The organism is Streptomyces hundungensis (assembly GCF_003627815.1).
GTDB classification, from domain to species: domain Bacteria; phylum Actinomycetota; class Actinomycetes; order Streptomycetales; family Streptomycetaceae; genus Streptomyces; species Streptomyces hundungensis_A.
The window spans coordinates 4,802,483-4,914,968 of the sequence record NZ_CP032698.1 but is presented as its reverse complement, the minus strand read 5'-3'; the positions used below and the strand labels follow the sequence as shown (position 1 = coordinate 4,914,968).

Annotated in this window: 109 protein-coding genes (2 of these 109 cut by a window edge); 43 read left to right on the top strand and 66 right to left on the bottom strand. The window is 72.5% G+C overall.

All coding sequences use genetic code 11. The features are described 5' to 3' along the window. From DWB77_RS21915 to DWB77_RS21855, 13 genes are all read right to left on the bottom strand, one after another. Positions 1-302 carry the beginning of an aldehyde dehydrogenase family protein gene (locus DWB77_RS21915; RefSeq protein ID WP_120722867.1) on the bottom strand. 1,174 nt of this gene lie to the left of the window's left edge, so the window shows 302 of its 1,476 coding nt (coding positions 1-302); its start codon is at positions 300-302; its stop codon lies off the left edge, out of view. After that, a complete protein-coding gene (locus DWB77_RS21910) occupies positions 299-2,038 on the bottom strand; it encodes an N-acyl-D-amino-acid deacylase family protein (RefSeq protein WP_120722866.1) in 1,740 nt (579 codons plus the stop codon). The genes DWB77_RS21915 and DWB77_RS21910 overlap by 4 nt, the downstream gene beginning before the upstream one ends. A gap of 531 nt (positions 2,039-2,569) precedes the next feature. Further along, a complete protein-coding gene (locus DWB77_RS21905; protein WP_120722865.1) occupies positions 2,570-3,697 on the bottom strand; it encodes an LLM class flavin-dependent oxidoreductase in 1,128 nt (375 codons plus the stop codon). A 144-nt stretch (positions 3,698-3,841) separates the two neighbouring features. Continuing rightward, positions 3,842-4,627, bottom strand: a complete 786-nt coding sequence (locus DWB77_RS21900) for an SDR family NAD(P)-dependent oxidoreductase (RefSeq protein WP_120728089.1) — start codon at positions 4,625-4,627, stop codon at positions 3,842-3,844. Positions 4,628-4,667: 40 nt separating this feature from the next. After that, on the bottom strand, positions 4,668-5,576 hold the full coding sequence (locus DWB77_RS21895) for an LLM class F420-dependent oxidoreductase (RefSeq protein ID WP_174248603.1): 909 nt from the start codon (positions 5,574-5,576) through the stop codon (positions 4,668-4,670). Between the two features lie 142 nt (positions 5,577-5,718). Then, on the bottom strand, positions 5,719-6,927 hold the full coding sequence (locus DWB77_RS21890) for a S8 family peptidase (RefSeq protein WP_120722863.1): 1,209 nt from the start codon (positions 6,925-6,927) through the stop codon (positions 5,719-5,721). A 354-nt stretch (positions 6,928-7,281) separates the two neighbouring features. Beyond that, positions 7,282-7,563 (bottom strand): hypothetical protein, encoded by a 282-nt coding sequence (locus DWB77_RS21885; RefSeq protein ID WP_120722862.1) that lies wholly within the window; start codon positions 7,561-7,563, stop codon positions 7,282-7,284. A 154-nt stretch (positions 7,564-7,717) separates the two neighbouring features. Continuing rightward, on the bottom strand, positions 7,718-8,131 hold the full coding sequence (locus tag DWB77_RS21880) for a hypothetical protein (RefSeq protein ID WP_120722861.1): 414 nt from the start codon (positions 8,129-8,131) through the stop codon (positions 7,718-7,720). 426 nt (positions 8,132-8,557) lie between these two features. Beyond that, positions 8,558-8,971: a PaaI family thioesterase gene (locus DWB77_RS21875; protein WP_120722860.1), complete on the bottom strand. Its 414-nt coding sequence runs from the start codon at positions 8,969-8,971 to the stop codon at positions 8,558-8,560. Positions 8,972-9,068: 97 nt separating this feature from the next. Then, positions 9,069-9,608 (bottom strand): hypothetical protein, encoded by a 540-nt coding sequence (locus tag DWB77_RS21870; RefSeq protein WP_120722859.1) that lies wholly within the window; start codon positions 9,606-9,608, stop codon positions 9,069-9,071. 103 nt (positions 9,609-9,711) lie between these two features. Then, a complete protein-coding gene (locus DWB77_RS21865; RefSeq protein WP_120722858.1) occupies positions 9,712-11,520 on the bottom strand; it encodes an alpha/beta hydrolase in 1,809 nt (602 codons plus the stop codon). Between the two features lie 9 nt (positions 11,521-11,529). Further along, the gene (locus tag DWB77_RS21860) at positions 11,530-11,952 is read right to left on the bottom strand and encodes a hypothetical protein (RefSeq protein ID WP_120722857.1); all 423 of its coding nucleotides are present in this window, start codon (positions 11,950-11,952) and stop codon (positions 11,530-11,532) included. A gap of 204 nt (positions 11,953-12,156) precedes the next feature. Then, positions 12,157-13,377: an amidohydrolase family protein gene (locus DWB77_RS21855; RefSeq protein WP_120722856.1), complete on the bottom strand. Its 1,221-nt coding sequence runs from the start codon at positions 13,375-13,377 to the stop codon at positions 12,157-12,159. Between the two features lie 262 nt (positions 13,378-13,639). Here DWB77_RS21855 and DWB77_RS21850 point away from each other — a divergent pair, with 262 nt between their 5' ends. After that, positions 13,640-16,648 (top strand): AfsR/SARP family transcriptional regulator, encoded by a 3,009-nt coding sequence (locus DWB77_RS21850; RefSeq protein ID WP_120722855.1) that lies wholly within the window; start codon positions 13,640-13,642, stop codon positions 16,646-16,648. A 207-nt stretch (positions 16,649-16,855) separates the two neighbouring features. Beyond that, positions 16,856-17,059: a hypothetical protein gene (locus tag DWB77_RS21845; protein WP_174248602.1), complete on the top strand. Its 204-nt coding sequence runs from the start codon at positions 16,856-16,858 to the stop codon at positions 17,057-17,059. A gap of 127 nt (positions 17,060-17,186) precedes the next feature. On the opposite strand, the gene DWB77_RS21840 is transcribed toward DWB77_RS21845, so the two are convergent. From DWB77_RS21840 to DWB77_RS21830, 3 genes are read right to left on the bottom strand one after another with little or no spacing between them, the layout of a single operon-like run. After that, the gene (locus DWB77_RS21840; RefSeq protein WP_120722853.1) at positions 17,187-17,558 is read right to left on the bottom strand and encodes a fic family toxin-antitoxin system, toxin component; all 372 of its coding nucleotides are present in this window, start codon (positions 17,556-17,558) and stop codon (positions 17,187-17,189) included. Beyond that, positions 17,555-17,773, bottom strand: a complete 219-nt coding sequence (locus tag DWB77_RS21835) for a hypothetical protein (protein WP_120722852.1) — start codon at positions 17,771-17,773, stop codon at positions 17,555-17,557. The genes DWB77_RS21840 and DWB77_RS21835 overlap by 4 nt, the downstream gene beginning before the upstream one ends. Positions 17,774-17,805: 32 nt before the next feature. Continuing rightward, positions 17,806-19,398, bottom strand: a complete 1,593-nt coding sequence (locus DWB77_RS21830; RefSeq protein ID WP_120728087.1) for a FadD3 family acyl-CoA ligase — start codon at positions 19,396-19,398, stop codon at positions 17,806-17,808. A 104-nt stretch (positions 19,399-19,502) separates the two neighbouring features. Between DWB77_RS21830 and DWB77_RS21825 the strand changes: the two genes are divergently transcribed. Genes DWB77_RS21825 through DWB77_RS21815 form a run of 3 tightly spaced genes read left to right on the top strand, consistent with a single transcriptional unit; the run spans position 19,503 to position 21,856 of the window. Then, complete coding sequence (locus DWB77_RS21825) at positions 19,503-20,651, top strand: lipid-transfer protein (protein WP_120722851.1); 1,149 nt, start codon at positions 19,503-19,505, stop codon at positions 20,649-20,651. A 3-nt stretch (positions 20,652-20,654) separates the two neighbouring features. Continuing rightward, a complete protein-coding gene (locus DWB77_RS21820; protein ID WP_120722850.1) occupies positions 20,655-21,086 on the top strand; it encodes a Zn-ribbon domain-containing OB-fold protein in 432 nt (143 codons plus the stop codon). Beyond that, positions 21,083-21,856, top strand: a complete 774-nt coding sequence (locus tag DWB77_RS21815; protein WP_174248601.1) for an enoyl-CoA hydratase/isomerase family protein — start codon at positions 21,083-21,085, stop codon at positions 21,854-21,856. The genes DWB77_RS21820 and DWB77_RS21815 overlap by 4 nt, the downstream gene beginning before the upstream one ends. Positions 21,857-21,911: 55 nt before the next feature. On the opposite strand, the gene DWB77_RS37935 is transcribed toward DWB77_RS21815, so the two are convergent. Further along, positions 21,912-22,481: a hypothetical protein gene (locus tag DWB77_RS37935; protein WP_162952589.1), complete on the bottom strand. Its 570-nt coding sequence runs from the start codon at positions 22,479-22,481 to the stop codon at positions 21,912-21,914. A gap of 168 nt (positions 22,482-22,649) precedes the next feature. On the opposite strand from DWB77_RS37935, the gene DWB77_RS21805 reads away from it, so the two are divergent. Further along, positions 22,650-23,444, top strand: a complete 795-nt coding sequence (locus DWB77_RS21805) for a hypothetical protein (protein WP_216826861.1) — start codon at positions 22,650-22,652, stop codon at positions 23,442-23,444. A gap of 43 nt (positions 23,445-23,487) precedes the next feature. Here DWB77_RS21805 and DWB77_RS21800 read toward each other — a convergent pair whose 3' ends face one another. The 3 genes from DWB77_RS21800 to DWB77_RS21790 form a co-directional block, all read right to left on the bottom strand. Beyond that, positions 23,488-24,276, bottom strand: coding sequence for a putative protein N(5)-glutamine methyltransferase (locus tag DWB77_RS21800; RefSeq protein WP_120722847.1), 789 nt, complete (start codon positions 24,274-24,276; stop codon positions 23,488-23,490). Positions 24,277-24,372: 96 nt separating this feature from the next. Further along, a complete protein-coding gene (locus tag DWB77_RS21795) occupies positions 24,373-26,721 on the bottom strand; it encodes a PQQ-binding-like beta-propeller repeat protein (protein WP_120722846.1) in 2,349 nt (782 codons plus the stop codon). A 153-nt stretch (positions 26,722-26,874) separates the two neighbouring features. Continuing rightward, complete coding sequence (locus DWB77_RS21790; protein WP_120722845.1) at positions 26,875-27,666, bottom strand: VOC family protein; 792 nt, start codon at positions 27,664-27,666, stop codon at positions 26,875-26,877. 401 nt (positions 27,667-28,067) lie between these two features. Between DWB77_RS21790 and DWB77_RS21785 the strand changes: the two genes are divergently transcribed. After that, entirely contained in the window at positions 28,068-28,715 is a 648-nt protein-coding gene (locus DWB77_RS21785; protein ID WP_120722844.1) for a TetR family transcriptional regulator, read from the top strand. A 141-nt stretch (positions 28,716-28,856) separates the two neighbouring features. On the opposite strand, the gene DWB77_RS21780 is transcribed toward DWB77_RS21785, so the two are convergent. Then, the gene (locus DWB77_RS21780) at positions 28,857-29,312 is read right to left on the bottom strand and encodes a nitroreductase/quinone reductase family protein (protein ID WP_120728085.1); all 456 of its coding nucleotides are present in this window, start codon (positions 29,310-29,312) and stop codon (positions 28,857-28,859) included. Positions 29,313-29,350: 38 nt separating this feature from the next. Next, positions 29,351-30,538, bottom strand: a complete 1,188-nt coding sequence (locus DWB77_RS21775) for an acyl-CoA dehydrogenase family protein (protein ID WP_120722843.1) — start codon at positions 30,536-30,538, stop codon at positions 29,351-29,353. Between the two features lie 188 nt (positions 30,539-30,726). Here DWB77_RS21775 and DWB77_RS21770 point away from each other — a divergent pair, with 188 nt between their 5' ends. Together DWB77_RS21770 and DWB77_RS21765 are read left to right on the top strand one after the other, a co-directional pair. After that, positions 30,727-31,911 (top strand): thiolase C-terminal domain-containing protein, encoded by a 1,185-nt coding sequence (locus tag DWB77_RS21770; RefSeq protein WP_120722842.1) that lies wholly within the window; start codon positions 30,727-30,729, stop codon positions 31,909-31,911. Positions 31,912-32,385: 474 nt separating this feature from the next. Beyond that, the gene (locus DWB77_RS21765) at positions 32,386-33,036 is read left to right on the top strand and encodes a pyridoxine/pyridoxamine 5'-phosphate oxidase (protein ID WP_120722841.1); all 651 of its coding nucleotides are present in this window, start codon (positions 32,386-32,388) and stop codon (positions 33,034-33,036) included. Between the two features lie 52 nt (positions 33,037-33,088). Here the strand turns inward: DWB77_RS21765 and DWB77_RS21760 are convergent, their stop codons facing one another. The 3 genes from DWB77_RS21760 to DWB77_RS21750 are packed head-to-tail and all read right to left on the bottom strand — an operon-like array spanning position 33,089 to position 34,645. After that, complete coding sequence (locus DWB77_RS21760; protein ID WP_120722840.1) at positions 33,089-33,661, bottom strand: GNAT family N-acetyltransferase; 573 nt, start codon at positions 33,659-33,661, stop codon at positions 33,089-33,091. A 40-nt stretch (positions 33,662-33,701) separates the two neighbouring features. Further along, positions 33,702-34,187, bottom strand: coding sequence for a Zn-ribbon domain-containing OB-fold protein (locus tag DWB77_RS21755; RefSeq protein WP_174248600.1), 486 nt, complete (start codon positions 34,185-34,187; stop codon positions 33,702-33,704). Next, a complete protein-coding gene (locus DWB77_RS21750) occupies positions 34,184-34,645 on the bottom strand; it encodes a DoxX family protein (protein WP_120722839.1) in 462 nt (153 codons plus the stop codon). The genes DWB77_RS21755 and DWB77_RS21750 overlap by 4 nt, the downstream gene beginning before the upstream one ends. Positions 34,646-34,805: 160 nt before the next feature. Here DWB77_RS21750 and DWB77_RS21745 point away from each other — a divergent pair, with 160 nt between their 5' ends. The 4 genes from DWB77_RS21745 (at position 34,806) to DWB77_RS21730 (ending at position 40,734) form a co-directional block, all read left to right on the top strand. Then, positions 34,806-35,930: a flavin-containing monooxygenase gene (locus DWB77_RS21745; RefSeq protein WP_120722838.1), complete on the top strand. Its 1,125-nt coding sequence runs from the start codon at positions 34,806-34,808 to the stop codon at positions 35,928-35,930. Positions 35,931-36,902: 972 nt separating this feature from the next. Then, complete coding sequence (locus tag DWB77_RS21740; protein ID WP_120722837.1) at positions 36,903-39,128, top strand: acetate--CoA ligase family protein; 2,226 nt, start codon at positions 36,903-36,905, stop codon at positions 39,126-39,128. Positions 39,129-39,176: 48 nt separating this feature from the next. Then, a complete protein-coding gene (locus DWB77_RS21735; protein ID WP_120722836.1) occupies positions 39,177-40,058 on the top strand; it encodes an enoyl-CoA hydratase/isomerase family protein in 882 nt (293 codons plus the stop codon). A gap of 85 nt (positions 40,059-40,143) precedes the next feature. Next, complete coding sequence (locus DWB77_RS21730) at positions 40,144-40,734, top strand: flavin reductase family protein (protein ID WP_120722835.1); 591 nt, start codon at positions 40,144-40,146, stop codon at positions 40,732-40,734. A gap of 78 nt (positions 40,735-40,812) precedes the next feature. Here DWB77_RS21730 and DWB77_RS21725 read toward each other — a convergent pair whose 3' ends face one another. The 3 genes from DWB77_RS21725 to DWB77_RS21715 form a co-directional block, all read right to left on the bottom strand. Next, on the bottom strand, positions 40,813-41,604 hold the full coding sequence (locus tag DWB77_RS21725; RefSeq protein WP_162952588.1) for a hypothetical protein: 792 nt from the start codon (positions 41,602-41,604) through the stop codon (positions 40,813-40,815). A 79-nt stretch (positions 41,605-41,683) separates the two neighbouring features. After that, the gene (locus DWB77_RS21720) at positions 41,684-42,991 is read right to left on the bottom strand and encodes an MFS transporter (RefSeq protein ID WP_120722833.1); all 1,308 of its coding nucleotides are present in this window, start codon (positions 42,989-42,991) and stop codon (positions 41,684-41,686) included. A 132-nt stretch (positions 42,992-43,123) separates the two neighbouring features. Continuing rightward, on the bottom strand, positions 43,124-44,347 hold the full coding sequence (locus DWB77_RS21715; protein ID WP_216826860.1) for an MFS transporter: 1,224 nt from the start codon (positions 44,345-44,347) through the stop codon (positions 43,124-43,126). A gap of 274 nt (positions 44,348-44,621) precedes the next feature. On the opposite strand from DWB77_RS21715, the gene DWB77_RS21710 reads away from it, so the two are divergent. Beyond that, positions 44,622-45,653 (top strand): GlxA family transcriptional regulator, encoded by a 1,032-nt coding sequence (locus tag DWB77_RS21710; protein ID WP_120722832.1) that lies wholly within the window; start codon positions 44,622-44,624, stop codon positions 45,651-45,653. Between the two features lie 359 nt (positions 45,654-46,012). Here the strand turns inward: DWB77_RS21710 and DWB77_RS21705 are convergent, their stop codons facing one another. The 3 genes from DWB77_RS21705 to DWB77_RS21695 all read right to left on the bottom strand — a co-directional run bounded on the left by DWB77_RS21705 (position 46,013) and on the right by DWB77_RS21695 (position 49,675). Beyond that, a complete protein-coding gene (locus DWB77_RS21705) occupies positions 46,013-47,062 on the bottom strand; it encodes a Zn-dependent alcohol dehydrogenase (protein WP_120722831.1) in 1,050 nt (349 codons plus the stop codon). Beyond that, positions 47,059-48,198 carry an acyl-CoA dehydrogenase family protein gene (locus DWB77_RS21700; protein ID WP_120722830.1) on the bottom strand — a complete coding sequence of 380 codons (1,140 nt, stop codon included), beginning with the start codon at positions 48,196-48,198 and terminating at the stop codon, positions 47,059-47,061. The genes DWB77_RS21705 and DWB77_RS21700 overlap by 4 nt, the downstream gene beginning before the upstream one ends. 565 nt (positions 48,199-48,763) lie before the next feature. Beyond that, entirely contained in the window at positions 48,764-49,675 is a 912-nt protein-coding gene (locus tag DWB77_RS21695; protein WP_120722829.1) for an SDR family NAD(P)-dependent oxidoreductase, read from the bottom strand. An 87-nt stretch (positions 49,676-49,762) separates the two neighbouring features. Here DWB77_RS21695 and DWB77_RS21690 point away from each other — a divergent pair, with 87 nt between their 5' ends. Beyond that, positions 49,763-50,689, top strand: a complete 927-nt coding sequence (locus tag DWB77_RS21690; protein ID WP_120722828.1) for a cyclase family protein — start codon at positions 49,763-49,765, stop codon at positions 50,687-50,689. 251 nt (positions 50,690-50,940) lie between these two features. On the opposite strand, the gene DWB77_RS21685 is transcribed toward DWB77_RS21690, so the two are convergent. The 4 genes from DWB77_RS21685 to DWB77_RS21670 form a co-directional block, all read right to left on the bottom strand. Then, positions 50,941-51,462 carry an ATP-binding protein gene (locus tag DWB77_RS21685; RefSeq protein WP_174248599.1) on the bottom strand — a complete coding sequence of 174 codons (522 nt, stop codon included), beginning with the start codon at positions 51,460-51,462 and terminating at the stop codon, positions 50,941-50,943. Between the two features lie 448 nt (positions 51,463-51,910). After that, positions 51,911-52,771 (bottom strand): acyl-CoA dehydrogenase family protein, encoded by an 861-nt coding sequence (locus DWB77_RS21680; protein WP_120722826.1) that lies wholly within the window; start codon positions 52,769-52,771, stop codon positions 51,911-51,913. After that, on the bottom strand, positions 52,771-53,934 hold the full coding sequence (locus DWB77_RS21675) for an acyl-CoA dehydrogenase family protein (RefSeq protein ID WP_120722825.1): 1,164 nt from the start codon (positions 53,932-53,934) through the stop codon (positions 52,771-52,773). The genes DWB77_RS21680 and DWB77_RS21675 overlap by 1 nt, the downstream gene beginning before the upstream one ends. A 28-nt stretch (positions 53,935-53,962) precedes the next feature. Continuing rightward, positions 53,963-55,162 carry an amidohydrolase family protein gene (locus DWB77_RS21670; RefSeq protein WP_120722824.1) on the bottom strand — a complete coding sequence of 400 codons (1,200 nt, stop codon included), beginning with the start codon at positions 55,160-55,162 and terminating at the stop codon, positions 53,963-53,965. A gap of 125 nt (positions 55,163-55,287) precedes the next feature. Between DWB77_RS21670 and DWB77_RS21665 the strand changes: the two genes are divergently transcribed. Together DWB77_RS21665 and DWB77_RS21660 are read left to right on the top strand one after the other, a co-directional pair. Beyond that, on the top strand, positions 55,288-56,823 hold the full coding sequence (locus DWB77_RS21665) for a class I adenylate-forming enzyme family protein (RefSeq protein ID WP_120722823.1): 1,536 nt from the start codon (positions 55,288-55,290) through the stop codon (positions 56,821-56,823). Between the two features lie 37 nt (positions 56,824-56,860). Continuing rightward, entirely contained in the window at positions 56,861-57,805 is a 945-nt protein-coding gene (locus tag DWB77_RS21660; RefSeq protein ID WP_120722822.1) for a phosphatidylinositol-specific phospholipase C, read from the top strand. Positions 57,806-57,821: 16 nt separating this feature from the next. Here DWB77_RS21660 and DWB77_RS21655 read toward each other — a convergent pair whose 3' ends face one another. Then, entirely contained in the window at positions 57,822-58,343 is a 522-nt protein-coding gene (locus DWB77_RS21655) for an EF-hand domain-containing protein (RefSeq protein WP_120728079.1), read from the bottom strand. Between the two features lie 78 nt (positions 58,344-58,421). Then, complete coding sequence (locus DWB77_RS21650) at positions 58,422-58,796, bottom strand: STAS domain-containing protein (RefSeq protein WP_120722821.1); 375 nt, start codon at positions 58,794-58,796, stop codon at positions 58,422-58,424. Positions 58,797-59,007: 211 nt separating this feature from the next. Here DWB77_RS21650 and DWB77_RS21645 point away from each other — a divergent pair, with 211 nt between their 5' ends. Next, positions 59,008-59,589, top strand: a complete 582-nt coding sequence (locus DWB77_RS21645; RefSeq protein ID WP_120722820.1) for a sigma-70 family RNA polymerase sigma factor — start codon at positions 59,008-59,010, stop codon at positions 59,587-59,589. Beyond that, positions 59,586-60,995, top strand: a complete 1,410-nt coding sequence (locus DWB77_RS21640) for a zf-HC2 domain-containing protein (protein WP_246033601.1) — start codon at positions 59,586-59,588, stop codon at positions 60,993-60,995. Before DWB77_RS21645 ends, DWB77_RS21640 begins: the two co-directional genes overlap by 4 nt. A gap of 48 nt (positions 60,996-61,043) precedes the next feature. Here the strand turns inward: DWB77_RS21640 and purU are convergent, their stop codons facing one another. Together purU and DWB77_RS21630 are read right to left on the bottom strand one after the other, a co-directional pair. After that, positions 61,044-61,895 carry a formyltetrahydrofolate deformylase gene (gene purU / locus DWB77_RS21635; RefSeq protein WP_120722819.1) on the bottom strand — a complete coding sequence of 284 codons (852 nt, stop codon included), beginning with the start codon at positions 61,893-61,895 and terminating at the stop codon, positions 61,044-61,046. 56 nt (positions 61,896-61,951) lie between these two features. Next, the gene (locus DWB77_RS21630; RefSeq protein WP_174248719.1) at positions 61,952-62,398 is read right to left on the bottom strand and encodes an SCO4402 family protein; all 447 of its coding nucleotides are present in this window, start codon (positions 62,396-62,398) and stop codon (positions 61,952-61,954) included. Between the two features lie 173 nt (positions 62,399-62,571). Between DWB77_RS21630 and DWB77_RS21625 the strand changes: the two genes are divergently transcribed. Further along, the gene (locus DWB77_RS21625) at positions 62,572-63,933 is read left to right on the top strand and encodes an ABC transporter substrate-binding protein (protein WP_120722817.1); all 1,362 of its coding nucleotides are present in this window, start codon (positions 62,572-62,574) and stop codon (positions 63,931-63,933) included. A 36-nt stretch (positions 63,934-63,969) separates the two neighbouring features. Here DWB77_RS21625 and DWB77_RS21620 read toward each other — a convergent pair whose 3' ends face one another. Then, positions 63,970-65,661 carry a hypothetical protein gene (locus DWB77_RS21620; RefSeq protein ID WP_120722816.1) on the bottom strand — a complete coding sequence of 564 codons (1,692 nt, stop codon included), beginning with the start codon at positions 65,659-65,661 and terminating at the stop codon, positions 63,970-63,972. 90 nt (positions 65,662-65,751) lie between these two features. Then, complete coding sequence (locus DWB77_RS21615; RefSeq protein WP_120722815.1) at positions 65,752-67,134, bottom strand: transcriptional regulator; 1,383 nt, start codon at positions 67,132-67,134, stop codon at positions 65,752-65,754. A gap of 259 nt (positions 67,135-67,393) precedes the next feature. Between DWB77_RS21615 and DWB77_RS21610 the strand changes: the two genes are divergently transcribed. The 3 genes from DWB77_RS21610 to DWB77_RS21600 all read left to right on the top strand — a co-directional run bounded on the left by DWB77_RS21610 (position 67,394) and on the right by DWB77_RS21600 (position 70,576). Continuing rightward, positions 67,394-68,077: a bifunctional DNA primase/polymerase gene (locus DWB77_RS21610; RefSeq protein ID WP_120722814.1), complete on the top strand. Its 684-nt coding sequence runs from the start codon at positions 67,394-67,396 to the stop codon at positions 68,075-68,077. Between the two features lie 67 nt (positions 68,078-68,144). Beyond that, positions 68,145-68,969: an ABC transporter ATP-binding protein gene (locus tag DWB77_RS21605; protein ID WP_120722813.1), complete on the top strand. Its 825-nt coding sequence runs from the start codon at positions 68,145-68,147 to the stop codon at positions 68,967-68,969. Continuing rightward, positions 68,966-70,576 (top strand): transporter, encoded by a 1,611-nt coding sequence (locus tag DWB77_RS21600; protein WP_120722812.1) that lies wholly within the window; start codon positions 68,966-68,968, stop codon positions 70,574-70,576. The genes DWB77_RS21605 and DWB77_RS21600 overlap by 4 nt, the downstream gene beginning before the upstream one ends. A gap of 382 nt (positions 70,577-70,958) precedes the next feature. On the opposite strand, the gene DWB77_RS21595 is transcribed toward DWB77_RS21600, so the two are convergent. Both DWB77_RS21595 and DWB77_RS21590 read right to left on the bottom strand, forming a co-directional pair. Beyond that, positions 70,959-71,822 (bottom strand): alpha/beta fold hydrolase, encoded by an 864-nt coding sequence (locus DWB77_RS21595; RefSeq protein ID WP_120722811.1) that lies wholly within the window; start codon positions 71,820-71,822, stop codon positions 70,959-70,961. Positions 71,823-72,430: 608 nt separating this feature from the next. Continuing rightward, positions 72,431-73,123: a metal-dependent transcriptional regulator gene (locus tag DWB77_RS21590; RefSeq protein ID WP_120722810.1), complete on the bottom strand. Its 693-nt coding sequence runs from the start codon at positions 73,121-73,123 to the stop codon at positions 72,431-72,433. Positions 73,124-73,325: 202 nt separating this feature from the next. Between DWB77_RS21590 and DWB77_RS21585 the strand changes: the two genes are divergently transcribed. Continuing rightward, positions 73,326-74,081 (top strand): SIS domain-containing protein, encoded by a 756-nt coding sequence (locus DWB77_RS21585; RefSeq protein WP_120722809.1) that lies wholly within the window; start codon positions 73,326-73,328, stop codon positions 74,079-74,081. A 318-nt stretch (positions 74,082-74,399) separates the two neighbouring features. Here the strand turns inward: DWB77_RS21585 and DWB77_RS21580 are convergent, their stop codons facing one another. Then, positions 74,400-75,779: a PAS domain-containing protein gene (locus DWB77_RS21580; RefSeq protein WP_120722808.1), complete on the bottom strand. Its 1,380-nt coding sequence runs from the start codon at positions 75,777-75,779 to the stop codon at positions 74,400-74,402. A gap of 172 nt (positions 75,780-75,951) precedes the next feature. On the opposite strand from DWB77_RS21580, the gene DWB77_RS21575 reads away from it, so the two are divergent. Then, on the top strand, positions 75,952-76,335 hold the full coding sequence (locus DWB77_RS21575; RefSeq protein WP_120722807.1) for a VOC family protein: 384 nt from the start codon (positions 75,952-75,954) through the stop codon (positions 76,333-76,335). A 315-nt stretch (positions 76,336-76,650) separates the two neighbouring features. On the opposite strand, the gene pdxH is transcribed toward DWB77_RS21575, so the two are convergent. Further along, entirely contained in the window at positions 76,651-77,307 is a 657-nt protein-coding gene (pdxH, locus tag DWB77_RS21570; protein ID WP_246033600.1) for a pyridoxamine 5'-phosphate oxidase, read from the bottom strand. Positions 77,308-77,580: 273 nt separating this feature from the next. Here pdxH and DWB77_RS21565 point away from each other — a divergent pair, with 273 nt between their 5' ends. Next, positions 77,581-78,699 (top strand): citrate synthase 2, encoded by a 1,119-nt coding sequence (locus DWB77_RS21565; RefSeq protein ID WP_120722805.1) that lies wholly within the window; start codon positions 77,581-77,583, stop codon positions 78,697-78,699. 150 nt (positions 78,700-78,849) lie between these two features. Then, complete coding sequence (locus tag DWB77_RS21560; RefSeq protein ID WP_120722804.1) at positions 78,850-79,059, top strand: hypothetical protein; 210 nt, start codon at positions 78,850-78,852, stop codon at positions 79,057-79,059. Positions 79,060-79,146: 87 nt separating this feature from the next. On the opposite strand, the gene DWB77_RS21555 is transcribed toward DWB77_RS21560, so the two are convergent. From DWB77_RS21555 to DWB77_RS21545, 3 genes are all read right to left on the bottom strand, one after another. Beyond that, positions 79,147-79,440 (bottom strand): hypothetical protein, encoded by a 294-nt coding sequence (locus tag DWB77_RS21555; RefSeq protein WP_120722803.1) that lies wholly within the window; start codon positions 79,438-79,440, stop codon positions 79,147-79,149. A 285-nt stretch (positions 79,441-79,725) separates the two neighbouring features. Beyond that, positions 79,726-80,343, bottom strand: a complete 618-nt coding sequence (locus tag DWB77_RS21550; protein ID WP_120722802.1) for a hypothetical protein — start codon at positions 80,341-80,343, stop codon at positions 79,726-79,728. 78 nt (positions 80,344-80,421) lie between these two features. Further along, positions 80,422-80,922: a hypothetical protein gene (locus DWB77_RS21545; protein WP_120722801.1), complete on the bottom strand. Its 501-nt coding sequence runs from the start codon at positions 80,920-80,922 to the stop codon at positions 80,422-80,424. Positions 80,923-81,087: 165 nt separating this feature from the next. On the opposite strand from DWB77_RS21545, the gene DWB77_RS21540 reads away from it, so the two are divergent. The 6 genes from DWB77_RS21540 (at position 81,088) to DWB77_RS21515 (ending at position 84,940) form a co-directional block, all read left to right on the top strand. Continuing rightward, on the top strand, positions 81,088-81,366 hold the full coding sequence (locus DWB77_RS21540) for a hypothetical protein (RefSeq protein WP_120722800.1): 279 nt from the start codon (positions 81,088-81,090) through the stop codon (positions 81,364-81,366). Between the two features lie 76 nt (positions 81,367-81,442). Next, the gene (locus tag DWB77_RS21535; protein ID WP_120722799.1) at positions 81,443-82,723 is read left to right on the top strand and encodes a cytochrome P450; all 1,281 of its coding nucleotides are present in this window, start codon (positions 81,443-81,445) and stop codon (positions 82,721-82,723) included. A gap of 58 nt (positions 82,724-82,781) precedes the next feature. Continuing rightward, the gene (locus DWB77_RS21530; RefSeq protein ID WP_120722798.1) at positions 82,782-83,009 is read left to right on the top strand and encodes a hypothetical protein; all 228 of its coding nucleotides are present in this window, start codon (positions 82,782-82,784) and stop codon (positions 83,007-83,009) included. A gap of 8 nt (positions 83,010-83,017) precedes the next feature. Continuing rightward, complete coding sequence (locus tag DWB77_RS21525; RefSeq protein WP_246033599.1) at positions 83,018-84,022, top strand: glycoside hydrolase family 26 protein; 1,005 nt, start codon at positions 83,018-83,020, stop codon at positions 84,020-84,022. Positions 84,023-84,184: 162 nt separating this feature from the next. Continuing rightward, on the top strand, positions 84,185-84,514 hold the full coding sequence (locus DWB77_RS21520; RefSeq protein WP_120722797.1) for a hypothetical protein: 330 nt from the start codon (positions 84,185-84,187) through the stop codon (positions 84,512-84,514). Between the two features lie 150 nt (positions 84,515-84,664). Further along, entirely contained in the window at positions 84,665-84,940 is a 276-nt protein-coding gene (locus tag DWB77_RS21515; RefSeq protein ID WP_120722796.1) for a chaplin, read from the top strand. 107 nt (positions 84,941-85,047) lie between these two features. Here DWB77_RS21515 and DWB77_RS21510 read toward each other — a convergent pair whose 3' ends face one another. The 7 genes from DWB77_RS21510 to DWB77_RS21480 form a co-directional block, all read right to left on the bottom strand. Further along, a complete protein-coding gene (locus DWB77_RS21510; RefSeq protein ID WP_120722795.1) occupies positions 85,048-85,917 on the bottom strand; it encodes a tyrosinase family protein in 870 nt (289 codons plus the stop codon). Then, positions 85,901-86,428: a tyrosinase family oxidase copper chaperone gene (locus DWB77_RS21505; RefSeq protein WP_120722794.1), complete on the bottom strand. Its 528-nt coding sequence runs from the start codon at positions 86,426-86,428 to the stop codon at positions 85,901-85,903. The genes DWB77_RS21510 and DWB77_RS21505 overlap by 17 nt, the downstream gene beginning before the upstream one ends. 355 nt (positions 86,429-86,783) lie before the next feature. Next, on the bottom strand, positions 86,784-87,434 hold the full coding sequence (locus DWB77_RS21500; RefSeq protein WP_120722793.1) for a vitamin K epoxide reductase family protein: 651 nt from the start codon (positions 87,432-87,434) through the stop codon (positions 86,784-86,786). A gap of 36 nt (positions 87,435-87,470) precedes the next feature. Continuing rightward, positions 87,471-87,971: a DUF5949 family protein gene (locus tag DWB77_RS21495; protein ID WP_120722792.1), complete on the bottom strand. Its 501-nt coding sequence runs from the start codon at positions 87,969-87,971 to the stop codon at positions 87,471-87,473. Between the two features lie 311 nt (positions 87,972-88,282). Further along, entirely contained in the window at positions 88,283-88,582 is a 300-nt protein-coding gene (locus DWB77_RS21490) for a hypothetical protein (RefSeq protein ID WP_342777986.1), read from the bottom strand. Between the two features lie 201 nt (positions 88,583-88,783). After that, positions 88,784-89,677, bottom strand: a complete 894-nt coding sequence (locus tag DWB77_RS38470; RefSeq protein WP_216826859.1) for a hypothetical protein — start codon at positions 89,675-89,677, stop codon at positions 88,784-88,786. Between the two features lie 155 nt (positions 89,678-89,832). After that, on the bottom strand, positions 89,833-90,072 hold the full coding sequence (locus DWB77_RS21480) for a chaplin (RefSeq protein ID WP_120722790.1): 240 nt from the start codon (positions 90,070-90,072) through the stop codon (positions 89,833-89,835). 656 nt (positions 90,073-90,728) lie between these two features. On the opposite strand from DWB77_RS21480, the gene DWB77_RS21475 reads away from it, so the two are divergent. From DWB77_RS21475 to DWB77_RS21440, 8 genes are read left to right on the top strand one after another with little or no spacing between them, the layout of a single operon-like run. Beyond that, entirely contained in the window at positions 90,729-91,892 is a 1,164-nt protein-coding gene (locus DWB77_RS21475; RefSeq protein ID WP_120722789.1) for a glycosyltransferase, read from the top strand. Continuing rightward, the gene (locus DWB77_RS21470) at positions 91,889-93,373 is read left to right on the top strand and encodes a sugar transferase (protein ID WP_174248598.1); all 1,485 of its coding nucleotides are present in this window, start codon (positions 91,889-91,891) and stop codon (positions 93,371-93,373) included. Before DWB77_RS21475 ends, DWB77_RS21470 begins: the two co-directional genes overlap by 4 nt. Before the next feature lie 29 nt (positions 93,374-93,402). After that, positions 93,403-94,710, top strand: a complete 1,308-nt coding sequence (locus DWB77_RS21465; RefSeq protein ID WP_120728071.1) for an O-antigen ligase family protein — start codon at positions 93,403-93,405, stop codon at positions 94,708-94,710. Then, positions 94,707-96,323 carry a murein biosynthesis integral membrane protein MurJ gene (gene murJ, locus DWB77_RS21460; protein WP_342777985.1) on the top strand — a complete coding sequence of 539 codons (1,617 nt, stop codon included), beginning with the start codon at positions 94,707-94,709 and terminating at the stop codon, positions 96,321-96,323. The genes DWB77_RS21465 and murJ overlap by 4 nt, the downstream gene beginning before the upstream one ends. Then, positions 96,313-97,098 (top strand): polysaccharide deacetylase family protein, encoded by a 786-nt coding sequence (locus tag DWB77_RS21455; protein ID WP_120722787.1) that lies wholly within the window; start codon positions 96,313-96,315, stop codon positions 97,096-97,098. Before murJ ends, DWB77_RS21455 begins: the two co-directional genes overlap by 11 nt. Beyond that, a complete protein-coding gene (locus DWB77_RS21450; RefSeq protein WP_120722786.1) occupies positions 97,095-98,336 on the top strand; it encodes a glycosyltransferase in 1,242 nt (413 codons plus the stop codon). The genes DWB77_RS21455 and DWB77_RS21450 overlap by 4 nt, the downstream gene beginning before the upstream one ends. Then, positions 98,333-99,004: a lipopolysaccharide biosynthesis protein gene (locus DWB77_RS21445; RefSeq protein WP_246033598.1), complete on the top strand. Its 672-nt coding sequence runs from the start codon at positions 98,333-98,335 to the stop codon at positions 99,002-99,004. Before DWB77_RS21450 ends, DWB77_RS21445 begins: the two co-directional genes overlap by 4 nt. Further along, on the top strand, positions 99,004-100,134 hold the full coding sequence (locus DWB77_RS21440) for a GNAT family N-acetyltransferase (protein ID WP_120722785.1): 1,131 nt from the start codon (positions 99,004-99,006) through the stop codon (positions 100,132-100,134). Before DWB77_RS21445 ends, DWB77_RS21440 begins: the two co-directional genes overlap by 1 nt. Here the strand turns inward: DWB77_RS21440 and DWB77_RS21435 are convergent. The 4 genes from DWB77_RS21435 to DWB77_RS21420 form a co-directional block, all read right to left on the bottom strand. Next, the gene (locus DWB77_RS21435) at positions 100,120-101,274 is read right to left on the bottom strand and encodes a glycoside hydrolase family 26 protein (protein ID WP_120722784.1); all 1,155 of its coding nucleotides are present in this window, start codon (positions 101,272-101,274) and stop codon (positions 100,120-100,122) included. The two genes, DWB77_RS21440 and DWB77_RS21435, sit on opposite strands and share 15 nt — an antisense overlap. Before the next feature lie 425 nt (positions 101,275-101,699). Then, entirely contained in the window at positions 101,700-102,998 is a 1,299-nt protein-coding gene (locus tag DWB77_RS39310; RefSeq protein WP_174248597.1) for a chaplin family protein, read from the bottom strand. A gap of 157 nt (positions 102,999-103,155) precedes the next feature. Next, positions 103,156-103,380 (bottom strand): chaplin, encoded by a 225-nt coding sequence (locus DWB77_RS21425; RefSeq protein WP_120728068.1) that lies wholly within the window; start codon positions 103,378-103,380, stop codon positions 103,156-103,158. 285 nt (positions 103,381-103,665) lie between these two features. After that, positions 103,666-104,076 carry a rodlin gene (locus tag DWB77_RS21420; RefSeq protein WP_120722783.1) on the bottom strand — a complete coding sequence of 137 codons (411 nt, stop codon included), beginning with the start codon at positions 104,074-104,076 and terminating at the stop codon, positions 103,666-103,668. 319 nt (positions 104,077-104,395) lie between these two features. Between DWB77_RS21420 and DWB77_RS21415 the strand changes: the two genes are divergently transcribed. Beyond that, positions 104,396-104,806, top strand: a complete 411-nt coding sequence (locus DWB77_RS21415; protein ID WP_120722782.1) for a rodlin — start codon at positions 104,396-104,398, stop codon at positions 104,804-104,806. Positions 104,807-104,988: 182 nt separating this feature from the next. Here DWB77_RS21415 and DWB77_RS21410 read toward each other — a convergent pair whose 3' ends face one another. After that, complete coding sequence (locus DWB77_RS21410; RefSeq protein WP_120722781.1) at positions 104,989-105,183, bottom strand: hypothetical protein; 195 nt, start codon at positions 105,181-105,183, stop codon at positions 104,989-104,991. 160 nt (positions 105,184-105,343) lie between these two features. Here DWB77_RS21410 and DWB77_RS21405 point away from each other — a divergent pair, with 160 nt between their 5' ends. Beyond that, the gene (locus DWB77_RS21405; RefSeq protein ID WP_120722780.1) at positions 105,344-105,751 is read left to right on the top strand and encodes a rodlin; all 408 of its coding nucleotides are present in this window, start codon (positions 105,344-105,346) and stop codon (positions 105,749-105,751) included. A gap of 74 nt (positions 105,752-105,825) precedes the next feature. Here the strand turns inward: DWB77_RS21405 and DWB77_RS21400 are convergent, their stop codons facing one another. The 6 genes in view from DWB77_RS21400 to DWB77_RS21375 are tightly spaced (at most 49 nt apart) and all read right to left on the bottom strand, a layout consistent with a single transcriptional unit that may run on beyond the window. Beyond that, positions 105,826-106,413: a TetR/AcrR family transcriptional regulator gene (locus DWB77_RS21400; protein ID WP_120722779.1), complete on the bottom strand. Its 588-nt coding sequence runs from the start codon at positions 106,411-106,413 to the stop codon at positions 105,826-105,828. Then, positions 106,401-107,135, bottom strand: a complete 735-nt coding sequence (locus DWB77_RS21395; RefSeq protein WP_174248596.1) for an enoyl-CoA hydratase family protein — start codon at positions 107,133-107,135, stop codon at positions 106,401-106,403. Before DWB77_RS21395 ends, DWB77_RS21400 begins: the two co-directional genes overlap by 13 nt. Positions 107,136-107,184: 49 nt before the next feature. Further along, positions 107,185-108,822 carry a 4-coumarate--CoA ligase family protein gene (locus DWB77_RS21390; protein ID WP_246033597.1) on the bottom strand — a complete coding sequence of 546 codons (1,638 nt, stop codon included), beginning with the start codon at positions 108,820-108,822 and terminating at the stop codon, positions 107,185-107,187. A gap of 19 nt (positions 108,823-108,841) precedes the next feature. After that, positions 108,842-109,993, bottom strand: coding sequence for an acyl-CoA dehydrogenase family protein (locus tag DWB77_RS21385; protein ID WP_120722776.1), 1,152 nt, complete (start codon positions 109,991-109,993; stop codon positions 108,842-108,844). Next, the gene (locus tag DWB77_RS21380) at positions 109,990-111,921 is read right to left on the bottom strand and encodes an acetyl/propionyl/methylcrotonyl-CoA carboxylase subunit alpha (protein ID WP_120722775.1); all 1,932 of its coding nucleotides are present in this window, start codon (positions 111,919-111,921) and stop codon (positions 109,990-109,992) included. The genes DWB77_RS21385 and DWB77_RS21380 overlap by 4 nt, the downstream gene beginning before the upstream one ends. A 5-nt stretch (positions 111,922-111,926) precedes the next feature. Continuing rightward, positions 111,927-112,486, bottom strand: the 3' end of a protein-coding gene (locus tag DWB77_RS21375; protein WP_120722774.1) for an acyl-CoA carboxylase subunit beta. 1,042 nt of this gene lie beyond the right edge of the window; the window shows 560 of its 1,602 coding nt (coding positions 1,043-1,602); its start codon lies off the right edge, out of view; the stop codon is at positions 111,927-111,929.

The window sequence follows — 112,486 nt, the reverse complement described above, 5'->3', positions numbered from 1 at the left end:
GTGGTGGCGCCGGTCTCGGCACGGGCGAGCTCGGTGTTCGCGGCCCCGTCGCGCTGCATGAGGTCGGCGGCCCGGTCCAGGATCGCGGCCCGCTCCTCGGGGCGGGTACGCGACCACGCGCCGAAGGCCTCCCGAGCGGCGGCGGCCGCCCGGTACACCTGCTCACGGGAGGCCTCGGGCGCGAACCCCACCACGTCCTCGGTGGCCGGGTCGAGCACGGGGTAGTGCCCCCCGTCGGGCTCGACCCACTCCCCCGCGATGAACAACTTCCGCTCAGCGAGGCCGACTTGGGGATCACTCACTTGGTGCTCACCGTCCTGGTGTCGCGTCCGGAGCGCAGGACCGTGCCGGGCACGGCCCCCGTCACCCGGTCGTCGCGGAGCGTCTCGACGCCGTTGACCCGTACCGAGACGATGCCGATCGCCTTGGAGTCGAGCCGGGGGCTGTCGCCCGGCAGGTCGTGCACGAGAGTGGCGGGCCCGGCCTCGATCCGTTCCGGGTCGAACAGGACGAGGTCGGCATGGAACCCCTCCTCGATGCGGCCGCGCTCCCGCAACCCGAAGAGCCGGGCAGGATCGTCGGTGAGCATCTTCACGGCCCGCTCCAGCGGGACGAGCCTGCGCCCGCGCAGACAGTCCCCGAGGAAGCGCGTGGTGTACGGCGCCCCGCACATCCGGTCCAGGTGCGCCCCCGCGTCGGACCCGCCGAGCAGCACGTCCTCGTGCTCCCACGTCTCGCGCCGCAGCGCCCAGGTGGCGGGGTCGTTGTCGGTCGGCATGGGCCACAGCACCGTACGCAAACGGTCGTTGGCGCAGATCTCGACGAGGCAGTGGAAGGGGTCGAGCCCCCGCTCGGCGGCGATGTCGCCGACGACCCGCCCCGAAAGGCCCTCGTTCTCGGGGCTGTAGGTGTCGCCGATGACGTACCGCCCGAAGTTGGCGAGGCGGCGGAAGATCCCGGCCTCCTTGCTGTCGGCGCGGCGCAGCATCTCGGCCCGTACGCCGGCGTCGCGCAGCCGGTCGATGCGCTCGGGGACGGGCAGGGCGAGGATGTCGCCCCAGCCGGGGATGAGGTTGAGGGCGCAGAACGTGCCGAGCGACATGTTCATCGGCGTGAGGATCGGCATGGTCAACGCCACGATCCGCCCACCGGCCTTGCGGGCGCGCTCACTTGGCACGAGCTGACGCGGTACGCGTTCGGGTACGGCGGCGTCGATGGTCAGTACGTTCCAGTTGAGCGGGCGTCCCGCGGCGGCGCTCATCTCCACCAGTAGGTCGATCTCGTCGTCCGCGAACTGGTCGAGGCACCCGGCGACGATCGCTTCGAGCTGTGTCCCCTCGTGCTGCCCGACGGCCGCGCTCAGCGCGAGGAGTTCGGCGGGCAGCGCGTGCCGGGAGGCGACGGGCCTGCCGTCGCCGTCGGAGTGGGTGGAGGACTGGGTGGTGGACAGACCCCAGGCGCCGGCGTCCATCGCGTCGTGGAGCAGCGCGAGCATGGCGTCGAGCTGCTCGGGGGTGGGCTGTCCGCCGACCGCGTCCGGGCCCATGACATGGCGTCGCAGGGCGCAGTGCCCGACCATGAACCCGGCGTTCACGGCGATGCGCCCCTCCAGCGCGCCGAGGTAGTCACCGAAGCTGGACCACCCCCAACTGACGCCTTCCTCAAGGGCCTTGAGGGACATGCCCTCCACCTTGGACATCATCCGGCGGGTGTAGTCGGCGTCCTCGGGACGGTCCGGGTGGAGCGGGGCGAGGGTGAATCCGCAGTTGCCGCCGGCGACGGTGGTCACGCCGTGGTTCATGGACGGGGTGGCGTACGGGTCCCAGAAGAGCTGGGCGTCGTAGTGGGTGTGCGGGTCGACGAAACCGGGGGCGAGGACGAGACCGGAGGCGTCCTCGCTGCTCGCGGCGGCCTCGGTGACGGTGCCGGGGGCTTCGACGAGGGCGATCCGGCCGCCCCGGATCCCGACGTCGGCGGTCCGGGGCGGGGCGCCGGTGCCGTCCACGAGGGTGGCGCCCTTGATCAGGTGGTCGAGCATGGGATCCCTTTCTCCCTTGCGCTGGGCGATCGCGTACGGGGGTCGCCTCCGCGGGGTGCGCGGTATCTCTTTCGGGGGTGGGGCGCCCCCGGCCGGGGGTCGCCGCGAATGGCCTCCGGCCGGGGGCGGGTACGAGGCGGCGGTCCGGGAAGACACCGCCCCGCGTCTGTTCGGGGCTCCGCCCCGGGCCCCGATGCAGCCCCCACCCCACCCCTTCCCGAAACCCTCCGGGGGGATCGATTCGACTGCGGCCCGCAGGTGGCTGATCGCGCAGTTCCCCGCGCCCCTAAATACTCGGTGCTGGTCAGCACTTCAGCCCGTCCGGCGATTGAGGACGAGCGCCGTTCAGGCACGAACGGGGTCTGGGGCGGAGCCCCAGGGCGTCTGCGGGCCGTGGGTGGCTGGTCGCGCAGTTCCCCGCGCCCCTTAACTGCTCGGCGCTGGCCAGCACCTCAGCCCGTCCGGCGATGGAGGACGAGTGCCGTTCAGGCGCGATACGGGGTCTGGGGCGGAGCCCCAGGGGGGTCGGGGTCAGGGGGTTGTGGTCGCGCGGAAGCGGGTCGTGCGGTGGACCGGGTCCGTGTCGATCTTCGGAATGACATGCTCCCCGATGAGCCGAATCGTCTGGAGCGTGTCCTCGAAGGACACCCCGATCGGCAGCCCGAACGACAACTGATCCGCCCCCGCCTGCTCCCACCGCTTGCACTGCGCCGCAACCTCCCCCGGATCCCCGCAGATCATCAGCTCCTCCGCGATGAGCAACTCGATGATCTCCGCGCTGTACTCCGGCAGGAGCTCGGGCCACTCCGGAATCCCCTCGGGACGGGGGAACGTGTCGTGGTAGCGGAACACCAGCGACTGGAGCCGGTTGAGCCCGCCGTTCACGGCGATCCGGACCGCCTCGTCGTGCGTGGGCGCACAGATGGCCGTCGACGTCACCATGACGTTGTCGTTGACGAAGTCACCGATCGGCTCGGCCTCCTGGATGGCCGTCTTGTACTGCTCAAGGACCCACTCCATGTCGGAGACCTTCTGCACGGAGAACCCGAGCACCCCGAGCCCCTTGCGCGCCGCCATGGCGTACGAGGGCGGCGACCCGGCGGCGTACCACATGGCCGGGTGTGACTTCCCGTACGGCTTGGGGAAGATCTTGCGGGGCGGCAGCGACCAGTGCTTGCCCTGGAACCCCGGGTACTCCTCCTGGAGCCACATCTTGGGGAACTCCGCGATGGTCTCTTCCCAGATCTCCTTGGTGTAGTTCATGTCGGTGACGCCCGGTATGAACCCCAGGATCTCGTGCGACCCCGCGCCGCGCCCGCTGCCGAACTCGAAGCGTCCCTCGGAGAGGTGGTCGAGCATGGCCACCTTCTCGGCGACCTTCACCGGGTGGTTGACCTGGGCCAGCGGGTTGAAGATGCCCGAGCCGAGGTGGATGCGCTCGGTGGCGTGCGCGAGGTAGCCGAGGAAGACCTCGTTGGCCGAGAGGTGGGAGTACTCCTCCAGGAAGTGGTGCTCGGAGGCCCAGGCGTACTTGAAGCCGGACTTGTCGGCCTGGATGACGTACTTCGTCTCCTCCATCAGCGCCTTGTGCTCCGCCATGGGATCGACCGCGGACCGTGCCGCCGGCACGTATCCCTGCACAAAGAGTCCGAATTCCAAGGGACTTCTCCTTCATGAGGTACCACGTGTTTCTGACGCACCGTCAGATTGTGATGAGCTCGACTGTTCCACCGGGTGCCGGAGGCGTCAATACCTGACGCGTAGTCAGCCAGCGGCCCGCGATAGGGCCGCCCGGACGCGGTCTCAGAAGAGCGAAACCCCCGCCAGCCACCCCCCGTCGATCACGAACGGCTGGCCCGTGATGTACGAGGAGTCCTGGCTCGACAGGAACAGGGCCAGCGCCGCCACTTCCTCGGGTTTGCCCACCCGGCCCAGCGGGACGAGCTTGCGGTAGAGGTCGTCGAGGGCGGCCGAGGTCTCCGCGTGGTCCGCCGTCGGGTCCAGTTGCGCGGGGTTGGACATCGCGGTGTCGATGGCGCCGGGGCACACCGCGTTGACCCGGATGCCCAGGTGGGCGAGTTCCATCGCGGCGACCCGGGTGAGCCCGAGGATGGCGTGTTTGGTGGCCGCATAGGTGCCGACCGCGCTCATCCCGGTCAGCGCCGTGTACGAGGCGGTGTTGACGATGGTGCCGCCGCCCGCCGCGCCGATCTCCGGGGCGACGGTCTTGATGCCGAGGAAGCAGCCCACCTGGTTGACCTGGACCACCCGCATGAACTCGTCCAGGGGCGTGTCCACCAGGGCGTTGAAGCGCAGGATCCCGGCGTTGTTCACCAGGCCGTCCACGCTTCCGAAGGCGTCCTTGGCGGCGGTGACGGCCGCCGTCCACTCCTCTTCGCGGCTCACGTCGAGATGGAGATAGCGGGCCACCTCCGGCCCCAACTCCTTGGCAAGGGCCTCTCCTTGCTCGTCCAGGACGTCGGTGATGACGACCCTGGCCCCTTCGGCCACGAACAGCCGCGCCTCCTGTTCGCCCTGTCCGCGCGCACCGCCGGTGATGAAGACGACCCGCCCATCGAGCTTGCCCATGCGGTCCTCCTGGTGGTTGATGTCCTGGCCGTCGAGCGGTTCAGTCATGGAGGTGCGGGGCGACGTCGGCTCCGAACGCGGCGATCTGGTCCAGGAGTTCACCGAGGTCCCGGGACCGGAAGCGCACCTGGATCTGGTCCACGCCCATCGCCCGGTACGCCCGCAGCGACTCGGCCAGGAGCTCGGGTTTGCCGGTGAGGGTGCGCCGCCCTGTCTCCCAGCCGGGATCACCCACGTACAGCGCCTCGGTGATCGCGCCGACCGTGATGGGGTCGACGATCCCGGCCTGTTCGCGCAGGGACTTCAGCCGGCCGATCTGGGCCGGCAGCGCCTTTCTCGGATCGCCCTGGGGGAGCCAGCCGTCACCGCGCAGGGCGGCGCGCCGCACGGCCGCGGGGGACGAGCCGCCCACCCAGATCGGGACGTGCCGCTGGGCGGGCCGGGGCCGCTGGCCGAGCCCCTCGAAGGCGAAGCGCTCGCCCCGGAAGGAGGGGTACTCCTCCGGGCCGAGCGCGGCACGGAGCGCGTCTACGGTCTCGTCGAGGGCGGGCCCGCGTCCGTCGAAGTCCGCGCCGACCGCCTCGAACTCCTCCCGTACGTGTCCCGCCCCCACGCCCAGGATCAGCCGGCCACCGCTGAGGTGGTCCAGGGTCGCGTACTGCTTGGCGGTGATCAGCGGGTGCCGGAGCCCGGCCACCGCGACATGGCTCATGAGCAGGATCCGGTCGGTGACCCCGGCCAGGAAGGAGAGGGTGGCGACCGGGTCGTACCAGATGGTGCTCATCGCGCCCGCGAGCCGCCGCGGGATGGCCACGTGGTCGCAGCTCGCGAGGTAGGCGAAGCCGGAGCGTTCGGCGGCGCGGGCGATCTCGGCCAGATCCCCCGGCCCCGCGTCCGCCTCCCACGGCTCCGCGTAGATGGTGCTCTGCGACTGGATCGGGAGCTGCATCCCGTACACCAGTCGACCGTTCGGCAATATCGGCACCGTACGCCCGCCTCCACCCTGATCTGACGACCCGTCACCTGACATGGTGGCCCCATCGTCATAGCTGACGCACCGTCAGGCAAGGGGTGTGCGGGCGGCGGTGGGGTCAGCGGCGCGCCCCGATGGCGAGCAGCCGGTCGGGGGAGCCGGCGCCGGGCCTGGTGACGGCGCCGGTCGTGGCCGCGGCGGTCAGTGCGGCGGCGACCTGGGCGGGTCGCGCCTTCGGGTGGGCCGCCAGGTAGAGCGCGGCGGCTCCGGCCACGTGCGGGGCGGCCATGGACGTACCGGAGTCGGTGACGGTGGCGGTGTCGCTCGCGTTCCAGGCCGAGGCGATGGACTCCCCCGGGGCGAACAGGTCAAGTGCCGCACCGTAGTTGGAGAGGGCCTCGCGGGCGTCGCGCTCGGTGGTGGAGCCCACCGTGATGGCTTCGCGGACGCGGGCCGGGGAGTGTTTGGCGGCGTCCTCGTTGTCGTTGCCCGCCGCGACGGTGTACGTCACGCCGGAGGCGATGGACCGTCTGACGGCCTGGTCGACCACCGCGTCCGCCCCGCCGCTGAGCGACAGGTTGGCGACGGCGGGCTTGGCCGCGTGCCGCGTCACCCAGTCGATGCCCGCGACGATCCCTTCGGTGGTGCCGGAGCCCGCGTCGTCGAGCACCCGCACCGCGACGATCTTCGCCTTCTTGGCGACGCCGTAGCGGTTGCCCGCGGCGATGGCGGCGACGTGGGTGCCGTGACCGTATCCGTCCTGGGCGATCTGGTCGTCGTCGACGGCGTCATAGCCGTACGAGGCCCGGCCGCCGAAGTCCTGGTGGCTGATGCGCACCCCGCTGTCGATGATGTACGCGGTCACGCCGGCCCCGGCGCCGGCCGGGTAGGTGTAGCTCCGATCCAGCGGGAGCTTGTGCTGGTCGATCCGGTCGAGGCCCCAGGACGGCGGCCGGGGCTGGGTGCCGGTGACGTGGAAGGCGCGGTTGGCCGAGACGGACGCGACCGCGGGGTCCCCGGCGAGCCGCTCGGCCTGTTGCGCGGAGGCCCGGATCGAGTAGCCGTTGACGGCCTGGTGGTAGGTGCGCCGCACGGTCGCACCGTACTTCCGGGCCACCGCCTGGCCCGCGGCGGAGTCGGCACGGACAACCGCATCCTTGAGGGTGACGAGGTAGCTGCCGGGGATGGCGTCGGTGACGCCGGCCGTCGCCGTGCGGCTCGCTCCGGCGGGAGCGGCGGACGCCCCGGACGCCGCCGTGGACGACAGCCCCGCCGTGACCACGCCGAGGGCCGTCAGACCCACGGCGATGCTTCGTACCCATGACATGGCAGGGGTATCTCCTTGAACAGGGGTGGGGAACGGCTTGAACGGGCCGAGGTACGGCGGGGACGCGGCACTGGAGCGTGGGGCGAGCCCGGACGGCCACCGCATACGGGCGGGGGGCTCGGGTAGGGTTCACTTGCGTTATCGCAAGGGGGAGGAAGTCTTCACGGGCAGTCTGAACAGGCGTGGAAACCGAAAGGCCGTTCGCGAGCTTCTTCCCCCGACTACGTTGTCGCCGTCGCCGAATTCGCCCTTACCTGTTCCGGGTCCGATAAAGCATTTGCGCACGGCACAATGACAGTTACGGCCTTTGCGCCATCCCCGCCCATTCGAGCCCTATCAGGTTCGGGGCAGCCTTCACAGTTTCATCAAGAGGGCGATCAACTGCCAGGCCAGTATGGCGTGGACGAGAATGCACATACCCCAGTGCGCGGGCCTTCGCGCGGCCTGGCGGAACACCCATGCCCACTCGGCCGCCACCAGAACGACGGACAGGGCCCACAGCACCCAGGAAAGGGAACTCCACAGGGAGCTCGCCCGGTCACCGAGGATTCCGATGACCGCCAGCGGTGCGAGTGCCAGCAGCGGCAGGGTCCATGCGCCTGGGGCGGTGGCGCGGGGGGACTTGGTGTCGTTCATCCAAAACGCTCCGTCTCGGCGTGGGGCGGTGGCGGCCGGGTACGTCCGGACGGACCCGGCCGCCACCGCGCGCTGAACACTCCGGGGAGCTGTCGAGCCAACCCCGGGACGACTGGTCGGGGGGATCGTCAACGAGCCGATCCCCCCGCTGTCATCAGTGCAGGGCGTTGTAGATGTCGAGAATCGTCAGGCCGGGGCTGACGGCCGCGAGCGGGGCCTTCACCCACCAGGACAGGCCGTCGTACCACTTCTTGAAGTCGCTGTACTTGCCGGCGATGGCCTTGGCGAAACCGCCCACCTTGCTGAAGGCGGCGCGGATGGCGGACCACTTGCTGGCCGCCGTGAACTCGCCGCTGGCGATCTGCTTCATCTCGGCCTGCTCGGCCGGGGTGAGCTGGGCCGCCAGCGGGCTCGCCAGCAGGGCGTGCGCGGCCTGCTGGGCCTCGGCCTGCTGAGCCTGCTGAGTGACGGAGACGGCCTGCGGCGCGGCCACCCGGGCCTCGGATGCCTGAGCGAGGCCGGCGGCCCCGCCGAGGGTGACGGCGGCGATGGCGGAAACTGCGGCCATCCGAAGAGAGTTGCGGTTCATTCGATTCATCCCTTGCGTCGTCGCAAGGGGGAAAAAGCCCACAAGGGCAACCCGAACAGGCGTGGAAACCGAAAGGTCCCCCCGGACTTCATTCCCCCGATTACCCGGCTGTCGCGTCCCCTTGGTCAAGGAGGAGCACGGCGGCCGATGCCTGGCCTTTCGGTGCCAGGCACGACTGAACGTAACACGCCAAACGATCAGTTGGCCACCGATGCGGGCCAGCGTTTTCCAACCCCGCTTGGTCGTCGGCTGATATAGCACTGGCAATGCGTTGGTCAAGGGCAACTATGCGTTGGAGCGGCCGAGTTGTGCCCGTCCCGCCACGGGCCCGGGGTGCTTGCGGCTTGCCGCGCGGGCGGCGGCGGCGCGCCCGACGGTCGGCCGCGCGGGCGGGGCCGGGTCGGCTCAGCCGAGCAGGGCGTACACCGTGGAGGCGTGGGCGGCCGGCTCGTCGGCGCCGTCCGCGGTCATGGTGATGTCGGCGAAGGCCATCCGGCGCCCCAGCTTGGTGACGCGCGCATCCAGGAGCACATCGGCTCCGGTCACCGGACGCTGGAAGGTGGTGGACTGCTGGACCGTCGTCATGGGCCCGTACGCCCCGCGCGCACAGGCCACCGCGATGACGGTGGCGGTGTCGGCGGCGGCCATCAGCGCCTGCCCGCTGATCCCCCCGCCGTCCCGCGCGAGCGCGTCGCTCCAGGGCAGCCGCAGCACGGCGTGCCGCGCCCCCGTCTCCTCGACGGTCAGCCCGAGGTCGAGCACCCAGGGTGCGAAGTTGTCGGCCAGGATCTTCTCTGCGTCCTCACGGGTCAGTGCCATGCGGCTCATGGTGTCGGGACGGAGAACAAATGTCACCGCCGCCTCACGCCGGACCACCCCACCGCGCGCTGACCCGCCCGGGCCAGGCCGTACCGGCTCAGAACCGCTCGATCTTCTTCCCCTCAGGGATCTGGTAACAACCGGACACGACCATCAGGCCCAGGGAGGGTGGGGTGTCCTTCGCGTAGGAGGCCAGTTTGACGCTGACCTTCTGCTCGTCGTTGTCGGCCGTGAGACTGAGGTTCTTGCTCTTGCTCGTGTCACGCCCGTACTCGACGATCTCCCAGCCGTGCTTGGGTAGTTCCTTCTTGAGTCGTTCCATCACCGCGTCGAGCTCGGCCGCCGTGGTCTTGGTCGGCGTGATGTTCCAAGGGTGGAAGATCGTGAAGTACTTGTCGCGGTCCTTGCCACTGCACTCCGTAACCCCCGGCTGAGTCTCGGATGCCTTTCCTTTGACTCCGATCAAGTCGTAGAGAGCACTGGACACTCTGACCATCGAGTCGGCCGCGTCGCTCGAGGTACTGATGCCCGCAGAGGGGATCTCGTGGGAGTCCTTGGAGTCGCTCATGCTGCATCCAGTGAGGGTCGAGAGGGTCAGGGACACGAGGAGCGCGAGGGCGCCGGGCTTCGTCTTCACAGCGGGGTCTCAATCGGTCGGACCGGAGAGGATGCGGTCGCAAGTGTGGGCGTCGTCATACGGGGCCGTATCGAACCTGTCCCCCGGTCCTCCGCAGCCGCCGTCACCGCATGTGCTCCCAGCGGCGCGGCGGCTCCTTGAGCGTCACGTTGTCACCGTGCCCCGCCACGAGCAGCCCCTGGTTCAGCAGGCTGGTGCTGTTCTCCTTCCAGTACTCGCTGTGCCCGTGGACGTCGCCGGTGGCCAACTGGTTGGCGCCGAACTCCTTGTCGCTGGGGATGATCCACGGACCGTCCCAGTCTGTTCCACCGTGACCGAAGCGGCCGATGTCCGGGACGGGGTCACCCTCCGCCTCCAGATTCCAGACGTGTCCCTCGGGCACGTCCATCTGGTCCGCCGTGGGCACCTGGACGCCAGGGCTGCCCGCGAGGATCACGTCATCGGCGTTCAAGGTCCCCTGCCTGGCGGCCGAGCCGATGAGGGTCGTGCCGTACGAGTGGCCGATCGCTGTGCGGTGCGGGTCCGTGCCGCCGGTGTGCGACGCCTCGAGACCGTCCATGAACCGGTTGAAGGCGGGGGCGCCGTCGTCGGCATAGTGGCTGAAGGGGGAATCCTTGACGATGTCCTTCGGGGCGTCGTAGCCGAGCCATGTGATCGTGGAAACCGACTGGCCTGCGGACTTCGCATCGGCCGCGCGCCATATGTTTGCCGCCCGCTCGATGTCTCCGCCGATGCTGCTCAGGTTCGCCGTTGTGCCGGGCACGTACACGGCCTGATGAAGCGCCGTGTCCGGGTTCCCGTTCGCGATGATCGCGCGCCCATTGCCCTCGGCGTTGAACCCCATCAGGTACGCCTCTGGCAGGCCTCTCGTCCCCGACGAGTCGAAGCGGGTCTGAATGCTTTCCATGCCATGGAGCGACGCCGTGAGGTGCTCGTACCTCTCGCCGTGCATCCTGTACCAGTCCATGTACTCATCGGTGTACACCTTGGACGCGTACCCGCCCGCGTTGATCCACGTCCACTCATTGTCGGGCGGTTTCGGCATCGCGTCGAGCTCCGTCTGGTACTGGCCCCGACTCTCGTCAAAAACGATGCGGTTGGCCTCGTCGCGGGCCGTCGCGGGCACTCCGTCGAGTGCGCCCACGACGTCCGGGTGGAGCGACGTCCAGGCCTGTTGCTGGTCGGCGTCGAGCCCCTTCCACCAGGCCGCGTTGTCCTTGGGGCTGCCGTCCTTCGGGGGCTGCGGCAGCGAGTCCTCGTAGTGACGGCTCGCCTCACGGACGCCCGCGCCGTCCTTCTGGACATCCGCCCAGTCCCCGGTGGACACCGTCAGGTCGTCGTCCGCCGTCAGCCTGCGCAGCGCCGGCGCCCACTTCTGGTCGGCCTCCGTGGCTTCTTTCAGCGCTTCCGCGATCCGGTTGGCGATGTCCTGGGCGATCGCATAGTTCGGGTTGGGGTCGAAGGTGCCCGCCTGCCGCTGGAGCGCCCGTGCCTGGTCGGAAAGGGTGCCGTGGGCCGAGCCGGGTGACGTCGGCGGGGCGCCCTGGTTCTGGCCGGCCGCCGGATAGGACACCGAGCCGTCCGCGCCGACGGCGAAGCCGTGCGCGTCCGCGTCCTCGATCGCTCGCTCCAGCCTGGCCTTCGCAGGGCGTACATCCGAGGCGAACGCGTTCAGGGACGTGCTGATCAGTCCGCACTCCACCTGTACGTAGCGGAAGTCCGCGGCCAGTTCCCGTAGTTGTGCGGTCGCGGCGTCGACCGTCTCGCCTCGCAGCGCCTTCTGCATCTGCGCAATGATCCGCTGCTCCAGCGCGTCCTTCGCCTGACTCGCCATAGCGCTGCTGGAACGGTAACCGAGGGCGGCTTCCTCGAACTCGTGCGGCTTGAGCGCCTTCAGCGCTTCGGTGTCCATTGCTTCAGGTCACCGTCCCTGACCGCCGACACCAGGGGTGTCCTCGTACTGCTTGCCCAGCTCGTCGAAGATTCCCTTGATGCCCTTGTCCGTCAGGAACAAGTCATTGCCCGCTCGTTCGAGCCCGCCCTGGAGCTTGGCGCATCGCCCGGCCACTCGGTCCAGATACGTCTTCCAGCTCTGGTAGACGTCGGACTGGGCCGCCGCGCTGTCCACCCCGCCACCTGTGGCGAGCCCTTGCTGCCCCTGGTCCAGCGAGGACAGCGCCTTCTTCACGTCGCCCGCGAGCTCCCCGACGGCCCGGCCGGCCGCCGCCCACGCGGTCTGGGAGACCTTCACGTCCGCCGTGCCGACGTCGCCCTGCGGGGCGCTCGCCAACCGCATCGTGGCGTCACGCTTGAGCTGCGCCCACTCCTCCCCGAACGATGCCACGCGTCCCCTCCACCTCATCCGTCCCACCTTCGGCGACGCACATGCTAGGAGGAGGAAGGGGCCCGCACATGAGTAGGCCTACTCACCTCGGGGTCGCCCGCGTGCCCGGGGACGCCTTCGTCCCGTACGCGGCCGGGCGCTGGGCGTGGGCATCCGGGCCCGGGTTCGTGCCGGGCCCCGGGCATGGGGCAGGGACCGGTGGCGTCAGGGGCCCGGCCACAGGCCTTGTTCTGTCAGTCCCAGCAGCTCGATCGCGTTGCCCCGTACGATCCGCTCCACCACCTCGGGCGCCAGATGGCCCATCTGGGCGGCGCCGACCTCCTTGGACTTGGGCCAGGTCGAGTCGGAGTGCGGGTAGTCCGTCTCGTACAGGACGTTGCCGACGCCCACCGCGTCCAGGTTCCGCAGGCCGAAGGCGTCGTCGAAGAAGCAGCCGTACACATGCTCGGTGAAGAGTTCCGACGGGGGCCGGTGGACCTTGTCGGCCACCCCGCCCCAGCCCCGGTTCTCCTCCCAGACCACGTCCGCGCGTTCCAGGATGTAGGGGATCCAGCCGATCTGGCCCTCGGCGTACATGATCCTGAGGCGGGGGAAGCGCTCGAACTTTCCGCTCATCAGCCAGTCGACCATCGAGAAGCAGCAGTTGGCGAAGGTGATGGTCGAGCCGACCGCGGGCGGCGCGTCGGGCGAGGTGGAGGGCATCTTGCTGGACGAGCCGATGTGCATGGCGATCACCGTGCCGGTCTCGTCGCACGCCGCGAGGAAGGGGTCCCAGTCGTCGGTGTGGATGGAGGGCAGGCCCAGGTGCGGGGGGATCTCGGAGAAGGCCACCGCGCGCACCCCCCGCGCGGCGTTGCGGCGCACCTCGGCGGCGGCGAGTTCGGCGTCCCACAGTGGGATCAGGGTGAGCGGGATCAGCCGGCCGTGTGCCTCGGGGCCGCACCACTCCTCCACCATCCAGTCGTTGTACGCCCGCACGCCGAGCAGGCCGAGTTCGCGGTCTCTCGCCTCGGTGAAGGTCTGGCCGCAGAAGCGGGGGAAGGTGGGGAAGCAGAGCGCGGACTGGACGTGGTTGACGTCCATGTCGGCGAGGCGGGCGGGGACGTCGTACGAGCCCGGGCGCATCTGCTCGTACGTGATGACCTCCAGCTTTATCTCGTCCCTGGCGTAGCCCACCGCCGTGTCGAGGCGGGTCAGCGGGCGGTGCAGGTCCTCGTAGACCCACCAGTCGCCGATCGGCCCTTCGTCCCCCTTGGCGCCCATGACCGGCGCGAACTTGCCGCCGAGGAAGGTCATTTCCTTCAGCGGGGCCCGCACGACGCGCGGTCCGATGTCGCGGTACTTCGACGGGAGGCGGTCCCGCCAGACATGAGGGGGCTCCACCGTGTGGTCGTCCACCGAGATGATCTTCGGGAAGGTCTCCATGTCGCTTACGGTAGACCTGATCTGACGATCCGTCAGCTAGTTGGCGGCCGCGTCTCGGCCCGCTCCGGCCCCGCTCCGGCCCCGCTGCGGCCCTGCCGTGGCCCCGCTCCGGCCCCGGCAGTCGACGGACAGCGCTTGCGTTGAGTGTGCAGGGCATGTGTCGAAGCCTTGTGCAGAGCGTCACCCGTTGCTGACGCGACCCCTCCGGACAGGGCAGACTGGCGGGGGACACGCCAGGAGTACGGGGGTACAGGGGGCAGCTATGGACCGTGACGGCGGGCCGCGCGTACCGGAGCAGCGCGCTCCGGTACCGCCGCCGCAGCGCGCGACGGAGCGGCTCGACCGGGGAAGGCCCGGGCCCGCACCGCAGGTGGTCGGCGCCGGGCTTCGTTTCGGCGTACTCGGACCCGTGCGGGCCTGGCGGGGCGAGGAGCCCCTGCCGTCCGGCTCCCCGCAGCAGCGCGCCCTGCTCGCCGCGCTGCTGCTGCGCGACGGCCACACCGCCACCGCGGCCGAACTCATCGACGCCATCTGGGGAGACGAGCCGCCCTCGCAGGCCCTGGCCGCGCTCCGAACGTACGCCTCGCGACTGCGCAAGATCCTCGACTCCGGGGTCCTGGTCAGCGAGTCCGGCGGCTATGCGATCCGGGCCGGGGCCGCCACCCTCGACCTGGCCGTCGCCCAGGAACTGGCGGCGTCCGCCGAGAAGGCGCGGGCCGGCGGCGAGAAGGGCCGCGCGCGCGAGCTCCTGAACGCGGCCCTCGCGCAGTGGGACGGCGAACCGCTCGCCAATGTGCCGGGCCCCTACGCCGAGAACCAGCGCACCCGGCTCGCCGAATGGCGCCTGCAACTCACCGAGGCGCGCCTGGACATGGACCTGGAGGCGGGCTGCCACGCCGAGGCCGTCTCGGAGCTGACCGCGCTGACCGCCGCCCACCCGCTGCGCGAGCGGCTGCGCGAGCTGTTGATGCTGGCCCTGTACCGCAGTGGCCGCCAGGCCGAGGCGCTCGCGGTGTACGCGGACACCCGGCGGCTGCTCGCGGACGAGCTCGGGGTCGACCCGCGGCCCGAGCTGGCCCGCCTCCAGCAGCGCATCCTGCGGGCCGACGAGGATCTGGCCCGCCCGCCCGCCAGCGCGCCCGCCGCGGTCACGGCGCCGGTGCGCCCGGCCCAACTACCGGCGTCCGTACCGGACTTCACGGGCCGGGCCTCCTTCGTGCGCGAGCTCACCTCGCGGCTCGCCAACGCCAAGTCGACGGTGATGGCGGTCTCCGCGCTCGCCGGCATCGGCGGCGTCGGCAAGACCACCCTGGCCGTACACGTCGCCCACAGCGCCCGCCCGCACTTCCCCGACGGCCAGCTGTACGTGGACCTCCAGGGCGCCGGACAGCACGCGGCGGAGCCGGACACCGTCCTCGGCGCGTTCCTGCGCGCGCTCGGCACCCCGGACTCGGCGATCCCCGAGTCGATGGAGGAGCGCGCCGCCCTGTTCCGCTCCACGCTGGACGGCCGGCGGGTCCTGGTGCTGCTCGACAACGCGCGCGACGCGGCCCAGATCCGGCCGCTGCTGCCGGGCACGGCGGGGTGCGCGGCGCTCGTCACCAGCCGTATCCGCATGGTCGACCTGGTCGGCGCGCACCTCGTCGACCTGGACGTGATGTCCCCCGACGAGGCGCTCCAGCTCTTCACCAGGATCGTCGGCGAGGAGCGGGTCTCCGCCGAGCGCGAGGCCGCCCTGGACGTGGTCGCCGCCTGCGGCTTCCTGCCGCTCGCCATCCGCATCGCCGCGTCCCGGCTGGCCTCCCGCCGCACCTGGACGGTCTCGGTGCTCGCCGCCAAGCTCGCCGACGAACGCCGCCGCCTCGACGAGCTCCAGGCCGGGGACCTCGCGGTCAAGGCGACCTTCGAGCTCGGCTACGGCCAGCTGGAGCCCGCCCAGTCGCGCGCCTTCCGGCTGCTCGGCCTGCCCGACGGGCCCGACATCTCGCTGGCCGCCGCGGCCGCCGTCCTGGACCTGCCGCAGCAGGAGACCGAGGACCTCCTGGAGTCCCTGGTCGACACGTCCCTGGTGGAGTCGGCCGCCCCGGGCCGCTACCGCTATCACGACCTGGTACGCCTCTACGCGCGTTCCTGCGCCGAGCGCGACGACCTGGCGCCGGCCGAGCGCGAGTCGGCGATGTCGCGGCTGCTCGACTTCTATCTGGCGACGGCGGCCGGGGTGTACGCCCTGGAGCGTCCGGGCGACCGGCTCGTGGACCACTTGGAGCCGACCACGTACGGGGGGCTGTCGTTCGCCGACCGCCACTCGGCGCAGGACTGGCTGTACACCGAGGCCGACCCGCTGCTCGCCTGCGTACGCCAGCTGTCCGGGCCGCGCACCCTGCGCCGCGCCGTCGACCTGCTGTACGCGGCGCTCGACCTCGGCGAGTCCGGCGCCAACTCCCGGCAGTACGAGGCGACCGCGGAGGCCGTCCGCGAGGCCGCCCGCACCCGGGGCGACACCCAGGCCGAGGGGCGGGCGGTGATGACGCTGGCCAATGTGCACCAGCTGGCCGGCCGCTTCGAGCCCGCAGACCGCGAGGCCCAGGAGGCGATGCGGCTCGCCGGCGCCACCCGGGACCCGCTGCCGCTGTGCTGGGCCTCCAACGCGCGCGGCATCATCGCGCTCTACCAGAACCGGCACACCGACGGCGAGACCCATCTGACGCGCGCCATCGAGGCGTTCCGCGCCGACGACAACCGGCCCGGCGAGGCCAGCGCGCTGTGCAACCTGTCCCGGATCCACCTGGCGATGGGCCGCACCGCGAGCGCGGTCACCCTGGCGCAGGAGGGCATCGACATCTACGACTCGATGGGCCATGAGCTGCGCGGCGCCAACGCCCGTTACGCGCTGGGCCTCGCGCTCACCAAGAGCGGCCAGTTGCCCGCCGCCGCGGACCGGCTCGACGAGGCGCTGGCGGTCTTCCGCGACAGCAGGCAGCGTCTGTGGGAGGGCATGACCCTGTTCCGGCTCGCGGAGGTCGACCTCGCGGGCGGGCGGCCCGCGCAGGCCGCGGCCAACGCCGAGATGGCGCTCACGGTGCTGCGCGGCATCGGCGGGGAGTGGCGGCGCGGCAACGTACTGACGGTGCTCGGGCAGGCCCTGGCGGGCATAGGGCACGCGGGCCGGGCCCAGGTCTGCTGGCGTGACGCGCTGGTCATCTTCGAGGAGCTGGGCTCCCCGGAGGCGATCCAGGTCCGGGCTCTGCTCAGCCCGCTGGCGGCCGCATAACGCCCCTGGTCAGCACGTTCATTGAACGTTTATCGGCACCCGTCATTGTCTTGTCTGTCGGCCCGCCGCGTCGGGGGGCGCGCAAGCCGACGGGAAGGCCGGACGTACTCTGTCGGCCCTGGCAAGTCCGTCCGGCCACCCTCGGGGGAGTGGCCGGACGGTTTCGCCGATTCCATCAGGCAGCGTCATCAACGGGAGATGAGAACCATGGCCGACGTGAAGAAGAACGAGCCGCCGATCGTCACGCCGCAGGACCAGCACGCCACGGACCAGCCCGCCGTCGCCACCCTCGACCAGCACGCCACCGGCACCCCGGTCGCCCTGCTCGACCAGCACGCCACGGACGAACCGGCGATCGCCACGCTCGACCAGCACGCCACCTCGGAGCCGTTCAAGCCGACGGCCCAGTAAGCCGATCCGAGCGGGGGACGGTCCCGGCGGCACGGGAGGGGAGCCGCCGGGACCGGGGGGACACGACCGCGGTGCGGACCCGCTGGGGGGCGGGGACGCACCGCGGTCGTGTTCGGACGAGCTGTCGTCACACCGCCCAGGTCTTGAGCACGGCGGCCACGCTGTGGGCGGTGCAGCCGTCCTGCTTCAGCTCGGCGGCGAGAGCCGAAACCCTGTGTTGGTCCAGCTTGGCCGGGATGCCGGAGGCGATGAGGTAGGCGTGTGCCACCGCCACCGCCACCCGCAGGTTGGACCGCTCCAGCCACCGCATCCGGCCGAGCGTGTGCGCGAGTGCCGCAGCCCGGGCGTAGGCGCCCTGGTACACGTCTTGGCCGACGAGAACCGCCCGGTGCCGCTCGACGGCCGCGATGGGCACGCCGTAGTCGTCGATGGCGGGGTCGTCCTGGCCTGCGCGCTGAGCGACCTCCAGGATCCACGCCAGGTCGATGGTCACGTTCACTCGCCGGGAGCCCCTTCGATCTCATCGATCAAGTCGCCGTAGTGGTCGAGGACTTCCTGGGCGGCGGCCATGAAGACGGCCCGGAGCTTCTCGTTGTCGTTGCGGATCAACTGCTCGACGTACTCGTTGACCGCTATGCGCCGGGTGGCAGCCGCCTGGCGGGCCATCTCGGCCGTCTCGTCATCCATGCGAATGTTGATCTGGGTCTTGGCCATACATCGACGCTATCACTTGATACCAGCACCTGCTAGCCCCTGGTATCAAGGCCCCGCAGCTCCCCCTTCACCACCTTCCCGCTCGCGTTGCGCGGGAGTTCCGTCACGAACTCGACCTCCCTCGGCACCTTGTAGTTGGCCATCTCGCGGCGGGACCAGGCGATCAGGTCGTACGCCGTCAGGGGGGAGCCGGGGCGGCGCACGACGTAGGCGCGGCCCACTTCGCCGAGGCGGGGGTCGGGGACGCCGATCACGGCCGCGTCGGCCACCTCGGGGTGCAGGGCGAGGAGTTGCTCGATCTCCGCCGGGTAGGCGTTGAAGCCGCCGACGATGAACATGTCCTTGATCCGGTCGGTGATGCGGAGGTTGCCCGCCTCGTCCAGGACGCCGATGTCGCCCGTGTGCAGCCAGCCCTCCTCGTCGATCGCCCCGGCCGTGCCGGCCTGGTCCTCGAAGTAGCCCCGCATGACGTTGAAGCCGCGCACCAGGATCTCGCCCGGCTCCCCCGGCTCGGCCCGCACACACACCTCGGTGCCGGGTATCGCGCGGCCTGAGGTCGAGGCGATGACCTGCGCCGGGTCGCCGCGCCGGCACATCGTGACGATGCCGCTCGCCTCGGACAGGCCGTACGCGGTCAGGACGGTGTCCACGCCCAGCTCGCCCCGCAGCCGTTCGACCAGGCGCAGCGGCACCACTGCCGCCCCGGTCACCACCAGGCGCAGCGCGCTCAGGTCGTACTGGTCGCGCGCGGGGTGGTCCAGGAGGGACTGGTGGAGGGTGGGCGGGCCCGGCAGTACGGAGATGCGCTCGGCGGCGATGTTGGCGAGCGCGGTGTCGATGGTGAACACCGGCTGCGGCACCATCGTGGCGCCCCGCATCAGGGAGGCGATGATGCCCGCCTTGTAGCCGAAGGTGTGGAAGAACGGGTTCACGATCAGATAGCGGTCCCCCGCGCACAGACCCGCGAGCTCGGCCCAGATCGCATAGCCGCGCAGCGTCTGGGCGTGGGTGATCACCGCGCCCTTGGGGCGGCCGGTGGTGCCCGAGGTGTAGACGATGTCGGACGGCGCGTCCGGCGCGATGGCGTCCGCCCTGGCCCGGACCTCCGTCCCGGACACGGACTCGCCGCCCGCCAGGAACTCCTTCCAGGTGCGGAAGGACTCGGGGGCGTCGTCGGAGAGGACGACCACCTGTTCCAGGTGGGGGAGCGAGGGCAGGGGCCCGGGCCCGGGTCCTTCGGCGGTCGCGCGGCGCAGCGAGGCGACGTAGGACGTGCCGAGGAACGTGCCGGTGATGAACAGCAGCTTGGCGCGGCTGCTTTCGAGGACGTACGCCGCCTCCGAACCCTTGAAGCGGGTGTTCAGCGGTACGAGCACCGCGCCCGCGCTCACCGCGCCGAGCGCCGCGACGATCCACTCCCCGGTGTTGGGCGCCCAGATGGCGACCCGGTCGCCGGGCTCGACACCCGCCGCCATGCACGAGGCGGCCGCCCGCTCCACCCGCTCGCCGAGCTCCGCGTACGAGACGCGGCCGCGGCCCTCGACGACGGCCTCGCGCTCGCCGTACCGGGCGGCCGCCTCGCGCACCAGCTTCGCGATCGTGCCCCACTGAAGGTCTCCGCGCACCGCTTGCCCCATCGAAAGCCCCTCCGCCAGTAGCTGACTAACCGTCAGATTAGCTGTAGCCTCCTCCGCTGTCAGTACTGGTGACGCTCGTGGAGGTGGGGGCCATGGCCACCCTGAAGGACGCGACAGCCATAGTCGGGATCGGGCAGACCGCCTTCGCCAAGCACCTGCCCGAACCCGAGAAGACCTTGGCGTGCCGGGCGATCCTCGCCGCCCTCGACGACGCGGGCATCAGCCCCGCGGAGGTGGACGCGTTCGCCTCGTACACGATGGAGGAGACCGACGAGGTCGAGGTCGCCAAGGCCATCGGCGCGGGAGACGTGACCTTCTTCAGCAAGGTCGGCTTCGGCGGCGGGGGCTCCTGCGCCACCGTCGGCCATCTGGCCGGCGCGATCGCCACCGGGCAGGCGAGCGTGGGGGTGGCCTGGCGGTCCCGCAAGCGCGGCAGCGGCACAAGGCCCTGGAAGAACACGGCCGTTCAGCTTCCCACCCCCGCCCAGTGGACGCGCCCCTTCGGCCTGCTGCGGCCCGCCGACGAGATCGGCATGCTGGCCCGCCGCTATCTGCACGAGTACGGCGCCACCCGCGACCACCTCTTCAACGTCGCCCTCGCCTGCCGCAACCGCGCCAACCAGAACCCGGCCGCGATGATGTACGAGCGCCCGCTGACGCGCGAGATGTACATGACCTCCCGCATGATCAGCGACCCGCTCTGTCTCTTCGACAACTGCCTGGAGACGGATGGGGCGTTGGCGTGTGTGGTCGTCTCCGCCGAGCGCGCTCGGGACTGCCGGCGGAAGCCGGTGTACGTGCACTCCGCGGCCCAGGGCCTGCCCGCCCAGCACCACGGCATGGTCAACTACTGGAACGACGACCCGCTCACCGGTCCCGCCTGGACCGCCGCCCGACACCTGTGGAAACAGGCCGACTTCGGACCCGACGACATCGACGTGGCCCAGATCTACGACGCGTTCACCCCGCTCATCCCGCTCTCCCTGGAGGGCTACGGCTTCTGCGGGCGCGGCGAGGGCGCCGCCTTCACCGAGGGCGGGGCCCTGGAGATCGGCGGGCGGCTGCCCCTCAACACCGGCGGCGGCGGCCTGAGCGAGGCCTACGTCCACGGGTTCAACCTCATCAACGAAGGCGTCAAACAACTGCGTGGCAGCAGCACCGCCCAGGTCCCGAACGCCGCCACCTGTCTGGTCACCGCGGGCGAAGGGGTCCCCACCTCCGCCCTTCTGCTGAGGAGTTGAGACATGCTGTCACCCGTGGTGGACGACGACGGCGCCCCCTTCTGGGAGTACGCCGCCCTCGGCGAGCTCCGCGTCCAGGCCTGCGCCGCCCCCGACTGCGGCCGGCTCCGCTTCCCGCCCCGCCCGTGCTGCCCGCACTGCCACTCCTTCGACAGCGAATGGCGCAGGATGTCGGGCCGCGGCCGCATCTGGTCGTACGTCCTGCCCCACCCGCCCCTGCTCCCCGACTACGCGGCCCAGGCCCCCTACAACGCGGTGGTCGTGGAGCTCGTCGAGGATCCGCTGATCCGGCTCGTCGGCAATGTGGTCGCCGAACCGGACGCCCCGCTCGACTCGGTCGACCCGGCCCGGCTGAGGATCGGCGCCCGCGTGCAGGTCGCGTTCACCGAGGTCGACGGGGTGAACGTGCCGCGCTGGCTCCTGGAGCGCGCGTGAGCGTCCTGGTGACCCGCGACGAGGAGACCGGCGTCGCGGTCGTCACCCTGAACCGGCCCGAACGCCTCAACGCCATCGACCTGGACGCGGCACGCCAACTCGGCTCCGTATGGCGGGAGTTGCGTGGTGACAACACCGTCCGGGCGGTCGTCCTGACGGGCGCGGGCGAGCGGGCGTTCTGCACCGGGATCGACCGCACGGCCGAGGTGGCCCAGCCCTCGTCCCCGTACTCGACCGACGATCCCCTGATCGCGATCGGCCCCAAGGCCAACGACCTGTGGAAGCCGGTCGTCGCCGCCGTGCGCGGGATGGCCTGCGGCGGGGCGTTCTATCTGCTGGGCGAGGCCGAGTTCGTGATCGCCGCAGAGGACGCCACGTTCTTCGACCCGCACACGACGTACGGGATGGTCAGCGCGTACGAGTCCATGTACCTCGCGCTGCGGATGCCGCACGGGGAGGCGGCCCGGCTCGCCCTGATGGGCACGGCCGAGCGGATGTCGGCGCGGCGGGCGCACGAGATCGGTTTCGTCAGCGAACTCACGGCCCCTGGAGGGGAGTTGGCTGCCGCGCTGCGGTGCGCGGAGACGATCGCCTCCTTCCCGACCGAGGCCGTGCAGGGCACGGTCCGCTCGCTGTGGGCCGCGAAGGAAGCCACCCTCGCCCAGGCCCACTCCCGCGCCCCCGCCTTCGTCGCCCTCGGAAACCTGCCGCCCGAACGACAGGCGGAGCTCTACACCCGGCGACGTTCGAAGGATTTCCGGGTGCGCTGAGGAGCAGGGCGGGCGGGGCCGACGGGGCCGGTGGGTGCTGGGCGCCTGGCGCCGGTCAGTTGGCCGACGCGCTCGCCTCGCAGTGGTTCACCTGCGTCACCAGGGAGGGGTGGCTCATCGCCACCTTGACGGTCTGGGTGGCGCCGGGCCCCAGGGTCACCGGCGCGGACCCCTCGTCGACGGTCTTGCCGAGCGCGTCGTAGAAGGTGACCCGCACCAGATAGCGGTGGCTGCCGCCGCCGGAGCCGGTGCTCACGCGCACCGAGGAGACGTCCTGCCTGTCGGACGGCGACACACAGGCGGTGACGGTCGCGGTGACAGTGGGCGTGGCGCCCGATGTCGCGCCCCGGCTCGACGACCCGCCCGTGGTGCTCGTGCCGGTGGTGGTGTTGCCGTAGCGGTTGCCGTTGTAGCCACTGGTGTATCCGCTACTGGTGCTGCTGGTGCCGCTAGTGCTGCTGTCACTCGTACTGCCGCTGCTGCTGTCTCCATCGGTGCTCGAACTCCCGTTGCTCTTGTGGGAGTTGGAGCAGCCGCCGCCGGAGCTGTGGCTCTTGCCGTGACCGTGACTGGAGAATCCGGTCAGCGCGAGCCCCAGACCCAGCGCGATGGCCGCACATTTCATTCCGCGACGTATCACCGTCCCACCCCCTCCGAAGACCGGCCGACACCTTAACAGCGGCCCGGTGCGGCAGCCGGGCCCCCCGAGCCGGAGGGGCGCCGGGTAGCGGTGGGCGCGTGCCGGGCGTAGCGTCGACGGCGAGAGCCGCTCTTATCGAGGAGGGCCGCAGAGATGGTCCGCAACGCCCTCGGCTCGGTCCTCGCTCTCGCCGGAGCGACGGCCGCCGTCTGGAGCCCCTTCCGTGCCTGGTACGACGGCCGTCACGGCAGCGCCTACCGCATCGACGACCTCTTCTCGGGCATCTCCGCCGACAAGGCGGCGGTAGCCGGCTCGATGCTGCTGCCCTTCGCCTTCGCGGCACTGGTGACGCTGGTGGCCTTGGTGCTGCGTTCCCGGGCCCTGCTGGTGGTGGCCGGTCTCGTCGTGCTCGGGTTCACGATCCTGTGGATGGTGCGGCAGGGCCAGGCCGCGGGCCACCTGACCGTCGAGTCCTCCGGAAACGGACTCGGGCAGGGCGTCGGGATCGCCCTGGGCGGCGGACTGCTGCTGCTGATCGCGGCGGCCCTGATGCCACCGCGCCGCAGGGTCGGACCGGAGTCCTCCGGCCGCGTCGACGTCGCGGGCGTGGACACCCGCACCCCTTACGAGCCGTCGCCGGAGCGGCACCCGTACGGGGCGCCCGGCGCGGGGGGTCACGAGCCGCCGGCCGAGGACCTCCACGAGCCGCCCGCCCGACACCCGCACGAGCCCGAGCCAGGACACCCGCGACACGAACCCGAGACCGGACACCCGCGCGAGCCCGAGCCCAGCCCCGGCCGCCCGCAACACGAGCCCGAGCCCGAGGCCGGTTCGGCAAACCCGCACCACGGGCCCGAGCCCCGGCACCCGTACGCCGGGCCGCCGCCCGTGAATCCCTATCGGCAGCCCGGCCAGGGCGGGCCGCAGCCGCCTCCGCCGCGGGACTGAACCGTCGCGGGTCACGCGCTGACGGCGGGTCCCGGCGGCCGGGTCAGTCCCGTACGCCGGTCACCACGTGCGCGTACAGCTCCTCCGAGGTGGACAGGCGCGCGGTGAGGCCGCCCGCCGACATCGCCGCTAGGGCGCCCGGCACCTGGCGCTCGCTGGTCTCCACCAGCAGCATGCCGCCCGGGGCCAGCCAGTCCGGGGCGGCGAGGGCGACGCGGCGCATGACGTCGAGGCCGTCCGAGCCGCCGTCCAGGGCGACCAGCGGTTCGTGTTCGCGGGCCTCCGGGGGAAGCAGGCCGACCTCGCCGGAGGGGACGTAGGGGACGTTGGCCGTCAGGATGTCGATCCGGCCGCGCAGGGTGGCCGGGAGCGGGTCGAAGAGGTCGCCCTCGTAGACGTGGCCGCCGAACGCGGCGACGTTGCGCCGGGCGCAGCGCACGGCGGCGGGTTCGATGTCGGCGGCGTGCAGTTCGGCCCCCGGCAGCGCGGTGGCGAGGGCCGCGCCGAGCGCGCCCGAGCCGCAGCACAGGTCCACGACGACGACCGGCCGGGAGGCGTCGGCGGCGGCGAGCGCCCGGCTCACCAGGAACTCGGTACGGCGCCTGGGCACGAACACCCCGGGATCGACGGCCACCTTGAGTCCATGGAACTCGGCCCAGCCCAGGACGTGTTCGAGGGGAAGGCCGGAGGCCCTGCGCTCGACCATCGAGGAGACCTGGCCGGGCCCTTCGGCCGTGGCGAATATCAACTCGGCCTCGTCCTCGGCGAACACGCACCCGGCGGCGCGCAGTCTGGTGATGACGTCGGACGCCGCGAGCGGCTCAACTGACATACGGGCTGGGCCCTCTCGGTGCCGCTGTACGGAACATCCCTAAGCGTAGGGCGCCCAGGCGCACCCCTTGGACCCGGCCCCCCGGACCCCGGGCGCCTAGCGGGATCCGGACGTGGCCGTCCCCTTCACCGCGTCCAGCGCGTAGACGCACCGGTCCTTGCTGCACGCGTAGACGACCCCGCCGCGCACCACGGGCGAGCCGGTGATCTCGCCGCCCGTCGCGAGCTTCCAGCGCAGTTGGCCGCCGGCCGCGTCCAGGGTGTACAGGCAGTGGTCGGCCGAGCCGAAGTGGATGCGGCCGTCGGCGACGACGGGGGCGCCCACCACCTCGCCGCCCGCGGCGAAGCGCCACTTGGGCGTCGAGGTGACCGCGTCCAGGGTGTACAGCGCGTTGCCGCTGCCGACGTGGACGTTGCCGTCGGCCACCAGGACCGGCTCCACGGAGTTGCGGGACTCCGTCGCGATGCGCCAGCGGTCCTTGCCGGTCGCGGCGACCAGGGCGTACACCGTGCCGAGGTAGTCGGCGAGGTACACGCCGCCGCCCGCCACCGCGGGGCCCGGCGCGAACGTCGGCGGCGACAGGAAGACCGCGGGCGCCTCGAAGTGCCAGCGGACGTGTCCGGAGGAGATGTCGATGGCGACGACGCGGGTGCCCGCCGCGACATAGACGTAGCCGTCCTCGGCGGGCGCGACCCGGACGGGGACGCCGCCGCAGGAGGCCGCGTCGCCCACCGGATAGGACCAGCGCTCGACGCCGGTGCGGGCGTCCAGGGCGCGCAGCCGGGCGTCCTTCCAGAGGTAGACGGTGCCGTCGTGGATCGTGGGGCCGGCCTCGGGCGTCTCGAAGTCGGTCTGGGCCCCGGTCGTCTCCCACAGCTTCTCGCCGTTGGCGGCCTCCCAGGCCTGTACGCCGCCGCCCCGGGTGCCGGTGACGACGGTGCCGCGGTCGGCCTTCAGGGAGTACACCCAGGCGTCCGCGGGACCCCGCCACAGCTCGCCGCCGTCGGTCGCGTCCAGGGCGTACAGGGTGGGGCCGTCGGAGGCGTGGATGCGGCCGCCCTCGACGGCCATCGCCCACGCCACGTCACGGGTCTTGAACTGGCGGCGGCCGGTGCCCACGTCCAGGGCGTGCACCTCGAAGGAGGTCACGTACAGCAGGTCACCGGCGACGGCCGGGGTCCCCCACACGTCGTTCGACATGCGAAAGCGCCAGGGGCGCCAGCGGCCCGGCACCTCCGGCGGCTGCGCCGGCGGCGGCACGGGCGCGGCCTGCGCGCCGCCCGCGCCGGGTCTGCGCACCCAGCCGGTGGCGGGCCCGGCGTCGACGGCCACCCGGGACGCGTCGGCGGCGCGGGGCCCGGGGCCGATGGGCACCTTCGCGCCGGGAAGGCGCACCGGCTCGTCGGTGTGGACCGGCGGATAGGTCACGGAGGAACCGGCGTGCCGGGCCGCGTACGGGGGCTCCGGGGGCCGGGGCGGCGGCGCGGGCAGCGAGCGGTTGGAGCGCACGGCGCTCGGCGCCGGGTCGGCGGGCGGCGCGACCAGCATGCGGCCGCCGCCCCTGCGCTGCTCGATCATGGCGACGGAGCGGGGCGGCAGCCACGCCGACGCGGTGCCGCTGTCGTCCGAGCCCGAGGCGAAGAGGTGGGGCGCGAGCTGCGCCTGGAGGTCCTCGGGCGAGGGGCGGTTGGGGTGCTCCATCTGCATGCAGGACTCGATGAGCGGGCGCAGCTCGTCGGGCAGGCCGGTGATGTCCGGGCCCTCGCGCAGCAGCATGAACACCGTCTCGACCGGGTTGGCGCCGTGGAAGGGCGCGTGTCCGGTCGCCGCGAAGACGAGGGTCGAGCCGAGCGAGAACACGTCGGAGGCGCCGGTGACGCTGCGCGAGTCCTTGGCCTGCTCGGGCGACATGTAGGCGGGGGTGCCCACCGCCACGTTGGTCATGGTCAGACGGGTGTTGGAGACCCCGGACGCGATGCCGAAGTCGATCACGCGGGGCCCGTCCTCGACGACCAGGACGTTGGACGGCTTCAGGTCACGGTGGACCAGGCCCGCCCCGTGGATGGACTGGAGGGCCTCGGCGATGCCGGCCGCCAGCCAGCGCACGGCCTGGGCGGGCAGCGGCCCGCACTCATTCACTATTTCTTCGAGGGAGGGCGCCGGGACATAGGCGGTCGCCAGCCACGGGACGGGGGCGCGCGGGTCGGCGTCGACGACGGCGGCGGTGTAGAAGCCGCTGACGGCGCGGGCCGCCTCCACCTCACGGGTGAAGCGGACCCGGAACAGCTGGTCCTCGGCGAGCTCGGTGCGCACCGTCTTGATGGCGACGCGGCGGCCGGACGCCGAGCGCGCCAGATAGACAAGACCCATGCCGCCGGCACCGAGCCGTCCCAGCACCTCGAAGGGGCCGATCCGCCTCGGGTCGTGCTGCGTCAGCTGCTCCACTTGCCTGCCACCTCCCCGTACGGGCCATGCATGAACGCGGCCCCGTGCAGCGTCTCACGCGGCACTCCGATTCTCCCTGCCGGAGGCGGCCGGTGGCCAACCCGGGTCGAGATCGGGATGTCTCGTCCCGATCTTGGACATCCCGGACAGGCCTTAGGTGCCTGAACCCTGGAGAACGGCGAAGGTGGCGCCCTGGTTGTCGTTGAGGACGGCCATCCGCCCGTATCGGATGTCGAACGGCTGGGCGGTGACCCGGCCGCCGAGCCGGGTGCAGGCGGCGGCCGTCGCGTCGCAGTCCTCGACGAGGAAGTACACGAGGAAGTGGTCGGGCAGGGCCGCCGGGAAGGCGTCCGACATCAGGCTGCGGGCGCCCACGGCGGTGTCGGGGCCGGGCTCGGTGCCGGGCAGGGACCAGGTGCGGATGTCGGCGCCCAGCTCGTCGGCGCTGCCCGGGCTCGTACCGCGATAGCCGAAGACGGACTCGTAGAACGCGTCGGCCTGGTCCTTGTCGCGGGTGTAGACCTCGGTCCAGCAGAACGAGCCGGGCACGCGGGTCAGCTCGAACCCGGTGTGCGCCTCCCCCTGCCAGAGGCCGAAGACGGCGCCGCCCGGGTCGGCGGCGACCGCAAGGGTGCCGTGCGGGGGCACCGGCATCGGCTCGGTGATGAGCTGGCCGCCGGCCTCGCGGATGCGGGTGGCCAGGGCCCGGGCGTCGGGGGTGGCGAAGTAGACGGTCCAGGTGGTGGGCATCCGGCCGTCGCGCTTGGGCTGGAGGGCCGCGACGCGCCGCCCGTCCTTGAAGGCGCCGGTGTAGTGCCCCTGCTTGTCGGCGCCGCCCTCGTCGAAGGTCCAGCCGAGGAGCTCCCCGTAGAACCTCTTGCCGGCCGCCGGATCGGACAGCGAGACATCGGCCCAGCACGGCGCGCCTTCCGGATATCCGCCCATGCGCCTGATTCCTTCCTGACCGCACCGCCCCCGTCGTGGAGCCGCATCGGGGCCAAGCTAACGATCCATCACGCCCGGGGCGGCCGAACAATTCGAACATATGGCGTGATTTCGGTCGACGAAAGGGCTGGGGGTCAAGTCCCGCACGGCTTGTCCACCAAAGTTGTCCACAGGGTGTTGATAACACCATTCGAGTGGCCGGGCTCGACCGTCGAACGGCCGGCCCCCCTCGGGAGCCACCGGATCGGACCTCCGGACGGCCTCCGGACGGCCTCCGGACGATCACCCGCGGCGGCCGGTTCTCCCCGCACATCACACCTCCCATCGGGACGTATCACCCCTCGGCCCCCATTTGCACTCGGCCGAATCGCGCTCCGATCACCCCTCGGTAAGCTGACGGCATGACAGGACAAGTACGCACCGTCGACGGCCGCGTGGCCGGCCGACGCGGGCAGGCGACACGGCAGAAGCTGCTCGACTGCCTCAGTGAGATGCTCAGCTCGTCGCCGTACCGGGACGTCAAAGTCATCGACGTGGCCCGGAAGGCGGGCACTTCACCCGCGACCTTCTACCAGTACTTCCCCGACGTCGAGGGCGCCGTCCTGGAGATCGCGGAGGAAATGGCCAAGGAGGGCGCCGGGTTGACGGCTCTGGTCGAGGGCCGCTCCTGGGCCGGGCGGGCGGGCTGGCAGACGGCGGAGGAGCTCGTGGAGGGCTTCCTCGACTTCTGGCGCAAGAACGACGCGATCCTCAGGGTCGTCGATCTGGGCGCGGCCGAGGGCGACAAGCGCTTCTACAAGATCCGCATGAAGATCCTGAACTCGGTCACCAACTCCCTTACGGACGCGGTCACCGAGCTCCAGGCCAAGAACAAGGTCGACAAGGACGTCAGCCCCGCCGCGATGGCGGGCTCCCTCGTCGCGATGCTCGCCTCGGTGGCCTCGCACCAGAAGGGGTTCCAGACCTGGGGCGTCAAGCAGGCCGAACTGCGCCCCAATCTGGCCCTCTTGGTCCACCTGGGCATCACGGGCAAGAAGCCGACGAAGTAGCCGTCGGACCGACGGCCGATATCCACGTCCTGTCGCGCCGACGGCGGTTCACCTCCGCGAGGAGGAGACCGCCGTCGGCGTTCTTGTCCGCGCCCGCCACGAACCATCACCCATTGCCCCTCGCTACCCCTCGCCGCCCCTTCAGTCTCTGCGCTCCAGCCGGAAGAGGCGGATCTCGCGCTCGATCCTGGACTGGTAAGTGGCGTACGGAGGCCAGAAGTTGAGGGCCGCCTGCCAGACGGCGGCACGCTCCTCCCCTTCGAGCAGCCGGGCCCGTACCGCGATGTCGCGCCCCTGCCAGCTGATCTCCGCATCCGGGTGGGCGAGCAGGTTCCCGGTCCAGGCGGGGTGTCCGGGCCGCCCGAAGTTGGAGCCGATCAGCACCCAGGTGTCGCCGCCCGCCTCCGGCATGCAGGCGAGCGGAGTGGTGCGCGCCAGACCCGACTTGGCGCCGCGTGCCGTGAGCACCACCCCGGGCAGCATGCGGGCGCTGAGGATGACCCGGCCGCGGGTGAGGCGGTGCACGGCGCGGTCCATCGCGGGGACGAAGTGCGGGGCGATCCTCGCGAACGCACGGGTCGAGGACACCTTCTGCATGAGCCGCACCCCGGGCGCCGTCGTGGCGGGGCCGGCGTTCACACCGTCACCTCGCGGGCGGCCGGGTCGAACAGGCCGGCCTGCTCGGCGGCGTGCGCGCGCAACCGGTGCACGGGCCCGAAGAGCAGTTCGTCGGCGGCGGCCCGCTTGAAGTAGAGGTGCGCCTCGTGCTCCCAGGTGAACCCGATGCCGCCGTGCAACTGGATGGCTTCCGAGGCTGCGGCACGCAGCGCGTCGAGCCCCTGGGCGAGTGCGAGGGCTCCCGCGCCGGGGTCCCAGGCCGCGTAGTACGCCGCCGATCTGGCCGCCTGGACCTGCACATACAGGTCCGCGAGACGGTGCTTGACCGCCTGGAACGAGCCGATCGGCCGCCCGAACTGCTCCCGTCCCTTGACGTACGCGACGGTGCGCTCCAACGCCTCGCCCGCGGCGCCCACGGCCTCGGCGGCCAGACAGGCGGCCGCGGTACGCCCGACGGCGGCGAGCGCCTCGCCCACGGGCGCACAGTCGTCATCCCCCAGCAACTGTGCTTCCACGTCCCGCAGTTGTACGCGGCCTTGGGTGCGGGTCTCGTCGAGCGCGGTGCGCCGGGTGCGCCGAAGGCCCTCCGCGTCACCGGGCACGAGGAAGAGGAGGGTGCGGCCGCGGGCGAAGCCGCCGGTGTGCGCGGCGACGATCAGCAGCCGCGCGCTGTGCCCGTCCAGGACCTGGTCGGCCTCCCCGTACAGCCGCCAGGCCCCTTGCGGCGTCCGTCCTGCCTGTACGCCCCCGGCCCGGCCTCCCCCGGCCCAGTCGCCGTCCGTGTTGACGCCGGTGAGCCCCAGCGCGAGCGCGAGGCCCGGGCCCGGCACGGTGAGGGTGGCGCCGCACTCGCCGCGGGCGATGGGCGGGAGCAGGGCGTCCTTCTGCGCGTCGGTGCCGAGCGCGGTGATGAGCGGGGCGGCGAGGACGGCGGTGGCGAGCAGCGGAGACGGCAGCAGCGCGCGGCCGGTCTCCTCGCAGGCGAGGGCGAGGTCGGCGGTGGTGCACCCCGTGCCCCCGTACGCCTCGGGAAGCGCAAGGCCGGGGAGCCCGAGCTCGGTGGCGAGCCGCCCCCAGAGCCTCCCGTCGTAGCCGGCCGGGGTGCGCACCGCGTTCTTGACGTCCTGGGGACCGCAGTGTTTGACGAGCAGTTCGTGCAGGGTGCGGCGGATCGCGTCCTGTTCCGCGGTGAAGGTGGCGTCCATCGGCGGGCTCCTCCCCCAGGGGCATGGCCCCTGAACTGACGGGGCGTCATGTTAGAGGCGGGGGTGGCAGATGCCCAGGGGTCGGAGGGGGTGGGGATGGGGCGGGGATGGGGCGAGGCGGGCGGGCATGGGCGGGTGATGGGGGGAACCACTGCCCGCCGCACGGCATCTGATGTACCGTCAGATTCATGCCAAGCCAGCAGCCCTCACGCACGCGGCGGCGGCGCAAGGTGGCGGTCGTAGGGGTCGCGCTCTCGGACACCGGACGCGTGGACGACGCCACCCCCTACGCCCTGCACGCCCAGGCCGCCCGGCGCGCCCTCGCCGACTCGGGGCTCGATCGCGGCGTCATCGACGGATTCGCCTCGGCCGGGCTCGGCACGCTCGCGCCGGTGGGGGTCGCCGAGTACCTCGGGCTCCGGCCCACCTGGGTCGACTCCACCACCGTCGGCGGCGCCACCTGGGAGGTCATGGCCGCGCACGCCGCCGACGCGATCGCCGCCGGGCACGCCAACGCGGTGCTGCTCGTGTACGGCTCGACCGCGCGCGCGGACATCAAGGCGGGGCGGCGCACCTCCAACCTGTCGTTCGGCTCGCGGGGCCCGCTCCAGTTCGAGGCGCCGTACGGCCACACGCTGATCTCCAAGTACGCGATGGCGGCGCGGCGCCACATGCACCAGTACGGCACGACGATCGAGCAGTTGGCGTCCGTGGCGGTGCAGGCGCGGGCCAACGCCGCGACCAACCCGGACGCGATGTTCCGCGACCCCATCACCGTCGACGACGTCCTGTCCGGGCCGATGATCGCGGACCCCTTCACCAAGCTGCACTGCTGCATCCGCTCCGACGGCGGCTGCGCGGTGCTGCTCGCGGCGGAGGAGTACGTCTCCGACACCATCAAGGCGCCGGTGTGGGTGCTGGGTTCGGGGACGGCGGTGTCGCACACGACGATGTCGGAGTGGGAGGACTTCACGGTGTCCCCCGCGGCGGTCTCGGGCCGGCTCGCCTTCGAGCGGGCGGGGGTGCGGCCGGCCGATGTCGACGTGGTCCAGATCTACGACGCGTTCACGTACATGACGCTGGTGACGCTCGAAGACCTGGGGTTCTGTGCGAAGGGGGAGGGCGGGGCGTTCGTGGAGAAGGGCCGGCTGCTACGGGACGGCGAGCTGCCGGTCAACACCGACGGGGGTGGCCTGTCGGCCTGCCATCCCGGGATGCGGGGCCTGTTTCTGGTGGTGGAGGCGGTGCGGCAGCTTCGGGGGGAGGCGGGGGTGGGGCAGGTGGGGCGGGGGAGGTTGCCGGAGGTTGCGGTGGCCTCCGGCACGGGGGGGTGGTTCTGTTCCTCCGGAACGCTGGTTCTGGGCCGGGGTTGACGCCCGGGGGCACTCGCCCGTGACGGGGGTTGCATGGCCCGGGCCCCCTGGGGCTCCGCCCCAGACCCCGGCGGGTTCGCCCACCCACCCACCCGTGCAGCGGGTTGAAGGGTTCGGCCCCTGGGGCTCCGCCCCAGACCCCGGCACGTCGCCCACCCACCCGCCCGTAAGCGCAGGGTTGGAAGGTGCCGGGACCCTGGGGCTCCGCCCCAGACCCCGTTCGCGCCTGAACGGCGCTCGTCCTCAATCGCCGGACGGGCTGAAGGTGCTGGCCAGCGCCGAGTAGTTAGGGGCGCGGGGCTGTGACACATGCGGCTCCGCCGCGCGGGCGCGAGAAGCAACACGGTCCGCACACGACCGAGGTTTTTAGGGGCGCGGGGAACTGCGCGACCAGCCACGCACGGTCCGCACACGATCAGGGGGTTAGGGGCGCGGGGACGCACGGGGGGGGTCTGGCGGGGGCAGGATGGGCGCATGGAATTCCGCGAATTTCTGCACACCCTCCGCGTCTGGGACACAGACCTTCCCCCCTTCACCCCCGACACCGCACCCCCCACCCCCCTCCCCCTCTTCCAGCAATGGCTCACCCACGCCGCCACCGCCGGCCAGCCCGAGCCGCACACCATGTCGCTCGCCACGGTCGACACCGAGGGCAACCCCGACATCCGCACCCTCACGCTGCACGACGCCGACGACGCCGGCTGGCACTTCGGCTCGCACTCCACCAGCGCGAAGGGACGCCAGCTCGCCGCGCACCCCGTCGCCGCGCTCGGCTTCTACTGGCCCGTCGTGGGCCGCCAGGTCCGGGTGCGCGGACACGTGACCCCGTCGGATCCGGCCGTCTCCCAGGCCGATCTGCACGCCCGCTCGACGGGGGCGCTCGCGGCCGCCCTGGTCGGTCGCATGAGTGAAGTGCTCGCCGACTACGCGGAGTTGGAGGCGGCGTACGCCGACGCCTGGCAGCGCGCCGAGGCGGACCCGCTCACCCCCGTGGCCACCTGGACCCGCTACGTACTGGACCCCACCGAGGTCGAGTTCTTCCAGGGCGACGCCCAACGCCGACACGTGCGGCTGCGCTACCGCCGCGAGGGCTCCGCCTGGACGCGCGAACTCCTCTGGCCGTAACCGGGCCCCACGGACCGGCGGGACCGGGGCCGCCGGGCCACCCCGCACGAACTCACTCCCGCGCGCCCCCGTCGGTCGCGAGGCGCGCATGCAGATGCAGGTCACGGAAGGCATCCCGGCGCCCGGCCTCGAACATCGCGCCCCGCAGCGTCCCCTCCGCCCGGTACCCACACCGTTCGGCCACGCGGCAGGAGACGTGATGGCCCACCGCGTGACCCAGCTCGACGCGGTGCAGGCCGACCGTGTCGAAGGCCCAGCGGGTGATCAGCTCCAGGGCGTGCCCGGCCACTCCGCGCCCCCGCGCCTCGGGCAGCGTCCAGTACCCGACCCGGGCGCAACGCAGCGGCCAGTCGACGGAGTTGAGGCCGACATGGCCCAGCACCTCCCCACTGGACTCGTCCGTGACGCAGTACGTCGCGAACTCGCCCCGCGCCCATCCCAACGCCCGCAGCCGCAGCAGTTCCGCGACGGCCGCCTCGTCCTCGACGGGGGCGTTGTGGGTGTTCCAGCGCAGGTACTCGGGGTCGGTGACCCCACGCAGCAAGGGCTCGACATCATTGTCGCGCCAGACGCGCAGACGCAGACCGTGGCCGCGCAAGTCGGCGGGTATGAGCTGGAGTTTCATACCTCCATTGAACCTCCGGCCCCCTGCCTTTCGCCCCGCGTCACACGGGTCCGGCCCCCGGCACGGGAGCCGGACCGAACACCGGCACGGGAGCCGGACCGAACACCGGCACCGTGACACCGCCCCCGGCACCGACGCCGTCTTCCGCGCCGACGCCACCTTCCGCGCCGCCCCGGAACCTCACGTACAGCTCCATTCCGATCCGCAGATCGGCCTCGGGGCACCCGACGACCTCGGTCATCATCCGGGGACCCTCGGCCAGATCGACGACGGCTGCGACATACGGGACCCGGTCGCCGAACGGCGGCAGGTCGTTGCGGTGCACGACGGACCAGGTGTAGAGCGTGGCGCGGCCGCTCGCCGGGCGCCAGTGGACGTCCTCGCTCCAGCAGTACGGGCAGAACTCCCGGGGGTAGTGGTGCGGGCGGTCGCAGGCCGCGCAGTGCCGGATGAGCAGGCGCCCCTGGGCGGCGGAGTCCCAGTAGGGGCGGGTGAACGCGTCCACATCGGGCGTGGCCGCGTTCACGTACGCCACCGGAACAGACCCAGCGCGTCGTCCAGGGACCAGGTCTGCCACGCCATGGCGCCGAGGGCGACGAGCGAGATGAGCGCCATCATCGCGTTCTGCCCCTGCTCCGCCCAGTCGTGGATCATCAGGACCAGATAGAGGAGGTTGAGGAGCAGCCCGCAGACGAGGGCGACGGGGGTCAGAAGGCCGGCCACCAGGCCGAGGCCGAGGGCGAGTTCGGCATAGACGACCACGTACGCCATGACCTTCGGGCGGGGTTTGACCACGGTGTCGAAGCCGCTGCGGACGGCGCTCCACCGGTGCTTGGCGGCGACGTCGGACGCCCAGGCGATGCCCGTGCCGCGCTCGAACCAGCCCTTCTTGTCCTTGTGCCGCCAGCTCTCCAGCCACCACAGGCCGAGTCCGATGCGCAGGACGGCGAGCCACTCGGCGCCGCTGAGCCAGATCGAGTCCACCCTGGCCTTCCTTCCCGGTACGGTCGCACGTTTCTGACGGTACGTCAGTTCAGCGGATCCGGGCCGGGTGCGCAAGGGGTGGGCGTACGTGATCAGATCGCAACCGATTCCGGTCTTGACCGAGACCCATCAAGTATTCGCGCCATTACGCTCAGCGTTCATGGCCGACACCTCCTCTCCCGTAAGCCCCGTCTATGTGATCGGCGCCGGGCCCGGCGGTCTCGCCGTCGCCGCCGCGCTGGGCGCTCGGGGCGTACGGGCCGTGGTGCTGGAGAAGTCCGACGCCGTGGCCGCGTCCTGGCGACGCCACTACGACCGGCTCCACCTGCACACCACGCGCCGACTGTCCTCGCTGCCGGGCCTGCGGATTCCGCGCCGCTTCGGGCGGTGGGTGTCCCGGGACGACCTGGTGCGCTACCTGGAGAAGTACGCCGAAGTCCACGAGCTGGAGATCGTCACCGGGGTCGAGGTGGAGCGCGTCGAACGGGGCCCCGAGGGCGAGGGCTGGGTCCTGTACGCGACCGGCGGGCGGCGGTTGACGACGTCGGCGGTGGTGGTGGCCACCGGGTACAACCACACGCCGTACGTTCCCGACTGGGCCGGCGCCGAGACGTACACCGGCGAGCTTCTGCACGCGAGCCGGTACCGCGATCCCGCCCCCTACGCGGGGCGGGACGTACTGGTCGTCGGGGCCGGCAACACCGGGGCGGAGATCGCGGCGGACCTCGCCGAGGGCGAGGCGGCGCGGGTGCGGCTCGCGGTGCGGACGCCGCCGCACATCCTGCGCCGGTCCACCGCGGGGTGGCCCGCGCAGGCGACCGGCATCCTGGTGCGCCGGCTTCCCGTACGCCTCGTGGACCGGGCCGCCTCGGTGACCGAACGGCTCTCCGTGCCGGACCTCTCCGCGTACGGGCTGCCACGGCCGGCCGGGGGCCTGTACTCGCGGGTCCGGGAAGGGGCCATCCCCGTACAGGACGCGGGGCTGATCGACGCGGTACGGGCCGGGCGGGTCGAGCCGGTCGCGGCGGTCGACTCCTTCGACGGCGCCAAGGTCCTCCTGGCGGACGGGACACGGGTGTCGCCGGAGGTGGTCATCGCGGCGACCGGGTACCGGCGGGGGCTCGAAGGGCTCGTCGGGCATCTCGGGGTGCTGGACTCGCGGGGGCGGCCTCGGGGGCGGGGGGTGTCGGGGCTGTACTTCACGGGGTTCACGAATCCGATCAGCGGGATGCTGCGGGAGCTCCGCCTGGACGCCACCCGAATCGCCAAATCCCTCACCCCTTAACCCGGGGCCCACCCCACGCCCCACCCCATGCACGGCCCGCGCCCGCCTTTTGCGCAGTTCCCCGCGCCCCCAACCCCCTCCCGATCCTGCGAACCGCACCCGCGTCCCGCGCAGTTCCCCGCGCCCCTGAAAACCCGTTCACGCCTGCGGGCCGTGGGTGGCCGGTCGCGCAGTTCCCCGCGCCCCTAAACCCCCGGTATGTGCGGACCGTGCTCGCTACTCGCGCAGTTCCCCGCGCCCCCAAGGCCCGTCTTCGTCCGCAGACCGTGCGTGGCTGGTCGCGCAGTTCCCCGCGCCCCTGAAAACCCGCTGTCGTGTGCGGACCGTGCCCGCTTCTCGCACAGTTCCCCGCGCCCCTAGCTACTCGGTGCTGGGCCGCATCGGCCACCTCAGCCTGTCATGGGGGTCCCCCCTGGCCCTTAAGGCCTTGGGGGAGATTGAGGACGAGCGCCCTTCAGGCGCGAACGGGGTCTGGGGCGGAGCCCCAGGAGGGCCGGGCCATCCAACCCTGCGCCTACGGGCGGGCGGGTGGGCAAGCGCCCGGGGTCTGGGGCGGAGCCCGGGGGCCGAATTCTTCAACCCGCTGCACGGGCGGGTGGGTGGGCAAAGGGGCCGGGGACTGGGGCGGAGCCCCAGGGGCCCGGGCTGTCCAACCCCCTGCACGGGCGGGTGGGTGGGCGAGATGCCTGGGGTCTGGGGCGGAGCCCCAGGGGCCGAACCCTTCAACCCGCTGCACGGGTGGGTGGGTGGGCGAGCGCGGCTGGAAAGTGGGGGGCTCAACGCCCAGCGGGTTTGGGGGGAGGGGGAGTTGGGGGAGGCCCAGCGCGCTGGGGCGAGCCCCGCCCGCAGGCGCCGAGCCTTTGCTCGCAGGGCTGTTCCTGACACGCCGTCAGTTCTGTAATCTGACTATGCGTCAGTTAGCAGCCGCACGGCCCAGTCCCAGACACCATCGACCAGGAGCGGGGCGGAACGATGCTCGGATCGACTCACGGCACCCTCACCACCGACTTCCGCGCCCGCGTGGTCGCCTGCGGCGAGCAGCCCGCCCCCGGCGCCGTCCACGGCAGAGCCGCGGGCGAGGGCGACCGGGACGTCAGCGGCCGCCCCCTGTACCGCGACGTACCGGACCTGGACCGGTTCTTCCGGCCCGAGTCCGTCGCCGTCGTCGGCGCCTCCGACGCGGAGGGCCGCCCCAACACCGGCATCACCCGCCGCCTCATCGACTGGGCCGAGCGCGTCGGCGCCCGCATCCACCCCGTCCACCCCACCCGTACCACCGTCTTCGGGCTGCCGTGTGTCGCCTCCGTGGCGGACCTGCCGGAACAGGTCGACCTCGCGGTGCTCCTCGTCGGCGACCCGCTCCCCGTCGTCGAGGAACTCGCCGAGGCCAAGGTGAAGTTCGCCGTCGCGTTCGCCTCCGGGTTCGCCGAGACCGGCGAACGGGGCGCCGCCGCCCAGGAGCGGCTGGCCGCCGCCGTCAAGCGGTCCGGGTTGCGGCTGCTCGGGCCCAACACCAACCTCAACGCGTTCGAGAGGTTCCGGGACGACCTCGACGGGCCGGCCATCGCCCTCATCACCCAGTCCGGCCACCAGGGCCGCCCCGTCTTCACGATGCAGGAGCTCGGCGTACGTCTCTCGCACTGGGCACCCACCGGCAACGAGGCCGACCTCGAAACCGCCGACTTCATCTCCTACTTCGCCGAACAACCCGAGGTCGGCGCCATCGCCTGTTACGTGGAGGGGCTCAAGGACGGCCGTGCCTTCCTGCTCGCCGCCGACCGCGCGGCCCGCGCCGGCGTCCCCGTCGTGGCGGTCAAGGTCGGCCGCACCGAGACCGGCGCGCGCATGGCGGCCTCACACACCGGCAAGCTGACCGGCGCCGACGACGTCGTGGACGCGGCCATGCGCCAGTACGGCGTCATACGCGTCGACGGACTCGACCAACTCCAGGACACCGCCGCCCTGTTGGCGCGGGCCCGCAAGCCCCGGGCGGAAGGCGTCGTCGTCTATTCGATCTCCGGCGGCACGGGGGCGCACTTCTCCGACCTCGCCAGCGCCGCCGGGCTTCCCATGCCGACCCTCTCCCCCGCCAAACAGGCCGAGCTCCACGAGTGGATACCGCCCTACCTCGACGTCGCCAACCCCGTGGACAACGGAGGGCACCCCGTCGGCGACTGGCGCGGGCGGAAGATCATCGACGCGATCCTCGCCGACCCGTCCGTCGGCGTGCTGATCTGCCCCATCACCGGCCCCTTTCCCCCCATGAGCGACAAGCTCGCGCAGGACCTGGTGGACGCGGCGGAGCAGACGGACAAGCTGGTGTGCGTGGTGTGGGGCTCGCCGCTCGGCACCGAGTCCGCCTACCGCGAGACCCTGCTCGGCTCGGACCGGGTCGCCACGTTCCGTACGTTCGCCAACTGCATCGGCGCGGTACGGGCGTACCTCTCCCACCACCGGTTCACCACCGGCTACCGCTCCCCCTTCGACGAGGCGCCCCGCGTGCCGTCCCCGTCCTTCCGCAAGGCGCAGGCCCTGATGCGCCCGGGCCAGCAGCTCAGCGAACACGCGGCGAAGCAGCTGCTGCGGGCGTACGGGATCCGGGTGCCGCGCGAGCAGCTCGTCACCAGCGCGGCGGCCGCCGTGCGGGCGGCGGGGCTCGTCGGCTACCCCGTCGTCATGAAGGCCTCCGGCGCCCGCCTTGCCCACAAGAGTGAACTCGGCCTGGTCAAGGTCGGGTTGACCTCGGCCAGTCAAATCCGCGACGCCTATCGCGAGCTCACCGACATCGCTCGGTACGAAGACATCGACCTGGACGGCGTCCTGGTCTGCCAGATGGTCGAGCGCGGCGTCGAGATGGTCGTCGGCGTCACACACGACGCGCTGTTCGGGCCCACGGTGACCGTGGGGCTCGGCGGCGTACTGGTCGAGGTGCTCGGCGACTCGGCCGTGCGCGTCCCGCCGTTCGGCGAGGAGCAGGCGCGGGACATGCTCGGCGAGCTGCGGGGGCGGGCGCTCCTCGACGGGGTGCGCGGCGGGCCCCCGCTTGACGTGGACGCGCTCGTCGAAGTCGTCCTGCGCGTCCAGCGCATGGCCCTCGAACTCGGCGACGAGATCGCCGAGTTGGACATCAACCCGCTCGTGGTGCTTCCGCGCGGACAGGGCGCCGTCGCGCTCGACGCCCTCGCCGTCTGCCGCTGACCACCAGCCCCGCACGCCCCCACCCCCTCTCCCGCTTGGAGCCCTCCCATGGATTTGACGGACCCCACCGATCCCTCTCACTCATGGGTACAGCACGCCACTGACAACGGCGTCTCGTGGATCACCCTCAACCGGCCGGAGGCCCTGAACGCCCTCACCCCCGACCAGCGGGAACGGATCATCTCGCTGCTCGACGCGGCCTCCGCCGACCCCGCCGTACGGGCCGTCGTGATCACCGCCGTCGGCAAGGGGTTCTGCGCGGGCGCCGACCTGCGCGGTGCCCCAGCCCCGGCCCCAGCCCCGGACACGACACCCGCCCCGGCATCGGACGCACCCCCGGCTCCGACCCCGGCCGCCGGTCAACGCGTCGCCGGCGATGTCGCCCGCACCATCCGCCAGGGCGCCCAAAGGCTCATCGCCGCCGTACTCGACTGCGAGAAACCGGTGATCGCGGCCGTCAACGGGACCGCCGCCGGCCTCGGCGCCCATCTCGCGTTCGCCTGCGATCTGATCCTGGCCGCCGAATCGGCCCGGTTCATCGAGGTGTTCGTACGCCGGGGCCTGGTCCCCGACGGCGGCGGCGCCTATCTGCTGCCGCGCCTGGTGGGGCCGCAGCGGGCGAAGGAGCTGATGTTCTTCGGGGACGCGCTGGGGGCGGCCGACGCCGCGCGCATGGGACTGGTCAACCGGGTGGTCCCGGACGCCGAGCTCGCCGCCACCGCCAAGGAGTGGGCCGAGCGGCTCGCCACCGGGCCGACCCGTGCGCTCGCCCTCATCAAGCACCTGGTGAACGTCTCCCTCGACGCCGACCGGAGCGCCGCCTTCGCCGCCGAAGCCTGGGCCCAGGAGATCAACATGACCACCCGGGACGCCCAGGAGGGCGTGGCTGGATTCGTGGCACGCCGCACTCCGAAATACCGTGGTCTGTAAGCCGGTTGACGCGTTTCGCCGGGCGTCCGGGGTTCCTATCTGACGTACCGTCAGGTTCAATGGGGATGTGATGGGACACGCAGGGATGGCGGCCACCGTCGTCCGATACCTCAGGTCCGTCGGCGCCGCCACGGTCGCCGAGCCCGTCGAGTTCCTGCCCCGGCCCGACCTTCGGGCCGTCCGGGACGACGAGCGGGCACCGGTCGATCCCGGCGAGTTCCGGCGGGTGCTCGGGGGGTTCGCGAGCGGCGTCACCGTCATCACCGCCCAGGACGCGGCAGGACCCACCGGCTTCGCCTGCCAGTCCTTCGCCTCGCTCTCCCTCGACCCGCCCCTGGTCGCCTTCATGGTGGCCCGTACGTCGACGACCTGGCCGCGCATCGCCCGCGCCGGGGCCTTCTGCGTGAACGTGCTCGGCGCCGAACAGGGCGCGCTCTGCCGGGGGTTCGCGGTCAGCGGGGCCGACAAGTTCGCCGGGGTCGACCACGACGCCGCGCCCGCGACCGGCTCGCCCCGGCTGCACGGCGCACCGGCCTGGATCGACTGCCGCGTCCACGCCGTCCACACCGGCGGGGACCACCTCATCGTGGTCGGCCGCGTCGAGGCGCTCGGCGCCACGGACGACGTGGCGCCGCTGCTCTTCCACCGGGGCAGGTTCGGGCGCTTCACCGACTGAACCCGGACGCCCGGTTCACCGCGCCCCTACACGGCCCGGCCCCCTCGCCAGGTCCTCGGCAACGTTTTCGCGCCGGGGCTACCAGGACGCTTCGGTGATGAGGACTCCGCCGCGGGTCTCCACGCGCAGGGCGCCCTTGTCGTCGTACGTGTCGCGCCGCCAGTCGGCGAAGACCTCGGCCACCCGGCGGCCCTCCCAGTCGCTGCTGCCCGCGGGGGGAGTGAAGTTGACCGTCACCACGGCCCGCTCGGACCCGCCCGCCTTGTGGACGCGTACGGCGACCACCGAGGGCCACATCCCGTCGTCGGCCTTGGTGCGGTGCCCGGCGTAGTAGTCGACGAAGTCCCGGGTCATGTCGAACCACCCCGCCGGGAGGCAGGCCGTCGCACCGCCACCGGCGTCCGTGGGCGCCCCGGGAGCACCGGGGTCCGCGTCGGTAGGCGGGCCGGGAGTACCGGGGTCGGCGTCCGTCGGCGGACCAGGGGTGCCGGGGTCCGCGTCCGTCGGCGGACCAGGGGTGCCGGGGTCCGCGTCCGTCGGCGGACCAGGGGTGCCCGCTTCCGCGTCCGTCGGCGGACCAGGGGTCCCCGCTTCCGCGTCCGCCGGCGGGCCAGGGGTGCCCGTCTCGTCCTCCGTGGCCGGGCCCGCGCCTCCCGGATCCCCGGGCGCACCCCGCGTCGCCCCGTCGCCGGTCGTCCCGTCCGTACCCGCCCCCTCGCCGCAGGCGGCGGCCACCGTGGCGGACGATGCGGCCGGGGCCGCGGCCACCGGGTCGCCGGGCCGGGCCGTTCCGCAGGCGGTCGCGGCGGCGCACAGCAGCGCCGTGACCCACACGGCGCCCTTCGTACGTCTCTGCCTCTGGGCGTTCACGGCACTCCCCCATCCCCCGGCGGGGCGGACCCCCGCCCCCGGGCCCCGTACGGCCACGTCCCCGTACAGGAAGAGGGGATCAGAGCGCGAGCGGTTCCGCCGCGGGGCCCCGGCGCCGAATGACCAGGGCCATCAGCGCGGCCGCCGCGCACAGCGCGCCCGAGGCGTACCAGACGACGTCGTAGCTGCCGAAGACGTCGCGGGCCACCCCGCCGAGGAACGCGACGACGGCCGCGCCCACCTGGTGGGAGGCGAGCACCCAGCCGAAGACGATCGCGCTGTCCTCGCCGTAGTGCTGGCGGCACAGGGCGATGGTCGGCGGCACGGTGGCCACCCAGTCCAGTCCGTAGAAGACGATGAAGAAGACCATCGGGGGATGGACGGTGGGCGCGAGCAGCATCGGCAGGAACAGGAGCGAGACGCCGCGCAGCGCGTAGTACGTGGCGAGCAGGCGGCGGGATTCGAAGCGGTCGGTGAGCCAGCCGGAGAAGATCGTGCCGACGACGTCGAAGACCCCGATGACCGCGAGCAGCCCGGCCGCCGCGGTGACCGGCATCCCGTGGTCGTGCGCCGACGGTACGAAGTGTGTCTGGACGAGGCCGTTGGTGGAGGCGCCGCAGATCGCGAAGGTGCCGGCGAGCAGCCAGAACGGGCCGGTGCGGGCCGCCTTCGCGAGAACGGCGAGGGTGCGGCGGGCCGCGCCCGGGACGGGGGCGGGCTTGGGGACGAACGCGGTCGCCCCGTACGGCGCGAGGCCCACGTCCGCCGGATGGTCGCGCAGCAGCAGCCACACGAAGGGGACGACGGCGAGCGCGGCGAGGGCCACGGTGACGGCGGCCGGACGCCAGCCGTGTGCCTCGACCATCCAGGAGAGCAGCGGAAGGAAGATGAGCTGGCCCGAGGCGGAGGCGGCGGTCAGGACGCCGGTGACCAGGCCCCGGCGCTCGGTGAACCAGCGGTTGGTGACGGTCGCCGCGAACGCGAGCGCCATCGAGCCGCTGCCCAGGCCCACCAACAGCCCCCAGTACAGCAGGAGTTGCCAGGCGGCGTGCATGAAGACGGTGAGCCCCGAGCCAACCGCGATCACGGTCAGGGCGACAGCGACGACCTTGCGGATGCCGAAGCGGTCCATCAGGGCGGCGGCGAACGGGGCGGTCAGGCCGTAGAGGGCGAGGTTCACCGAGACCGCGGCCCCGATCGTGCCGCGCGACCAGTGGAACTCGTTGTGCAGCGGGTCGATGAGCAGTCCGGGCAGTGAGCGGAAGGCCGCGGCGCCGATGATCGTGACGAAGGCGACGGCCGCCACGAACCACGCGCGGTGGATCCTGGGCGCGGCCTCGTGCTGCGGCGCGGGCCCGGCCTCGGGCCGGTGGGTTGTCTGGGTCACGTCAGCCAGCCTGGTCGTACGACGACTCCCGGACGAGTGGCTCGAAGGTCATGCATCGCAGGGATCGGGCCATCGGGCCACGGGTGATACCGGCGCCGATCGCTAGGCGCCCGGACGCCGCCCGCACGCCGCTCATATCCGGCGCAGTCGTCCGATCGCCGGGACGGCGAGCAGGACGGCCACCGCGACGACGTTCAGGCCGGCGCCCACCAGCAGCACCTTCTCCGCGCCGACCGCTTCCGCGACCGGCCCCGCGAGGGCTCGGCCGGCCGCGAGCATCAGCAGGGATCCGGCCACGTCGTAGGCGTGCAGCCGGTTCAGGGCCTCCGGCGGGACATGGGTCTGGACGGTCGTGGACCACATGACCAGCCAGAAGGCGAACGCGGCGCCGACCGCGAACTGGCCGACACCCAGGGCCAGTACGGGCAGGTCGAGTCCGAGGGAGAGCAGCGCGACGGAGACGCCGAGGAGGGCGAAGGCGCCCGCCGCGAGCGGTCTGGCGGGCCGCAGCCGCAGGGCGAGCAGACCACCGGCGACGCTGCCGGCCCCGTTCACCGCCATGAGCGCCCCGTACGTCCCGGCGCCGTGGCCCTCGGTGACCAGGACCGCGGTCAGCGGGGTGGCGGGCCCGAGCACGGTCAGTCCGTACACCGTCCAGATGGTGATGACTCCCCACAGCCAGCTACGGGCCTTGAACTCCCGCCATCCGCCCGCCAGTTCGGCGAAGAAGCCGCCCCTTGGCACGTCGCTCGCCGAGCCGCCGCGCAGCTTGAGCAGGAACAGGCAGACACCGCTGACGCCGAAGGTCGCGGCGTTGGCGGCGAAGACCGCGCCGGCTCCCCAGAAGCCCGCCACGACGCCGGCGAAGGCTGGTCCCGCCATGCCCATGAGGGCTTCGGAGACGCCGAGTACGGCGTTGGCGCGCTGGACGTCGGTGGCGATGCGCGGCACGGTCGAGGCGACGCCGGGCTGGAAGAGGGCTGCGCCGACGCCGGACAGGGCGCTCAGGGCGTACACCTCCCAGAGCGGCGGCCCGCCGTCCACCACCAGGAACGACACGGCGAGCACGCTCGCGCCGACCAGGCGCAGGGCGTCCGCGATCACCATCATCCGGCGGGGCGTGAAGCGGTCCGCGAGCACGCCGCCGAACAGGACGAACGCGGCGAGCGGCCCCATCCAGGCGCCGAGCGCGTACCCGACGGAGGAGGCGGGCCGGCCGGCGCCGAGGAGCCCCGCGGTGAGCGCGACGGGCACCATGCCGTCGCCGAACATCGCGACGGTGCGGGCGGTGAAGAAGAGACGGAAGTCGTGGCTCCAGAGGGCGGACCGGCCCGGGGGCGCCCCCGCCGCGGGCACGGGACCGCTTCCCGCGGGTGCGGTGTCGCGTCCCGGAGGTGCGGTGTCGCGTCCCGGAGGTGCGGTGTCGTGTCCCGGGGGCGCGGTGTCGTGTCCCGGGGGCGCGGTGTCGCGTCCCGGAGGTGCGGTGTCCGGAGGTGCGGCGTCGTGTCCCGGGGGTGTGGCTGCGGGAATGTCCTGGCCGATCGCAGACTTGTCCGTCACAAGACGGCAGGTGTATCAGGTAGTGGTCTATACCACCACCCCATTCTCAAGGGCTGGATCGGAGAGCGGGATGAACCCGAATCGCGCGGACGGGCACGGAGGGGGCGGGCGGCGCCGGGGCGCCCGCGCCCACCGCGTCGTGGTGATCGCACTCGACGGCATCATCCCCTTCGAACTCGGCATCCCCCAGCGGATCTTCGGACGGGCCAAGGACCCGGCCGACAAGACGCCGCTGTACGAGGTGCTGACCTGCTCGGTCCGCGCGCCGGGCCCGGTCCGTACCGACGCGGACTTCGCGATCCTCACCGAGCACGGCCCCGAGGCGCTGGCCACCGCGGACACCGTGGTGATCCCGGCCTCCTACGAGCTCGGCCCGGTCTTCGAGGAGGGCGTACTCACCCCCGAACTGGCCGACGCCCTCGCCCGCGTACGCCCCGGCACGCGCATGGTGTCCATCTGCACCGGGGGGTACGTCCTCGCGGCGGGCGGCTATCTCGACGGCCGCCCGGCCACCACGCACTGGGCCTCCGCCGAGCACTTCCAGCGGGTCTTCCCCACGGTCCGGGTGGACCCTGAGGTCCTGTTCATCGACGACGGGGACGTGCTGACCTCGGCGGGGGTGGCCGCCGGGATCGACCTGTGTCTGCACATCGTGCGCCGTGACCACGGCTCGGCCGTCGCCAACGAGGTGGCCCGCCGCACGGTCGTTCCCCCGCACCGGCCGGGAGGGCAGTCCCAGTACATCCAACGCCCGTTGCCGGAGCCGCGGTTGGCGAGTACGACGGCCGCGCGGGCCTGGGCGCTGGGGCGCCTGCACGAGCCGATCCAACTGCGTGACCTGGCCGAGCAGGAGGCCATGTCGGTCCGCACCTTCACGCGCCGCTTCCGGGAGGAGGTGGGGCTGAGCCCCGGGCAGTGGCTGACCCAGCAACGCGTGTCGCACGCCCGTCACCTCCTGGAATCCACCGATTTGCCGGTGGATGCGATAGCCCGGGCGGCGGGTTTCGGTACGGCCACGTCTCTGCGGCAGCACCTCCAGACCACCCTGGGTGTTCCCCCGACCGCGTATCGCCGGGCGTTCCGGTCGGGGGCGGGGGGCTGACGCGCAGCGCCGGGCGGCCGGGGCTGCGCCCCAGACCCCGGCACGTTTGCCCACCCACCCGCCCGTGCAGCGGGTTGGTAGGTTCCGGCCCCCTGGGGCTCCGCCCCAGACCCCGCGGGTTCGCCCACCCACCCGCCCGTGCAGGGGGTCGGATGGTTCGGCCCCTGGGGCTCCGCCCCAGACCCCGTTCGCGCCTGAACGGCGCTCGTCCTCAAACGCCGGACGGGCTGAGGTGGCCGATGCGGGCCGGCACCGAGCAGTTAAGGGGCGCGGGGAACTGCGCGACCAGCCACGCACGGTGCGAGGGCGAAAACGGGGTTTCTTGGGGGCCGGCTCCCGGGACACCGCGACGGTTCGGGTCAGAACGTCAGTACCCCCCGCGCCACCCGCCCACCGTGGAGGTCGTCCGCCGCCTTGGTGAAGTCCTCCACGGCGTACGTGCGGGTGACGAGCTCGTCGAGCAGGAGCGCTCCCGTGCGGTACAGCTCGGCGTAGCGCGGGATGTCGCGTTGGGGGCGGGAGCTTCCGTAGCGGCAGCCCAGGATGGACTTGTCGAGGAACAGCGCGGCGGGCGCGAAGGACGCCTCCACCGTGGGGGCGGTCATGCCGAGGAGGATCGCCTGGCCGTGGCGGTCCAGGAGGTCGACGGCGGCGCGGACCAGGCCGGGGTGGCCCACGCACTCGAAGGCGTGGTCGGCGCCGTTGGGGAGGATGTCGCGGGCGCCCTCGGCCGACGGCAGGAAGTGGGTCGCGCCGAACTGCCTGGCCAGCGGCTCCTTCGCCGGGTTGGTGTCCACCGCGACGATCACCGAGGCGCCCGCGATGCGCGCACCCTGGATGACGTTGAGGCCGATGCCGCCGGTGCCGATGACCACGACCGTGTCACCGATGTCCACCCGGGCCCGGTTCAGCACCGCGCCCACCCCGGTCAGCACCCCGCAGCCGATCAGCGCCGCCGACGTCAGCGGCACGTCCCTTGGGATCTTCACCGCCTGTACGGCCTTGACCAGGGTGCGTTCCGCGAACGCCGAGTTCGAGGCGAACTGGTGGACCGGGGCCCCGCCCCGCGAGAACGGGCGGCCCGGCATGCCGATGGCCTTGCGGCACATCGTCGGCCGGCCCCGGTCGCACTCCGCGCAGGCCCCGCAGTTGGCGAGCGTGGACAGGGCGACGTGGTCGCCCGGAGCCACATGGGTCACCCCCGCGCCCACCTCCTCGACCACGCCCGCGCCCTCGTGCCCGAGGACCACCGGCACCGGGAACGGGATGGTCCCGTCGATGACGGACAGGTCCGAATGGCACAGGCCCGCCGCCGCGATCGCCACGAGCACCTCGCCCGGCCCCGGGCCTCTGACCTCCAGATCGTCGACGACCTGGCTCTGCTTCCCGTCGAAAAGGACACCTCTCACGGAACACGGACCTCCCTGGGCAGGCCGAGCACCCGCTCGGCGATGATGGTGCGCTGGATCTCGTCCGAGCCGCCGTAGATCGTGTCGGCCCTGGAGAACAGGAACAGGTGCTGGAGCGGGTCGAGTGCGTAGGGGTCGTCCTGCGTCCAGTCGCGGGGCCCTGCCGTGGCTGCCGCCCCCCGCACGGCCATCGCCAGCTCCCCGAGGCGCCGGTGCCATCCGCCCCACAGCAACTTGGCCACGCTGGGCGCGCCCACCTCCCCCGAACTCCCCAGCGTCCGCAGGGCGTTCCAGCGCATGACCTTCAGCTCGGCCCACTGCTGGACGAGGCGTGCGCGCAGCACCGGATCCGCGACCGCGCCACCGGCCACGGCGAGTGCCACGACGCGCTCCAACTCACCGACGAATCCGATCTGTTGAGCCAGGGTCGATACCCCGCGTTCGAGGGCGAGCAGACTCATGGCGACCGCCCAGCCGTTGCCCTCGCCGCCCACGACGTGGTCGGCCAGGGCCCGCGCGTCGTCGAAGAACACCTCGTTGAACTCGCTCGTCCCGGTGAGCTGCCGGATCGGCCGGACCTCGATCCTGCCCGGCTGGTCCATCGGTACGAGCAGGAACGAGAGCCCGTGGTGGCGCCGCGAGCCCTGCTCGGTACGGGCCAGCACGAAGCACCAGTGGGCCTCGTGGGCCAGCGAGATCCAGATCTTCTGGCCGGTGATGCGGTACGTGTCGCCGTCGCGGCGGGCGACGGTACGGATGCCGGCCAGGTCCGAGCCGGCGCCGGGCTCGCTGTAGCCCTGGCACCACAGCTCCTCGCCGCGCGCGATCGGCGGCAGGAAGCGGGCGCGCTGGGCGAGGGTGCCGTGGGCGATGAGGGTGGGGGCGAGGAGGTTCTCGCCGATGTGGCCGGTGCGGGTGGGGGCGGCGGAGCGGGCGTACTCCTCGGCCCAGACGACCTGCTGGGTGAGGGTGGCCCGCCGGTTCCCGTACGTGCCGTCCGGCCAGCCGATGCCGATCCATCCGCCCTTGCCCAACTCCCTTTCCCAATCGGGGGGTTGTTGGGCGAGATGGGTGGTGAGCCAGGTTCGGGCGGTTTGGCGGAAGGTGGTGTCTTGGGGGTTGAAGTGGAACTCCACGGTGTCTCCTGTCGAGAGGTCTGTTTCCCCACCCCGCCCCGTCTCCCACCCACCGGCCGGCGGTACCCGTTCGCGCAGTTCCCCGCGCCCCTGAAACCCGCTGTCTTGTGCGCACCGTGCCCGCTTCCCGCGCAGTTCCCCGCGCCCCCAAAACCCCCGGTCACGTGCGGACCGTGCTCGCTTCTCGCGCAGTTCCCCGCGCCCCCAGCAGAACCGGCGCTGGCCCGGACGGGGCAGGTCGCGCAGTTCCCCGCGCCCCCGAAAACCTGTCTTCGTCTGCGGACCGTGCGTGGCTGGGCGCGCAGTTCCCCGCGCCCCTAACTACTCGGTGCTGGCCAGCACCTTCAGCCTGTCCGGCGATTGAGGACGAGCGCCGTTCAGGCGCGAACGGGGTCTGGGGCGGAGCCCCAGGGGGCCCGGGCCATCCAACCCCCTGCACGGGCGGGTGGGTGGGCAAAGGCGCTCGGGGTCTGGGGCGGAGCCCCAGGGGCTGAACCCTTCAACCCCCTGCACGGGTGGGTGGGTGGGCAAAAGGGCTCGGGGGCTGGGGCGGAGCCCCAGAGGGTTAGGCGTTGGGGCGGGCGCCCTCCGAGGCCGCGCGAGCCATCGCCTCGAGCTGCGCCAGCATCGGCATGGGATCCACCCCCACCGTCCCCGGCAGAAAGTCCGCGATCCGCTCCGGCGTCCACGCCCCCTCCGCGTACCCCGCCCGAAGCTCCCGCGGCTGCGCCCACACCGCGATCTTGGGCCCCGCGATCGTGTACACCTGGCCGGTGATGCCCTCGTCGTGGGCCCGCGAGGACAGCAGATAGACCACCAGCGCCGCCACGTCCTCCGGCGAGCCCATCTCCTTGAGCTCCATGGGGACGTTCGCCGACATCCGGGTGCGGGCGAGCGGGGCGACCGCGTTGGCCGTCACCCCGTACTTGTGCAGCCCGAGCGCCGCGCTGCGTACCAGCGAGATGATCCCCCCTTTCGCCGCGCTGTAGTTCGCCTGCGCCACGCTGCCCTGGTGGTTCCCGCTGGTGAAGCCGATCAGGGTGCCCGAGCCCTGCTTGCGCATGACCGCCGAGGCCGCCCGGAACACGGTGAACGTGCCCTTGAGGTGCGTGGCGAGGACCGGGTCCCACTCCTGCTCGGACATGTTGAACAGCATCCGCTCGCGCAGGATGCCGGCCACGCACACCACCCCGTCGATCCGCCCGTACCGCGCCAGCGCCGTGTCGACGATGTGCCGGCCGCCCGCCATGGTCGAGACGTCGTCGGCGACGGCCACCGCCTCGCCGCCCGCCGCCAGGATCTCCTTCACCACCGCGTCGGCGACCTCGCTGCTCGGTTCGGCGCCGTCGATCGAGACGCCGTAGTCGTTGACGACGACCCGCGCCCCCTCGGCGGCCGCGGCGAGCGCGACGGCGCGGCCGATGCCCCGGCCGGCCCCCGTCACGGCGATGACCTTGCCTGCCAAGAAGTTCCCCACGTCCGGCCCCTTCCCGCGGTTTCTGACGGACCGTTAGATTCTATGACCCGTCAGCCGTTCCACCACAAGACCCCGGGAGCAACGCGTATGTCACTGCCGCCCGAGTTCCACGACATCGCCAAACGCGTGAACAACTGGGGCCGTTGGGGCTCCGACGACGAGCGGGGCACCCTCAACCACATCACCGACGCCGTCGTCCGGGAGGCCGTCGCCGAGGTCCGCTCGGGGCTGCGCGTCCCGCTCGCGCTGCCACTGCGGCAGGACGGCGTACAGACCGGGGTGATCCCCGGCCGGATCAACCCGCTGCACACCATGGTCCAGATCAACCAGGAGATCTTCGGCCCCGGCACGGTCGCGTGCAGCGACGACGCGGTGACCTTCGGCCTCCAGGCCGCCACCCACTGGGACGCCCTGACCCATGTCTCGCACTCGGGCAGGATCTACAACGGCCGCCCGGCCGCCACCGTCACCGCGCACGGCGGCGCCGAGTTCAGCGGCATCGACACGACGGGGCCCGTCCTCGCGCGCGGGGTCCTGCTGGACGTCGCCCGCGCCAAGGGAGTCGACCGGCTCCCCGGCGGCCACGCGGTCACCCCCGAGGACCTCGACGAGGCCGAGGAGTTCGCGGGGGTCACCGTGCGCGCCGGTGACATCGTGCTGGTGCGCACCGGGCAGATCCAGGTGTATCTGGCCGGGGACAAGCCCGCCTACGGCTATCCGTCGCCGGGGCTCTCGGTGCGGACCCCCGAGTGGTTCCACGCGCGGGACGTCGCGGCCGTCGCCAACGACACCCTCACCTTCGAGATCTTCCCGCCCGAGTTCGAGGAGCTGTGGCTTCCCGTCCACGCCCTGGACCTGGTGGAGATGGGCATGCTCCAGGGCCAGAACTGGAATCTGGAGGCCCTGTCCACCGCCTGCGCCGAGGCCGCGCGCCACGCGTTCCTGCTGAGCGCCATGCCGGAGCCGTTCGTGGGGGCGACCGGCACCCCGGTCGCGCCGGTGGCCGTCCTGTAGGGCGGCTTCACGGGTGGCGGCGCCACATGCGCGCCCCGAGCGCGGCACCGGCGCCGCCACCCCGGCACCGGCGTACCGGCTCCGCTCCTCGGGTGCTCCGGGAGGAACCTCGCCCTGCTGAAGCCGGCGCCGTGCCACGACCCGCACTCGCCGAGGCCGTGCAGTTCCTCGGCGTCCCCTCGCCACGAATCGCTCACCCCAGGGTGATCAGGTCGCCACCGGCCGTCAACACCCACTGGGTGGTTTGTGGCCTATGCGGTATTTGTGACAGCGCGTGGGGGATCGTATGTCTCGTTCGCGTACGCCCCGTCCGTGCGCCCCGAACACTCCTTGAGCCCCGAGTGCCCCGAACGCTCCGGCGCCGGAGGCTCCCCGGGCGCGGCGCGGTCCACCTCGCACCAGATGGACTTGCCGACGCCCTCGGCCCGCCAGCCCCAGCGGTCGGCGAGCCCGTCGACGAGTTCGAGCCCGCGCCCGTTGGTGTCGTCACCGAGGGCGTGGCGGGGCTTGGGGGGACAACAGCTGCGGTCGGCCACCTCGACCCGTACGGTGCCGCCCTCGGCCGGGCCGAGCAGCATCCTCAGCACCGCCGGACAGCCCGTGTGCACCACGGCGTTGGTGACGAGCTCCGAGATCAGCAGGATCAACGTCTCGGCGACCGGTTCATCGAGCCCTATCCCACAGCCCGCCAGTCGCGAGCGCGCCCACTTCCGGGCCCGGCCCACCTCGGCGGGATCCGGCCCGACCTCCAATTGAACCTGAAGCACCTGCACCGTTCACACCATCCGAACCGGCGGACACATCGCCTCGCGCCTCACAGGGACCACCATCGGGGTCACGGAACGTGATTCCCGTGGGAGACAGCATGGTTGACGTACAGTCACCGCAACAAGCGCTTCGGGCATATTCCAGCGCGAAGGAGTATGCGTGGTGCATACTGTGCGGCTCATCCTGCGGGAAACCGAACGGGAGCACGTACGACGCCTCCGTACGGCGCGGGTGGCGCGCGGCCCCGGACCCGGAGCCGCCGCACTGGCAACACCGGGAAAGCCGCGCCACACCACCACTCGCATCCCACGGAGAGTACCGGAGAGCGCCCCGGACTCCGGCTCGTGGCCGGTGCGCCGGGCCGCCGATCGCGACGCATCGTGACCGTTCGCCACGCCACGGCCAACACCACGGCTCGCGTCCGGGCCCGCGGCACGCCCCGGCCGCCGGCGCCTACAGGGCCGCGGCGAGCGCCTCGGCGGCCTGCTCCGCCGACTGCCACTGCTCGGACCGCACCCAGGCCCGCTTGAGGTGCAGATGCACATCGGCCTCCCAGGTGAAGCCCATGCCGCCGTGCACCTGGAGACAGTCCCGGGCGCACCGCACGGCCGCCTCGTCGGCGAGGAGCTTGGCCCCGGCGATCTCGTACGGGTCCCCGGTCACGGCCGCCGCGTACACCGCGGCCCGGGCCACTTCCGTGCGGACCAGCATGTCGGCGCAGAGGTGCTTGACCGCCTGGAAGGCTCCGACGGCCTGCCCGAACTGGGCGCGCTGCCGGGCGTGTTGGACCGCGAGCTCGGTGGTGCGGGCCGCGCTGCCCAGTTGTTCCGCGGCGGTCAGCAGGACGGCCTCGTGCGGGGCGTCCGTACGGGTTCCGGTGGTGCGGTGCAGTGGGGTGAGCGGGTCGAGGGAGCGGATCGGGGTCGCGTCCACGGCGTCGCCCTGGACGAGGTCGGCCTGGTCGAGCCAGGCGACGAGCGGGCCGTCGACGCGGGTCACCACCGTCTCGCCGGTCGCCGCCCCCGGCACCTCGCGGGCCGCGAGGTGGGTCGCCACCAGCGGGCCCGGAAGCAGCGCCCGTCCCGCCTCCTCGAAGAGGAGCGCCGCCTCGGGCAGCCCGAGGCCGACCCCGCCCTCCTTTTCGGACAGCCGCAGCGCGAAGAACCCGGCCTCGCCGAGCGCCCGCCACAGCGCGCGATCGACCGCGGGCCTGTCCACCGCGGCCCGCAGGGCGTCCCGGTCGAACCGGGCCGCGAGGAGTTCGCGCATGCCGGACTTCAACGCCCGCTGTTCCTCGGCGAGTTGGAAGTCCATCAGCGCCCCTTGGGCAGGCCGAGGATGCGCTCGGCGACGATGTTCCGCTGGATCTGCGAGGTGCCGGCGGCGATGGTGTACGAGAGGGAGGAGAGCCGGTCCAGGGTCCAGTCGCGGTCGAGGTCGAGGCAGTCGGGGCCCAGCACCCGGGCGGCGGTGTCGTACAGCTCCTGGCGGGCGTGCGAATAGCGGAGCTTGAAGACGGAGCCGCCGACGCCGGGCACCCCGCCGCCGCGTCCGGCCGCGCTCACGTTCCACTGCGTCAGTCGCCACAGCGCCGTGAACTCGGCGTTCAGCGAGCCCAGTTGGCGTCTGACCGTGGCGTCGTCCCAGCGGCCGTTGGCCTTGGCCGCCGCCGCGAGTTCGGCGAGGGTCCGGCGGCAGGCCACCACCTCGCCCACGAAGGCGGTGCCGCGTTCGAAGGAGAGCGTCACCATGGTGACCCGCCAGCCGTCGTTCTCCGCGCCGACCCGGTGGGCGGCCGGGACGCGCACCTCGTCGAGGAACACCTCGGCGAACTCGGTCGATCCCGCCAGGGTGCGCAGCGGCCGCACCGTGATGCCGGGAGCGTCCATCGGCATCGCGAGCCAGGTGATGCCCCGGTGCTTGGGGACGCTCTCGCTGACGGGCTCCGTGCGCACCAACAGCTCGCACCAGTCGGCGACTTCGGCGTGCGAGGTCCAGATCTTGGAGCCGGTCACGACGTAGTCGTCACCGTCCCGGACCGCTCGGGTGCGCAGCGCCGCCAGATCGGATCCGGCGTCCGGTTCGCTGAAGCCCTGGCACCAGATCTCGTCGCCGCGCAGCACCGGTGGCAGCCAGCGGGCCCGCTGCTCGGGGGTGCCTTCGGCGGCGATGGTGGGTCCGGCGTGCAGCAGCCCCACGAAGTTGGCGCCCACGTAGGGCGCGCCCGCCCGCTCGGTCTCCTCCAGGAAGATCAGGTGCTGGGTGGGTGTGGCGCCCCGGCCCCCGGCCTCCTCGGGCCAGTGCAGCCCCGCGTACCCGGCGTCGTACAGCATCCGCTGCCAGGTGGTGTCGTAGGCGCGGCGTCCCGGCCAGTCCAACGGGTCGGGTCTGGGCGGGAGTTGGGGCAGTGCGCGGGACAGCCAGGTGCGCAGGCCGGCCCGGAAGGCCTCTTCCTCCTCGGTGTACGTCAGGTCCATCGGCGCTCCCCGCCGCGCGCGCGGTCCATCAGCGGGACCGGTCGAGGTCGAGGCCGAGCATGCGGATGGCGTTGCCCCGCATCAGTTTGTGGACCGTCTCGTCGTCGAGGCCCTTCATGTGGTCGAGGGCGACCTCCTTGGTGTGCGGGAAGGTCGAGTCGACGTGCGGATAGTCCGTCTCGAAGGTCGCGTTGTCACGGCCGACCACGTCCAGGGACGCCACCCCGTGCTTGTCGCGGAAGAAGCAGCAGAAGATCTGCCGGTAGTAGTACGTGGACGGCGGCTCGGGGATCAGATCGCGGACCCCGCCCCAGGCGCGGTGCTCCTCCCAGACGTCGTCGGCCCGCTCCAGGGCGTACGGGATCCAGCCCATCTGCCCTTCGCTGTAGGCGAGTTTGAGGGTGGGGAACTTGACGAGGACGCCGCTGAAGAGGAAGTCCATCATCGAGGCCATCGCGTTGTTGAAGCTGAGCGAGGCCTGCACGGCGGGTGGTGCGTCGGGGGAGGCGGCGGGCATCTGGGAGCTGCTGCCGATGTGCATGTTGACCACGGTTTCCGTCTCCTGGCACACCGCGAAGAACGGGTCCCAGTAGCCGCAGTGGATGGACGGCAGGCCGAGGTGGGTCGGGATCTCGGAGAACGTCACCGCGCGCACCCCGCGCGCGGCGTTGCGCCGGATCTCGGCGACCGCGAGGTCGATGTCCCACAGCGGGACGATGCACAGCGGGATCAGCCGGCCGCCGCTGTCGCCGCACCACTCCTCCACCATCCAGTCGTTGTAGGCCCGCACACAGGCGAGGGCGACCTCCTTGTCGTGGGCCTCGGCGAAGGTCTGGCCGCAAAAGCGCGGGAAGGTGGGGAAGCAGAGGGAGGCCTCGACGTGGTTGAGGTCCATGTCGTCCAGGCGCGCCTTGGGGTCCCAGCAGCCGCGCCGCATCTCGGCGCGGGTGATGCCTTCGAGGGTCATCTCGTCCCGGTCGAAGCCGACGGCGGCGATGTTGCGCTTGTACGGGAACTTCAGGTCCTCGTAGATCCACCAGTCCGTGGGCGGCCCGTCCGGGTCCATGGTGATCTGGTACTTCCCCGCCACATAGGCCAGTTCGCCGATGCCGGCGGTCAGCGGCCGCGGCCCGCGCTCGCGGTACTTGGCGGGCAGCCAGACGTCGAAGAGGTGGGCCGGCTCGATCACATGGTCGTCGACGCTGACGATCCGCGGCAGTTCGGTCATGAGGTCCCCTCCGCATATCTGATGGCCCGTCAGAAAGCAGGCTAGCCGCGCACCCCTGGACCAGCAAGGAGCGGGGGCCTACGCTCTCCGCCATATCTGACAGCCCGTCAGTTCGGGGGTTCGCCATGACCGGCACCGCACACGCACTGGGCTCATCGCGCACGCTCTGGGAGCTGATCGAGCGCCGCGCCGAGCTCACCCCGGACCGCCCGGTCCTGCTCCAGGGCGACCGCGTCCTCACCTTCGGCGCCCTGCGCGAGCGCTGCGAACGGGTCGCGGCGGGCCTGTACGGCATGGGGGTGCGGGCGGGGACGGTGGTGGCCTGGCAGCTGCCCACCCGGATCGAGACGGCGGTGCTCTCCTTCGCCCTGGCCCGGCTCGGCGCGGTCCAGTCCCCGGTGATCCCCTACTACCGCGAGCGCGAGGTGGGCTTCGCGCTGCGCGAGTCGAAGGCGGAGTTCTTCGCGGTGCCGGGGAGCTGGCGCGGCTACGACCACACCGCGCTTGCGCATCGGCTGGGCGCCCGGGGCGTCTTCGAGGCGTACGGCCAACTGCCCGAAGGGGACCCGGGGTTGCTGCCGCCGCCCCCGGACGACGGCACGTCCGTGCGGTGGGTCTACTGGACCTCCGGCACCACCTCGGATCCCAAGGGCGTCCTGCACACCGACCGCTCCCTGATCGCGGGCGGCTCCTGCCTCGCCCACGCCCTGCGCCTCACCGCCGCCGACGTGGGCTCGATGGCCTTCCCCTTCGCCCACATCGCCGGCCCCGACTACACGGTGATGCTGCTCCTTTACGGCTTCCCCGCCGTGATGTTCGAGCACTTCGCGCTGCCGGACGCGCTGGCCGAGTACCGGCGTCACAAGGTGACGGTGGCCGGCGGGTCGACCGCCTTCTACTCGATGTTCCTTGCCGAACAGCGCAAGCGGCCCGGCGAGAAGGTCATCCCCACCCTGCGGCTGCTCGCGGGCGGCGGCGCCCCGAAGCCACCCGAGATCTACCACGCGGTCGTCCGCGAGATGGGCGTCCAGCTCACCCACGGATACGGCATGACGGAAGTCCCTATGATCACCATGGGCTCCCCCGACGACACCGCCGAGAACCTGGCCACCACCGAGGGGTGCCCGCCGCCCGGCATGGAGATCCGCATCACCGACGAGGCGGGCCGGGCGGTCGCGCCCGGGCTGGACGGCGAGGTGCGGCTGCGCGGCGAGGCGGTGTGCCGGGGCTATCTCGACCGGGCCCAGTCCGAGGCCGCCTTCGACGCGGAGGGCTTCCTCGTCACCGGTGACGTGGGGCATGTGAAGGAGTCCGGGCACCTCGTCCTGACCGGGCGGATCAAGGACATCATCATCCGCAAGGGCGAGAACATCTCCGCCAAGGAGATCGAGGACCTGCTCCACACCCATCCCGCGGTGGGGGACGTGGCCGTGATCGGCCTGCCCGACGCCGAACGCGGCGAGTTGGTCTGCGCCGTCGTCGAACAGCCGCCGGGTGCAAGCGAGTTGACTTTGCGTGCGCTCGCCGCCTTCCTGCGCGCACAGGGGCTCTCGGTGCACAAGGTGCCCGAGCGCCTGGAGGTCGTGGCGGCGCTGCCGAGGAACGAGGCGCTGCGCAAGGTCCTGAAATACAAGTTGCGGGAGCGGTTCGGCGGGGCATGACCCCTGCGCCCTGCCACTCCCCCCAAGGACGGACCGCATGGAACTCACCCGCAGACACCTCATACTGGGCGCCGCCGCCCTGTCCGCGACCGCGCTCCTGCCGGGCGCGGCCCCCGCCACCGCGGCGACCCGCCTCAGCGCCGACCCCGCCCGCTGGATGGCCGCGCTGCCCGACAGCCTCTCCCTGCTGCGCATGACGATCCCCGGCACCCACGACTCCTGCTGCACCGACCCGAACAACGGCACCGAGTGGTCGCACACCCAGAACTGGGGCCTGACCCAGCAGTTGCAGCAGGGCGTCCGCTTCTTCGACATCCGCGCCAACGGGCTCCAGGGCCATCTCGGCGACGCGTTCGGGATCTACCACGGCGCGTACTACCAGGGCATGACCTTCGGCGACGTGCTCGTCCAGAGCGCCGCCTTCCTCGACAGCCACCCCGGCGAAGTCCTGCTGATGCGGCTCAAGAAGGAGAACGGGACCAACAACGACGTCGGCGCGAACTTCACCGACGTCCTCGACGTCTACCTCGACCAGAAGGGCTGGCGCTCCCGCTTCCTGCTGACCGACCGGGTGCCCACGCTCGGCGAGGCGCGCGGAAAGATCGTGCTGATCGCCCAGTTCGACAACGACTGGCCGGTGCTGCAATGGCCCGGCGGCGACAACGGGTTCCTCTCCAACCAGTACATCAAGCTCCAGGACGTCTACCAGGGCCTGTCCTGGCCGTCGAAGAAGACCGCCAAGGTCACCCAGCAGTTCGACAACGCCTTCTACGACCAGAACTCCGCCCAGCTCTACATCAACTTCACCAGCTACGCGGGCGGCGGCTGGCCCAAGGTCAACGCGGACGCGATCATGCCCGGCGTCCAGAACTATCTGACCGCGCGCCTGAGCGAGCGGACCCATCTGGGCGTGGTGCCCATGGACTTCCCCGACTTCCACGCGGACACCCTGCGCACCCTGATCGACTGGAACGCGCACTGAGCCGCCGCCCCGGCGCTCACGGCATCGTCGTGAAGTAGGCCGCGAAGGCGGCCACCGCCTCCGCCTCGGTGATGCGGCCGTCGGCGTCCCGGTCCAGCCGCGCGGCCACGTCCCCCGCCACCGCGGGCGAGACGCCGAGCGCCCGCAGCGCGCGCTCGGCGTCGAAGACGGACACCGTGCCGGCGCCGGAGGTGTCGGCCACCGCGAACGCGGCGTGCAGGAACGGCCGGGCGATCTCGGTGAACCCCGTGGTGCGGTCGCGCAGCCTCTTCAGGGCGCCGCCCACGAACTCCTGGCGGGTCACCCGCTGGTCGCCGTCCACGTCCGCGATCCCGGCCAGGCCCTGCCACAGCGCCTCCGCGCCGCCGTACAGGGCCTGCCCCTTGTCGCAGCGGGCGGTCGTGGAGAACTCGGCGAGCAGGGCGGCGGCGGCCGTGGAGAAGTCCTCACGGTCGATCCAGCCGTTGCCGTCCTGGTCGAAGGAGGCGAACCGGGCGGCCACCCGGCGTTCGTACGCGGCACTCTCGGGACTGTCCATGCTGTCCATGTCGGGAGCGTACGACTCACAAGACCTCGGCGCGGGGCTTACGCCCAGGAGAGGGCCCGGGGGTCCGCGCTAGGCGGAGAGCGGCTCGGCCGACTCGTCGGCGGCCGAACCCACATCTCCGTACACCTCGAAGAGACGGCGCACACCGAGCGCGGCGAGCACCTTGTTCACATGGCTGCCCTCCAGGGCGCCGCGCGCGGGCAGGATCAGCCGCAGCCGGCCCTGACAGGAACGCATCAGCCGGCGGGCCGCGATGAGCACACCCACCCCGCTCGAATCGCAGAACTGCACCCCGGAGAGGTCCAGGACCAGATCGCGGCGGCCCTCGGCGACCGCCTCGTGCACCTGGCGGCGCAGTCGCGGCGCGGTGACCAGATCCAGCTCTCCGCTGATCCGCAGCACCGTCCACGTGCCCTGCTCGGACTCGTCCACCCTCAGCGTCACGCCACCGGTCCCTCTCTGTGCTGCCGTGCCCCCGCCATGCGCGGCTGCCCATGCCCGCACCCGCGAAACCCGGCCATTACCACCAGGGGGCTTCACGGGGGCGTACTTGACGCAAACCTCCGTGCATTGTCAGCCCGTCGCATTACATTCGTAGGTACGCAGAGACGGGCGCACAGGGGCACACGCGGGGAACGACAGGGTGGGGGAGCCTATGCCGAAGGACGCACCACCTCGGTGGGACCGCCGGATGCAGCAGCGCCTCGCGCGCGGCGAGGCCGCGGCCCTGGGCGAGTTCTACGACCGGTTCGCCTCGCTGGTGCACGGCCTCGCCGCGCGCGTGCTGAGCGACGAGCGGGCGGCGGACCAGATCACCCGCGAGGTCTTCGGCTACGTGTGGGAGAACCCGGACGCCTACGACCCCAAGCAGGGCTCGATGCGGTCCTGGGTCGCCAAGCTCACCCAGCGCGAGGCCGTGCAGCGCCTGCGCCAGGCCGAGGCGTCCTCGCACGCGGAGAGCGGCGGGGGCTCCCCGGAGGAGCTGGAGCTGAAGGTGCGCCGGGCCTCGGCGGCGGCCCGCGCCGACTACATCGTGACGTCGATGCCCGCCCCCCTGCGGGCCGCCCTGGAGCTGGCCTACTTCCAGCGGCGCGACTACCGCCAGGCCGCCGCCGACCTCAGCATCACCGAGGACGAGGCGCGCCGCCGCCTGCGGCTCGGTCTGCAACTGCTCTCCTCGGCCAACACCCGGCCGCCGGAAGGAGCCGCTCCGCCCGGTTACGGACGGGCCCTGTGAGCGGGCCCCTGGAGCAGGGCGGGCAGGTGCCCGAGGACGAGAACACCCCGCGCATACCGGCGCCGCGGGCGGCCGGCGACGACCTCACGGCCGGCGAGCGGGACGGCGGCGGCCCGTTCGTGCCCGCGCCCCGCGAGGCCGGCGGCGCGGGCCCGCCCGCCCCCGCCCGCCCCGGCGTGCCCGCGCCGGAACCCGACGCCGGGCCCCCGTCCACCCCCGAACCCGAACCGCCGTCGGCGGCAGAGCCGGAAGTACCGGTGCCCGAACCCGTACCGCAGGAATCGGCGCCCCTCGCGGGGCCGCCCTCGCACACCGTGCTCAAATCGCTGCTCGGCGCCTGGGCGCTGGCCGCGTGCTCCACCGAGGAGACCGACGCCGTCGAGGCGCACCTCACCGAATGCGCGCCCTGCGCCGACGAGGCGCTGCGGCTGCGCGACGCGGTGGGCCTGCTCCAGGCCGAGCGCAGCCTCGACCTGGATCCGATGCTGCGCGCCCGGGTCCTGGAGAACTGCCTGGGCCGGCGCCCGGCCCGCATCCCGGTGCCCTCCTGGGCGAGTCCCTACGACGCCGAGGCGGCCCGGCTCGACGCGCTGCTCAATGACTTCGGGGACGCCGAATGGCACGCCCCGGTGCGGCTGAAGTGGTTCGAGGGGGAGCGGCCCACCGGGCGCCGCACGACGGTCGCCGGGGTCATCGGGCATCTGATGGCGGTGGACGCGCTGGTGGCGACCGCGCTCGGTCTCGACGAGCCGGTGCCGCTCGACCCCGAGGACGCGGCGGGCGGCCCCACCGCGCGGACCGAGGCCCTGTGGCGGGCCGGGCAGTTCCCGCTGACCCGCTCGGTCCGCGAACCCTGGCGCGAGCAGTCCCACACCCTGATCCGCACGGTGTCGTTCGCGGGCCGCGGCGTGGCCGAACTGGCCGTGGAGTACGGGGAGTTCACGCTTGCTATGCAGGACGCGATGCTCGACCGGGCCTTCGAGTGCTGGATCCACGCCGGGGACATCGCCGAGGCGGTGGACTATCCCTACGCCCCGCCGTCCGGGGCGCATCTGCACGACATGATCGACCTGGCGGCCCGCAGCCTGCCCGCGACGCTGGCCGACCGCCGCCGGGCGGGCCTCGCCTCGCCGCCGCGCGGCCTGGTCACCGCGGGCTCCCCGGGGCGTTCGCTGCGCCTGGAGATCGAGGGGGTGGGGGGCGGCGACTGGCTCATCGCGCTGGACTCCCCGGCCGCCGTCGCCTCCCCCGAGCACGAGGTGGCCCATGTCGCCCTGGACGGCGTGGAGTTCTGCCGACTGGCCGCGGGCCACATCCCGCCGCAGGAGGCGGCCGTGGGCCAGCTCGGCGACCGCGAGGCCATCAGTGACGTCCTGTTCGCGGCCGCCTCCCTGAGCCGGCTCTGAGAGCGGGGCGCAGGGGCTGGGCAGGGGGCCCGGGCGGCTCGGCGGCAGCTAGGCGAAGACGACCGTACGGCGGCCGTTGAGCAGGATGCGGTGCTCGGCGTGCCACTTGACGGCCCGGGCGAGCGCCTGGCATTCGACGTCCCGGCCGATCGCGACGAGCTGGGTGGGCGTGACGGCGTGGCCGACGCGCTTCACCTCCTGCTCGATGATCGGCCCCTCGTCGAGGTCGGCCGTCACGTAGTGGGCGGTCGCGCCGATCAGCTTCACTCCGCGCGCATGTGCCTGGTGGTAGGGCTTGGCGCCCTTGAAGCTCGGCAGGAACGAGTGGTGGATGTTGATGATCCGGCCGCTGAGTTCCTTGCACAGATCGTCCGAGAGCACCTGCATGTAGCGGGCGAGGACCACGAGTTCGACCCGCTCCTCGCGCACCAGCTCCACCAGACGCGCCTCGGCCGCGGCCTTGGTGTCCTTGGTGACCGGGATGTGGTGGAAGGGCACGCCGTAGGAGGCGACGAGCTCGGCGAAGTCGGTGTGGTTGGAGACGACCGCCGCGATCTCCACCGGCAGCGCGCCGGAGCGGGCGCGGAAGAGCAGGTCGTTCAGGCAGTGCCCGAACTTCGACACCATCAGGACGATCCGCATCCGCTCCTCGGGGCGGTGGATCCCCCACTCCATCTGGAAGGCGTCGCCGACGGCCGCGAAGCTGGCGCGCAGCTTGTCGACGGTGACCGGGGCCTCGGCCGAGAAGTGGACCCGCATGAAGAAGAGACCGGTGTCGCGGTCGCCGAACTGCTGACTGTCCTCGATGTTGCAACCCGTGATGAACAGATAGCTCGACACGGCATGCACGATGCCCTGTTTGTCCGGGCAGGAAAGCGTGAGGACGTACTGGTCGGTCATCCAGGCAGGATGCCACAGACGGGCCGCGCGGCGGCTCCCGGCCCAGAATCCGGACCTCAGGTGGAGCGGGTCAGGATGCTCAGCACTTCGAGGGAGCGCGGCGGCGCGTCCGGGTCCTCGCCGTCGTTCTGCGCGAGCCGCACATGGGCCTCGCGCGCCGCCCGCACGGCCTCGGGCCAGGCGTGGTGGGCGAGGTAGGCGGAGACGGGTGCGTCGGCGCCGACCTGGTGCATGATGCGCAGCACCCGCAGCACGGCGAGGTCGACCAGGGCCGCCTCGCCCGAGTCGCGGAAGATCGTGCCGACGTACTTCTCGGCGGACCAGCTGTCCAGCCAGGTGTCCTCGACGAGCCGGTACACGGCGTCGGTGACGTCCCCGAACCCCTCGCGCCCCGCCAGCCAGGTCTCCTGGTGGAAGACGGTGTCGGAGAGCATGTGCAGCGCGGACCGTACGTTCGTACGCCAGCGCCACCACGGCATGTCATTCAACGGCATGCCGCCCATGGTGGAGGAGCGACGGCCGCGACGGGAAGGGCTTGCTGAACCTTGCTGCACGATTTCGATCGTACGTTCCCCACCGGCACCGCCTGACCGGCCCCCGCAATTCACCGGGACGTCACCCTGCGTCGAGGCATCCCCACACTTCCGTTACCCGCGGGACGGCAGGGTGCGGGGACATGACCGGTTACGGATGGCAGCGCACCCGGGGCACGACCGGGCCCCGCCGCTGGATCAGTTCGTGTCGCACGACGACCACCGTGTTCGCCGCGTGCTCGGCGGTCGGCGCGAGCCTGTTGACCGGTTGCGGGGTGCTCCCTGGAGTCGCGGGGGGCTCCAGGGAGCCCATCACCGTGATGACCTGGGCACCCGACGGCACCTCGGCCACCAACGCCCCCGGCATGCCCGCCCTGGCGAAGGCGTTCGCCCGCTGGGTCAACGCCAACGGCGGCCTCGGCGGCCATGAACTCACCGTGCTGACCTGCAACGACCACAACACCCCGGTCGGCGCGTCGGACTGCGCGCGGCGGGCGGTGAAGGAGAAGGCGGTCGCCGTCGTCGGCTCCTACAGCCAGTACGGCAGCGCCTTCATGCCCCCGCTCGAAGTCGCCGGGATCCCCTATCTGGGCGGATACGGCATATCGGACCAGGAGTTCACCAACGCGCTCTCCTACCCGGTCAACGGCGGCCAGGCCGCGCTGATCGCGGGCAGCGGCCGCCAGTTGGCCCAGGACTGCGACCAGGTCTCCCTGGTACGGCCCGACACCATCGCGGGCGACGTCCTGCCCACCGTCCTCAACGCCGGGCTGCTGGACGCGCACCGCGCGCCCGCCGCCGACATCCGCACCGCCGAGGACGCCGGTGACTACACGAACGAGGCCCGGCGCGCGCTCGCCCAGGCCGGGGCCGATCCCGCGCTGGTGAGCCGGATCGGCCGCAAGGCGGCCGAGCAGAAGGCGCACAGGGGCTGTGTGACGGCCGTGCTCGGCGACCGCACGGAGACGTTCTTCGACTCCTTCCGGCGGGTGGAGAGCGACGGACAGAAGGTGCGGGTGGCCTCCGTCATCGGCTCGATCGGCCAGCCCCTCCTCGACCGCACCGGCGGCAAGGAAGGCCCCTTCGAGGGCGCCTACGTCACCGGCTGGTACCCGGAGGCCGACGATCCGCGCTGGGACCCTATGAAGAAGGTCCTCCGCGAACAGGCCTTCGGGGACAACGCGATCGACGCGGCCGACGCGGGGGTGCAGACCACCTGGATCGCGTACACGGCGTTGAAGAAGGTCGTCGAGTCGCTCGGCCGGGACTCGGTCCGCGCCGTGGACCTGGTGCGCGCGCTCAACAGCGGCGTCACCGTGGACACCGGCGGCCTGACGCCCGAACTGCGCTGGCGCTTCGAGGACATGCTCGGCGCGGCGGACTTCCCGCGCATCGTGAACCGGCGGGTCACCTTCCAGGTGGTGCGCGAGGGACGCCTGGTCTCCCTCAACAAGGGCTTCACCGACGTGAGTTCCACCCTGGAGGCGTCCGCGGCCAACGGCTGATCCGCCCGGCCGCCCCGCCCGGGCGGCCCCGGTCCCTCAGAGCTGGGTGGCTCCGCGCTTGGTCAGCCCGTACTGGGTGGCGATCGCGTTCCACAGGACCGACGCCTCCTGCTTGGACTTGGTCGCGTCCCCGCTCGCCTTGTCCCCCAGACCGGCGTCCTTGGTGCGCTTGGCGTGCCCGTCCTTGCAGTTCTTGCCCTTGTCGCCGGCGAGCGCGTCCGCCCACGCCGCGTAGTGGTTGTCGGCCGCGGCCGAGGACTGCCAGGCCTTGGTGAGGGCGCCCGAAAGCCGCTCGCGGTTGGGCAGCTTGTCGAGGGAGAGGCCGCCGAGCCGGGTCACCAGATCGCCGCGCTGCTTGGCCGCGTCGCGCAGCGAGGCCGCCGCCTGGTCGAGCTTGTCGCAGCGGCGTATGTCGGCGACCGCGCCGATCACCGCGTCCCGGCTGCTGCCGCTGTCGGCGAGCACCTTGTCCAGGGCCTCGGCCTGCGTCTTGGCCGGGTCGGCCGCGTCGCCGGTCTTGCCGCCCGTGTCGCCGGTGGCGGCTGAACTGACGCCCGCGGGCTGCTTGTCGTCCTTCTTGCCGTCGTCCCCGCCGCCGCTGAGCAGCGCGCCCGCACCGAGCCCGATCACCGCGCAGCCGACCACCACGGCGGCGATCAGCCCGACCGGCGACTTGCGCCGCGGCGGCTCCGGCTCGTACCCGGACTGCTGCGGGGGCTCCTGGTAGGGGGGCGGCGCCTGGAACTGCGGGGCCGGGGCCCCCGGCGGCTGGTAGGCCGTCTGCTGCTGGGGCCGGCTCAGCGGAACGGACGGCTGGAAACGGGGCAACTGCGCGCCCTCGGCGGCCTGTTGGGGCGGGCCGTCCGCGCGAAAGAGGCTGTCGAACTCGGCGGGGGGCTGCCGTTCGCCCGGCGTGCCCGGACGTATCCCGTACGGGGCGTCCTGGGGGGCCGGGGGCACGGGCGGCAGGAACTGCGTCGGGTCGGCGTCCTGACCGGACGCCGGGGCGCCCGGGAAACGCGTCGCCTCACCGGCGCGCTCGGGCGGCAGCACGCCCGGCCCGGATGCGACCGGCGCGATGTACTGCGTGGCCTCGCCCCCGAAGCTGCCGGCCTGGGGGGCCGCGCCGCCGTAGGTCCCGGCCTGGGGGGCCGCGCCGCCGAAGCTGCCGGCGTGGGGGGCCGCGCCGCCGTAGGTTCCGGCGCCGCCCGGCACCGGCGCGATGAAGCGGGTCGCCTCCGCGTCCGTGCCGCCGTTGCCGCCCCGCACCGGGGCGAGGTACTGCGTGGCCTCGCTGCCGGAGCCGCCCGCACCACCGGGGCCACCCGGCACCGCGAGGTACTGCGTGGCCTCACTACCGGATTCGCCCGCACCGCCGGGGCCACCCGGCACCGCGAGGTACTGCGTGGCCTCATTGCCGGAGCCGCCCGGGCCGCCCGTGCCCCCCGGCACGGGGGCGATGAACTGGGTGGCTTCGGCGTCCTGGCCGGCGTTCTCGGGCGGCAGCGGCCGGCCGAACGTCGCAGGTCCCTGCGGCGGCGCCCCGGGCGGCCGGTGGGCGGCCTGCCCCTGCGGACCCCAGGGCTGCCCCCACGGCTGGGCTCCAGGAGGCGCGGGCAGCGGCTCACCGGCGCGGGGGCCGCTTCCGTCGGCGGGCAGTACGACACCCTCGTGCGCGGGCCGCACAGCCGGAAGCTGCGGCTCGTCACCCTGTCGCCTCTGCGTCACCGGAACTCCTGTACGTGGACCTACGGAATCGTCGGTTCACGCTACCGGGTCCCCCCACGCCCTTGCCAAGCCCTCCCTCAACCCGCCGGCTCAAGCGGCCTGGACCTCCAGGCGCTCCCCGAACTCCCGCACCGCAGGCTCGTCCCCGTACGGCTCAAGACGCTGCTGGAAGTCGTCCAGGTAGTCCGCGCCCCGGTTGGTGCGCAAGGTGGCCAGGAGCTCCGCCGCGCGGGTGCCGGTGGCGCACGCCTGCTCCACCTCGCGCTGCTGCACCTGGGCGGTGGCGAGCAGGATCAGGCCGATGGCGCGGCGCCTGGCCCGGCTCTCGGGGTGCCCGGCCAGCGACTCCTCGGCCCTGCGCGCGGCGGCCTCGGACTGGCCCAAGTCCCGGTGGCAGTGGGCGAGTTCGTCGGCGAGGTAGGCGTGGTCGAAGTGGGCGATCCAGCTCGGGTCGTCGCCGGACTCGGGGTCCGCGCCCTCCAGCGCGGTGAGGGCGCGGCCCGCCACGATCTGGCAGGTGCGCGCGTCGCCGAGCAGGGCGTGCCCACGCGCCTCGGCCGCGTAGAACATGGCCTCGGCTCGCGGGGTGACCCGGCCGCGGGCGCCTTCCTGGGCAGCCCTCGCCAGTTGGGCGATCTCGCGCGGATTGCCGAGCTGGGCGGCGAGGTGGCTCATGGAGGCGGCCAGCACATAGCCGCCGTAGCCCCGGTCGTCGGCGGCCTGGGCGAGCCGCAGGGCCTGGATGTAGTAGCGCTGGGCCAGGCCCGGTTGGCCGGTGTCGACGGCCATGTACCCGGCGAGTTCGGTGAGCCGGGCCACCGCCGCGAACAACTGCCGCCCCACGGACTCCCGGTAGGACCCGGCGAGCAGCCCGGACACCACACTGTTGAGGTAGTGGACGACGACGGGCCGCACATGACCGGCCCCGAACTGGTGGTCAAGGCCCACCAGCGCGTCGGTCATCGCCTTCACGGCCTCGACGTCGGCGGCGCCCACCCGCTGCCCGGCGCTGCGCGCGACCTGCGCGTCGGAGCCGGTGATCAGCCAGTCCCGGCTCGGCTCGACGAGCGCCGAGGCCGCCACGGTGGACCCGGACAGGAAGTCCCGGCGCCCCACGTCGCTGCGCCACAGCTCACAGACCTGCTCGATCGCGCCGAGCACGGTGGGCGAGAACTGGAGCCCCACCCCCGACGCGAGGTTCTTGCCGTTGGCCATGCCGATCTCGTCGATCGTGACCGTACGGCCCAGTTTGCGGCCGAGCGCCTCCGCGATGATGCCCGGCGCCCTCCCCCGCGGCTGTTGTCCGCGCAGCCAGCGGGCCACGGACGTCTTGTCGTAGCGGAGGTCGAGGCCCCGCTCCGCGCCGACCATGTTCACGCGGCGGGCGAGCCCGGCGTTGGAACATCCGGCTTCCTGGATGAGCGCCTGCAAGCGTTCGTTGGGCTGGCGGGCGACGAGAGGCCTGGCTGCCATGTGAACCCCCTGGTGCGGCAGTGAACAGCACCCTGATCACTGCCCTGCGAATATGCAGAGAAACGAGGGGAATCGGAAATATGGCGTCATTGCCAGCATTCCGGTGTGCTTCCCCCGCATATGGCTACCCTGCCGCCGAGGCACAGCCGCACGCGCGCCCCCGCCCATGCACCCATGCGCCCCATTTGCAGGACCGATACCCCCGATCCCACGGTCGCCGAGCCCGTAACCCTCGGTGGTGCGCACAGTTGAGTGCGGCGTGGAAGAAACCATCACGGGCACGGACACGGAACCCGCACAGATCCCCAAGCAGCGGGGCGAACAGCTCCTGGACAGCGCCGTACGGTACGCGGAGGAACGGCACTGGGACGTCTTCCCCGGCACCTCCCTCGAACCCCACGAAGGGGTCGAGCGCTGCTCCTGCGCTGACACGACGTGTCCGAAACCGGGTGCGCACCCCGCCCGGCCCGACTGGGCGACCCAGGCCACCGGCAGCGCCGTCGCCGCCCGCCGCCTGTGGTCCAAGAACCCCCGGGCCTCGATCCTGCTTCCCACCGGGCGGACCTTCGACGCCATCGACGTACCGGAGTCCGCCGGATTCCTCGCGCTGGCCCGCATGGAGCGGATGGACCTCACGCTCGGCCCGGTCACCTGCACCCCCGACCGCCGGATGCTGTTCTTCGTGCTGCCGGGCGCGGGCGCCAAAGTCCCGGATCTGGTACGGAAGTTGGGGTGGTCGCCCGCAGCGGTGGACCTGATCACCCGTGGCGAGGGCGACTACGTGGCGGCGCCGCCGACCCGGATCGGCGGCTCGGGCGCGGTGCAGTGGGCACGCCGCCCCACCCCCGCCAACCGCTGGCTGCCGGACGCGGAGGAGCTGATCAGCCCCCTCGCCTACGCCTGTGGTCGGGAAGCCGCCGCGGCAAGGGGCCGTCGCCCCTAGTGCCGGTGGCGCCCCGGGATCCTATGGTGTCCGGGGAGACACCACCACGGGGACGAAAGGCACCACCATGCCGGACCAGGCATTCGAAGGATCGTCGGACACGGCGGGCGGAGCGCTTACGGCGCCGCCCGCCGTCCGCGTCCAGGGGCTGTGGAAGCGCTTCGGCGAGCAGATCGCGGTCGCGGGGATCGATCTGGAGCTGCCCGCGGGCAAGTTCATCGGTCTGGTCGGCCCCAACGGGGCGGGCAAGACCACCACGCTGTCCATGGTGACCGGGCTGCTCAGGCCCGACCAGGGCAGGGTCGAGGTCGGCGGACACGACGTGTGGCGCGACCCGGTCGCCGTGAAGTCCCGCATCGGCGTACTGCCCGAGGGTCTGCGCCTGTTCGAGCGGCTTTCGGGGCGCGAACTCCTCGCCTATTCGGGCCGGTTGCGCGGACTGCCCGGCGCCGAGGTCGACAAGCGGGCCGCGCAGCTCCTGGACGTACTGGACCTCGCGGGCTCCCAGCACAAGCTGGTCGTCGACTACTCGACCGGCATGCGCAAGAAGATCGGCCTGGCAGCGGCCCTGCTGCACAATCCCCAAGTCCTGTTCCTGGACGAGCCGTTCGAGGGCGTCGATCCGGTCTCCGCCCAGATCATCCGGGGCGTCCTGGAGCGCTACACCGCCTCCGGCGCCACCGTCGTGTTCTCCAGCCACGTCATGGAGCTCGTCGAGTCGTTGTGCGACTGGGTCGCCGTGATGGCCGCGGGACGCATCCGCGCCCAGGGCACCCTGGCCGAGGTGCGCGGCACGGCCCCCACGCTCCAGAGCGCCTTCCTCGAACTCGTCGGCGCGAGCGGCCGCGACACCGGGGACGCCCTCGACTGGCTCGGCGGCGGTGCCCGATGACCGCGCCCTCTCCCACCACCTCCGCCCTGACGCCCGTCTTCGTACGGCTCAAGCTGTCGCTCCTGAAGAACGGGCTGCGGCAGTCCGGCGGGCGCAGGGCCGCCTACATCACCTCCGCCGTACTCGCCCTGCTCTTCGCGGCGCTGCAACTGCTCGGCCTGATCGCGCTGCGCGGCAACGCCCACGCCGCCACCCTGACGGTGCTCCTCGTGGCGCTGCTGGCGATCGGCTGGGCGGTGATGCCGCTGTTCTTCCCCAGCGGCGACGAGACCCTCGACCCGACCCGGCTCGTGATGCTGCCGCTGCGGCCGCGGTCGATGATCGGCGCGCTGCTCGCGGCCTCACTGGTCGGCATCGGGCCGCTGTTCACGCTCTGTCTGCTTCTCGGATCGGCGATCGCGGTGGCGACGCGCGGGGTGGGCGCGGCCCTGGTCGCCGTCCTCGCGGTGCCGCTCGCGCTGCTCGTGTGCGTCGCGCTCGCCCGCGCCGTCGCCGCCGCCAACACCCGGCTGCTGACCTCCCGCAAGGGCCGCGACCTCGCGGTGCTGAGCGGACTGGTCATCGCGATCGGGCTCCAGTTCGTGAACTTCGGCGCCCAGCGGCTCGGCGACGCGGGCGGCCTGTCCGCGCTCGACCCGGCCGCGGAGGTGGTGCGCTGGCTGCCGCCGTCGGCCGCGATCGGGGCGGTCGACTCGATGAGCGAGGGCGCGTACGGTCGCGCCGCGGCCCAACTCCTGCTCTGTGTGGCCGCGTTGGGGCTCCTCCTGTACGCCTGGGAGCGCTCGCTGGTGAAGCTGATGACCACCCCGGACGGCTCCACGCTCGCCGCATCCGACGCCTCCCGCAAGGAGTCCTCGGGGCGCGGGCTCGCCTCACTGCTCCCCGAGGGCCGCACCGGCACCGTCATGCTGCGTACGCTGCGCTACGCCTGGCGGGACCCCAAGACCAAGGCGGCCTGGATCACCTCGCTCGCGATCGGCCTGATCGTGCCGGTCTTCAACGCCCTCCAGGGCGCCGGGACCGTGTACTTCGCGTGCTTCGCCACGGGCATGCTCGGCATGCAGATGTACAACCAGTTCGGGCAGGACACCTCGGCGTTCTGGATGGTGCTCCTGACCATCTCCTCGACCCGGGACGCCTATCTGGAGCTGCGGGCGCGGGCGTTGGCGCTGTTGCTCGTGACGCTGCCGTACACGGTGCTCGTGGCGGCGGTCACGGCCGGGATGCTCGGCGACTGGGCGAAGCTGCCCGAGGTCGTCGGGCTCGCGCTGGCCCTGCTCGGCGCGATGCTGGCGACGGGCTCGGTGGCGTCGGCGACGCTGGCGTACGCGATTCCCCAGGACAGCCGCCGCAACGTGGCGCCCGGGCAGGGCGGGATCGCGGCGCTGTCCATCCTGGGCGGGATGGTGGTGAGCGCGGTGCTGTGCGCGCCGCTGATCGTCCTGGCGGTCTGGCTCCATGTGGCGGGCCCGCATGCGGGGTTGTGGCTCCTGCTGCCCCTGGGGGCGGCGTACGGGGGGCTGGTGTGCTGGGTGGGGCTGCGGGTGGGGGCGGGGCGGGCGGTGGGGAGGTTGCCGGAGATTCTGGGGGCGGTCAGTGAGGGGTGAGCTGACCCCGACCCCCTGGGGCTCCGCCCCAGACCCCGGCGCGTTTTCCCACCCACCCGCCCGTGACGGGCATTGAAGGGTTCGGCCCCTGGGGCTCCGCCCCAGACCCCGTTCGCGCCTTGAGGGCGCTCGTCCTCAATCGCCGGACGGGCTGAGGTGCTGGCCAGCACCGAGCATTTAAGGGGCGCGGGGAACTGCGCGCCCAGCCCCGCACGGCCCGCAGACGAAGACGGGTTTTCTTGGGGGCGCGGGGAACTGCGCGAGAAGCGGGCACGGTCCGCAGGATCGAGAGGGTTTAGGGGCGCGGGGAACTGCGCGACCAGCCACCCGCGGCCTGCGGACGGAGGCGGGTTTTTGGGGGCGCGGGGGACTGCGTGAGGGGTTAGGGGGTTGGGGCGAGGTTGAGGAAGGGCTCGAGCGTGGCTCGCCATCCCTCCGGCTGGTCGTAGTGGACCAGATGCCCCGCATCCGCCACCTCCCCATACCGCCCCCGCGGCAGCACCCGCACCATCTCCTGCGCCTCCGCCCGGCCGAGCTCACCGTCCAGGCCGCGCACCACCAGTGCGGGGCAGGTCACCTGGGCCAGCTCCTCCCAGTGCGCGTCGTACACCCACGTCTCGCGGGACCTCAGCATCTGGCGGCGCGAGAAGACCGGGCGCCAGCCGTCCGCCCGCTCCGCCATCACCTCGGCGAAGAACTCACCCCGCGCGGGGCTGGGCCGCTCGACCCAGGGGTCGTCCTCGCCGAACCACTTGCGTACGTCGGCCAGTGTCGCGAACGGCAGCGGCCAGGACGTGAACCAGTCCTCCCACTCCCGCTGCGAGGCCGCGCCCAGCGCCGAGGCCCGCATGTCGCAGATGACGAGCGCGCGGACCAGGTCGGGCCGCTTGGCGGCGAGCTGCCACGCGGTGAGCGCGCCCATGGAGTGGCCGATCAGCGTGACCGGCGCGAGGCCCAGCTGTTCGACGGCGGCCTCGGCATCGGCCACGTACACCTCGCGGGTGAAGGGGCCTTCGGCCGGCTTCTCGCTACGGCCGTGGCCCCGCTGGTCCAGGGCGACCGCCCGGTGCTTCTCCGTGAGCCAGCGGGCCGTGGAGGCCCAGTGCGAGGCCCGGCCCATCAGACCGTGCAGCAGGAGGACCCCCGGAGCCGGCTCGGTCTCCGCACGGGCCTTGGGCCGGTCCCCGAACTCCCAGGCGGCGAGGCGAACCCCGCCGGCCCCCGTCACGTCGATGCGCCGCACCATGTGCCCTGGCACCCCCTTCAACCCCGAGCGGTCAGTTCCCGGCAGAGTATCGAACCTCTATTCGAAAACTCGCGTCTCTCGCGCAACACCCCTCGTTCGAGTGACCACCCTCAAGGATTGACGGAACGTGCCGAGGGGAGATCTTCTGCGGGAGGCGGGCCGCTCGGGGAAGACGGTCCGCGGGGGTCGACCCTGGGAGCTCGGGGCTCCGGGTCGAGACCGGGGAGGAGAGGCCCCGGCGCCGCGAGGCGCCGGGGCCCTGGTCTTCCCGAAGCCGGTGGGCGGGGCGCAGGGCCGGGGCAGCCCCGGATGTCCACGCTGATGCGAGTGGTTCGAACGGCGTCATACCGCCGCCCCCTCCCCTGCCGCACGCCTCTGCGGTCATATGCCTCAGGGCACAGCCTCGCACGCGATCCGCCCGGCCGCTGCCATTCCACCCGGAAACCGGCCTTCCCCGCAAGCTTCCCCCACCCTTCACCAAGCGGCCTCAACTGCCGTACGCGGGAAGGGTGGTGACACGCCGTTATGTGGTGACGCGACGTCACGGGGCGGCCGGGGGGAAGGGATGAGGCGGGCCCCGCCTGGACCCTTCGGCGGGCCGGTGCGCCTCAGCGCTTCGCTACGAAGACGTGCGACGCGACGTCCGCGCCCAGTTCGGCGGCCTCTCCGCTGCTGCCCACCAGGACCCCGCCGGGCGACTGCGTCACGCTCACCACGGAGCCGGGCTGCACGCCCGCCCGTCGCAGCGTGTACATCAGCTGGGCGTCCGTCTGGATGGGCTCGCCGATCCGGCGCACGATCACCGTCTTGCCCTCGGGGCCCGGGTCGAACTCACCCAGACTGATGATGCCGTCCTCCAGGAAAGCGTCCGCCTCGGCCTTCTCGCCCAGCTCCTCCAGGCCCGGGATCGGGTTTCCGTACGGGGACTCGGTGGGGTGGCGCAGCAGCTCCAGGACGCGGCGCTCCACCGCCTCGCTCATGACGTGCTCCCAGCGACAGGCCTCCGCGTGGACCTGCTCCCACTCCAGGCCGATCACGTCGACGAGCAGGCACTCGGCGAGCCGGTGCTTGCGCATCACGCGCGTCGCCAGACGGCGCCCCTCGTCGGTCAGCTCCAGGTGGCGGTCGCCCGCCACCTGCACCAGGCCGTCGCGCTCCATGCGCGCGACCGTCTGGCTCACCGTCGGGCCGCTCTGGTCCAGGCGCTCGGCGATGCGGGCGCGCATGGGGACCACACCCTCCTCCTCAAGCTCGAGGATGGTGCGGAGATACATCTCCGTGGTGTCGATCAGTCCGGACATACGTGCCCCTCGATGCTGTGACATGAAACGTCGTACCGCTGGCCCTGGACCAATTCTGACGCATCGCACCGACAACCGTGCCGCGGCGAGCGTCGCCCATCTTGACCGGAACTCCGCCTACCCCGTATTGACAGGGCAAAGGTCCAGACCGCACCGTGATCGGCGCACGGTCGTTACCCCACCCCGGAAAGGGTCCTCGGCGATGAGCGAGAGCAAGCTGGCCGGACAGTTCTTCGACGCCGCGATCGAACTCCTGGGGCGGGCACGGGACGAGGAGTCGCTCAACATCGCCGCCGCCGGAGCCGTGATCGCCGACGCCGTCGAGGCGGGCGGGCGGCTCTTCGCCTTCGGCGCCGGGCACTCCTCGCTTGCCGCGCAGGACGTGGTCTACCGGGCCGGCGGCTTCGCCCTGATGAACCTGCTCGCGGTGCCCGGGGTGGTCGGGGTGGACGTCATGCCCGCGACGCTCGGCTCCGCGCTCGAACGGGTCGACGGGCTCGCCGGTGCGGTGCTCGATTCCAGCCCCGCCCGGCCGGGGGACGTCCTGGTGATCATCTCGCTGTCCGGGCGCAACGCGCTGCCCGTGGAAATGGCGATGAACGCGCGGGCGCTCGGGCTCAAGGTCATCGGCGTCACGTCGGTGGCGTACGCCGAGAACACGAGGTCGCGTCATGTCTCGGGGACGTTTCTGCGGGACCACTGCGACATCGTGCTCGACAGCAAGATCGCGGTGGGTGACGCGGAGCTGACGCACGAGGGCATCGAGGCGCCGTTCGCTCCCGCGTCCACGGTGGTGACGAGTGCGCTGATGCAGGCGACGATGGCGGCGGCGGCGGAGTCGCTGGTCGCTCGGGGGGTCGAGCCGCCGTTGTTGCGTTCGGGGAACGTTGACGGGGGGCACGAGTGGAACGGGCGGGTCATGGCGGAATACGGCGACCGCATCTTCTTCCGCCACTGAGCGACTCCCTGGGGCGCCTGACCCACCCGCCCGTGTAGCGCGTTGAACCAGCTGAGCCCCTGGGGCTCCGCCCCAGACCCCGTTCGCGCCTAAAGGGCGCTCGTCCTCAATCTCCCCCAAGGCCTTAAGGGCCAGGGGGGACCCCCATGACAGGCTGAGGTGCCGGCCAGCGCCGAGTGGCTAAGGGGCGCGGGGAACTGCGCGACCAGCCACACACGGCCCGCAGACGAAAACGGGTTTTTCTTGGGGGCGCGGGGAACTGCGCAGAAAAGGCCGGCGCTCGTGGGGGGGCCGACGGGCGGCCCGAGGGGGCTCCCCTCAAGCGCCCAGCGTCGCCGCAAGGTCAAGCACCACCCCCACCCGCACCCCCACACTCTCCGCATACACCGCATCCGCCCGCTCAAAGCCCGGACGGGCCCCGCCGCGGAGGAAGGTGAGTACGCCCAGGGTGCGGCCGCGGCTGCGGAGTACCGCGCACAGGGCGTGGGCCGCGTCCGGAGGCCATTGGCGCTCGGACGCCCAGCCCTCGGCCCGCGCCGCGCCCGCGCCCGCGCTCGCCCGTACCGAGCCGATCCGGTCCACCGCCTGGAGCGCGGGGTGGCCCGCCGGATAGCGCACCGGGAGGCCCCCGGCCGCCACCGGCGCGGCGGGGCCGGGGGAGCCGACCGGCGTGGCGACGGCCCGTACCAGACGGTCCCCGACGGCCAGGTCCACCAGCGCGTGGTCGGCGAAACCGGCCAGGGCGAAGTCCAGGTGGCAGGCCACCGCCTCCATCGGGTCCTCGTACTCGGCGGCGGCGCGCGAGGCGCGGTGCAGTTGGTTGGAGCGGAAACGCAGCCGGTCCGCGTCCTGTTCGGCGAGCTTCGCGTCGGTGACGTCCTGGAAGAGCCAGCCCACCCCGAGCGGCACGGGCTCTTCGGCCAGCGGGGAGGAGAGCCTCAGGAAGCCGCTGCGCCAGCAGCGCCGCCGCTCGCCCTCGGGGGTGCGCAGCGTCACCCACATCTCGGCGGGGGCGGCCGGGGCGCCCTCGGCCAGGACGTGCTGGAGGGCGCTCTCCAGTTCCTCGACGCCCTGGACGATCAGCTCGCCGAACGGGCGGCCGAGCAGGGTCGAGCGTCCGGTGCCGAGCGCGCGGGCGGCGTAGGAGTTGACGACGGTGGGCCGCAGGTCGACGTCGACCAGGACCACGCCCCAGGTCCCGTCCTCGGCCAGCGCCTCGCTGAGCGCGATGGACCGCTCCAGGTCGATCTGCGCGTGCACCTCGCTGAACGCGCAGTACACCCCGCCCGGCGCGCCGTCCGCACCCCGTACGCCCGCCGACTGCGTACGCACCAGGACGCGGCTGCCGTCCTTGCGCAGCAGGGCGAACTCGTGCACTTGGCGCCCGGGCGCGTCCATCACCGCCATCAGGCGTCCGTGGATCTCCTCGGCGTCGGCGGCCCGTACCGCCCAGCCCGCGAACCCGTGCCGTCCGACGGCCTCCTCGGCCGGCCAGCCGAGGATCCGCTCGGCCTCGCGGTTCCAGTGGGTGACCACGCCGTCCGCGTCGAACGCGCAGAGCGCCGCGTCCATCCCGTCGAGCAGGGCCGCGAGCAGACCCCCGCCGGGTTCGGGCCCGGCCTCGCTCGCCGAGCCCGTACCGGAACCGGAACCGTCCGGAACCGCGGCACTGGCCGTTTCACTCCGGGAAGCACTCACCCCTGGCACCCCCTGCACCGCATCACGCGGCTGACGCGCGGACTCACCCACGTCGGATCATTCAACTCGAACGTGACGCAGCCCACACCGACTTCGCGGAAATCCCTTCCGGCCAACGGCGGTTACCGGCCGCTCCCGCCGCTTTCCGCCGGGCGTACGCATAGTGGTGCCCATGACCTCACTCGTACGCCATGTGACCTTCGACTGCGCCGACGCCTACCGCCTGGCCACCTTCTGGGCCCAGGTGCTCGGCGGCACCCTGGGCGAGGACGACGTGCCCGGTGACCCGGAGGCCCAGGTCACCGCCGACGGCATCGCCCTGCTCTTCCTCGTGGTGCCCGAGCCCAAGGCGGTGAAGAACCGCGTCCACCTCGACCTCCAGCCGCAGGACCGCACCCGCGACGAGGAGGTCGTACGGCTGCTGGCGCTCGGCGCCACCCTCGTCGACGACCACCGCCGTCCGGACGGTACGGGGTGGGCCCTGATGACCGACATCGAGGGCAACGAGTTCTGTGTGGAGCGCAGCGCCGAGGAGCGGGCGCGCACCTCGAAGTAATTCGCTTGAGGGCGTCCGGGCGCCCTCCTACTGTGTGGTGCACACGAGAAGGGAGGTGGTTTGACAGATGTATGCAAACCGGACGCGTGAGGTGACTGCGGGCTGACGCCTTCCCCCAAGCTCTTAAAGAGCAGGGGGTGCCCCCAGTCGCACTCTTTGTGCGGTGCCGGCATGACGCCGGCCGAAATTCCCAGCAGTCACCGACCCGCGGGCTCGCCGGTACGTCCGGCCGGCTCCTCTCCGGAGGAACCCGAGCCCGCGGGTTTCTGCGTATCCGTTGCTGCGTACCCGGCGACGGATGGCCGGTTGGCCGGATCAGGGCGCGAGTCGCTCCACGTGCCAGGCGCCGTCCCGTAGGACGTACCGCAGCCGGTCGTGCAACCGGTTCTCGTGGCCCTGCCAGAACTCCACGGTCTCGGGGCGGACCCGGAAGCCACCCCAGTGCTCGGGCACCGGGATGTCGCTGCCCTCGGGGTAGCGGGCCGCCAACTCCTCGTAGCGGGCGGCCAGTTCGGCCCGTGAGGCGAGCACCGTGGACTGGTCGCTGGCCCAGGCGCCGAGCCGGGAGCCGTGCGGGCGGCTGCGGAAGTAGCGCTCGGTCTCGGCGCGCGGCACCCGGGCGGCGGTGCCGGTCACGATGACCTGGCGGGCCAGCTGGTGCCAGGGGAAGAGCAGCGAGACGTACGGGTTGGCGGTGAGTTCGGCGGCCTTGCGCGAGGCGTAGTTGGTGAAGAAGACGAAGCCGTGCTCGTCGTAGGACTTCAGGAGCACCGTGCGGGTGGAGGGCCGGCCGTCGGGGGTGGCGGTGGCGACGACCATCGCGTTGGGCTCGTGCAGGCCGCCCGCCACGGCCTCCTTGAACCACCGGGCGAACTGGCCCATGGGCGTGGCGGCCAGCTCCTCCTGTGCGAGAAGGGTGGTCCGGTACTGCTCGCGCATCGCTGCGGGGTCCAGGTCGGTCACCCGACCCATCCTGCCGTACCGCGGCCCCGGGCCCGGAGGGGGTCCAGTGTGCCCGCGGCGGCGGGGCGTTAACCCTGTACCGCGGATTTGGGGCAGTGTGCCGGATGTCACGCTTCCCCGCATCGGCGGGACCCGCCAAACTCTCGGCTGGGCCACTGTGGCCTCCATACACGTGGTGAGACCCGCGGCGGGATTCCTGCCCGCCGTACGGGGCATGACCGAGGGACCCGGGGCGGCACGGCCCGCCCGCAGCCCGTCGCACACATCCTGAGGAGCCGCCTGATGTCCGACTTCGTACCCGGACTTGAGGGAGTCGTCGCGTTCGAGACGGAGATCGCCGAGCCGGACAAGGAGGGCGGCGCCCTTCGCTACCGGGGCGTCGACATCGAGGACCTGGTCGGACACGTCTCGTTCGGGAACGTGTGGGGCCTGCTGGTCGACGGGGCGTTCAACCCCGGTCTGCCGCCGGCCGAGCCGTTCCCGATCCCGGTCCACTCCGGAGACATCCGGGTGGACGTGCAGTCCGCGCTCGCCATGCTGGCGCCGGTGTGGGGCCTGAAGCCGCTGCTCGACATCGACGAGAAGACCGCCCGCGACGACCTGGCGCGGGCCGCCGTGATGGCGCTGTCGTACGTCGCCCAGTCGGCGCGCGGGCAGGGCCTGCCGATGGTTCCGCAGCGCGAGATCGACAAGGCGCAGTCCGTAGTGGAGCGCTTCATGATCCGCTGGCGCGGCGAGCCCGACCCCAAGCACGTCAAGGCGGTCGACGCGTACTGGACGAGCGCCGCCGAGCACGGCATGAACGCCTCGACGTTCACCGCCCGGGTCATCGCCTCGACCGGCGCGGACGTCGCGGCGGCGCTGTCCGGCGCGGTCGGCGCGATGTCGGGCCCGCTGCACGGCGGCGCGCCCTCGCGGGTGCTCGGCATGATCGAGGAGATCGAGCGCAGCGGCGACGCGAGCGCGTATGTGAAACAGGCCCTCGACAAGGGCGAGCGCCTGATGGGCTTCGGCCACCGCGTCTACCGCGCCGAGGACCCGCGCGCCCGGGTGCTGCGCCGCACCGCCAAGGAGCTGGGCGCGCCCCGCTTCGAGGTGGCGGAGGCGCTGGAGAAGGCGGCCCTGGAGGAGCTGCACGCGCGCCGGCCCGACCGGGTGCTGGCCACGAACGTGGAGTTCTGGGCGGCGATCGTGCTGGACTTCGCGGAGGTTCCGGCGCACATGTTCACGTCGATGTTCTCCTGTGCGCGGACGGCGGGCTGGTCGGCGCACATCCTGGAGCAGAAGCGGACGGGCCGTCTGGTGCGGCCCTCCGCCCGCTATGTGGGGCCGGGCTCGCGCGACCCGCAGTCGATCGAGGGGTACTCGGACACGCTGGGCGTCGCCGACTTCGCGGGCTGAGCACGGGCGGGGACACGGGCGGGCCGGGCGCGGCGGAAAATTGGATGGCGCCACGTGGAGTAGCGGTGCGCGCGCCCAACACGATGATGCGCGATAAGGCACTTACGGTTCGGTTTAGTCCGTTTTGCCCACCCGAATGTGGAGTTCATTGTGAGCCTCATCCGCCGCGCCGCCGTTGTGGCCGCGCTCTCCGCCGCCGTGATCGTCCCCACCACCGCGACCGCCCAGGCCGCCCCGCAGTCCGCTGTGCGCGTCGTGGCCCACGGTAACTACGGTTACGGCGACGACCACGGCAACAACGACTCGAACCGCCACCGCCACTACGGCCTGCTGACGAGCCTGCTGCTGATCCTCCTCTGAGCGAGGAACCGCGACACCGAGCGGGCGCGCGCCCGGAACCACTGGGTTCCGGGCGCGCGCCCGTGTTGCGTCCCGGGTCGCCTCGGGTCAGCCCGTCACGGGCAGGAGGCCCAGGAGCGGCTGGACCGGGTCGATCACCTGGTGCAGCTGGCTGAGGTCGTTGAGGTGGTTGAGACCGGCGAGCTGCTGCTTGACGCCGGGGAGCTGGGCCGCGTACTGGGCGGGGATGCCGCTGGCGGCGAGGTTGTCGAGCTCGCTGATCGGGTTCAACGGCTTGCCCACGTGGTCGAGGGGGCCCGCCGCGTTCGCCGAGGAGACGGCGAGGCCCGAGACACCGGCGGCGACGGCGAGGACAGTGGCGATGCGTCGTGTTGAGATCACGCCTGCACAACGGGGAGTGGCGGCCAAGGACACGGCCGCCACCCGCTCTCACCCCACGGGCGTACCCGGCCCTGGCCCCCGCCGCACATGGCAGCAGCTCCTGTCCGGGGGGAGTAGATCCCCGGACAGGAGCTGCCGGCGTGCTGTCCGCGCCGCGACACGGATCCTGTGTCCGCACGGCCCGACGAGCAGCCGTGCGGGGAGACGTTCCGTCCGGCCACCGGTGCCCCCGTGCGCGCCGGTGACGACGTCAGTGACTCGGTGCCGTACGCCCTGTGCCGAGCCCTACAGACCGTTCGGCCAGGCGTAGCTCGCGGGCACCGGGTGGGTGTCGGTGTCCCGGGTGAGGACGAGCGCGATCTCGTCGCGTTCGCGCAGCACGATCGCCGCGGGGTTCCCGGCGACCGCGCGCCCGTTGACGTACGCCTTCAGATGGCGCCCGCCGACCGCGTGCAGGCCGCCGATGCGGTCGGCGCTCAGCGGGACGCCCCACTCGGTCATGAACTGGCCCAGTGTGAAGTCCGCCCGCTTCGGCGACTCGACGTGGATCACCCCGCTGGTGTCGTGGGTGTGCAGGGGGCTGATGAGCCGGTGCGGCGCGTCGATGCCGATCGAGGCGGGGACGGTGACGGGCCGGCCGTCGACGAGGACGTCCAGATGGGTGTGGGTGTGCTGGACCATGCCCTCGGCGGACAGCATCTCAAGGCCCGCCGATTTGGCCGCCGCGGCCGGGTCGGCGGGCGCGGGCCACGGCGGCGCGCCCTCACCCACCGGGTGCGGATCGGGGCGGCCGGGCGCCGCCGCCGTCGCGCCCTGGGCCGTGAGGGCGGTGACGGCGAGCAGCGCCGCGACGGCCCCGGCGAGCCGCAAGGTGGCAGGGACGTTCCCCGACGGACGGGACATGGGTCAACTCCTGGGAGAGCGGGGCGAGTTGGGGCCGTCCCCAGGGTGCGGGCACGGCGCCCCGGGCGGGCGCTCGGCTCAGAGGGCCGCGGTGGCGGCCGGGTCGCTCTGGACCGCGGGCGCGGTCAGGCCGGCCTCCGGCAGGGTGACGGCCGGCAGCCCGTAAAGACCGGCGCGCGGCTGGCTCAGGGGGGCGCCGAGGTCCGCTCCCGGGGTGAGCAGGTGCAGCGCGGTGTCGGGGGCGACCAGTTGGGGGGTGCCGAGGTTGCGGGGGCTCAGCGGGTCGGGCAGCGGCGTACCGATGTGGGTGTCGGGCAGCGCGGTCTCGATCGGCAGCGCGGGGACCATGTTGTGCGGCAGGAGGTTGCCCTTCACATAGCGCGGTCCGTCCGGGGCGCCGGGGACGGGCAGCGGCATGCCGGTGTGCACGGTGGGGGCGTCGAACGGAAGGACGGTGTTCAGACCGCCGAGCGGCACGTCGACCGGGGCGGTCGGGGCGGCCGCGGCCGGCGCCACAGCCGCTGCCGTCGCGATGCAGGTCAGTACGGTCGCCAGGCCCGCGCGTGAGGTGATTCCCATGGATGTTCTTTCCTTCCCTGGCCTCTTCGGCCGTGTCGTTCTGCTAGAACGATCCCGGCGGCGGTATCACTGCAAAGTTCCCCTGCTTGCAGCAACCTGGAGCCCGTTCGCGCGCCGCGCGCCCCCCGGGCGTGCCCTTGGCCCGGCTCATGCGTTGTAGCCGACATGAACGTACGCCGATACCTCGCCGCCGCCGCAGCCGGAACCGCCATCGCGGCCGCCCTCTCCCCCGCCGCGCACGCCCTCGACCTGGGCAACACCCTGAGCAAGGCGGCCACCACCACCAGCGCCGCGGGCGCCCAGGTCAAGCCCGTCGCCGAGAGCGCCGTCGGGGACAAGCTGGGCAAGAAGGTCACCGCCGTCAAGAACGGCGTGAAGGCCGGCACCGACGCGGTCAAGGCGGCCAAGGACGCGGTCAAGGCCGGCCGCGAGCTGATGAGCTGACCCCGCCCGAATCCCCGTCCCCCAGCGTCCTTGCAGTGTCGACCCAGAGCCGCGCGGCGGTCAGAACGGTACGAGCGTGACCCACACCCGGACCATCCCGGCCCCCAGCGACGCCTGCGCCGACCTCGCGAACCCGGCGTTCTGGAAGCTGCCGGCCGCTCAACGCCTGGCACGCTTCACGGAGTTGCGGCACGAGCCGCGCCCCGTGTTCTTCACCGAACGCCCCTCCACCCCCCGCCGCGCCGAGCAGGGTTTCTACGCGCTGGTCCGGCACGCCGACGTACTCAAGGCGAGCCGGCTGCCCCGGGTGTTCGCGAGCGCGCCCGGGGTCACCTCGCCCGAGCCGGCGCGCTGGGTGCGGACGCTGTTCGGTGACTCGATGGTCAACCTGGACGGCGCCGACCACGCGCGGCTGCGCCGCATCGTGCAGCAGGCCTTCACCCCGCGCCTGCTGGCCGCCACCGAGACGCACATCCGTGAGCTCGCCGTGCGCATCGTGGACGACATGGTCGCCGAGCGGCCCGATGAGTTCGTCTCCTCAGTGGCCTCCCGGATGTCGTTCGAGGTCATCTGCGCGATGCTGGGCGTGCCGGACGCCGACCGGCGCCGCATCGCCCGCCAGATCGACCGGGCCTCCGAGCACGCCGGGGTACGGCGTGGTCTCGGTGCCCGCCTGATGAGCCCGGGCAAGGGGCTGCGGGCGCTGGCCCGGATGGAGCTGACGGTGGCGCGCCTCGGCCGCGAGCGGCGCCGCCACCCCACCGGCGACCTCATCTCGGCACTGGTCTGCGCCGACGTGGAGGGACAGGCGCTGACGTACCGTCAACTGGGCTCGTTCTTCTCGCTGTTGCTCGTCGCGGGCGTCGAGACGACACGCAACGCCATCGCTCACGCCCTGGTGCTCCTGACCCGCAACCCGGACCAACTCGCCCTGCTGACCGACGACTTCGACCGGTACGCGGACGGCGCCGTGGACGAGATCGTGCGCCACTCGACGCCCATCATCCAGTTCCGCCGCACCGTCACCACGCGCTACACCCTGAGCGGCCACACCTTTCTGCCCGGCGACAAGGTGATGCTCCTGTACGCATCCGCCAACCGTGACGCGTCGGTCTTCACCGACCCGGACGTCTTCGACATCACCCGCGACCCCAACCCGCACCTCGGATACGGGGGCGGCGGCCCGCACTACTGTCTCGGCGCCCATCTGGCCCGCCTGGAGATCAAGGCCGTCCTGCGCGAACTGCTCACCCGGCCGCTGGCCGTGCGCGCGCTCGGCGAGCCGGAACTCGGCACGTCCAACTTCGACCACCGCGTCCGCAGGCAGTACTTCACCTTCGATGCGGCCAAGCCCTGAGAACCGGCGCCCGGCCCCGCCCGCGTACCCTCGCCGCGCGCGGGGCGTTGTACCGGGCATGAACACACAGCGCCGCCTCCGAGCCGCCACCGCCGCCGCATCCCTCCTGCTCCTCGCCGCGCCCGGTGTCGCGGCGGCCGATACGGGCGCGGGGCAGGGCAGCGTCTCCGAGTACGGGCAGCCGAAGGTGCTCGGCGGGCGGGGCGAGATCGCCGAGACGCTCACCGCCGGTGTCGCCATGTTCGGCGGCACCCTCCAGCCCGACGGCGCGTCCGGGGCCCACTGAAGGTCACGGTGCGCCGGGCGAGCGGGACCGGCCCCGGACGCCGTCGGGCGTCGAACGCCGCGTCCTCGTGGAAGGCCGCGCTGTGCGCGCTCGTGCTGCTCCTCTCCGCGCTGGTCCAGCCGCCGGGCGACCGGACGCGCGGCCCGATGCCGACCGGGGCCAGGACGGCGGCGGGCGTCTTCACCGGGTCCGACGGGGACGGCATCGTCAAGCTGGCTGCGGTCGAGAAGTGGCGCGGCCAGGGGCGGCTGCGGGCCGGCCACACCTATCTGCCGGGCGACACCTGGAGCGGCATCGAGGGCCCGCCCCGGCTCCTCGCGCCCTGGGCCCGCTGGCGCCACGAGCGCACCGACCGGGTCTTCGTCCTCAACGTGCCGATGCTGGCCCCCAACGAGGCCGGCCTGCCCGACGCCGAGGTGCGCGGCCTGCTCGGACAGGGCGCGCGCGGCGCCTTCGACGGCCACTTCACCGCGCTGGCCGAGCGCCTGGTCGCCCTCCGGCTCGCCGACACCAACGTCGTCCTCGGGTGGGAGATGAACGGCGTCACCTATACGCACCGCTGCGCTCCCGATCCGGCCTCCTGGCGGGCGTACTGGCGGCGCGTGGTCACCGCGATGCGCTCGGTGGCGGGGCAGCACTTCCGCTTCGACTTCGCGCCGAACCGCGGGCGCGACGCGGTGGCGTGGACCGAGTGCTATCCCGGGGACGCCTTCGTCGACATCGTCGGCATGGACTCCTACGACCAGCCCGCCGGCATGTCCTTCCGCGAGCAGGTCGAGGAGCCGTACGGACTGCGCGCCCAGGTCGACTTCGCCGCCCGGCACGGCAAGCCGGTGTCGTACCCGGAGTGGGGACTCTTCCGCAACGGGGACGACGCGCCGTACGTGCGCGGGATGACGGCCTGGTTCCGCCGCTACCGGCCCGTCTACCAGACCCTGACCGACTACTGCCCGCACGGCGTCTGGGAGTGCCCCGACCACCCCGAGGCGGCGCACGCCTACCGGGCGCGGTGAGCGGCGGGCCGCGCGCTGAGCCGTGCGGGGGCGGCCGATGGGCCGGGCGGGTGATCCCTTCGGTGGTGCTCGCGTGGCCCCGGGGGCCCCGCGAGGCGGATCCCAATTATGCGTATCAGCATCTGATCCCCCCTCCGGTTTTCCTGTTGAAGGGTCGCAGGCATGTACAAGCTCTCAGGTTCCGCGGCGCGGGCCGCCCTCGTCACGGGCCTGGTGTCCGCGCTGGGCACCGGGTACGCGGCGCACGCCACCGACCGTCCCGGCGCGGCCCCGCCGCCCGCCTCCGCGCCCCACACAGCGCCGCACACGGCCCCGCACGCGCCCGGCGGCGCCCCAGTGCGCCCCGGCGCGGCTCCGCCGACCCTGGCGGACACCGGCGCCGACGCCAACGCCACGCTGCTCGGCGCCCTGAGCGTGGGCGCGGTCGTCACGGGGGCGGCGGCGGTCGCCCTGTCCCGGCGCTCCTCACGCGGGAGGTACGGCGAGGAGTGAAGCGCTTGTGCGCGCGGGGCGGCCGTCCCCGGTTCGCTCAGGGAGGAACCGATTTGCTCCTTGGTGTCCGTTACCTATGGCCGGTCGACACGTTGAAGTGACATGACGACTGCGTGTCTGCGGTCGCGTGTCCAATCAAGGAGAACTTTGATGTCTCGTATCGCGAAGACGGCCGCCGTCGTCGCCGGAGCGGGCGCCATGGCACTGGCCGGTGCGGGTATGGCCGCTGCCGACGCCGGCGCCGAGGCTGTCGCGTCCAACTCCCCCGGCGTCCTCTCGGGGAACCTGGTGCAGGTGCCGGTGCACATCCCGGTCAACCTCTGCGGCAACACCGTTGACGTCATCGGCCTGCTGAACCCGGTGTTCGGCAACACCTGCGTCAACGACTCCCACCTGCTCCACCACCACGGCGGCTACGGGGGCTGACGCCTCCCTGTCCCGGCCGGACGGTCCTCGTGACGGTCCGGCCGGGCCTCTGCTCCCACGGTGCCTGCGGCCTCCCGGACTTCTCCCCCCGGGAGGCCGTCGCCGTGTCAGGCGTACCGGTAGATCCGGCTGTGGTCCAAGAGCGCCGCAGGCGCCACGTTCCACGGCGGCATCGGGTCGTGGAGCGCCGCCACCCGGCCGTGCTGGAGGTCGCCCAGCGGCGGCGGGACGTCCGGCAGATAGCGCTTGGACTTCGGGTGGGCGGCCTGCCAGCGTGACCACAGGCTGTCGACGAAGGCGTGGTGCAGCCAGAACACGGGATCGTTGACGGCGGCGCCGCCGAGCATGATCCCGCCGATCCAGCGGTGGACCTGGTTGTGCGTACGGAAGCGGGCGTCGCCCGACGCCTTGGTCCAGCCCTCCAGCTTGTTGCGGAACCCGGTCCCGCTCATCGAGTTCCAGGGGGAGACGTCGTACACCGGGTCGGCGAGCGCCTGGGCGACATCGGCGGCGGTGGGCAGTTTGATGGGGTTCTTGGGGCGGCCCAGGTCCCGCGTGAGGAAGCGTTCGTCGGTGACGTTGACGGTGATGTCCCAGTGGCCGTGGGCGTGCGCGAAGGGGCCGGTCATGACCTGGAGATCACCCCGGCGTCCGTTGCCGCCCATGAAGTCGTCGCCCCACAGGGACGAGGCGGCCGAACTGTCGCGCGTCCAGTCCCAGTACGGCACGGTGACGCGCGGGTCGACCTTCTGGAGCGCCCGCTCGAACTCCAGCAGGAACCGGCGGTGCCAGGGCAGGAAGGACGGCGCCATGTGCGCCACGCGCAGCCCGCGGTCGCCGTCGGAGACGTAGAAGTCGATGTGGGTGCGCGCGAACGCGTCGTATGTGCCACGCCGTTTGAGTTCGAGCACGGCGTTGACGAACGCCTTGCGCTCGGCGCTCGTCAGGTTCCGCTGGTTCTTACGCGTGTACACCACGGACGGCTCCCCCTTCGTGGCCCGCGTGCACGGGCACGGCGGCCAGCCGGGCGCGGCCCAGCTCGGCCGCGGCGGCGCGGGCGGCCTCGCGTGCGGTGGCGTAGGACTCGTAGTGGTCGACGGCGCTCAGATAGGTGCCGTCGGCGCGGCGCATCAGCATGAGCCGGCGGTCGTCCACGAACACGGCGACCTCGGACCCGTCCGCCTGGAGGGCCCGGCCCTGGATGCGGTGCCCGGCGTGCATCTCGTCGAAGAGCATGCTCTCGGGAACACGCGCGGTGGGCCCGGGGCCCGTGGCACCGGCCGGCGCGGCGGAGGGGATGCGGGAGAGCGCGGCGCCGGTGAAGGCGACGGCCGCCGAGGCGAACAGGGCGCGCAGCAGGCCGCGTCGGGCGGTGCGCCAGGCGGTACGGGGCGGGGGCGCGCCGGGCCCGGTGGGTTCGGGGGCGCGGCTGCGCAGGCGGGTGCGGCCGGTGCGGCGTGCGCTCCAGAAGTGTGGCGCGTCGTTCATGGGCGTCTCCCTCGTGCTCGCTCGCGCGGACGAGTCCGGCACATGCGTGGGCCCCGCAAACCGTCCAGGTTCCGGGGCCCGCCGAGCGTCCGCTCTCCTTGACCGATGCCGGGTACAACGAGGCCCCCGGGCGCAGGAAACGGCCGCCGTACGCTCGCGGCGCCGTCGGCGCTCCCCGGGCCGGTACTGGTTGCACGGCCCGGGGAGGCTTCAACCATGCGACTGGTCGATGGGGTCAACGCCCGGAGCGGGCGGGCGTGTCGGCGGCCGGAGGCGTTTCACGCGGTTGGCCCAGCCGGTGCGCGGGGCGAGCCGGGGTCGGCCTCCGCGACCGGGCGTCCGCTCGGGCGCATCCTCACCGCGTCCAGAAGTCCCACCAGCGGGTCAGGATCAGCATCGCGACGACCCCGATGTGCACCACCGGCACCGCCCAGCCGAACTCGGCGGACAGCTCTCGCGCCCAACCCGGCGCGGGCAGCGCTCCGTTGATCACGTTGAGGTGGGTGACCCGCCAGAACAGCACGATGGTGGCGACCCACGCCAGACAGCACCACAGGCACAGCGCGTTGATGCGGTACAGCGACTCGAACTGGAGCCAGCCGACGAAGACGACGCCGAAGGCGGCCCCCGCGTTGAGCGCCAGCCAGTACCAGCGCCCGAACCGGCCGCCCCCGAGCAGGCTCATCCCCACACAGCACACGATCCCGTACGCCACCAGGCCCAGCATCGGATTGGGGAACCCGAAGACGGACGCCTGCGCGCTCTTCATGATGGTGCCGCAGGAGATCACCGGGTTGAGGCTGCACCCCGGGACGAAGTCCGGATTACGCAGGAGCTCGAACTCGTCCAGGGTGATGACCCAGGAGGCCAGCAGGCCGGCCGCGCCGGTGAGCACGACCAGCCGGGCGAAGCCGCGGCCGGCGCCGAAGGCGGTGCTGGGCGGTGGCGGGGGTCCGGACGAGTCGGTGAGCGGAGCCGGCTCCTGGAGCGTCCCGTGGAAGGGCATCGGTGTCGTCTTCCGTTGCGTTCTCGTCCGGCGGGCTCAGCCGCGCAGGCGGCGGATGGGGAGCAGGCAGTGGCCGGCGGTGGTGATGGTGGCCTCGTCGCCCGCGAACGCCCGCAACTGCTCGTCGGTGACGGCGACGCCGGGCACGGCCTCCGGCCAGGAGCGGGTGGCGAAGATGAACTGGACGGTGCCGCGCCTCTCGGCGGCCGCCAGCCACTCGGGCGGCGCGGGGCACTGGGCGGTCATGGTCGGCAGGGTCAGGACGGCCCGGCCGGCCTGCACGATCAGGGTCAGCGGGAACGAGCCGCCGTGGCTCTGGTCGACCACACTGCCCGGCGGCATGCCGATCTCCTCGAGGAACGCCCGCGCCGCGACCTCGGCGCCCTCGGGGCCCTGGACGCCGTCACCGAGGGGGTACGCCATGAGGAAGGGCATGTCGCCGGATTCGTCGGGGTGTTCGCCACTCCACGCGATGACGATGAGCGAGCCCAACAGGGCGGCCCTGGACGGCTGTACGGCACTGCTGGCTGAAGTCATGCCGGGACTCTAGGACATTCCGGGTCGAGCCCTGCGCCGCTGTCACTCATCCGGATGAAACGTCCTTCGCGGGACGCACCGGGCTCTGCGTATGCGGCGGGGGTGACGCGTGGGGGCGGCCGGGGTGACGCGTGGGTGCGGCCGGGGTGACGCGTGGGGGCGGCCGGCCCGGCGCATGCGGAAGCGGCCGCGGCTCCCGAACTCCCGGGAGCCGGCGGCCACTTGGCGCCCGGCGGCCGGGCACGCACGCGCCCGGCCCCGCTCGGTCGTTGACGCGGGTGTTGCCGAAGGCGGGGTCCAGGAGACCCTGGTCAGCCGATCGGCAGTCCGCCGAGCATCCGGCCGGAGCCGGACCCGCCGTGGGACTTGTTGAGGTCGTGGGCGGCACTGGTCACCGCGTGCAGCACCGAGCCGTCCGACTTGGGGTCGAGCGCGCTGGTGTTGACGGGCGCCGCGTCGGCCAACTGGGCGTGGGACGCCGCGTTGGTCAGCGAGTCGAGGCCGCCGTTGAGGCTCATGGGGGGCATGGGAGGCGTACCTCCGGCGGCGAAGGCCGGGGCCGCCGCGCCCATCACCGCGAGGGAACCGGCGACCGCCGCGGCTACCTTCATCGACTTCATCATCAATCCTTCCGCGGCGAGTTCGATCGCCGAATGGGCCGCGCGTGCCGCACTTGGGCGGAGCCGCGCGTATCTCTGATCGCTTTGCGATGCTTCGCCTTGGCTAACGACACCTGGACGGTTGAGAAACCCCTCGGGAGCGGATTGCGGCCGCATCGCGGCCGGGCGGGTGCCGGATCGGGGCGGTACGGGTCAGGCGGGCAGCCCGGGGGCCGCGGGCAGCGATCCGGCCGGGGACTTGGGAGGCTGGGGCAGGCCCGGGAGGCTGGGCACGGGCAGTCCCGCACCGACCAAGGTGGCGACGACGAGACCGACCAGGCCGGTGACCACGGAGGTCGCCGCCGGCACGACGCCGTCGGCCTTGGCGCTGGTGACCGCCTTGACGAGGTCGTCGACGGACTTCTTGAGCACGGCGACGGCGTCGGCCCTGACGTCCACCGGCCCGGCGGCCTGCGGCTGCCCGCTCAGCGGCAGCGCGGACAGCGCGGGCGACGTGGGAGTGACCGGGGCCGCGGGCATGACCGGGCGCACGGAGGTGGCGGGGGCGGCGGGGGCTGCGGGGTTGGCCGGGGTCGCGGGGTTGGCCGGGGTCGCGGGCAGTGCAGGGTTGGCCGGGGTCGCGGGCTTGGCCGGGGTCGCGGGCAGTGCAGGGTTGGCCGGGGTCGCGGGGTTGGCCGGGGTCGCGGGCACGGCGGCAGGGTTGGCCGGGGTCGCGGGCTTGTCCGGGGTCGCGGGCAGTGCAGGGTTGGCCGGGGTCGCGGGCTTCGCCGGCACGAGCGCCGCCGGGGTCGCTGACTTCGCGGCGTCCAGGGCGGACGTCGCCCCGGACGCGAGGGCCGTGATCTCGGCGGGCGACTTGCCGCCCAGCGCTGCGGTCAGCAGATCCGTGACCGGCTTGAGCACGCCCCCCAGGTCCGCCAGCACCTTGACCTGTTGGAGCACCTCGTCGGAACCCGGCACCGCGGCTTCGGCGGCGACCGGTCGCGGCGGCTGGACGCCCTCGGCCGCGGCGGCCCCGGCGGTGGCGATGACGATCGCGGTCGACAGGGCCACTGCGGCCAGTCGCCGCGGTGTGCGTGCACGCATGAAAGGGTTCTCCTTCGCTGGAACAGGCGCATTTCCCTCACCGTGCGCGGCCCCTTCACCTCCCGCAACCGCCTGCCCGCGCCGCCTGCGCCATCCGGAGCAGCACAAAGCCCCGGCGGCCCCCTGGGCAGGGGCGGCCGGGGCCGAGGCGGGGACTACTTGTTGACGCAGGTGTTGCCGAAGGCGGGGTTCAGCAGGGCGATCACGTTGACCGTGTTGCCGCAGACGTTGACCGGAACGTGCACCGGCACCTGGAGCAGGTTGCCCGAGAGGACACCGGGGGAGTTGGTGGCAGCGCCCTGCGCGCCGGCGTCGGCGGCGGCGACGCCGGCCCCGCCGGCAATGGTGGCAATGGCAGCGGTGGACATGACCAGGGCCTTCGCGGTACGCGACATGGAGAAGCACTCCTAGATTGGGAAAGTCATGGGCCTTGGGATAAGGCACTGACCGGGTGTATCACTCGACCTACACCTCAACGCGGACACGGCCCCCCGGTTTTGCCCCTAACGGGTGAACCCATGTTTCCGGCAAGCGAATGATTGGCCGAACCACTGGTCCGGACCGCGCACACGGATGGCGGTCAGGGCCGTGGAAAACCACCCCGACGGGTTGCCCCGCGAGGCCGATGACGCCCGGAGCGGGCGTTCAACAGCGCAGGTGTCCGCGGCCTCGACCGCGACGCCGTCACCCGCCGTGACGGCGGACCCACCGTTCGATTACCCGCTTTTCCTTCGGACGGATATGCGACAAGGCGTTCGATGGTGAATTCGGATGTGGATTCGGATGGAGGGGAGGCCACCGATACAAAGAGCGAATCGTCAATCGGATACGGCCCATCGCCCGAAGGGACACCCCGGCCCGCGCATTCATGACGTGACCGGGTCGTAAATACGGTTACAGTTGCTCCTCGCCCGGGGCCGTTCGACGCGTGGGAACCCCGGCGACCGCACGACCGGTAAAGCGGAATTCACGAGCAGACCGCCCGCTGGGCGAGTCCCGCAGCATCTTTGTCCAGCTTTCATTTCGAGCGCCAGGACCGGAGTGACCGCGCATGCCCACGAGAGCCAACGCCCCCGGCGGACCCGATGGGCCGCCCGCGCACGACTTGAGTGTCCTGCACCTGGTTCAGCCCGTTGAGGGGGGCGTAGCCCGAGTCGTCACGGACTTGGTACGGGACCAGCTGCGCAGTGGATTCCGGGTCACCGTGGCATGCCCCGAGGGAGGCCCGTTGAGCACCGAACTGTCGCGCCTGGGCGCCCGGGTGGTCCCCTGGCGGGCCACCCGCTCGCCGGGCCCCGCGCTGCTCGGCGAGACGCTGCGCGCGGCCCGCCTCATCCGGCGCGTACGCCCCGATGTGATCCACGCGCACAGCGCCAAGGCCGGGGTCGCCGCCCGGCTCGCGGCGCGGGGCCGGGTGCCGACCGTCTTCCAGCCGCACGCCTGGTCGTTCGAGGCGGTGGGCGGCATCACCGAGCGCCTGTCGCGGAGTTGGGAGCGGGCCGCGGTGCGGTGGACCTCGCGGGTGGTGTGCGTCAGCGAGGGCGAGCGGGCCACCGGGGAACGCGCCGGGGTCCTCGCGTCGTTCGCGGTGATCCCCAACGGCGTCGACCTCGACCTCTACCGCGCCCCTGGGACGGCGCGGGCCGCGACGGACGCGCCCCTGGTGGTCTGTGTCGGGCGGCTCTGTCGCCAGAAGGGCCAGGACGTGCTGCTCCGGGCCTGGCAGGACGTACGCCATGCGGTGCCCGGCGCCCATCTGGTCCTGGTCGGCGACGGCCCGGACCTCGCGGCGCTGCGCGCGGCCGCGCCGGGCTCGGTCTCGCTGATCGGCGCGGTCTCCTCCACCGCCGCCTGGTACCGCGCCGCCGACCTCGTGGTGCTGCCCTCGCGCTGGGAGGGGATGGCGCTCGCCCCGCTGGAAGCGATGGCGTGCGGCACACCGGTGGTCGTCACCGACGTGGGGGGCTCCGCCGAGAGCCTCCCGCCGGGCCATGCCGCACTCTGCCTCGTCCCCCCGGAGGACCCGGGCGCGTTGGCCCGCGCCATCACCCGTCTCCTCACGGACGCGCCGCTGCGCACCACCCTCGCCCGCCAGGGCCTCCAGCACGTGACCTCCACCCATGACGTGCGGCAGACGGCCCGAAGCGTCGCGGAGGTGTACCGCGACGTGGCCGTGCTACCGCGCTCCGAGCACAGGGAACCCATCAGCCAGTGACCGCGGAAAGCATCGTCCCGTCCGCCGGTGGCCCGCCGCACGGCGCCGGGATGTCAACGGGAACCGTCTCGGTGGTCACGCCCCGCGAGGCGCCGGACCACTTCGTCCCCCCGGCCGGGCGGCCCCGCGCGGGCGGCACGTTCGTGTCCGTGCTGCTCGCCGTCGACTGCGCGGCGGGCCTGCTCGGCATGCTCGCCCTGCCGTACGCGGGGCTGCCGCCGGGGCCCGCCGGCCTGCTCGTCGCCACCGTGCTCCTGCTCAACGCGCAGGCCGGGCTCTACCGGCCGACGATGACGGGCGGCGTCCTCGGCGACGTCCCCGCCCTCCTCGTACGCGCGAGCGCCGGCTGGTGTGTGCTGGCCGCCGTGCTGGCCCACCGCAGCGTCCTCGCCGAGCGGGGTGACATGCCGCTCGCGGTGTCGGCGGTGATCGCCGGGTGTGCGGTGCAGACGGTGGCGAGCTGCGCCGGGCGCGGCGGCGCGCTGTGGCTGCGCCGGCGCAAGTCCGCCCGCAGGCCGCGCCCGGCCCTGGTGGTGGGCCCCGCCGCGACCGCCGTGCGCGTCACGGCCGCGCTGGTGCGCCAGGCGGGCGGCGGGGTCCGGCCCGTCGGCGTCGTCGTGCCGCCGTCCGAGGCCGCCGTGGAGGCGGGCCCGGTGCCGGTCCTGCGCAGCTACGAGGAGGTCCAGCGCGCCGTCGTCCAGAACGGGGTGCGGGACTGCCTGTTCACGTACGCCGTCGAGGCGGGCGGCCCGAGTCCCGCGTCCCCGGCGCTCCTCGAAGCCCTGGGCTGTGCGCTGTGGCAGCTCGACACGCGGGCGCCCGGCCACACCGTGCCCGGCGGTCAGGTGGACGAGCTCGCCGCCTTCCCCTGCTCCCCGCTGACCAGCACCCCCGCCGGCGCGTTCGGTCTCTTCGCCAAGCGCCTGCTCGATCTCGCGCTCACCGTGCCGGCGCTGATCGTCGCCTCCCCCGTGCTGCTGGTGTGCGCGCTGGTGCTGCGCCGCAGCGACGGGCCCGGTGTGCTGTTCCGTCAGGAACGCATCGGGGCGGGAGGCACCACGTTCACCCTTTTGAAGTTCCGTACGCTGCGCCCCGACACCGTGCACGAGGCCGCCACCCGCTGGAACATCGCCGACGACCACCGCATGAGCCGCGCCGGGCACTTCATGCGGCGCACCTCGCTCGACGAGCTGCCCCAGCTGTGGAACGTGATCCGGGGCGACATGAGCCTCGTCGGCCCGCGCCCCGAACGCCCTTATTTCGTCGCCCAGTTCAGCAACGCCCACCCCGGATACGCGGCCCGCCACCGGATGCCCGTCGGCCTCACCGGGCTCGCCCAGGTCGAGGGGTTGCGCGGCGACACCTCCATCGAGGACCGGGCGCGCTACGACAACTACTACATCGACCACTGGTCGCTCTGGCAGGACCTGTGCATCCTGCTGCGCACCGCCGCCTGTCTCGTCCGCCCCACGGGGAGTTGAGCGTGCACGCCGTCACGGCCGCGTCGCCGATGCCGCTGCCGCTGCCGCTACCGATCCGGTTCGGCCGGGCCCTGCACCTGCTGCCCCTGCTCGCGGTCATCGCCCTGCTCGCCACGCCCCCGCTCGGCGGCGACGGCTCGGCGACCGCCGCCGACGCCGCGTGCGGGCTGCTCGTGGTGTGGGCGATCCTGCGGGTGGTGCGCTCGGGCGAGCGGCCGCTGAGCCGCCGCGCCGCGCTGGTGATGGGGCTCCCGGTGACCGGGATCTGTGTGGCCGCGATGGGCGCGGCCGACCCGTCCACCGCGATCGCCGGGCTCGGCCGCTACCTCCAGATCTTCGTCCTCGTACCGCTGGCCGTCCTGCTGCTGCTGCGCGACCGCCACGACTTCCGGGTGGCGGCGGGCGCGGTGGTGGCGCTCGCCCTGTTCGAGGGCGGCATCGGCGTCCAGCAGTACCTGACCTCGACCGGCGCCTCCTACATGGGCGAGGACATCCGCGCGGTCGGCACCTTCGGCGCCTCCGACATCATGGGCATGGCCACGGTCGTGTCGTGCGGGCTGCTGTGCGCGGTCGCTCTCGCCCTCGACCCCGCCCCCGGCGCGAGCCGCGTGACGCGACGGGTCGCGCTCGGCTGCGCGGCCCTGCTGCTCCTGCCGCTCGCCGTGTCGTTCAGCCGGGGCGCCTGGATCGCGACGACGGTGGCGGCCTGCACGGTGCTGCTGCTCTCCGGGGTGCGCCGCTCCCTGGTCGTGCTCGCGGTCGTCGCCGCGGCCACCGTGGTCCTGGTGGGCGCGAGCGGTTCCGGTACGCGAATGCTCCAGGAGCGGCTCGCCAGCATCACCCAGGTCGAGAGCGCCCCCGACCAGTCCGTGACCGACCGGTACACGATGTGGGCCGCAGCCGAACTGATGTGGCGTCAACAACCGCTGGGCGGCGTCGGGTTGAAGGGCTTCCCCGCCCACCGCGACGCGCACTCCTCGCTCGCGCTGTCCTCCGGCAGTGACACGGCGGGCGCGGGCGCCGCCTTCAAACGCCAGCCGCTGCTCTCCCCGCACAACATGTACCTCCTCGTCCTGAGCGAGCAGGGCCTGATCGGGGTCGTCACCCTGGTGGGCGGCTGGGCGGCCCTCCTGGTGACCGGGGTGCGCGCCCTGCACCGCGCGCGCCGACAGCGAGCCCCCATGGACTGCGGGCTCGTCGCCCTCGGCCTGCTGACCTGGCTGCTCGTGGACTTCTTCTACGGTGACATCGGCGGCCCCTCGACCGCCCTGACCGCGCTCGTCCTCGGCCTCGCCGCCTGGTGGGGCCTGGCGTCGCGAGGGGAGGGGAGGCCGTGACGGAGACCGTCCCCCCACTGCTCCCGGCGCCCGCCGCGCCACCCGAACCCGCCGCGTCCGGGCGGCTGTTGGCGCGGGCCGCGTTCCTCACCGCCGTCCTCACCGTCGCCGGAGCCGTCCTCGGTCTCCTGCGCGACCAGGCCTTCGCGCACGTCTTCGGCGCCGGCGCCGACACCGACGCCTTCCTCGTCTCCTGGACCGTCCCGGAAGTCGCCGCGACCCTGCTGATCGAGGACGGCCTCGCCTTCGTGCTGGTGCCCGCGTTCAGCCTCGCCCTGGTGCGGCGCGCCCGGCACCCCGACCCCGATCCGGTACGCGCCCTGGTGGCGGCCACCCTGCCCCGCTTGATGTTCGCGCTGACCGGGGGCGCCGCCGTGCTGATCTGCGCGGCCCCCGCCGTCGTCGCGGTCCTCGCGCCCAGCCTGCCCCGCGCGGACCTGGCCGTCGACTGCACCCGCGCCACCGCGACCTGTGTGCTCAGCTTCGGGCTCGCCGGATATTGCAGCGCGGCCCTGCGCGGGCACGGCCGCTTCCTGGCACCCGCGTCGATCTACGTGGCGTACAACGTGGGCATCATCGGGCTTCTCCTGCTGCTCGGCCGGGCGTGGGGGGTGCGGGCGGCCGCCGCCGGGGTCGCGTTCGGGGGCGTCCTCATGGTCCTTGTGCAGGTGCCCGCGCTGTGGCGGGGCTGGCGCCGGCGAGAGGCCGTGCCCGCGCTGCCCGCCGCCCGCGGGCCCGCCGGGAAGACGCCGCGGGCGCTGCGGTTCGCGCTGGTCGCCCCCGTGGTGGTGTTCGCGCTCAGCCGCCAGACGCAGGTCCTCATCGAACGCTTCCTGGCCGCGCCGCTGCCCGCCGGCGCCATCTCGCATCTGAACTACGCGCAGAAGGTGGCGCAGATGCCGATGGTGCTCTCCCTGATGCTGTGCACGGTCACCTTCCCGGTCATCGCGCGCGCGCTCGCCGCGGGCGACACCGAGCGGGCCAGGCGCCGGGTGGAGAGCGACCTGATCGTGGCGGGCACCATCGTGCTGCTCGGCGCCTCGGTCGTGGTGGCCTGCGCCCCGGAGATCATCCAACTCCTCTTCCAGCGCGGCGCGTTCACCGCCCACGACACCGCGGCGACCGCCGCCGTGATGCGCGTCTACGCCCTCGGTCTGCTCGGCCAGACCCTGGTCGGGGTGCTCGCCCGCTCGTACTTCTCCGAGGCCAGGCCCCTGTGGTTCCCGGCCTGCGCCATGCTGGCCGGCCTGACGGCGACCGCCGTGGCCGGGGCGCTCGCCGTACCGGCGTGGGGCGCGCCCGGCATCGCCGCCGCCAACGCGCTCGGCATCACGCTCACCGCGCTCCTGCTGCTCTGGGGCAGCGGCCGGCGGCGTACCGCGCTGTCGGTGGGCCCGGTCAGCGGACAGCTCGTCCGGCTTCTGGGCGCCGCGTGCGTCGCCACCGCCGCCTGCCGGTGGGGCGCGTCCGCCTCCTCAAGTCCCTTGTTCGCTCTGGTCATTGGGGCCTCGGTGGCCGTCGTGGTGTTCGCCGTCACGGCACGTCTGCTGCGGGTCCGGGAGTTCTGTCTGCTGTTCCGTCCCGTCACACGAAAGCTCTGGCATGCCCGTTGACACGGCAGTCGGCGACCCGAAAGGTCCGCTGACTGGTTCGAGACCGCGCCCCGCCGCACCGTTGTGGGTGGCCATGTACCACTCGGTGACCCACACCACGGACGACCCGTACCGCATCACCGTCTCCCCGCCCCGCTTCGAACGCCAGCTGCGCTGGCTGCGCGGACACGGCCTCAAGGGGGTGAGCGTGGCCGAACTGCTGCGGGCCCGCGCGGCCGGCACCGCGCGCGGCCTGGTGGGCCTCACCTTCGACGACGGGTACGCCGACTTCACCGCCGAGGCCCTGGCGCTGCTGCGCCGCTACGACTGCACCGCGACCGTGTTCGTGCTGCCCGGCCTGCTCGGCGGCGCCAACGACTGGGACCCGCTGGGCCCGCGCCGGCCGCTGCTCGACGAGCGCGGCATCCAGCGGGCCGCCACCTGGGGCATGGAGGTCGCCTCGCACGGCCTGCGCCACCTCGACCTGACCCACGTCGACGAGGACACCCTCCACCGCGAGGTCCGCGACAGCAGACAGCTGCTGCGCGACCTCACCGGACACGACGTGGCGGGCTTCTGCTACCCGTACGGCGCCGTCGACCTGCGCGCCGTCGCCGCGGTCCGCGCGGCCGGCTACCGGTACGCCTGCGCCATCGACCCGGGCCCACTGACCGGCCGCTACGCGCTGCCCCGCGTCCACGTGGGCGAGCGCGACAACGGCTGGCGGCTGCACCTCAAACGCAGCCTGCACCGCTGGCGCCGCGAGGAGCCCGCCGACCTCCCGGAGGGTTCATGAAGGTCCTGCACGTCATCACCGGCCTCGGCATCGGCGGCGCCGAGCAGCAACTACGGCTGCTGTTGCGGCACTTGCCCTACGAGGCCGACGTGGTCACCCTCACCAACCCGGGCGCCGTGGCCCGCGCCATCGTCCGCGAGGGCGGCCGGGTGCGGAACCTGGACATGGCGGGCAACCGCGACCTGTCCGCGCTCCCCCGGCTCACCCGGCTCATCGCCCAGGGCCACTACGACCTGGTCCACACCCATCTGTACCGGGCCTGTCTGTACGGTCGCCTCGCGGCGAAGCTCGCCCGGGTGCGCACCATCGTCGCCACCGAACACTCCCTGGGCGAGACCCGCATGGAGGGCCGCCGGCTCGGTCCCGCCGTACGCGGCCTGTATCTGGCGAGCGAACGGCTCGGCACCACCACCGTCGCGGTCTCCGACACCATCGCGCGCAGGCTGACCGACTGGGGCGTCCCCGAGCACCGCGTCCAGGTGGTGCCGAACGGCATCGACGCGGCACGGTTCGCCTTCGACCCCCGTACGCGCGAGAAAGTACGCCGCACCCTCGGGCTCCCGCCACGGGCGTTCGTCATCGGCGGGGTCGGCCGCCTCACGGCGGGCAAACGCTTCCACACCCTGATCGACGCACTGGCCGAACTCCCGCACGCGATGCTGGTGTTGGCCGGAACCGGGGAACAGGAACAGCCCCTGCGGGCCCGCGCCGACCGGCTCGGCCTGGCCGACCGGGTGGTGTTCGTGGGCGAGTGCGTCCAGGACGGCACGGCCCCGGCGGGCCACCGCCCCACCCTGGCCGGGCTGCTGTGCGCGGTGGACTGTCTGGCCTCGCCGTCCGGTGAGGAGTCCTTCGGCCTGGCCGTCGTGGAGGGCCTCGCGGCCGGGCTCCCGGTGGCGTACGTGACCTGCCCGGCCATCGACGACCTGCCGCCCGGCTCGGCGCCCGGCGCGCTGCGCACCGGCCGCACGGCCGCCGCGTTCGCCGACGCCCTGGGCGAACTCCAGCGCTCGGGCCGCCGCCTGCGCCAGCCCGTCCCCGACGCGGTGCGCCACTACAGCGTCACGTCGACCTCGGCCCAGCTGGTCCGGGTGTACGAGACGGCGGCGGAGCGCGCCCCGCGGCGACCCGCCGCCCGGCCGGCGCCGGACGCGAGGGCGACCGGCCCCGCGGGCCACCCTCCCGCCGGCGCGACGGACATCCCGACGAACCTCTCGGAGAAAGAAGAGTCCAGATGAGCCCAATCTCCGGCTCGCGGCAGCGTCAGCGCAGCCGCGGCCCGCTGCGTACCCGGTGGCTGCCGCGCTGGTGGCCGCTGCCCGTGTGCGCGCTGCTCGGCGCGACGGCGGGCGGCGTCTACGGCGCCGTGAAGACCCCGGAGTACAGCGCGACCAGCTATGTGGTGGTCACCCCCGCGGAGAAGGCCGACCCGTCGGTGGCGCTCGGCTTCGCGCAGGCCTACGGGCGGGTCGCGACCGAGGTCGCCGTCATCGGGGACGCCCAGGTGTGGGCGGGGGTGAGCGCGGACACACTGCGCCGGAGCGTACAGACGGCGACCTCCCCCGACGCGCCGATGATCGCGATCACCGCCACCTCGGAGCGCGCCGCGGACGCCGCGGGCATGGCCAACGCGGTGGCCCGGGCCCTCACCCTCGACGGCGTGCACAGCCAGAAGGACACCGGGGTGCGCGTGGTGCAGTTCTCGCGCGCCGCCAAACCCGTCGCCCCCTCCTCCCCCACCGCGTCGCTGACGGCCCTGGTGGGCGGCTGCGCGGGCGGGCTGCTCGGCGGTCTCTCGCTGCTCGCCCGGCCGCGCCGTCACGAGGAGCCCGGCACGGGACCCGAGCGGGTCGCCGCGGTGCCGGGACCGGCCGGCTCGGCCTGCGTACCGCAGGAGGTCGGCTAGTGTCCGGGCTCCGCGTGGAGGTGTGCACCGAGGAGCTCGCCTTCGCCGACCTCGCGCCCAACTGGCGTGCGCTGCACCGTCGTTGCTCGGCGGCGACCCCCTTCCAGAGCCACGCGTGGCTCCACTCGTGGTGGCTCTCGTACGGCACACCGGGTCGGCTGCGGATCCATCTGGTGTACCGGGGCGATGAGTTGGTCGGCGCGGCCCCGCTGATGCGGGTGTGGCGCCCGCTGCCCGCGCTGGTACCGCTCGGCGGCGCCATCTCCGACTTCACGGACGTCCTCCTGGACGACGACTGCGCCGAGGAGGCCGCCGCCGCCCTCACCGGGGTGCTGATCGGCTCGGCGCGCTCCGCCCTGATCGACTTCGGCGAGGTCCGCCCGGGCGCCGGCGCCGAACGCATCCACGCCAACTGGCCCGGCAAGCGGCGTACGTTGACCGACTCGGGCTGCATGGAACTACCGGCGGCCGGCATGGACACGATCCTCGCCGCGCTGCCCTCCAGCCGCGCCCAGCGGGTCCGCGCGAAGCTCCGCAAGATCGACGCGCTGGGCATCGAACAGCGCGAGGTGCCGGCCGACGACGTGCCCGGGGCCCTGCGCACCCTGCTCGCGCTCCACGGGCTCCAGTGGCAGGGCCGCGGAGTGACCCGCGAGCACACGCGCCCGCGTTTCGAGCAGCATCTGACGCGTGCGGTGAGCGAGATGACCCGGCACGGCGACGCCGTGGTCACCGAGTTCCGGCTCGACGGGCAGATCGTGGCGTGCGACTTGACGGTGCTCTCGCCCGCCCTCGCCGGCGCCTACCTCTACGGGGTCCACCCCGCGCTGCGCGACCGCAAGGTGGACGTGGCCACGATGCTGCTGCGGACCAACGCCCAGCGGCTTGAGGGCAGTGGGCGGGGCGCCCTGAGCCTGCTGCGCGGCAGCGAACCGTACAAGCAGCACTGGCGGCCCGAGCTCGTGGTCAACCAGCGCTTCCTGCTCGCTCGGCGGCGGACCCTGCCCCTGCTGTGGGCCAGCACGCTCCACGCCCTGCTGCGGCGCCGCGCGGGCGCCGTGCGGCGCGAGCTGCGGCGCCGGCGGGACGAACGGCGCCGCCCAGCCCCGGAGCGCTCAGGACCGGCGTGAGAACCAGTCGAAGCGCAGACACAGCTTGCCCCCGATCCAGTACTCCGCCCACGACCCGAGATCGACCGGCGCGCACTTGCCGGGCGGCGTCGGCGCGACGGGCGGGGTCGGGGGCAGCGGGCTCGGCGGGGTGGTGGGCTTGGGGCCGACCGGGACGGAGGGCTGCGGGCTCACCGGCGTCGACGGCTGCGCGGTCGCGTCGGTGCGGCCGTACAGGAGCGCCCGGTAGACCTCCGAGGAGCGCGGGTTGTCCTCGCACTCCCACACCCCGTGCGGGCAGTAGTCGGTGATGGTGTTGTAGACCGGCTTGTGCGCGTCCATCCACGCCAGCATGCGCCGCATGTACTCGGGGTTGTCGCCGTTGCGGAAGAGCCCCCACTCCGGATAGGAGATGGGCTTGTGGTGCGCCGCCGCGAAGTCCACGTGCTGCTGGAGCCCGTACGGCTCCGTGATCTGCCGGTCGAAATCCTGCCCCGGCGGCTGGTCGTAGGAGTCCATGCCGATGATGTCGACGACGTCGTCCCCGGGGTAGCACTCCGTCCACGGCACCGCGTCCCGGCCGCGGCTCGGCGCGAAGTCGAAGCGGAACTTCTGCCCCGGCACCGCCCGCATGGCGGCGACGGCCCGCCTCCAGTACGCCTTCCACGCCGCCGGGTCCGGGCCGCAGCGGTGGGTGTACGTGGTGCCGTTCATCTCCCAGCCGAGCACGATCACCGTGTCCGGAATCTTCAGCTCGACCAGCCGCTGGGCCAGCCGCGTGTAGTGCTCGTCGAACCGGCCCGCCGCGCCCTCGGCCAGCAGCCTGCGCACCCGGACGTCGGGAACGCCGGCCTCGTTGAGCGCCTGCATCGGCACGTTGAGGACGAGGGTGCGGTCGGTGCGCTCCCCGCGCCAGGCGGCCCAGGCGTCCAGGAACCCGGCCCTGCCCTCGATGTCGGACCAGGTGTTCCCGGGCAGATAAGTGTGCCCGACCCGGATGTTCACCCCGCCGAGCCACTTCTCCAGCGCCGCGATCCGCTTGACGCCGAGCACACCGGAATCGAGGAACGCGCCGAAGGTCTCGACGGAGGGATGGGCGGGCGGGGGGTCGACACCGCCGCCGGGACGCGTGGCGTCCGGGGTGGGGGCGGCGGTGCCCACGGGCGCGGGGTGCGGGGTTCGCGTGTGCGTGGTGTCCGGGGTGCCCGGGAGCGTGGCGTCCGGGGTGGGGCCAGCGCGAGGCTGAAGAGGGCGCCCGCCGCCAGAACGCTGGTCGTGAAGGTGGCCGCTCGATGACGTCGCTGACGCATGTGCGCTCCCTTGGTTCTGAGGACCTCCCCGGATTCCCGGTTGAAAATATTCTTATTGCGCCGATAGGGAAGATAAGCAGCCCACGCCGGAAGCCCCCCGAACGGCCGCAGGCCATGTGCCGCCGTACGTGGGCCTCCTGATGGGTCCTCAGGGCGGTGCCTCGGGATCGCGTGCGGGCACGTCGAAGGGCCCGGCTCCTGAAGTGGAACCGGGCCCTTCGACGTACGGAACGACCGGCTGAGCGGTCTACTCGACTACCGCGTTTTCACCGGGTCTCAGCCCTTGGCCATCGCCCGGCCGCGCCGGTAGAGGACGCTACCGCCGAGCACAAGCCCGGCAGCACCGGCGGCGGCCGCAGCGAGGAGCGCCGGGTCGGCCCCGGTGTCCGCGAGATGCGCCGAGGCCACGGGCGCGACGACCCGGGCGTCGGGTCGCGCGGGAACGGCGTGCCGCGCGTGCCGCGGGGTGTCGTGCACGGGGGGTGCGTGGTGCACCGGGGGTGCCTGGTGGACGGGGGGCGCCGCGTGCACGGGGGGTGCGTGGTGCACGGGGGGCGCCTGGTGCACCGGAGGTGCGTGGTGCACGGGCGGGGCCTCGTGGACCGGGGGAAGGTGCCGCTCCGGAGGCGCGTGGTGCGCCTCGTGCCCGGGCGGGCAGTGGTGGGGCGGCACGTGATGCGCGTGGTGTGCGTGGTGCGCGGGGGGTGCGTCGTGCACCCGGGGCGTCGCGTGCGTCGGGGGTGCTTCGTGCATCGGGGGTGCCTGGTGCACGGGGGGCGCGTGGTGCACCGAGGGTGCCTGGTGGGCCGGCGGGACCTCATGCGTCGGGGGTGCCTGGTGCATGGGGGGCGCCTGGTGCACCGGGGGTACGTGGTGTGCGGGCGGGGCCGCGTGGTGGGCGGGCGGTGCCTGGTGAACCGGCGGAGCCGCATGGTGCGCGGGCGGAGCCTGGTGAACCGGCGGAGCCGCATGGTGTGCGGGCGGAACCTGATGGACCGGCGGGGCCGCGTGGTGGACCGGCGGGGCCGCGTGGCGCGTCGGGGGGACGTGCCGGGGCGGGGCCGAGCGGTGGGGCTCGTGCGTGGCCGGGTTGGTGGCGCAGTGGTTGCCGAAGGTCGGGTTGAGCAGACCCACCACGCTCACCGAGTTCCCGCACGCCTGCACGGGCACATCGACCGGCGCGGCCGCGGAGTTGCCGGACACCACGCCCGGCGAGCCGCTGGTCACGGAGTGCGCCTGGCTGCCGCCCGCATGGTGCTCGGGAGCGTGCGCGGCGGCGTACTCCCGCGCGTAGAAGTCGCCGTAGTCGTGGGACGGGGCCCCGGGGCGCCCGGCGTCCTCGCCCGCGTGGTCGGCCATGTATGCGGCGTCGTCGTCCGCGCGCTCGCCGGACGACGAGACCGTGGCGCAGTTGTTCCCGAAGGACGGGTTGAGCGCTCCGACCGGGTTCACCGAGTTTCCGCACGCCTGGACCGGGACTTCCACGGGTGCCGAGATCGTGTTCCCCGAAAGGACACCTGGCGAGCCCACGCTCTCGGCATCGGCACCGGCGGCCTGAGCACAGTTCGCGCTCATCGAAAGGACGCTCGTGGCTGCCACGGCAGTGAACAGGGTCTTACTGATGACCTGGCGCAATGGACTGTCTTCCGTCGCGGAGAAAAGTGGGAGAAACCGGCTTTGGGGCGTGCGGTGGGCACGCCCCAAAGTCGGAGTGGAGAGTCCTGGTGCTACGTCACTTGTTGATGCAGGTGTTGCCGAACGCGGGGTTCAGCAGACCGATGACGTTGACGGTGTTGCCGCAGATGTTGACCGGGATGTGGATCGGGATCTGCACCACGTTGCCGGACAGGACGCCCGGGCTGCCGACAGCGGCACCCTGGGCGCCCGCGTCGGCGAACGCCGGGGCGGCACCGCCCGCGGCGAGGACAAAACCGGTCAGAACCGTAGCAGCCTTCATGTACTTCACGTGGATTTCCTTCCCTCAGTCAAAAAGTCACGCAACAAGTCGTTGCACACGGCGCGTTGCCAGAGCTTTCGCCCAAGGAGCCGCTGACGACTTGATAACGATTGATTCCGGCAAAGGAAACCGAAGCGGAACCGTACTGCCGTTTTCCTCACCCAAATGACAGGAGAAACGGCTGTTCGCGCCACGCCCTCGACCGTCGTGCGATGTGTGCCACAAGAACTCGGGCCGCCGCGGCCCCCAACAGAGGACCGCGACGGCCCGAGCGGCGGCAGGGCCTCAGCTGCCGGAGGCGCCGTTGCCGGAGAGCACCGGGATGTCGTCCAGGATGTGCGACAGCGCCTCGTCGCGCTTGGCCTGGGTGGAGTTCTCGGTGCACTGCTGGGTCTGCGGCGAGGACAGGATCGGGATGTCCTGGACGCCGACGTTGACCAGGGCGACGATGTTCTGGATGTCCGCCTTGAGCGGGAGGCCGATGCACGGCTTGTTCAGGGAGCCCTGGACCAGCGAGAGCTGCGGGCTCATGTCGCCTTCGGTCTTCGAGTTGCCGAAGGCCTGCTTCGCGCCGTTGCCGCTGAGCGACGTCGTACCGGTGTCGTTGCCGATGGCCATGGCCTGGGGGGCCAGCATGGCGGAGGCGCCGACAATCGAAACGGCGGCAGCAGACGCGGCCATAACCTTCTTGAGCATGGTCTTCCCTTTTCTTGGTGGAGAGCACGTGCAGTACCGCGCCCCTATCCACTGCGCCGTACTACTGCCTGGTCAACTTCGCCGAACTGGTTTGGTTCCGCCACATCACCCGAACGGTTCTCAAGGGGGACGAAGAATGCCGGACACCACGCCGAAGACGCTCCCGTCAGATCTCCATATAATCTCAATCCAAAAAGCCGCAGAGACGTGTTCGGCCCTATTTTCGTACGGCCGAAAGAGTGAAGAGAAGAAACCGATCCGCCGTCTGGACTGTTGGGCAGGAGGCTCCGTCTGGGGCATCCACCAGAAAGGGACCAGCGTGATCAAGAAGGCTATGGCGGCGGCAGCCGTCGGCGTGTCCGTGATCGGCGCGTCCGCGGCGATGGCGCCGCAGGCGATGGCGATCGGCAACGACAGCGGGACCACGACGGTCAGCGGCAACAACGCGTTGCAGTCGTACGGGAACTCCGCCACGTACGGCAACATGAGCCCGCAGATCGCGCTGATCCAGGGTTCCTTCAACAAGCCCTGCATCGCCCTGCCGGCCAAGGCCAACATCCAGAACATCCTCGCCCTGGTGAACGTGGGGATCCAGGACATCCCGGTCCTGTCCTCGCCGCAGACTCAGCAGTGCACCGAGAACTCCACCCAGGCCAAGGGCGACGAGGCGCTGTCGCACATCCTGAGCAACATCCCGATCCTCTCCGGCAACGGCGCCTCGCACAGCTGAAATCAGCGATTTCAGGACGGCCGGGCCGCTGTCAATCCCTTCGGGGGTCCGACGCCCTGATGTCCTGGCCGGATCGCCGGCACACTCCGACGATCCGGCCTTTTCGCGCCCAGCACCCCGAGCGGTGACGAAGCGCCTTTTCAGTCCGGCCAGTTCAGTCCGGCCAGTTCAATCAGGCCAGTTCAGTCCGGCCAGCGGAAACCATTGACAAGCGCATTCCACTCCCAGTCGGGCCGGCCCGGCACCGTACGCCTTTCCGCGGCCCAGGAACGCACCAGGTCCGCGTAGACGGGTTCGGCTTCCGCCTCGCTCTCGAATCGTCGACGGGTGATCGGGATGAAAGTCTGCCGGCGCCAGGCGCCCTGCGTCTCAGTCATGTTTCCTCACCATCGGTCCGTGGTCACGTCCTCATTACCACGGTCCGGGCGGAGTTGATTCCGCAATGCTCTGTCCGGGGGACAGAGCGCAACCAAAAGAGATTCTTACCGTTTCTCTACACAGATCCCCGTCAGTGGAATCAGACCAACAGGAGTAGACATGCAGAAGTTGTGGTCGGCCGCAGCCGTCGCCGCAGCCGTTTCCGGTGTCGCGATGATGGCCGCGCCGCAGGCGATGGCCATCGGCAACGACAGCGGTACGACGTCGCTCAGCGGCAACGGTGCCGAGCAGGCCTTCGGCAACTCGAAGACCGACGGCGACATGAGCCCCCAGATGACCCTGGTCCAGGGCTCGCTGAACAAGCTGTGTGTCGGCCTGCCGGCCAAGGCGGACATCCAGAACATCGTCGCCCTGGTCAACGTCGGCGTCCAGGACATCCCGGTCCTGTCCTCGCCGCAGACCCAGCAGTGCACCGAGAACTCCACCCAGGCCAAGCGCGACGAGGCGCTGTCGCACATCCTGGACGACATCCCGGTGCTCTCCGGCAACGGTGCCGACGGCAGCTGATCAACCGGTCGACGGCCGGTCCCGGGTCACCCGGGGCCGGCCGTTTTCGTGCGCCCGCTCCGGCGGCGGCGCACTCAGCGCAGCGCCTCGTCGAGGAGGACCGCCCACTGGGCCACGACGCGTTCGCGGCGGGCCGCGTCGTCGGTGAGCAGGTTGGCGAGGCCAAGGCCCCGGGCCATGTCGAGAAGGCCCTGCACCGTCTCGCGAACGCCCGGCACCGACTCGTCGGCGCCGAGGAGTTCCACCGCGATGCGATGCGATTCGCGGCCCACCTTCGCCTCCAACTCGATGACGCGAGCGTGCAGTTGGGGCTCGTTGGCGGCGGCGACCCACAGGTGCAGTGCGGCCCGGAACAGCGGACCGGTGTAGAGGCCGACGAGGGCGGACACCACGTGTCGACGGTCGCTGCGGTCCAGGGCCCGCAGCGCGAACGAACGCTGTTCGGCGACGTACTCGACAGCGGCGGTGAACAGGTCCTCGCGGGTCGGGAAGTGGTGCTGGGCGGCGCCGCGCGAGACCCCGGCCCGCTCGGCCACCACGGACACCGTCGAGCCCGCCCAGCCGTGTTCGGCCAGGCAGGCCACGGCGGCCTCCAGGAGACGCTGCCGGGTGGCCCGGCTGCGGTCCTGCTTCGGGGTCTTCGGTGGGGTCACAACACCCATGCGGGGTCCCGTCGTTCGAGGAAGGCCGTCACTCCCTCCCGCGCCTCGGCGGAGGCGAAGAGGGACGCCGAGCGGGCGGTCAGCTCCTTCGACCAGCGGTCGAAGGTCTCCGACACGGTAGCCGTGAGCAGTGCCTTCGACGCGGCCAGGCCCTCGGGTGAGGATCTGCGCAGCCCGTCGAGGACGGGTTGGAGCGCGCTGTCGACGTCGTCGGCGGCCAGCGTGACGAGCCCGGTGCGGGCTGCCTCCGCCGCGTCGAAGCGTTCGCCGGTGAGGTAGTAGCGGCTCGCGGCGCGCGGGTCCATGCGGGGCAGTACCGGCATGGAGATCACGGCGGGCGCGAGACCGAGCCGGACTTCCGTGAACGCGTACGACGAGGCGGGGCCCGCCACCGCGATGTCGCAGGCCGCGAGGAGGCCGAGGCCGCCCGCGCGGACATGGCCGGTGACCCGCGCCACCACCGGTTTGGGGAGCGCGACCACGGCGCGCATCAGGGCCACGAAGGCGCCCGGGTCGGCCGGCGCCTTCAGGTCGGCGCCCGCGCAGAACGTGGTGCCGGTGTGGGTGAGCACGACGGCGCGTACGTCCCGGTCGCCGGCGCACCGGGCGAGGGCCGCGCCCAGTTCGGACACGAGGGGCGCCGAGAGCGCGTTGCGATTGGCGGGCGCGTCAAGGGTGAGGGTGGCGATGCCCCGCTCGTGGGTGGTTTTCACGACGCTCACGTCCGGTCCTTCCGTCGGCGCCTTCATCGGCCGGGGCCGCTCTGGTGGTTCATGTCCGGTCCTTCTCTCGGAGCCGCAGTTCCCGGCGCAGGATCTTGCCGGACACGGCCCGGGGCACGGCGTCGATGAACTCCACGCGGCGGATCTTCTTGTACGGGGCGACGCGTTCGGCGACGTGGGCCATCACCTCGTCCGCGTCGAGGTCCGCCGCCCCCGGCCCACGTACGACGAAGGCCTTGGGCACCTCGTTGCCGTCGGTGTCGGGCACGCCGATGACGGCCGCGTCCGCGATGGCGGGGTGGGTGAGGAGGAGGGCTTCCAGGTCGGCGGGGGCGACCTGGAAGCCCTTGTACTTGATGAGTTCCTTGACCCGGTCGACGACGTACAGCCAGCCGTCGCCGTCCACCCGGCCGACGTCGCCGGTGTGCACCCAGCCCGCCGGGTCGATCAACGCGGCGGTGGCCTCGGGCCGGCCGAGGTAGCCCTTCATGACCTGGGGGCCCCGGATCGCGATCTCGCCCTCCTCGCCGGGTTCGGCGTCGCGGCCCGGGTCGTCCAGGCGCAGGATGCGCATCTCGGTGGACGGCAGGAGTCTGCCGACCGCGCCGGGCGGCGGGTCCTCGGTGGCCAGCGGCACGATGTGGGTGGCGGGTGACAGCTCCGTCATGCCGTACCCCTGGCGTATCGGCGGCAGGCCGAGCCGGTCCGAACAGGCCTGCGCCAGGCGGGGGTCGAGGGGGGCGGCCGCGCTGACGATGTACTCGATGCTGGAGAGGTCGTACCGGTCGACCGCCGGGTGTTTCGCCAGGGCGAGCACGATGGGCGGGGCGACGTACAGGCCGGTGATGCGGTGCCGCTCGATGGCGCGCAGGAACGGGTCGAGGTCGAAGCGCGCCAGCACCACGACGGTGGCGCCGGCTTGCAGGGGCGCGTTCAGCAGGGCGGTCATGCCGTAGATGTGGAAGAAGGGCAGCACCGCGAGGATGCGGTCGCCGGGCACCATCGGGACCAGGGGGTGGAGCTGGGCCAGGTTGGTGGCGATGTTGCGGTGGGTCAGCATGACGCCTTTGGGGGCGCCGGTGGTGCCGGACGAGTACGGCAGTACGGCGATGTCCTGGGCGGGGTCGATGGGGACGGCGGGCACGGGCGTCTCGGGGGCGTCGCTCAGCAGGTCGTGGACGATGGAGCGGTGCCCTTCGGCCCGGTCGCAGACGAGGATCTCCTGGATGGTGCCGGCCAGGTCGGCGGCCCGGCGGGCGGTGTCCAGGAGGGGGGAGACGGTGACGATCCAGCGGGCGCGGGAGTCCGCGAGCTGTTTGGCGAACTCCTCGGCGGTGCACATCGGGTGGACGGTGGTGACGGCCGCCCCGGCTCGGCTCGCCCCGTAGAACACCACGGGGTAGAGGACCGAGTTGGGGCTGTGCAGGGCGAGTACGTCCCCTTTGCGCAGCCCGCTCGCGATCAGCGCGGCCGCCAACGCGCGGTGCCGGACGTCGAGTTGGGCGTAGGTCGTGGTTCCGGACGCGTCGGGGTCGTCGGCGTCGATGAGGGCGACGGCGTCGGGGTGGAGGGCGGCGGAGCGGGCGAGCACCGCCTCGTGGATGGGCTCGTCGACCACGGGCACGTCGGCGTACTCACTGCGGTGGACGCGGGGCCCTTGGGGAGCGGGAACGGCGGGGGAGTTCATGGCGGGTCTCCAGTCACGGCTAGTACGACTTGGGAAGGCCCAGGGACTGGTGCGACACATAGTTGAGGATCATTTCGCGGCTCACCGGCGCGATCCTGGCGACCCGGGCGGCCGTGATGAGCGGGGCCAGGCCGTACTCGCGGGTCAGGCCGTTGCCGCCGAGGGTGTGCACGGCCTGGTCGACGGCCTTGACGCAGGCCTCGGCCGCCGCGTACTTCGCCATGTTGGCGGCCTCGCCCGCGCCGATGTCGTCGCCCGCGTCGTAGAGCGCTGCGGCCTTCTGCATCATCAGACGGGCCAGTTCGAGCTCGATGTGGGCCTGGGCGAGGGGGTGGGCGATGGCCTGGTGGCCGCCGATGGGGAGCTTCCACACCTGGCGGGTCGTGGCGTAGTCGACGGCCCGGGCGAGCGCGTAGCGGCCCATGCCGATCGCGAAAGCCGCCGTCATGATCCGCTCGGGGTTGAGGCCGGCGAACAGTTGGAGCAGTCCCGCGTCCTCGTCGCCGACGAGGGAGTCGGCGGGCAGCCGCACGTCGTCCAGGACGAGCTCGAACTGTTTCTCCGCCGCCTGGAGTTCCATGTCGATTCCGGTCCGCTCGAAGCCCGGGGTGTCGCGCGGGACGATGAACAGACAGGGCTTGAGGCCTGCCGGGCGGCCCGTCGCGTCGTCGGGCGCGGACCGGGTGCGGCCGACGATGAGGGTCGCGTCCGCTATGTCCACGCCGGAGATGAAGACCTTGCGGCCGGTGAGGATCCAGTCGTCGCCGTCGCGCCGGGCGGTGGTGGTGATGCGGTGCGAGTTGGATCCGGCGTCGGGCTCGGTGATGCCGAACGCCATGGTGAGCGAGCCGTCGGCGAGCCCCGGCAGCCAGGTGCGGCGCTGCTCCTCGGTGCCGAAGCGGGCGATGACCGTGCCGCAGATGGCGGGCGAGACCACCATCATCAGAAGCGGACAGCCGGCCGCCCCCAACTCCTCCAGGACGATGGAGAGTTCGGCCATGCCGCCGCCCCCGCCGCCGTACTCCTCGGGCAGGTTGACGCCGAGGTAGCCGAGCTTGGCCGCCTCCGACCACAGAGCGGCGCGGTCGAATCCGCGTCCGTGCCGGGCGCCCAGCGCGGCGACGGCGGCCCGTAGGTCCTTGTTCTCCTGGCTTTCGATGACACCGGTCATGCTTCCTCGGCCTCCGATGCGACTACGGCGAGCAGGGCACCGACCTCGACCTGGCGTCCGGGGGCGGCGTGGAGCGCGGTGAGCGTGCCGGAGGCGGGAGCGCTGATGCGGTGCTCCATCTTCATGGCCTCCAGCCAGAGCAGCGGCTGCCCCGCGTGGACGCGGCAGCCTTCCTCGACCCCGTCGGCGACCCGCGCCACCACCCCCGGCATGGGGGCGAGCAGCGAGCCGGGCGCGACGAGGTCGCTGGGGTCGGTGAAGCGGGGGTGGGCGGTGAGGGCGTGACACCCCGACGCGGTGTCGACGTAAACGACGCCGTCCCCGTACCGGGACACGCCGAACTCCCGTATCAGGCCGCCCACTTCGAGGCGTACGCGATCGGGTGTGGCGCAGTCGAGGCGCACCCCGGGGTGGCCGTCGGCCTCGAGTCCTTGGCGGGCGAGGCGGTAGCGGACCTCGTGCTCGCCGTACCGCTTGACCTGCGGCTGCGAGGGTACGTTGCGCCAGCCGCCGCCGAACCGCCCGGCCCGGGAGGCAGCGTCGGCGAGCGCGGCTGCGAGGGCGGCGTGGGCTGCGCCGGGCAGGGGCGCGGTGACGTCGGCGAGGTTGCGGTCGTAGAAGCCGGTGTCGAGGCGGGGGCCCTGAGGGCCCTGGTACGCGCTGGCGGAATCGCTGTCCAGGTGGTCGGGGCCGTCGGTGAAGTCGGGGTGGCGCAGGGAGCGTACGAGCAGGTCGCGATTGGTGGCCGGTCCGTGGACGCGGGCGCGTTCGAGGGCGTGGGCCAGCTTGCGGGCGGCTTCGGCGCGCGTCGCGCCGTGGACGACGACCTTGGCGATCATGGGGTCGTAGTGGACGCCGATGGTGTCGCCGTCCGCGTACCCGGCATCCAACCGGGCTCCGTCAAAGGCCAGTTGGTGGATGGTGCCGGTCTGCGGGGCCCAGCCGTTGGCCGGGTCCTCGGCGTACAGCCGGGCCTCGATGGCGTGGCCCCGTGGGGCCGGCGGCGACGGCGGAAGGGCATCGCCCTCGGCGACACGCAGTTGCAGTGCGACGAGATCGAGGCCGAACACCGCCTCCGTGACGGGGTGTTCGACCTGGAGGCGGGTGTTCATCTCAAGGAAGTGGGCCTTGGCACCCGCGACCAGGAACTCGACGGTGCCCGCGCCCCGATAGTCGGTGGCCTTCACGGCCCGTACCGCCAGGGCGTACAACTCATCGACCATCTCGGGGCGCAGACCGGGCGCCGGGGCCTCCTCGATGACCTTCTGGTGGCGGCGCTGGAGCGAGCAGTCGCGGGTGCCCAGCACCCAGACCGTGCCATGGGCGTCGGCGAGGATCTGCACCTCGACATGGCGCCCGCCCTCGACATACGGCTCGACGAACACATCCCCGTCACCGAAGGCACCGAGCGCCTCCGCGCGCGCGGCCGTCAACTGGGCTTCCAGGTCGGCGAGTTGGCGCACCACTCGCATTCCCCGGCCGCCGCCGCCCGCCGATGCCTTGATGAGCAGGGGAAGGTCGCGCTCGGTGACGTCCGCGAGGTTCAGAGGGGGCAGGCCCATGAGTTCCTTGGCGCGGGTCTTGGAGGCCATGGCCTCGATGGCGTCGGGCGGCGGGCCGATCCAGGTGAGCCCGGCGCCGGCCACCGCCCGCGCGAAATCGGCGTTCTCGGAGAGGAAGCCGTAGCCCGGGTGCACGGCGTCGGCGCCCGAGGCGAGGGCCGCCGCCACGAGGAGGTCACCGCGCAGATACGTCTCGGCGGGCGTGGCCCCCGGCAGCCGTACGGCCGTGTCCGCCTCCCGTACGTGCAGGGCGCCCGCGTCGGCGTCCGAGAACACGGCGACCGTGGCGATGCCCAGCTCACGGCAGGTGCGAAAGACCCGGCAGGCGATCTCGCCCCGGTTGGCGACGAGTACGGACTTGATCATGGCCCTCACATCCGGAAGATGCCGAAGCCGCCACGGGCGCCTTCGACGGGGGCGGTGTGGATCGCCGACAGGCACAGCCCGAGGACGGTCCGGGTGTCGCGCGGGTCGATGACCCCGTCGTCGTAGAGCCGCCCGGACAGGAACATCGGCAGCGACTCGGCCTCGATCTGCTGCTCCACCATGGCGCGCAGCCCGGCGTCCGCCTCGTCGTCGTACGGCTGCCCCTTGGCCTGCGCGGAGGCGCGCGCCACGATCGACAGGACGCCGGCGAGCTGCTGGGGGCCCATGACGGCGGACTTCGCGCTCGGCCAGGCGAACAGGAAGCGCGGATCGTAGGCGCGGCCGCACATGCCGTAGTGGCCGGCTCCGTAGGACGCGCCGAGCAGCACGGAGAGATGCGGAACACGGGAGTTGGACACCGCGTTGATCATCATCGCGCCGTGCTTGATGATGCCGCCCTGCTCGTACTCCTTGCCGACCATGTACCCGGTGGTGTTGTGGAGGAAGAGGAGCGGGATGTCGCGCTGGTTGGCGAGCTGGATGAACTGCGCGGCCTTCTGCGACT

Coding starts and splice junctions, on each gene's coding strand:
- DWB77_RS21390 (WP_246033597.1), bottom strand. CDS start 108,822: ATGAACTCCCCCGCCGTTCCCGCTCCCCAAGGGCCCCGCGTCCACCGC.
- DWB77_RS21585 (WP_120722809.1), top strand. CDS start 73,326: ATGAGCGAGAGCAAGCTGGCCGGACAGTTCTTCGACGCCGCGATCGAA.
- DWB77_RS21645 (WP_120722820.1), top strand. CDS start 59,008: ATGCCGAAGGACGCACCACCTCGGTGGGACCGCCGGATGCAGCAGCGC.
- pdxH (WP_246033600.1), bottom strand. CDS start 77,307: ATGGGTCGGGTGACCGACCTGGACCCCGCAGCGATGCGCGAGCAGTAC.
- DWB77_RS21775 (WP_120722843.1), bottom strand. CDS start 30,538: ATGGACGCCACCTTCACCGCGGAACAGGACGCGATCCGCCGCACCCTG.
- DWB77_RS21805 (WP_216826861.1), top strand. CDS start 22,650: ATGGTCCGCAACGCCCTCGGCTCGGTCCTCGCTCTCGCCGGAGCGACG.
- DWB77_RS21665 (WP_120722823.1), top strand. CDS start 55,288: ATGACCGGCACCGCACACGCACTGGGCTCATCGCGCACGCTCTGGGAG.
- DWB77_RS21480 (WP_120722790.1), bottom strand. CDS start 90,072: ATGTCGCGTACCGCGAAGGCCCTGGTCATGTCCACCGCTGCCATTGCC.
- DWB77_RS21800 (WP_120722847.1), bottom strand. CDS start 24,276: ATGTCAGTTGAGCCGCTCGCGGCGTCCGACGTCATCACCAGACTGCGC.
- DWB77_RS21675 (WP_120722825.1), bottom strand. CDS start 53,934: ATGGACCTGACGTACACCGAGGAGGAAGAGGCCTTCCGGGCCGGCCTG.
- DWB77_RS21850 (WP_120722855.1), top strand. CDS start 13,640: ATGGACCGTGACGGCGGGCCGCGCGTACCGGAGCAGCGCGCTCCGGTA.
- DWB77_RS21880 (WP_120722861.1), bottom strand. CDS start 8,131: ATGGCCGCAGTTTCCGCCATCGCCGCCGTCACCCTCGGCGGGGCCGCC.
- DWB77_RS21455 (WP_120722787.1), top strand. CDS start 96,313: ATGCCCGTTGACACGGCAGTCGGCGACCCGAAAGGTCCGCTGACTGGT.
- DWB77_RS21690 (WP_120722828.1), top strand. CDS start 49,763: ATGTCACTGCCGCCCGAGTTCCACGACATCGCCAAACGCGTGAACAAC.
- DWB77_RS21760 (WP_120722840.1), bottom strand. CDS start 33,661: ATGAAACTCCAGCTCATACCCGCCGACTTGCGCGGCCACGGTCTGCGT.
- DWB77_RS21790 (WP_120722845.1), bottom strand. CDS start 27,666: ATGGGCGGATATCCGGAAGGCGCGCCGTGCTGGGCCGATGTCTCGCTG.
- DWB77_RS21520 (WP_120722797.1), top strand. CDS start 84,185: ATGTACAAGCTCTCAGGTTCCGCGGCGCGGGCCGCCCTCGTCACGGGC.
- DWB77_RS21565 (WP_120722805.1), top strand. CDS start 77,581: ATGTCCGACTTCGTACCCGGACTTGAGGGAGTCGTCGCGTTCGAGACG.
- DWB77_RS21845 (WP_174248602.1), top strand. CDS start 16,856: ATGGCCGACGTGAAGAAGAACGAGCCGCCGATCGTCACGCCGCAGGAC.
- DWB77_RS37935 (WP_162952589.1), bottom strand. CDS start 22,481: ATGAAATGTGCGGCCATCGCGCTGGGTCTGGGGCTCGCGCTGACCGGA.
- purU (WP_120722819.1), bottom strand. CDS start 61,895: ATGACCGACCAGTACGTCCTCACGCTTTCCTGCCCGGACAAACAGGGC.
- DWB77_RS21490 (WP_342777986.1), bottom strand. CDS start 88,582: ATGAAGGTAGCCGCGGCGGTCGCCGGTTCCCTCGCGGTGATGGGCGCG.
- DWB77_RS21900 (WP_120728089.1), bottom strand. CDS start 4,627: ATGGGCAAGCTCGATGGGCGGGTCGTCTTCATCACCGGCGGTGCGCGC.
- DWB77_RS21540 (WP_120722800.1), top strand. CDS start 81,088: ATGAACGTACGCCGATACCTCGCCGCCGCCGCAGCCGGAACCGCCATC.
- DWB77_RS21765 (WP_120722841.1), top strand. CDS start 32,386: ATGGAATTCCGCGAATTTCTGCACACCCTCCGCGTCTGGGACACAGAC.
- DWB77_RS21550 (WP_120722802.1), bottom strand. CDS start 80,343: ATGTCCCGTCCGTCGGGGAACGTCCCTGCCACCTTGCGGCTCGCCGGG.
- DWB77_RS21745 (WP_120722838.1), top strand. CDS start 34,806: ATGGCCGACACCTCCTCTCCCGTAAGCCCCGTCTATGTGATCGGCGCC.
- DWB77_RS21515 (WP_120722796.1), top strand. CDS start 84,665: ATGTCTCGTATCGCGAAGACGGCCGCCGTCGTCGCCGGAGCGGGCGCC.
- DWB77_RS21600 (WP_120722812.1), top strand. CDS start 68,966: ATGACCGCGCCCTCTCCCACCACCTCCGCCCTGACGCCCGTCTTCGTA.
- DWB77_RS21590 (WP_120722810.1), bottom strand. CDS start 73,123: ATGTCCGGACTGATCGACACCACGGAGATGTATCTCCGCACCATCCTC.
- DWB77_RS21530 (WP_120722798.1), top strand. CDS start 82,782: ATGAACACACAGCGCCGCCTCCGAGCCGCCACCGCCGCCGCATCCCTC.
- DWB77_RS21445 (WP_246033598.1), top strand. CDS start 98,333: ATGAGCCCAATCTCCGGCTCGCGGCAGCGTCAGCGCAGCCGCGGCCCG.
- DWB77_RS21865 (WP_120722858.1), bottom strand. CDS start 11,520: ATGGACACCGAAGCGCTGAAGGCGCTCAAGCCGCACGAGTTCGAGGAA.
- DWB77_RS21820 (WP_120722850.1), top strand. CDS start 20,655: ATGCTGTCACCCGTGGTGGACGACGACGGCGCCCCCTTCTGGGAGTAC.
- DWB77_RS21595 (WP_120722811.1), bottom strand. CDS start 71,822: ATGGTGCGGCGCATCGACGTGACGGGGGCCGGCGGGGTTCGCCTCGCC.
- DWB77_RS21505 (WP_120722794.1), bottom strand. CDS start 86,428: ATGAACGACGCGCCACACTTCTGGAGCGCACGCCGCACCGGCCGCACC.
- DWB77_RS21875 (WP_120722860.1), bottom strand. CDS start 8,971: ATGGCACTGACCCGTGAGGACGCAGAGAAGATCCTGGCCGACAACTTC.
- DWB77_RS21625 (WP_120722817.1), top strand. CDS start 62,572: ATGACCGGTTACGGATGGCAGCGCACCCGGGGCACGACCGGGCCCCGC.
- DWB77_RS21425 (WP_120728068.1), bottom strand. CDS start 103,380: ATGAAGGCTGCTACGGTTCTGACCGGTTTTGTCCTCGCCGCGGGCGGT.
- DWB77_RS21670 (WP_120722824.1), bottom strand. CDS start 55,162: ATGACCGAACTGCCGCGGATCGTCAGCGTCGACGACCATGTGATCGAG.
- DWB77_RS21835 (WP_120722852.1), bottom strand. CDS start 17,773: ATGGCCAAGACCCAGATCAACATTCGCATGGATGACGAGACGGCCGAG.
- DWB77_RS21785 (WP_120722844.1), top strand. CDS start 28,068: ATGACAGGACAAGTACGCACCGTCGACGGCCGCGTGGCCGGCCGACGC.
- DWB77_RS21410 (WP_120722781.1), bottom strand. CDS start 105,183: ATGACTGAGACGCAGGGCGCCTGGCGCCGGCAGACTTTCATCCCGATC.
- DWB77_RS21885 (WP_120722862.1), bottom strand. CDS start 7,563: ATGAACGACACCAAGTCCCCCCGCGCCACCGCCCCAGGCGCATGGACC.
- DWB77_RS21400 (WP_120722779.1), bottom strand. CDS start 106,413: ATGGGTGTTGTGACCCCACCGAAGACCCCGAAGCAGGACCGCAGCCGG.
- DWB77_RS21655 (WP_120728079.1), bottom strand. CDS start 58,343: ATGGACAGTCCCGAGAGTGCCGCGTACGAACGCCGGGTGGCCGCCCGG.
- DWB77_RS21615 (WP_120722815.1), bottom strand. CDS start 67,134: ATGGCAGCCAGGCCTCTCGTCGCCCGCCAGCCCAACGAACGCTTGCAG.
- DWB77_RS21380 (WP_120722775.1), bottom strand. CDS start 111,921: ATGATCAAGTCCGTACTCGTCGCCAACCGGGGCGAGATCGCCTGCCGG.
- DWB77_RS21385 (WP_120722776.1), bottom strand. CDS start 109,993: ATGACCGGTGTCATCGAAAGCCAGGAGAACAAGGACCTACGGGCCGCC.
- DWB77_RS21405 (WP_120722780.1), top strand. CDS start 105,344: ATGCAGAAGTTGTGGTCGGCCGCAGCCGTCGCCGCAGCCGTTTCCGGT.
- DWB77_RS21465 (WP_120728071.1), top strand. CDS start 93,403: ATGCCGCTGCCGCTGCCGCTACCGATCCGGTTCGGCCGGGCCCTGCAC.
- DWB77_RS21605 (WP_120722813.1), top strand. CDS start 68,145: ATGCCGGACCAGGCATTCGAAGGATCGTCGGACACGGCGGGCGGAGCG.
- DWB77_RS21500 (WP_120722793.1), bottom strand. CDS start 87,434: ATGCCCTTCCACGGGACGCTCCAGGAGCCGGCTCCGCTCACCGACTCG.
- DWB77_RS21735 (WP_120722836.1), top strand. CDS start 39,177: ATGGATTTGACGGACCCCACCGATCCCTCTCACTCATGGGTACAGCAC.
- DWB77_RS21710 (WP_120722832.1), top strand. CDS start 44,622: ATGAACCCGAATCGCGCGGACGGGCACGGAGGGGGCGGGCGGCGCCGG.
- DWB77_RS21895 (WP_174248603.1), bottom strand. CDS start 5,576: ATGCAGCTCCCGATCCAGTCGCAGAGCACCATCTACGCGGAGCCGTGG.
- DWB77_RS39310 (WP_174248597.1), bottom strand. CDS start 102,998: ATGAGCGCGAACTGTGCTCAGGCCGCCGGTGCCGATGCCGAGAGCGTG.
- DWB77_RS21730 (WP_120722835.1), top strand. CDS start 40,144: ATGGCGGCCACCGTCGTCCGATACCTCAGGTCCGTCGGCGCCGCCACG.
- DWB77_RS21780 (WP_120728085.1), bottom strand. CDS start 29,312: ATGCAGAAGGTGTCCTCGACCCGTGCGTTCGCGAGGATCGCCCCGCAC.
- DWB77_RS21855 (WP_120722856.1), bottom strand. CDS start 13,377: ATGGAGACCTTCCCGAAGATCATCTCGGTGGACGACCACACGGTGGAG.
- DWB77_RS21450 (WP_120722786.1), top strand. CDS start 97,095: ATGAAGGTCCTGCACGTCATCACCGGCCTCGGCATCGGCGGCGCCGAG.
- DWB77_RS21770 (WP_120722842.1), top strand. CDS start 30,727: ATGCCAAGCCAGCAGCCCTCACGCACGCGGCGGCGGCGCAAGGTGGCG.
- DWB77_RS21825 (WP_120722851.1), top strand. CDS start 19,503: ATGGCCACCCTGAAGGACGCGACAGCCATAGTCGGGATCGGGCAGACC.
- DWB77_RS21545 (WP_120722801.1), bottom strand. CDS start 80,922: ATGGGAATCACCTCACGCGCGGGCCTGGCGACCGTACTGACCTGCATC.
- DWB77_RS21660 (WP_120722822.1), top strand. CDS start 56,861: ATGGAACTCACCCGCAGACACCTCATACTGGGCGCCGCCGCCCTGTCC.
- DWB77_RS21630 (WP_174248719.1), bottom strand. CDS start 62,398: ATGGGCGGCATGCCGTTGAATGACATGCCGTGGTGGCGCTGGCGTACG.
- DWB77_RS21475 (WP_120722789.1), top strand. CDS start 90,729: ATGCCCACGAGAGCCAACGCCCCCGGCGGACCCGATGGGCCGCCCGCG.
- DWB77_RS21890 (WP_120722863.1), bottom strand. CDS start 6,927: ATGTCATGGGTACGAAGCATCGCCGTGGGTCTGACGGCCCTCGGCGTG.
- DWB77_RS21420 (WP_120722783.1), bottom strand. CDS start 104,076: ATGCTCAAGAAGGTTATGGCCGCGTCTGCTGCCGCCGTTTCGATTGTC.
- DWB77_RS21495 (WP_120722792.1), bottom strand. CDS start 87,971: ATGACTTCAGCCAGCAGTGCCGTACAGCCGTCCAGGGCCGCCCTGTTG.
- DWB77_RS21910 (WP_120722866.1), bottom strand. CDS start 2,038: ATGCTCGACCACCTGATCAAGGGCGCCACCCTCGTGGACGGCACCGGC.
- DWB77_RS21680 (WP_120722826.1), bottom strand. CDS start 52,771: ATGGACTTCCAACTCGCCGAGGAACAGCGGGCGTTGAAGTCCGGCATG.
- DWB77_RS21740 (WP_120722837.1), top strand. CDS start 36,903: ATGCTCGGATCGACTCACGGCACCCTCACCACCGACTTCCGCGCCCGC.
- DWB77_RS38470 (WP_216826859.1), bottom strand. CDS start 89,677: ATGCGTGCACGCACACCGCGGCGACTGGCCGCAGTGGCCCTGTCGACC.
- DWB77_RS21575 (WP_120722807.1), top strand. CDS start 75,952: ATGACCTCACTCGTACGCCATGTGACCTTCGACTGCGCCGACGCCTAC.